Annotated in this window: 70 protein-coding genes, 7 tRNA genes, 1 pseudogene and 1 riboswitch (1 of these 79 running past the window's edge); of the genes and pseudogenes, 33 read left to right on the top strand and 45 right to left on the bottom strand. The window is 72.4% G+C overall.

Features of this window, described 5'->3' with window-relative positions; all coding sequences use genetic code 11:
* Nucleotides 1–49 carry the 3' end of a hypothetical protein gene (locus AB852_RS13665; protein ID WP_073787433.1) on the top strand. Its footprint begins 245 nt before the window's first position, so the window shows 49 of its 294 coding nt (coding positions 246–294); the start codon falls outside the window, past its left edge; it ends in the stop codon at nt 47–49.
* Between the two features lie 57 nt (nt 50–106).
* On the opposite strand, the gene AB852_RS13670 is transcribed toward AB852_RS13665, so the two are convergent.
* From AB852_RS13670 to AB852_RS38570, 4 genes are all read right to left on the bottom strand, one after another.
* Nucleotides 107–1021, bottom strand: coding sequence for an RNA polymerase sigma factor SigF (locus AB852_RS13670; RefSeq protein ID WP_073787435.1), 915 nt, complete (start codon nt 1019–1021; stop codon nt 107–109).
* 244 nt (nt 1022–1265) lie between these two features.
* Entirely contained in the window at nt 1266–2183 is a 918-nt protein-coding gene (locus AB852_RS13675; protein WP_107499239.1) for an RNA polymerase sigma factor SigF, read from the bottom strand.
* Between the two features lie 526 nt (nt 2184–2709).
* The gene (locus AB852_RS13680; protein ID WP_073787437.1) at nt 2710–3003 is read right to left on the bottom strand and encodes a Dabb family protein; all 294 of its coding nucleotides are present in this window, start codon (nt 3001–3003) and stop codon (nt 2710–2712) included.
* Nucleotides 3004–3061: 58 nt separating this feature from the next.
* Nucleotides 3062–3238, bottom strand: coding sequence for a hypothetical protein (locus AB852_RS38570; RefSeq protein WP_099284417.1), 177 nt, complete (start codon nt 3236–3238; stop codon nt 3062–3064).
* 703 nt (nt 3239–3941) lie between these two features.
* Between AB852_RS38570 and AB852_RS13685 the strand changes: the two genes are divergently transcribed.
* Nucleotides 3942–5204, top strand: a complete 1263-nt coding sequence (locus tag AB852_RS13685; RefSeq protein WP_073787439.1) for a DUF6357 family protein — start codon at nt 3942–3944, stop codon at nt 5202–5204.
* A 47-nt stretch (nt 5205–5251) separates the two neighbouring features.
* Nucleotides 5252–5689 carry a DUF6892 domain-containing protein gene (locus AB852_RS13690; RefSeq protein WP_073787441.1) on the top strand — a complete coding sequence of 146 codons (438 nt, stop codon included), beginning with the start codon at nt 5252–5254 and terminating at the stop codon, nt 5687–5689.
* On the opposite strand, the gene AB852_RS13695 is transcribed toward AB852_RS13690, so the two are convergent.
* From AB852_RS13695 to AB852_RS13715, 5 genes are all read right to left on the bottom strand, one after another.
* Complete coding sequence (locus tag AB852_RS13695; protein WP_079184607.1) at nt 5676–5972, bottom strand: type II toxin-antitoxin system Phd/YefM family antitoxin; 297 nt, start codon at nt 5970–5972, stop codon at nt 5676–5678. The genes AB852_RS13690 and AB852_RS13695 overlap by 14 nt on opposite strands.
* Before the next feature lie 109 nt (nt 5973–6081).
* Nucleotides 6082–6166: transfer RNA gene (locus AB852_RS13700), tRNA-Ser, on the bottom strand.
* A 62-nt stretch (nt 6167–6228) separates the two neighbouring features.
* Complete coding sequence (tadA, locus tag AB852_RS13705) at nt 6229–6660, bottom strand: tRNA adenosine(34) deaminase TadA (protein ID WP_073787443.1); 432 nt, start codon at nt 6658–6660, stop codon at nt 6229–6231.
* A 165-nt stretch (nt 6661–6825) separates the two neighbouring features.
* Nucleotides 6826–7362 carry a tRNA adenosine deaminase-associated protein gene (locus tag AB852_RS13710; RefSeq protein ID WP_073787445.1) on the bottom strand — a complete coding sequence of 179 codons (537 nt, stop codon included), beginning with the start codon at nt 7360–7362 and terminating at the stop codon, nt 6826–6828.
* Between the two features lie 362 nt (nt 7363–7724).
* Entirely contained in the window at nt 7725–7922 is a 198-nt protein-coding gene (locus tag AB852_RS13715; RefSeq protein WP_073787447.1) for a hypothetical protein, read from the bottom strand.
* A 114-nt stretch (nt 7923–8036) separates the two neighbouring features.
* Between AB852_RS13715 and upp the strand changes: the two genes are divergently transcribed.
* The gene (upp, locus tag AB852_RS13720) at nt 8037–8672 is read left to right on the top strand and encodes a uracil phosphoribosyltransferase (protein ID WP_073787890.1); all 636 of its coding nucleotides are present in this window, start codon (nt 8037–8039) and stop codon (nt 8670–8672) included.
* Nucleotides 8673–8965: 293 nt separating this feature from the next.
* Here the strand turns inward: upp and AB852_RS13725 are convergent, their stop codons facing one another.
* Both AB852_RS13725 and AB852_RS13730 read right to left on the bottom strand, forming a co-directional pair.
* Entirely contained in the window at nt 8966–9616 is a 651-nt protein-coding gene (locus tag AB852_RS13725; RefSeq protein WP_073787449.1) for a LytR C-terminal domain-containing protein, read from the bottom strand.
* Between the two features lie 237 nt (nt 9617–9853).
* Entirely contained in the window at nt 9854–10150 is a 297-nt protein-coding gene (locus AB852_RS13730; RefSeq protein ID WP_009067182.1) for a type II toxin-antitoxin system VapB family antitoxin, read from the bottom strand.
* Nucleotides 10151–10272: 122 nt separating this feature from the next.
* Between AB852_RS13730 and AB852_RS13735 the strand changes: the two genes are divergently transcribed.
* Nucleotides 10273–11931: a helicase HerA-like domain-containing protein gene (locus AB852_RS13735; RefSeq protein WP_073787451.1), complete on the top strand. Its 1659-nt coding sequence runs from the start codon at nt 10273–10275 to the stop codon at nt 11929–11931.
* Between the two features lie 167 nt (nt 11932–12098).
* On the top strand, nt 12099–12686 hold the full coding sequence (locus AB852_RS13740; RefSeq protein ID WP_073787453.1) for an HhH-GPD-type base excision DNA repair protein: 588 nt from the start codon (nt 12099–12101) through the stop codon (nt 12684–12686).
* Nucleotides 12687–12815: 129 nt separating this feature from the next.
* Here AB852_RS13740 and AB852_RS13745 read toward each other — a convergent pair whose 3' ends face one another.
* Together AB852_RS13745 and AB852_RS13750 are read right to left on the bottom strand one after the other, a co-directional pair.
* The gene (locus tag AB852_RS13745; protein WP_073787455.1) at nt 12816–13544 is read right to left on the bottom strand and encodes a siderophore-interacting protein; all 729 of its coding nucleotides are present in this window, start codon (nt 13542–13544) and stop codon (nt 12816–12818) included.
* Nucleotides 13545–13663: 119 nt separating this feature from the next.
* Entirely contained in the window at nt 13664–16111 is a 2448-nt protein-coding gene (locus AB852_RS13750; RefSeq protein WP_245876742.1) for an ATP-binding cassette domain-containing protein, read from the bottom strand.
* A 105-nt stretch (nt 16112–16216) separates the two neighbouring features.
* Here AB852_RS13750 and AB852_RS13755 point away from each other — a divergent pair, with 105 nt between their 5' ends.
* Together AB852_RS13755 and AB852_RS13765 are read left to right on the top strand one after the other, a co-directional pair.
* Entirely contained in the window at nt 16217–17002 is a 786-nt protein-coding gene (locus tag AB852_RS13755) for a TetR/AcrR family transcriptional regulator (protein ID WP_245876743.1), read from the top strand.
* Between the two features lie 755 nt (nt 17003–17757).
* Nucleotides 17758–18372: a potassium channel family protein gene (locus AB852_RS13765; protein ID WP_079184574.1), complete on the top strand. Its 615-nt coding sequence runs from the start codon at nt 17758–17760 to the stop codon at nt 18370–18372.
* Here the strand turns inward: AB852_RS13765 and AB852_RS13770 are convergent.
* The gene (locus tag AB852_RS13770; protein ID WP_073787459.1) at nt 18326–18640 is read right to left on the bottom strand and encodes a 4a-hydroxytetrahydrobiopterin dehydratase; all 315 of its coding nucleotides are present in this window, start codon (nt 18638–18640) and stop codon (nt 18326–18328) included. The two genes, AB852_RS13765 and AB852_RS13770, sit on opposite strands and share 47 nt — an antisense overlap.
* A 292-nt stretch (nt 18641–18932) precedes the next feature.
* Here AB852_RS13770 and AB852_RS13775 point away from each other — a divergent pair, with 292 nt between their 5' ends.
* The 7 genes from AB852_RS13775 to AB852_RS13805 all read left to right on the top strand — a co-directional run bounded on the left by AB852_RS13775 (nt 18933) and on the right by AB852_RS13805 (nt 28324).
* Nucleotides 18933–19841, top strand: a complete 909-nt coding sequence (locus AB852_RS13775; RefSeq protein WP_073787461.1) for a hypothetical protein — start codon at nt 18933–18935, stop codon at nt 19839–19841.
* 254 nt (nt 19842–20095) lie between these two features.
* A complete protein-coding gene (locus AB852_RS13780) occupies nt 20096–20929 on the top strand; it encodes a DUF11 domain-containing protein (protein WP_073787463.1) in 834 nt (277 codons plus the stop codon).
* Nucleotides 20930–21208: 279 nt separating this feature from the next.
* Complete coding sequence (locus AB852_RS13785; RefSeq protein WP_073787465.1) at nt 21209–22531, top strand: wax ester/triacylglycerol synthase domain-containing protein; 1323 nt, start codon at nt 21209–21211, stop codon at nt 22529–22531.
* Nucleotides 22532–22977: 446 nt separating this feature from the next.
* Nucleotides 22978–24180 (top strand): hypothetical protein, encoded by a 1203-nt coding sequence (locus AB852_RS13790; protein ID WP_342748475.1) that lies wholly within the window; start codon nt 22978–22980, stop codon nt 24178–24180.
* A 407-nt stretch (nt 24181–24587) separates the two neighbouring features.
* Nucleotides 24588–25136, top strand: a complete 549-nt coding sequence (locus AB852_RS13795) for a DUF7144 family membrane protein (protein ID WP_073787913.1) — start codon at nt 24588–24590, stop codon at nt 25134–25136.
* A gap of 531 nt (nt 25137–25667) precedes the next feature.
* Nucleotides 25668–26876 carry a cation:proton antiporter gene (locus AB852_RS13800; protein ID WP_073787467.1) on the top strand — a complete coding sequence of 403 codons (1209 nt, stop codon included), beginning with the start codon at nt 25668–25670 and terminating at the stop codon, nt 26874–26876.
* A gap of 212 nt (nt 26877–27088) precedes the next feature.
* The gene (locus AB852_RS13805) at nt 27089–28324 is read left to right on the top strand and encodes a YncE family protein (RefSeq protein WP_079184575.1); all 1236 of its coding nucleotides are present in this window, start codon (nt 27089–27091) and stop codon (nt 28322–28324) included.
* A gap of 38 nt (nt 28325–28362) precedes the next feature.
* On the opposite strand, the gene AB852_RS13810 is transcribed toward AB852_RS13805, so the two are convergent.
* Together AB852_RS13810 and AB852_RS13815 are read right to left on the bottom strand one after the other, a co-directional pair.
* The gene (locus tag AB852_RS13810; RefSeq protein WP_073787469.1) at nt 28363–28746 is read right to left on the bottom strand and encodes a hypothetical protein; all 384 of its coding nucleotides are present in this window, start codon (nt 28744–28746) and stop codon (nt 28363–28365) included.
* Nucleotides 28747–28843: 97 nt separating this feature from the next.
* Nucleotides 28844–36796 carry a protein kinase family protein gene (locus tag AB852_RS13815; RefSeq protein ID WP_073787471.1) on the bottom strand — a complete coding sequence of 2651 codons (7953 nt, stop codon included), beginning with the start codon at nt 36794–36796 and terminating at the stop codon, nt 28844–28846.
* A gap of 278 nt (nt 36797–37074) precedes the next feature.
* Between AB852_RS13815 and AB852_RS41330 the strand changes: the two genes are divergently transcribed.
* The 3 genes from AB852_RS41330 (at nt 37075) to AB852_RS13830 (ending at nt 43191) form a co-directional block, all read left to right on the top strand.
* On the top strand, nt 37075–39798 hold the full coding sequence (locus AB852_RS41330; RefSeq protein ID WP_073787473.1) for a CHAT domain-containing protein: 2724 nt from the start codon (nt 37075–37077) through the stop codon (nt 39796–39798).
* An 810-nt stretch (nt 39799–40608) separates the two neighbouring features.
* A complete protein-coding gene (locus AB852_RS13825) occupies nt 40609–41301 on the top strand; it encodes a hypothetical protein (RefSeq protein WP_073787475.1) in 693 nt (230 codons plus the stop codon).
* 222 nt (nt 41302–41523) lie between these two features.
* Entirely contained in the window at nt 41524–43191 is a 1668-nt protein-coding gene (locus AB852_RS13830; protein ID WP_073787477.1) for a fibronectin type III domain-containing protein, read from the top strand.
* Between the two features lie 27 nt (nt 43192–43218).
* Here the strand turns inward: AB852_RS13830 and AB852_RS13835 are convergent, their stop codons facing one another.
* The 6 genes from AB852_RS13835 to AB852_RS13860 form a co-directional block, all read right to left on the bottom strand.
* Nucleotides 43219–43677 carry a type II toxin-antitoxin system VapC family toxin gene (locus tag AB852_RS13835; protein ID WP_073787479.1) on the bottom strand — a complete coding sequence of 153 codons (459 nt, stop codon included), beginning with the start codon at nt 43675–43677 and terminating at the stop codon, nt 43219–43221.
* Nucleotides 43667–43936, bottom strand: coding sequence for a type II toxin-antitoxin system Phd/YefM family antitoxin (locus tag AB852_RS13840; protein WP_073787481.1), 270 nt, complete (start codon nt 43934–43936; stop codon nt 43667–43669). The genes AB852_RS13835 and AB852_RS13840 overlap by 11 nt, the downstream gene beginning before the upstream one ends.
* Before the next feature lie 600 nt (nt 43937–44536).
* Entirely contained in the window at nt 44537–44938 is a 402-nt protein-coding gene (locus AB852_RS13845) for a PIN domain-containing protein (protein WP_073787483.1), read from the bottom strand.
* Nucleotides 44935–45183: a type II toxin-antitoxin system CcdA family antitoxin gene (locus AB852_RS13850; protein ID WP_073787485.1), complete on the bottom strand. Its 249-nt coding sequence runs from the start codon at nt 45181–45183 to the stop codon at nt 44935–44937. Before AB852_RS13850 ends, AB852_RS13845 begins: the two co-directional genes overlap by 4 nt.
* A 316-nt stretch (nt 45184–45499) precedes the next feature.
* Nucleotides 45500–47227: a hypothetical protein gene (locus AB852_RS13855; protein WP_143201226.1), complete on the bottom strand. Its 1728-nt coding sequence runs from the start codon at nt 47225–47227 to the stop codon at nt 45500–45502.
* A gap of 693 nt (nt 47228–47920) precedes the next feature.
* Nucleotides 47921–47994: transfer RNA gene (locus tag AB852_RS13860), tRNA-Gly, on the bottom strand.
* 568 nt (nt 47995–48562) lie between these two features.
* On the opposite strand from AB852_RS13860, the gene dcd reads away from it, so the two are divergent.
* The gene (dcd, locus tag AB852_RS13865) at nt 48563–49138 is read left to right on the top strand and encodes a dCTP deaminase (protein WP_073787489.1); all 576 of its coding nucleotides are present in this window, start codon (nt 48563–48565) and stop codon (nt 49136–49138) included.
* On the top strand, nt 49135–49644 hold the full coding sequence (locus AB852_RS13870) for a phosphoribosyltransferase (protein WP_073787491.1): 510 nt from the start codon (nt 49135–49137) through the stop codon (nt 49642–49644). The genes dcd and AB852_RS13870 overlap by 4 nt, the downstream gene beginning before the upstream one ends.
* Nucleotides 49645–49766: 122 nt before the next feature.
* Here AB852_RS13870 and AB852_RS13875 read toward each other — a convergent pair whose 3' ends face one another.
* The 9 genes from AB852_RS13875 to AB852_RS13915 all read right to left on the bottom strand — a co-directional run bounded on the left by AB852_RS13875 (nt 49767) and on the right by AB852_RS13915 (nt 59365).
* Nucleotides 49767–50843, bottom strand: coding sequence for a Yip1 family protein (locus AB852_RS13875; protein WP_079184576.1), 1077 nt, complete (start codon nt 50841–50843; stop codon nt 49767–49769).
* A gap of 616 nt (nt 50844–51459) precedes the next feature.
* Nucleotides 51460–53133: an FG-GAP and VCBS repeat-containing protein gene (locus tag AB852_RS13880; RefSeq protein WP_079184608.1), complete on the bottom strand. Its 1674-nt coding sequence runs from the start codon at nt 53131–53133 to the stop codon at nt 51460–51462.
* Between the two features lie 427 nt (nt 53134–53560).
* Nucleotides 53561–55870: a (Fe-S)-binding protein gene (locus AB852_RS13885; protein WP_073787497.1), complete on the bottom strand. Its 2310-nt coding sequence runs from the start codon at nt 55868–55870 to the stop codon at nt 53561–53563.
* A gap of 260 nt (nt 55871–56130) precedes the next feature.
* A tRNA-Phe gene (locus tag AB852_RS13890) sits at nt 56131–56204 on the bottom strand.
* A 23-nt stretch (nt 56205–56227) separates the two neighbouring features.
* Nucleotides 56228–56302 (bottom strand) — tRNA-Asp (locus AB852_RS13895).
* A gap of 32 nt (nt 56303–56334) precedes the next feature.
* A tRNA-Glu gene (locus tag AB852_RS13900) sits at nt 56335–56407 on the bottom strand.
* An 80-nt stretch (nt 56408–56487) separates the two neighbouring features.
* Complete coding sequence (locus tag AB852_RS13905) at nt 56488–58161, bottom strand: metallophosphoesterase family protein (RefSeq protein WP_425444162.1); 1674 nt, start codon at nt 58159–58161, stop codon at nt 56488–56490.
* 169 nt (nt 58162–58330) lie between these two features.
* Nucleotides 58331–58681 (bottom strand): metallopeptidase family protein, encoded by a 351-nt coding sequence (locus AB852_RS13910; protein WP_073787501.1) that lies wholly within the window; start codon nt 58679–58681, stop codon nt 58331–58333.
* A 93-nt stretch (nt 58682–58774) separates the two neighbouring features.
* The gene (locus AB852_RS13915; protein ID WP_107499216.1) at nt 58775–59365 is read right to left on the bottom strand and encodes a hypothetical protein; all 591 of its coding nucleotides are present in this window, start codon (nt 59363–59365) and stop codon (nt 58775–58777) included.
* Between the two features lie 639 nt (nt 59366–60004).
* Here AB852_RS13915 and AB852_RS13920 point away from each other — a divergent pair.
* Both AB852_RS13920 and AB852_RS13925 read left to right on the top strand, forming a co-directional pair.
* Entirely contained in the window at nt 60005–62500 is a 2496-nt protein-coding gene (locus tag AB852_RS13920) for a DEAD/DEAH box helicase (RefSeq protein WP_073787505.1), read from the top strand.
* 289 nt (nt 62501–62789) lie between these two features.
* Nucleotides 62790–62862: transfer RNA gene (locus AB852_RS13925), tRNA-Lys, on the top strand.
* A gap of 255 nt (nt 62863–63117) precedes the next feature.
* Here the strand turns inward: AB852_RS13925 and AB852_RS13930 are convergent.
* The 4 genes from AB852_RS13930 to AB852_RS13945 form a co-directional block, all read right to left on the bottom strand.
* Nucleotides 63118–63663: an HAD domain-containing protein gene (locus tag AB852_RS13930; RefSeq protein ID WP_073787507.1), complete on the bottom strand. Its 546-nt coding sequence runs from the start codon at nt 63661–63663 to the stop codon at nt 63118–63120.
* A 34-nt stretch (nt 63664–63697) separates the two neighbouring features.
* Nucleotides 63698–64303 carry a class I SAM-dependent methyltransferase gene (locus tag AB852_RS13935; protein ID WP_245876765.1) on the bottom strand — a complete coding sequence of 202 codons (606 nt, stop codon included), beginning with the start codon at nt 64301–64303 and terminating at the stop codon, nt 63698–63700.
* Between the two features lie 94 nt (nt 64304–64397).
* Entirely contained in the window at nt 64398–65309 is a 912-nt protein-coding gene (locus AB852_RS13940) for a phosphotransferase family protein (protein WP_073787511.1), read from the bottom strand.
* Nucleotides 65310–65385: 76 nt separating this feature from the next.
* A complete protein-coding gene (locus tag AB852_RS13945; protein WP_073787513.1) occupies nt 65386–66135 on the bottom strand; it encodes a hypothetical protein in 750 nt (249 codons plus the stop codon).
* Nucleotides 66136–66360: 225 nt separating this feature from the next.
* Here AB852_RS13945 and AB852_RS13950 point away from each other — a divergent pair, with 225 nt between their 5' ends.
* The gene (locus tag AB852_RS13950) at nt 66361–67716 is read left to right on the top strand and encodes an NsdA family TPR-like regulatory protein (RefSeq protein WP_073787917.1); all 1356 of its coding nucleotides are present in this window, start codon (nt 66361–66363) and stop codon (nt 67714–67716) included.
* Nucleotides 67717–67890: 174 nt separating this feature from the next.
* On the top strand, nt 67891–68235 hold the full coding sequence (locus AB852_RS13955) for an NUDIX domain-containing protein (RefSeq protein WP_079184577.1): 345 nt from the start codon (nt 67891–67893) through the stop codon (nt 68233–68235).
* Between the two features lie 160 nt (nt 68236–68395).
* Here the strand turns inward: AB852_RS13955 and AB852_RS13960 are convergent, their stop codons facing one another.
* Nucleotides 68396–68794, bottom strand: coding sequence for a hypothetical protein (locus tag AB852_RS13960; protein ID WP_143201227.1), 399 nt, complete (start codon nt 68792–68794; stop codon nt 68396–68398).
* A 61-nt stretch (nt 68795–68855) separates the two neighbouring features.
* Entirely contained in the window at nt 68856–69437 is a 582-nt protein-coding gene (locus AB852_RS13965; RefSeq protein WP_342748476.1) for a hypothetical protein, read from the bottom strand.
* Nucleotides 69438–69481: 44 nt separating this feature from the next.
* Here AB852_RS13965 and AB852_RS41495 point away from each other — a divergent pair.
* The 5 genes and pseudogenes from AB852_RS41495 to AB852_RS13990 form a co-directional block, all read left to right on the top strand.
* Nucleotides 69482–69712, top strand: a pseudogene (locus AB852_RS41495) (NUDIX hydrolase); the annotation flags it as partial.
* Between the two features lie 39 nt (nt 69713–69751).
* Nucleotides 69752–69825: transfer RNA gene (locus AB852_RS13975), tRNA-Met, on the top strand.
* 154 nt (nt 69826–69979) lie between these two features.
* Complete coding sequence (locus tag AB852_RS13980) at nt 69980–71116, top strand: PP2C family protein-serine/threonine phosphatase (protein ID WP_425444163.1); 1137 nt, start codon at nt 69980–69982, stop codon at nt 71114–71116.
* A gap of 499 nt (nt 71117–71615) precedes the next feature.
* Nucleotides 71616–71759: riboswitch (cyclic di-AMP (ydaO/yuaA leader) on the top strand.
* 11 nt (nt 71760–71770) lie between these two features.
* Entirely contained in the window at nt 71771–72883 is a 1113-nt protein-coding gene (locus AB852_RS13985; RefSeq protein WP_073787519.1) for a M23 family metallopeptidase, read from the top strand.
* Nucleotides 72884–73004: 121 nt separating this feature from the next.
* Complete coding sequence (locus tag AB852_RS13990; protein WP_073787521.1) at nt 73005–73949, top strand: aldo/keto reductase; 945 nt, start codon at nt 73005–73007, stop codon at nt 73947–73949.
* A gap of 46 nt (nt 73950–73995) precedes the next feature.
* Here AB852_RS13990 and AB852_RS13995 read toward each other — a convergent pair whose 3' ends face one another.
* From AB852_RS13995 to AB852_RS14015, 5 genes are all read right to left on the bottom strand, one after another.
* The gene (locus tag AB852_RS13995) at nt 73996–75669 is read right to left on the bottom strand and encodes a PrsW family intramembrane metalloprotease (RefSeq protein WP_079184578.1); all 1674 of its coding nucleotides are present in this window, start codon (nt 75667–75669) and stop codon (nt 73996–73998) included.
* 633 nt (nt 75670–76302) lie between these two features.
* Nucleotides 76303–77148: a tRNA (guanosine(46)-N7)-methyltransferase TrmB gene (gene trmB / locus AB852_RS14000; RefSeq protein WP_425444164.1), complete on the bottom strand. Its 846-nt coding sequence runs from the start codon at nt 77146–77148 to the stop codon at nt 76303–76305.
* Nucleotides 77149–77233: 85 nt separating this feature from the next.
* Nucleotides 77234–77923 carry a hypothetical protein gene (locus AB852_RS14005; RefSeq protein ID WP_073787525.1) on the bottom strand — a complete coding sequence of 230 codons (690 nt, stop codon included), beginning with the start codon at nt 77921–77923 and terminating at the stop codon, nt 77234–77236.
* A 94-nt stretch (nt 77924–78017) separates the two neighbouring features.
* The gene (lhgO, locus tag AB852_RS14010; protein WP_245876744.1) at nt 78018–79229 is read right to left on the bottom strand and encodes an L-2-hydroxyglutarate oxidase; all 1212 of its coding nucleotides are present in this window, start codon (nt 79227–79229) and stop codon (nt 78018–78020) included.
* 113 nt (nt 79230–79342) lie between these two features.
* The gene (locus AB852_RS14015; RefSeq protein WP_073787529.1) at nt 79343–80764 is read right to left on the bottom strand and encodes an NsdA family TPR-like regulatory protein; all 1422 of its coding nucleotides are present in this window, start codon (nt 80762–80764) and stop codon (nt 79343–79345) included.
* Between the two features lie 921 nt (nt 80765–81685).
* On the opposite strand from AB852_RS14015, the gene AB852_RS14020 reads away from it, so the two are divergent.
* A complete protein-coding gene (locus AB852_RS14020; RefSeq protein ID WP_073787531.1) occupies nt 81686–83785 on the top strand; it encodes an asparagine synthase-related protein in 2100 nt (699 codons plus the stop codon).
* 552 nt (nt 83786–84337) lie between these two features.
* Here the strand turns inward: AB852_RS14020 and AB852_RS14025 are convergent.
* Together AB852_RS14025 and AB852_RS14030 are read right to left on the bottom strand one after the other, a co-directional pair.
* Nucleotides 84338–86548: a sigma-70 family RNA polymerase sigma factor gene (locus tag AB852_RS14025; RefSeq protein WP_073787919.1), complete on the bottom strand. Its 2211-nt coding sequence runs from the start codon at nt 86546–86548 to the stop codon at nt 84338–84340.
* Nucleotides 86549–87344: 796 nt separating this feature from the next.
* Nucleotides 87345–88250 carry a TetR/AcrR family transcriptional regulator gene (locus tag AB852_RS14030; protein WP_073787533.1) on the bottom strand — a complete coding sequence of 302 codons (906 nt, stop codon included), beginning with the start codon at nt 88248–88250 and terminating at the stop codon, nt 87345–87347.
* A gap of 402 nt (nt 88251–88652) precedes the next feature.
* Between AB852_RS14030 and AB852_RS14035 the strand changes: the two genes are divergently transcribed.
* Complete coding sequence (locus tag AB852_RS14035; RefSeq protein WP_281257786.1) at nt 88653–90047, top strand: NAD(P)/FAD-dependent oxidoreductase; 1395 nt, start codon at nt 88653–88655, stop codon at nt 90045–90047.
* A gap of 122 nt (nt 90048–90169) precedes the next feature.
* Nucleotides 90170–91822: an ATP-binding SpoIIE family protein phosphatase gene (locus tag AB852_RS14040; protein WP_073787537.1), complete on the top strand. Its 1653-nt coding sequence runs from the start codon at nt 90170–90172 to the stop codon at nt 91820–91822.
* 162 nt (nt 91823–91984) lie between these two features.
* On the opposite strand, the gene AB852_RS14045 is transcribed toward AB852_RS14040, so the two are convergent.
* Nucleotides 91985–93274, bottom strand: a complete 1290-nt coding sequence (locus tag AB852_RS14045) for an MFS transporter (protein ID WP_073787539.1) — start codon at nt 93272–93274, stop codon at nt 91985–91987.
* A 102-nt stretch (nt 93275–93376) separates the two neighbouring features.
* Between AB852_RS14045 and AB852_RS14050 the strand changes: the two genes are divergently transcribed.
* Nucleotides 93377–93925: a MarR family winged helix-turn-helix transcriptional regulator gene (locus AB852_RS14050; RefSeq protein WP_073787541.1), complete on the top strand. Its 549-nt coding sequence runs from the start codon at nt 93377–93379 to the stop codon at nt 93923–93925.
* The last annotated feature ends 377 nt before the right edge of the window (nt 93926–94302 follow it).

Here is a 94302-nt window from a genome sequence, read left to right on the forward strand (position 1 = left end):
ACGGCGCCTGCGCGAGGAGTGGCGCACCGCCGAACGCGACGCGTCCTGAGGGCGTCGCCGTACCCACCGGGGCCGGGTCCCCGGGCCCGGTGGGGGCGTCGCGTCGTCAGTCGGAGATGAGGCCGTCGCGGAGCTGGGCCAGGGTGCGGGTCAGCAGGCGGGAGACGTGCATCTGGGAGATGCCGACCTCTTCGCCGATCTGCGACTGCGTCATGTTCGCGAAGAACCGGAGCATGATGATCCGGCGCTCACGCGCGGGCAGCTTGGCGAGCAGCGGCTTCAGCGACTCGCGGTACTCGACGCCCTCCAGCGCGGTGTCCTCGTAGCCGAGGCGGTCCGCGAGGGAACCCTCGCCGCCGTCGTCCTCGGGGGCCGGGGAGTCGAGGGACGAGGCGGTGTACGCGTTGCCCACGGCGAGGCCGTCGACCACGTCCTCCTCGGACACCCCGAGGACCACGGCCAGTTCGGGGACGGTGGGGGAGCGGTCGAGCTTCTGCGCCAGTTCGTCGCTCGCCTTGGTGAGGGCGAGCCGCAGCTCCTGGAGCCGCCGGGGCACCCGCACCGACCAGGACGTGTCCCGGAAGAAGCGCTTGATCTCGCCCACGACCGTCGGCATCGCGAAGGTCGGGAACTCCACCCCGCGTTCGCAGTCGAACCGGTCGATCGCCTTGATCAGCCCGATCGTGCCGACCTGGACGATGTCCTCCATGGGCTCGTTACGGCTGCGGAAGCGGGCCGCGGCGTAACGCACGAGCGGGAGGTTCAGCTCGATCAGGGTGTCGCGGACGTAGGGCCGTTCGGGGCTGTTCTCGTCCAGGGTCGCGAGCCGCAGGAACAGGGAACGGGACAGCGTCCGGGTGTCGATGGGCCCCGGGGTGACGAACACCTCGGGTGCCGGCGGGGTCGTGAGGGCCTCGGGAGCGACGAGGACCTCCGAGCGGTCGGAGCCGTGAAGCTCGGCGGGCGCTGATTCGCTCTTCGTGAGCGTGAGCACCTTCGAGCTGCCCTGTTCTGCGGACATGCCACCCCCTTGAGGTCGCTGACGGTCGCGGCCGTTCGTTCCGTCCGAGGAACCCGGCCTCCACCTGAATACCGGAGCCTGAGCCTCGGCAAACGCGCTTTCCGCAGAATGTCACATGTCGGCAACACGCTGTAGTGACTTGTCGACATCGTGTTGCTGGGTCCGTGCAGGAAAGAGGGGGTCTGGGTGCTTTGGGGGGCCGGGGTGTCGGTAACCGGCGCACGGAGGGGTCAACCCGATCCGGTTATGCCTCGATCCTGTTTGCGGATCGAAGACGCGCGAAACTTCGCGCCAGCAACCTTGACACATGCATCTGCGAGACCCCCAGTTCCGCGCTGATCTGCGACTGGGTCAGATTGCTGTAGTAGCGCAGCAGAAGGATGCGCTGCTCGCGCTCGGGGAGCTGGACGAGCAGATGCCGTACGAGGTCCCGGTGCTCGACTCCGTCGAGGGCGGGGTCCTCGTAACCGAGCCGGTCGAGCAGCCCCGGCAGACCGTCACCCTCCTGGGCGGCTTCGAGCGAGGTGGCGTGGTACGAGCGGCCGGCCTCGATGCAGGCGAGCACCTCGTCCTCGGTGATGCGCAGCCGTTCGGCGATCTCGGCGGTGGTGGGGGTGCGTCCGAAGCCGGTCGTCAGGTCCTCGGTGGCGCCGTTGACCTGCACCCACAGTTCATGGAGGCGGCGCGGGACGTGCACGGTGCGGACGTTGTCGCGGAAGTACCGCTTGATCTCGCCGACGACGGTCGGCATGGCGAACGTCGGGAACTGCACGCCCCGGTCCGGGTCGAACCGGTCGATGGCGTTGATCAGCCCGATCGTGCCGACCTGGACGACGTCCTCCATCGGCTCGTTGCGACTGCGGAACCGGGCCGCCGCGTACCGCACCAGCGGCAGGTTGGCCTCGATCAGCGCGCCCCTGACCCGGGTGTGCTCGGGCGAGCCGGGCTCCAGGTTCTTGAGCTGCCCGAACAGCACCTGGGTGAGGGCCCTGGTGTCGGCGCCGCGGCTGCGCGGAGGAGCGGGCGGGGCGGTGGAGGCGTCAGGCTCTTCGGTGGGCGGGTCGGCCGGGCCGCGGGGGGCTCCCGGTGCCGCGTCACGGGTGACCGTGTCATGGGGGGCGCGGCGGGGTTCAAGGGGAGCACCGGGGCGGTCGGACGGCACGGCCCGGTGCTCGGGGAGCGCGAGGGGGAGTTCATGGGGCGCGACGGGGGGATCGGGCAGGGGTGCCCCGCAGACCACGGGGGCGGCGGCATCGGGTGCCGCGGCTTCATGGGGCGGAGCCTGAGGCGCTGTACTGGCCGGCACGGTCAACGCCACCCCTTCGACACGTTTCGATCGCACGGTTCAACTCATCCGTCAAAAGCGGTCATAGCATCACAAGACATGTGCACTGTGTGCAAGCACCGCAAAAAGCCGTGTTGAGCTCGGAGGACGTACGGCGAAGCCCTCCACGGGGGCCGTGGAGGGCTCGGGAGAAGCGGTGGCGCCGAGAGCGGCGGTGTCCGGGCGTGACCGTCAGGGGGACGCCGATGGGGCCAGGTGCGCGGGGCGGGGCGCCGGAACGGGAGGGACCGAGGTGCCGGATCACACGGGGTACTGTGCCCGATCGCGCGAGGACGCGGCGCCGGACGGGGCGGTGGGCCGCCGGATCACACGGGGTACGGTGCCGGACCGGGCGGTGGCCGCCTCAGAACTCGTAGTCGGCGATGACCCAGGTGGCGAACTCCCGCCACAGGGTCACTCCCGCCTGATGCGCGGGGTGCTCCACGTACCGCTTCAGCGCCTCGGTGTCGGCGACCGCGGAGTTGATCGCGAAGTCGTACGCGATGGGCCGGTCCGAGATGTTCCACTCGCACTCCCAGAACTCCAGCTCCGGGATCTGCCCGCCGAGCGCGCGGAACGCCGCGACACCCTCGACCACCCGCGGATCGTCGCGCCGCACGCCGTCGTTGAGCTTGAACAGGACGAGGTGACGGATCACGGGGGAACTCCTCGGCGCTTACGGGGCCGCGCACGCCGTGGGGCGCGGGGCCGGAAGGTCAGCTCTTGCCGCCGTTGGCGACCCAGGTCATGAAGTCACCGACTGCCTGGGCGGCGCTGGAGACGCCTTCGAAGCCTATCTGGACATAATCGGCGGCGTTCTCCGGGTCGGTGATGATCACATAGAGCAAGAAGACGACCACGACGTACAGCGCGATCTTTTTCGTGTGCACCACGTGGTGCCCTCCCCTGTCGCCGTGCCCTTGTCCGTCCCCCGCTAACCGGCGGTGCAGTGTAACCCGGGACCAACGACCCACCCCTTCGGGCCCTTTGCCCGTCGCTCCGGCGCGGGGTCCGCAGCAGGATGAAGGGGAGCCCGGCGGGGCCTGGCAGGAGTCCCCGCGGGGCCCAGGGACGAACCCCCGTGCGGGGTCCGCGCCGCTCGCGTTCCCCCTGAGCGTGGCGCGGACCCGGGGGAACGTCCGCCCGGGGGAAGCGGCCACCCCCCCCGTCGCCGCTTCCCCCATCCGACCGGCGGTTCCCGGCCCGGCCACTGCGGAGGGCCGGCCGGGGCCGCGGTCCATGGTGAAGTCGCTCCCGGGCGGGGCCGCACGGTGAGTGCCATATCCGGCCTCTTGGCCGAGAACCGCTGTTCCCCGCTGGGCGTCCCCCTTGATGAAGGCCCGACGTCGAGTTCGGGTTCGATGTCTGACAATGTCTGACCCGGGCATGCGGTTTCCGGCCCGGGCTTGCGGTTTCCGGCCCGGGCATGCGGTGTCCGGCCGGGGCTTGCGGTGTCCGGCCCGGGCATGGGTTGTCCGACTCGGGCATGACGGGCCTGCTCGCTCCGGGCGTGCGGCGCGGGTGTACACGAAAGCAGCTGGTCGGATCGGTGCGGGCGGGACCCGCCGGTCTCGTCCGACGGGAGGGACCGGGTCCATGAGAGACATCGTCTTCACGCGTCAGAGCGGTTGGATACCGCAGGTGATCAGCGAGGACGGCGAGCTGAAGCTGATGCTCGGTGCCGGGGCCGACGCCAACCACGAGCCCCGCACGTTCACGTTCCCGATCGGGGAGGCCCATCTCGCGGTGATCCAGGAGGACCTGGCCAGACACCTGCTGCTGTGGAGTGCGGTCCTTCCGCTGTGCGACGCCGCCGGGACCCGGGGCCGGCTCGACGAGGACGCCGCCGTGGCGCTGCTGGACCCGATCCTCCTCTCCGCGCCCGCGGACGTCGACGCGTTCTTCCGGAGCATCCGGTGGGACAGGGGCAGGCTCGTCGCCCATGGCGCCGACCTCGGTCTCCTCAAGCGCGGTCAGGTCTGCGCGGCGATGCGCGCGGCGACGGAGACGCCCGACGGGAAGCGCGCTCAGGAGTACCACGCGGACCGCCGCCGGGCCGAGCGCGGAACGGTACTCGGCCCGCTCGACGCCGCGGTGCTGCGGTACACGGGCCAGTACCTGCACGGCTCGACCGTCCCGAAGCGGCTGCCCGACGCCGTGGACCCCGCGCTGCTGCCCCGGGTCATGGCTGTGATCGCCACGGCGGAGCAGGCATGCGCCGGGATGCGGATCAGCCGCGATCCGCGCCGGGGCAAGCGCGCCACGGACAAGCGCGACTGGGACCGGATGGCGGCGGTGGTCGACGCGGCGGTGCGCCGCGCACACCCCGCGCTCGCGGACGACGCGGTGCGCACCGTGAGCTTCCTGATGTGTTCGGAGGCCTCGGACCGCTCCAGGAACGCGCCCATGGAGGACGACGAGGAGACCTCCGCCGACCGCGCCGACCTCGGCGGGAGCACGAGGCGCAGGCCCCTGTCGTTCACCGACGACAAGGGCGTCGAGAAGAAGTGGCTCCCGGACGGCCCCCGCTCCGCCACCGCGGAGTTCTGGGAGTTCGTCGGCGAACGCTCCGCCGGGGACAACGAGGTGTTCACCATCGAGGACGAGGAGAAGGGCGAATGCGTCCAGCTCCACTTCTACGCGGACTCCCTCGCCCGGATCACGACGGTGCGCGAGGGCCGAGGCGGGGCGGACCCGGAGTACCGGGTCGAGTACACCCTGGTCGACGGGATCGGCGGGTACCGGAACCTGGTGAGCGTCTTCGTCCGCGGCGGCTGCGCCGCGCTCGAAGGGCACGGCTCGTGGATGTCGGACGTCGACGAGTTCGAGCGCGCGCGCAGGCGGCGCGACGCCCGGTAGGCCCGGTCGGGGGCCGGTGTGTCAGTGCCCTGTTCTAAATTGACCGCATGATCGCCTTCAAGGACTTCAACTTCAAGCTGCTCGTCATCGAGAAACTCATGTACTGGGACGAGACGCTGACGCCGCAGTTCAGCCTCGGGGAGCACCTGCGCGAACGGAGCGGGGTCACCGACCTCCACCGGTACGCGGTCGACAACGACCTGGACCACAAGGTCTTCCCCGAGGCGCGCGCCTACTTCGAGGGGCTGGACATACCGGATGAACTGCTTCTCACGGTCGACGAACTGACCATCGACGGCGGTCACCAGGTGTACCAGGAGTGCGCGCCGGTCTGGGACGGCGAGGACGAGCTCTTCGATGTCCGCTCACTCGCGGATCTCGCCCTCGTACCGAATCTCCGAAGCGTCGTCGGCGCGGACGAGGCCCTGCTCGCGGTCCCGGACAAGCTCGACATCCTCACGGCCCACGGCATCACCGCCGACTGATCGGAGTCGGAACGGGGGCCGAAGCCATGGTGTCGCCTCGTTCGGCGCGTACGTCTCCCTGAGGGGTCTCCTCGATGCCGTCGTCGGTCAGATCGGGGAGGCCGAGGTCGGGCAGATCGATTTCGCCCATGAGGTCCGTGGGGTACGGGGGAATGTCTTCGTCGACGGGTACCACGCGAGCGACGGCGACGCCGTTCTTGGTGACGGTGATGGTCTCGCCACGTGCGGCGGCGGCGAGGATCTGTGAAGACTGCTGACTGAACTCACGGGCTGTGACTTCCATGTAGTGCATGTTGCTACCGCTGGGTCGGGCTGCTGCCGAGATGGTCACGCCCCTCACACGCAAAACACCCCCCTGAACGCGTTTCCGCAGTTCAAGGGGGTGTTAAAAGCGGTAGCGGAGGGATTTGAACCCTCGGTGACTTGCGCCACACTCGCTTTCGAGGCGAGCTCCTTCGGCCGCTCGGACACGCTACCGGGAGAGACCTTACCCCAAGGTGGGGTGTGCGCCGAAATCGTTTGAGGGCCCGGGACCGGGGTCAGCGGTCGGAGCGGAAGAAGTCCGTGAGGAGGCGTCCGCACTCCTCCTCCAGGACGCCCGCGACGACCTCCGGGCGGTGGTTCAAGCGGCGGTCCCGTACGACGTCCCAGAGCGAACCCGCCGCGCCCGCCTTCTCGTCCCGGGCGCCGTAGACCACCCGGTCCAGCCGGGACTGCACGATCGCGCCCGCGCACATCGTGCACGGTTCGAGGGTGACGACCAGGGTGCAGTCGGTCAGCCGCCAGGCGCCCAGGGCCACGGCCGCGCGGCGGATGGCGACGATCTCCGCGTGGGCGGTGGGATCACCGGTGGCCTCCCGGAGGTTGTGCCCCGTTCCGAGCACCGTGCCCGCCGGGCTCAGCACGACCGCGCCCACCGGGACGTCTCCGCCCACGAGCGCGGCCCGTGCCTCGTCCAGCGCGGTCCGCATGACCCGCTCCCACAACCCGCCCGTACCGTCCACGACCCCAACCTACCGACCCGGGGTGACGGGATCAGTGGCCCCGGCGGGCCTGGTGGCGCGGAAGGAAGGTACGGGGTGCCGGGGTACGGGTGCCGCGTGGCCGCGGGTCGTACCCCGTACCGGGGCCGGCGGTCAGCGCACCGCTTCGAGTACCTCCGCCACCCCCAACGCGTCCGCGATCTCGCCGAGCGCGTCACCGGGTTCCAGCGCGCGCAGTTCCCTGGCGGAGACCCCGAAGTCGCCCAGCAGGTCCAGGTCCCCGAGCGGACCGGACGACACCGCGTCCCCGCCCTCCGGGGCTTCGTCGTCGGAGGACGAGGAGCTCTCCGGCTCCCCCTCCTCGGTACCGTCGAGGTCGAGCGCGTCGAGATCGACGTCGTCGTCCCCGGGCTCCCGTCCGATCAGCTCGTTCGTGAGGATCTCCCCGTACGAACTGCGCGCCGCGTTCGCGGCGTCCGACACGTAGATACGGGGGTCCTCCTCGCCGTCCACCCGGACGACCCCGAACCACGCGTCCTCCTGCTCGATGAAGACGAGAACGCTGTCGTCGTCGATCGAGGCGTCGCGGGCCAGATCGGCCAGGTCCGACAGGGACTCCACATCGTCGAGCTCCGTGTCGCTCGCTTCCCACCCGTCTTCGGTGCGCGCGAGCAGTGCGGCGAAGTACACCGTGACTCTCCCACTGGTCTGAGGCGTGCCGCTTGGGGTTCCCCCCGGCGGAGGTTGTGGGCGGGCCGTGCGGTGCGAGTGCCCCGCCCAATCGGAATCGTGGCAGAAACCACGGCCCGAGGAGAGGTGTTCCGGGGCCTGTGTGCGCGTCGCGTCCTCCGCGCGGGGGCTTCGCCACCCCGCGACCGTCCCGTACGACCGCCCCCACGCGCCCCCCGCACGCCTGCCCGGGGCCGTCGGTCCCAGGGCCCGGACGGCCCGGCGCCCCCTGCCGGGGCCCCGGGAAAGGCACCGGCGAGGCCGCCGGATCGATACCGGAACGTGTCCGGTGTCACTTCCTCACCATTCGCGCGCCGCGCGCGTCACTGCGTGCGGAATGTCCGGTTGCGCATCGCCTGGCGCATTCGCTGCGCCCGGGCGCGGCGCGGCTGCACCCGGCGTCTCAGCTCCCGCGCCTCGGTCAGTTCACGCAGGAACTGGGCGCGGCGCCTTCGGCGTTCGGCGTCCGTCCAGCGGTCGCTCCCGGCGTCTTCCCCGCCTCGCGGGGCCCGCTCAGGCATCGGTCACACCCCCAAGGGGCCCTGGTGGGCCCCGGTCGGTCCCTCCCACTTTCCCCCGGTCGGCGGTTTTGATGCCAGCACGGAGGGCACGGAGGCCCGGTTACTGTGGTGGACATGCGTCTCCACGTCGTCGACCACCCGCTGGTCGCCCACAAGCTCACCACCCTGCGCGACCGTCGTACGGACTCCGCCACCTTCCGGCGTCTCGCCGACGAGCTGGTCACCCTGCTCGCCTACGAGGCGACCCGCGATGTGCGGACCGAGCAGGTCGACATCGAGACGCCCGTCTGCGCGACCACCGGCGTCAAGCTCTCCCACCCCCGCCCCCTGGTCGTGCCGATCCTGCGGGCCGGTCTCGGCATGCTCGACGGGATGGTCCGGCTGCTGCCCACGGCCGAGGTCGGGTTCCTCGGCATGATCCGGGACGAGGAGACGCTCCAGGCGTCGACCTACGCCACCCGGATGCCCGACGACCTGTCCGGGCGCCAGGTGTACGTACTGGACCCGATGCTGGCGACCGGCGGCACGCTCGTCGCCGCGGTCCAGGAGCTGATGCGGCGCGGCGCCGACGATGTGACCGCCGTCGTGCTGCTCGCCGCGCCCGAGGGCGTGGAGATCATGGAGCGGGATCTCGCGGGCGTCCCGGTCACCGTCGTGACGGCGTCCGTGGACGAGCGGCTCAACGAGAACGGGTACATCGTCCCGGGTCTCGGTGACGCGGGCGACCGGATGTACGGCGCGGCTGAATAGCCGTCGCATGGCCCCCCGCGTAGCCCCCCTGCGCGTTGGACCGGGTTCCAGGGTGTTGCCCGGGGTGCCCGGGGTGCGGTGGGTTCACGAGGTGCGTGCGTTGCCCGGGGTGCGTGCGTGGGTGCGCGGGGTTCAGGGCCTGGCTGTCCTGAACCCGTTCCCGGGCGGCCCGGTCTTCCGCGCGGGCGTGATCCCGGGCTCCTCGGCCCCGGTCCCCTCCGCGTGCGTGACCCCGGCGGGACGGTTCCCGCACGGGGTCGGAACGGGACGACGGGGACGGTTCCCGGGCCGGGTCAGCAGGACGACGGGGTGGGTGCCGGGCTCGGGGACGCGAGGGCGGACAGGGCCTGGGTCGCGGCGGCCTGCGGGGTCAGCTTGGTGAACGCCGTGCCGAGGATGAGGTCGACATCGCCCGCGCCCCGCGCGTCCGTCCGCTGCTGCGCGCCCGCGAGCTGCGTCGCGAGGACCGGCAGCGCGCCCCGCTCGGAGGTCTTCGCCCCGACCACCAGCCCGGGTCCCGGCACCTTCTTGTCGAACTCCTTCGGGGCGTTCCCGACCTGACCGATGGCAAAGCCGCGTTTGCGCAGTTCGTCGGCGGTCTTCTTGGCCAGCCCGCTGCGCGGGGTCGCGTTGAGGACGTTGACCTTTATCCCGGCGGGCCGCGGCAGGGCCTTGCCCGTCCGGCTCGCGACGTCCGCGGACCGGCCGGGGGACGGCTTCGCCGAGGGCGCGCATCCGGCGCCGGCCGCCGACGCCTTGCCGCCGTCGCCCGTGAAGACGCCGACGAGCTGGAGGGTGCCCCAGCCGATCACGCCCAGGGCCACGACGGACGCGACGCACACGGAGACGATCCAGCCGCGTCGGCGTCCCCGGCGCATACGGGGATATCTTTCCCCGGTGATGCGGTACTGACCGCCCATGCCGGGGGGTGTGAGCATGCTCATGTGCGCAGCGTAGTGCTGCGCGGCGATGATGCCTACTAAATGATCATTTGCTGAGGGCCGGTCCAACCCGAAAGGGCCAACGGCCTTGGGCGGACCGGCTCAGTCCACCACGGGCGACCGGCTCGTCCACGAGGGGCGGGACGCGATCGTGCACCGGGTGCGGACCGGATCGTCCGCCATGAGGGGGCCCGGTCGTCGCCGTGAGCGGTTCCGATCGGCCACTGTGAGCGGACCGGCTCAGTCCATTTCCAGCACGCGGGCGTGCAGCACCTGCCGCTGCTGGAGTGCGGCCCGGACCGCCCGGTGCAGCCCGTCCTCCAGGTACAGATCGCCCCGCCACTTCACGACATGCGCGAAGAGGTCGCCGTAGAAGGTCGAGTCCTCGGCGAGGAGCGTCTCCAGATCGAGCTGGCCCTTGGTGGTCACGAGCTGATCGAGGCGGACCGGACGCGGTGCGACGTCCGCCCACTGCCGGGTGCTTTCCCGGCCGTGGTCGGGGTATGGCCGGCCGTTTCCGATGCGCTTGAAGATCACACGGAAAGCCTACCGGCCAAGCCTCTCCGGGCGCAGCCTCGGCGGGGCAGTGCGAGTGTGGTGCATAACGCCCTTAACGGTACGGACCGGTACCACTGGGGCCGGGGACAGGGGCCTGAACCATGAGTGACAGCGTGCCGGAGCCCGCCGGGACCGCCGGGTCGGCCGTCAAGGACATCGTTGCCGGGTACTCCTTCACCGGCCCCGCGCTCGACCTCGGGGCGCTGCTGTGGGACGGCCGCGCGGTCCCGGAGGCGCAGATCCGGGTGCCGCTCGGCATGCTCAACCGGCACGGGCTGGTCGCGGGCGCCACCGGTACGGGCAAGACGAAGACCCTCCAGCTCATCGCCGAACAGCTGTCCGCGCAGGGCGTCCCCGTGTTCCTGGCGGATGTGAAGGGCGATGTCTCCGGGATCTCCGAGCCGGGTGAGGCGGGGGAGCGGGTCACCGCGCGGGCCGGGGAGGTGGGGCAGCGGTGGGAGGCGGGCGGCTGTCCGGCCGAGTTCTACGCGCTGGGCGGGATCGGGCACGGCGTCCCGGTCCGCGCCACGGTCACCAGCTTCGGTCCTGTGCTGCTGTCGAAGGTGCTCCAGCTGAACCGGACCCAGGAGCAGTCCCTCGGGCTGGTCTTCCACTACGCCGACGGCAAGGGCCTCGAACTCGTCGACCTGAAGGATCTGCGGGCGGTCGTCGCCTTCCTGGTCTCGGACGAGGGCAGGGCCGAACTGAAGGGGATCGGCGGGCTGTCGGCCGCGACCGCCGGGGTGATCCTGCGTTCGCTGACCGCCTTCGAACAGCAGGGCGCCTCGGCGTTCTTCGGGGAGCCGGAGTTCGACACGGGTGAGCTGCTGCGGACCGCGGACGGGCTCGGGGTGGTGTCCCTGCTCGAACTGTCCGCCGTCCAGGACCGGCCGCAGCTCTTCTCCACGTTCCTGATGTGGCTCCTCGCGGACCTCTACCACGACCTTCCCGAGGTCGGGGACCTCGACCGGCCGAAGCTGGTGTTCTTCTTCGACGAGGCGCATCTGCTGTTCAGCGACGCGTCCAAGGCGTTCCTGGAGGCGATCACGCAGACCGTGCGGCTGATTCGCTCGAAAGGGGTGGGGGTGTTCTTCGTGACCCAGACGCCGAAGGACGTACCGGCCGAGGTGCTGGGGCAGCTCGGCAACCGGGTGCAGCACGCGCTGCGGGCGTTCACCCCCGACGACCAGAAGGCGCTGCGCGCCACGGTGCGGACGTTCCCCGACTCCCCGTACGACCTGGAGGAGGTGCTGACCGCGCTCGGCACGGGCGAGGCGGTGGTCACCGTCCTCAGCGAGAACGGCGCGCCGACCCCGGTCGCCGCGACCCGGCTGCGGGCCCCGGAGTCCCTGATGGGACCGCTGGACCCGGCGGCGCTGGACGCGGCGGTGACGGGGTCCGCGCTGTACGGGCGTTACGCGGAGGCGGTGGACCGGGAGTCGGCGTTCGAGCGGCTGGCCGCACGGGGAGCCGAGGGCTCGGGGCGGGAGCCGGGGCCTGGTCCGGGGCCTGGTCCTGGGCCTGAGTCGGGCTCGGGCTCGGGTCCGGGTCCGGGTGGGGAGTCGTCGGGGTCCGGGTCCGGGTCGGCGTCGGACCGGGAGTCGGCTCGGGGGAAGGGGGCGGCGGCCGGGCGGGCGGACCCGTCGCTGGTGGAGCAGGTGGTGGGGAGCGGGGTGTTCAAGTCCCTGGCGCGGTCCGTCGGCACCCAGCTGGGGCGGGAGATCAGCCGCTCGCTGTTCGGCACGGCCCGCAGACGGTGATCCGGGGGCGGTGACCTCCGGGTGGTGAGCTCCGGTGGGCGAGGCGTGCACGGTGGACGGCGACCTGTGGACCGTGGGCATGCCGGGTGGGGTGACGCCGGGTGGGCGTGCCGGGCCGGGTGAGGTGCCGGGGTGCCGGGGCCGGTGGGGGGCGGCATCATCGTCGTATGGATGCGAATCTTCGTCTCGCGCAGCAGCCCGACGCCGACGCGCTGCTGGGGCGCAGCCCGCTGGCCGCGCTGGTGGGCATGCTGCTGGATCAGCAGGTGCCCATGGAATGGGCCTTCGCGGGGCCGTACACGATCGCGGAACGGCTGGGCGGGGACGATCTCGACGCACGGGAGATCGCCGCGTACGAGCCGGAGGCGTTCGCCGCGCTGCTGTCCGCGAAGCCCGCGGTGCACCGGTATCCCGGGTCGATGGCCAAGCGGGTGCAGCAGCTCTGCCAGTACCTCGTGGAGCACTACGACGGTGATGCCGCGGCGGTGTGGGAGGGCGTCGGCGGCGGGAAGGAGCTGCTGAAGCGGCTCCAGGACCTGCCGGGGTTCGGCAAGCAGAAGGCCCAGATCTTCCTCGCGCTGCTCGGCAAGCAGCTCGGGGTGCGCCCCACGGGCTGGCGCGAGGCCGCCGGGGCGTACGGGGAGCAGGGGGCGTACCGGTCGGCGGCGGACATCACCGGGCCGGAGTCGCTGGCGAAGGTCCGCGCGCACAAGCAGGAGCTCAAGGCGGCGAAGAAAGCCCGGAAGCCCCTGTGACACGGCGGCCGTGGCCGGGTGTCGCAAGGGCTTCCGGGAAGAGTCGGCGGAACCGGGCTGAGAGCCGCCACAGTCCGGGTCCGCCATCTGGCGCATGTCCCACTGGGAAGGGACATGCGTCCACCCCCGTCAGTCCGGACGCCAGTACCCGAGGGCCTTGACGCGCGGTCTGGGTACCGACAGCTCCTTGCGCAGGTACGCCGTGAGGGACCGTGTGGTGACGGTGTCGCAGGCGACCCAGACGAAGTAGTCGTCGGTGTCCCGGTGTTTCCCGAGGAGGTCCGGGAGGGTGGACCGGACCTCCTCCATGAGCCCGCCGCCGCCGCGCGCGACCGTACGCAGGTCGTGCCGCGCCGGATCGAGCCGCATCGGCAGCCGGGCGTCGAGCGGATGCGAGGTCTCGTACCAGACGGTCGCGGGAACCTCGCCCAGCTCGTCGAGCAGGGAGTTGATCGCGGGCAGCGACGCGGCGTCGCCGACCACGTAGAGATGGGAGGGCGGTGGATCGGGCGTGGTGAAGTCCGAGCCGTGCACGGTCGCCTCGATGGTGTCGCCCTCGCGGGCGGCGCGGGCCCAGTCGCTCGCGGGACCTTCGTGGAGCACGAACTCCAGGCTGAAGGTGCCCTTGTCCGGGTCCGGGTCCACGAGGGTGTAGCCGCGCTGGTGCGGCTTGCCCGCCTTGCTGAACCAGAGCCGTACCCACATGGTGGGGTGGACCCCGGTGACCGCGAGCATGCCGCCGTCCGTGACGTGGATCCTGCGGAAGCGGTCGTTGACCACCTCGGTGCCGGTCACGGTGAGGACGAAGTCCTTGCTCCGGAGCAGCTTGAGAACGGCACCTTCCCAGCCCCGCTCCATCACCACTCCCCTCGCCGGTCGCCCCCGGTGGCACTTCTGCCCCCGGCGTCTGTTGGTTAGGTTAGCCTAACCTAAAGCGATTTGGCGAGGGGTTCGCCGCGTGTCGTTCAGGAAGTCGTTCAGGAACCGGCCACGTACTCCCGCAGATGCCGGGCCGTCAGCGTCCGTCCACCGGACACCAACTCCTCGGGTGTCCCCGTGAAGACGACCTCCCCACCGGCCTGGCCGCCGCCGGGACCGACGTCGATGATCCAGTCCGCGTGCGCCATCACCGCGAGATGGTGCTCGATGACGATGACCGAGTTCCCGTCCTCCACCAGCCGGTCCAGCAGCGCCAGCAGCTTGTCCACGTCCGCCAGATGCAGACCCGTGGTGGGCTCGTCCAGGATGTACGTCGAGGACTTCTCCGCCATGTGGATGGCCAGCTTCAGACGCTGGCGCTCGCCACCGGAGAGGGTGTTGAGGGGCTGGCCCAGCCGGAGGTACCCGAGGCCGACGTCATGGAGCCGGTTCAGCACCTTGCGGGCCTGACCGGTCGGGAAGAAGGACCGGGCCTCGGCGATCGACATCCCGAGCACCTCGCTGATGTTCCGCCCGTCGAGCCGGTACTCCAGCACCTCCGGGGTGTACCGCTTGCCCTCGCACTCCTCGCAGACCGAGACCACCCCGGCCATCATCGCGAGATCGGTGTAGACATGGCCCAGCCCGTTGCACCGCGGGCAGGCGCCCTCCGAGTTCGCGCTGAACAGGGCCGCCTTGACGCCGTTGGCCTTGGCGAACGCGGTCCGGATCGGGTTCAGCAGCCCCGTGTACGTCGCCGGGTTGGAACGCCGGGAGCCCCGGATGGGGGACTGGTCCGCGACCACCACTCCCTCCCGGTCGGCCAGATGACCGTGGATCAGGGAACTCTTGCCGGAACCCGCGACACCGGTCACCACCGTCAGCACCCCGAGCGGCACGTCCACCGAGACGTCCTTGAGGTTGTGCAGGTCCGCGTGCTCGATGCCCAGCTGGCCGGTGGGCTTGCGGACCGTCTCCCGCAGCCGCGCCCGGTGCCCGATATGGCGGCCGGTGAGGGTGTCCGAGGCGCGCAGCCCCGCCAGGTCCCCGGTGTACTGGATCGTCCCGCCGTCCGCCCCGGCGCCCGGCCCGAGATCCACCACATGGTCGGCTATCGCGATGACCTCGGGCTTGTGCTCCACCACCAGCACGGTGTTGCCCTTGTCGCGCAGCCGCAGCAGCAGGCTGTTCATCCGCTGGATGTCGTGCGGGTGCAGCCCGATGGTGGGCTCGTCGAAGATGTACGTGACATCGGTGAGCGGTGAGCCGAGATGGCGCACCATCTTCACCCGCTGCGCCTCGCCGCCGGAGAGTGTGGACGAGGTGCGGTCCAGGCTCAGATAGCCGAGACCGATCTCGACCAGGCCGTCGAGGAGATCGCCCAGGGCGCCCAGCACCGGGGCCACCTCGGGGGCGTCGAGACCGCGGACGAAGGCGGCGAGATCGCTGATCTGCATCGCCGAGCACTCGGCGATGTTCACCCCGCCGATCCGCGCCGCCAGCGCGGCGGCGCTCAGCCGCGCGCCCCCGCAGTCCGGGCAGACGGCGAAGACGACCGCCCGGTCCACGAAGGTCCGGATGTGCGACTGCATCGCCTCGCGGTCCTTGGACAGGAACGACCGCTGGATACGCGGGACGAGCCCCTCGTAGGTGAGGTTGCTGGTGCCGACCTTCACCTTGGTGACCGGCTTGTGCAGCAGGTCGTGGAGCTCGGTCTCCGTGAAGTCCCCGACCTTGGTGTCCGGGTCGTAGAAGCCCGAGCCCGCCATCACGCCCCACTGCCAGGAGTCGACGGCGAACCCGGGGACCAGGATCGCGCCCTCCTTCAGGGACAGCGAACGGTCGACGACCCGGTCGACGTCGATCTCGGAGGTCTGCCCGATCCCCTCGCAGCGCGCGCACATGCCCTCGCCGCTGTTGAAGCTGAAGAAGTTCGAGGTGCCCGCGTACGGCTCGCCGAGCCGGCTGAAGATGAGCCGCAGCATCGTGTACGCGTCGGTGGCGGTGCCCACGGTGGAGCGGGAGTTGGCGCCCATCCGCTCCTGGTCCACCACGATCGCCGCGCTGAGGTTGCGCAGCCCGTCCACGTCCGGGCGGCTGGGCGCGGGCATGAACGACTGGATGAAGCTCGGGTACGTCTCGTTGATGAGCCGCTGGGACTCGGCCGCGATCGTGCCGAAGACCAGCGAGGACTTCCCCGAGCCGGACACCCCGGTGAAGACGGTGAGCCGCCGCTTGGGGATGTCGACCGAGACATCACGGAGGTTGTTCGCGCGCGCACCACGCACCTCGATGACGTGATGCCCGTCCGCCTCGGTGAGGACGAGGGCGGGGAGGGTGCCGATACCCGGGGCGGGTGCGGGTGCGGGTGCCGGTGTGGCGGGGGCCGGGGCAGCGGTAGCGGTGGCGGTGGGTGCGGTGCCCGGGGCGGGGTCCGGGTGGGCGCTCGGCGTGGTGGGGGGCGTGCTGTTGCTCGGTGCGGACGTGCGGTCGGCGTCGGCCGGCATGACTCTCCTCGGGCGCCCAGGGGCTGTCGTCGACATGGTTCAGAAATCTCCGTGGATACTCTGTACGTCGTACAGGATACACAGTACTGCATACGATGTACGCAGATGGAGTTGGTGGACATGGTGACCGGTCGGAGCGGGGCACAGACAGGCGATCCCGCGCGAACGCTGGAGCTGCTGTGGCGGGAGCCCGGCGACGAGCACTCGGGGCGTGGGCCCCGGCCGGGACTGAGCGTCGACACCGTCGTCCGCACGGCGATCGCGCTCGCCGACGCGGAAGGGCTCGACGCCGTCACCATGCGGCGGGTCGCCGAGCGGCTGGACTTCACCCCCATGTCCCTCTACACCTATGTCCCGGGCAAGGCGGAGCTGCTCGCGCTGATGCTGGACCGGGTGTACCTGTGGATGCCGCGCACGGTCCCCGCCCCGGGCGGCGGCTGGCGGGAGCGGGTCACCGCCGTCGCCGACGAGAACCACGCGCTGTACGAGGCACATCTGTGGGTCGCGGGGCTGCCCACGGTCCGTCCGCCCCTCGGGCCCGGCGTGATGACCAAGTACGAGCACGAACTGCGGGCCTTCGACGGGCTCGGGCTCACCGATGTGCAGATGGACTCGGCGCTGGCCCACGTCCTCGGGTTCGTGCAGTCCGTGGCACGCGGGCGGCTGGATGTGCGGACGGTGGAACGCGAGAGTGCGCAGAGCGATGCGGAGTGGTGGGAGCAGCATGGGCCGCTGCTCGCGCGGGTGCTGGACGCGGAGCGGTTCCCGCTGGCCCATCGGGTGGGGGGTGCGGCGGCTGTGGAGTACGGGGGGCCGTACAGCGCGGAGTACGCGTACGCGTTCGGGTTGCGGTGCGTGCTTGATGGCCTTTCGGCCCTGATCGACGTGTGAAGGGCGCCTTCGCTTGCGCTTCTGAGGTCCCCCCTGTGCTGGGCGTACTTCGTTCCTGTGCGGTCGTTCGTGGGTGCGCAGTTCCCCGCGCCCCTGGATGGTGCCTCTGTTCGTCGCTCTTCGGGTGCGGGCCGGTTCTCGTCTTTGCGCAGTTCCCCGCGCCCCTGAGGTCGCGCCTCTTGCGGTTTCCGTTCGGGTGCGGGTGGCGCTTGGTTGCTCGCGCAGTTCCCCGCGCCCCTGGGTGGTGCCCCCTTGCGGTCGCTTTTCGGGTGCGGGGCCGTCCTCGTGTTTGCGCGGTTCCTCGCGCCCCTGAGGTCGCGCCTCTTGCGGTTTCCGTTCGGGTGCGGGTGGCGCTTGGTTGCTCGCGCGGTTCCCCGCGCCCCTGGGTGGTGCCTCTGTTCGTCGCTCTTCGGGTGCGGGGCGGTTCTCGTCTTTGCGCAGTTCCCCGCGCCCCTTTGGGGCGCGTCCGGTCTGTTCTTCGGGTCGGTGCCGGTCGGGATTCTCCGTCCTCGCTCCGACGCGCTCGGTCGGACGTCCCTCTTGTCCTGCTGAAGAGCATCGGAGTCTGCGGGCAGAGATTCCCGCCCACCCCCTCCCGTAGCGGGGCGCGTGCACGAGGAGGGGGGTGCAGGACAGGAGCAAGGTCGCTCAGCCGGGGGGACCGGTCACCCGGATGGGTGTTGTGGGCTGCGGGGTGGGGTGGGGCGGCGGATCATGGGGGGTGATCGTCCCCCCACCGGTGCGAGGTGTACGTGATGGACGTACCGGACGCCGCGGACGACCCGGGTTCCGGAACGGCGGAGCCGGACGGCGGTTCCGGCCGTGGTCCGCGGCACCGGCGGTTCCGCGATCCGCTTCAGCGGTGGGGTGCGATCGCCGGGACGGTCACGATTCTCGTCTCTCTGTACTTCCTCCTCCCCAACACGGCCTTCGGGCCCGACCACCCCGCCGTGAGCTGGCTGGCGTTCATCGCCGCGCTCGTGCTGATCGCCACGCTGCTGCTCCGACATATCCGGGACGTCCTGATGGAGCGCGAGGGCACCCATCCGGCGTTCGCGATCGTCGTGCTGATGTGTATGACCGTGCTGGTCTTCGCCACGGCGTACCTCGCGCTGGCGCGCAGCCCGGGGGAGTTCGAAGGGGGGCTGTACACCCGGGTGGACTCGCTGTACTTCACGGTGGTGACCCTGGCGACCGTCGGCTTCGGGGACATCACCGCGCACGGGCAGGCGTCACGGGTGGTAGTGATCGTCCAGATCCTCTACACGTTCGTGTTCCTGACGGCCTCGGCCACCGCCGTGTCGACCAGGCTCCGCTCCCAGCTCAGGAACCGCTCGGGCGCGAACCGTGCTGGGCGGCAAGAGCGCTGAGTCTGGCCGCGAGCGCGGTGTCCAGCGCGGTGATGGCGCCGCCCGCGTCATGGGTGTCCAGGGCGAAGGTGATCGTGTTGTACAGGATGTGGACGGACGCGTGGTGGTTCGCCTGGTCCTCCACGGCGGCCACCGCGGCGTAGAGCGCGGGGAGGGTGGCGCGGTCCAGGGTGAAGGAGGCGTACAGCTGGCCTTCCTGCACGGACCAGTCGGACAGCTCGCCGAGGGCCTGGTCGAGCTCGGCCGGGGTCAGGGGGGTGGCGGACATGACGTGGGATCACTCCTCGGGTACGGGGCGGGGATGGGTACGCGTCGGTTTCGGGGTGCCTGTGTGTCGGTCTGTGTGCCGGTCTGTCTGCGGGTGCGGGTGCGGGGGTGGATTTGGCTGGTGCGGGTGTCGGGTGGCGCTGTTTTTAGTACACCGCTCGACCCGCTGAGGTTCCCATTCGCGTTACCTCGGAGGTAATCGCCACGCCTGGGGCTCCCGGGACAGACTTGCGGCACCGCGGGCCCCCGCCCCGTACCGCAGGACCACCCCGCCCCCGTACAAGGAGCACCTGATGCAGCGCCCGCGCCGGACAGCAGCTGTCGTCACCACCGTCCTGACCACCGTCCTGACCGGTGCGCTCGTGGCCGGTCCGGCCGTCGCCGGACCCGCCCTCGCCACCGGCGGGACCGGGAAGGCCGCGGGGGGCGGGAAGGCAGCCGAGGTCGACATCCCCTTCGCGGATCTCAAGGTCGAGGCGACCGGTCCGGCGAAGGTCGTCGCCGGGGATCTGGTCGAGTACGTCGTCCGGGTCACCAATCTGGAGGGGGAGGAGGTGTCCACCGAGCTGGAGTTCGAGCTGCCGAAGGGTTCGACCGGTATCACCGTCGGCTCACGTCCTGTGACGGAGCATCTGATACCCGTCGAGTCCTTCCTCCCGGGCAGTACGCGGGTGCTCAGGATCGGGGCCAGGATCGGCGCCGGTGACGGCGGGATCAAGCTCCCCGCGAGCTTCAGGATTCCTGACCAGCCGCTCCTGAACACCTACAAGGACACCGACTGGCGGAACAACCACGCGTACGTCGACACGGTGAACGAGAAGGGCGATCCCTTCATCGGCCCGAACGCCGTACTCGGCGTCAAGGGGCAGATCCTCGCGACCTCTCCGCAGTCCAAGGTGCTCAAGCAGGTGATCACCATCAAGAACACGGGTGAGCACCGGGCCACAGAGATCGAGCTCGAAGGACGGGTGCACCGTCTCTCCGGGAAGATCCTCAAGATCGACGGCGTCGACCCCGCCCGCGGCCACCACACCGACATCGGCTTCCGCTACCGGCTCTCCCCGCTGAATCCGGGCAGGTCCCGCACGGTGATCGTCAAGACGCGGCTCACCTCGGAGACCGGCCCCGGGCCCGCGTACGGCGGCTTCTACGTGCTCGGCTCCGCGAACGGCGGGGAGCACACGCTCGACCTGCGCAAGTAGGGCGCCCGCGAGCAGGGCGACCTTGAGCAGAGCGGCCGCGAGCAGGCGGCCCCATGACAGGGGGTGCGGGGAGGTGACCTCCCCAGGTGCTGCCCCGCACCCCCGCTCGACCCCCGCTCGTGCCCACCGTGCCACCCCGGCCGGTACGAGCGGGGCCCACCTTTCCCGGACCCGTCACCCCGGTCGTCGCGTCCCGCGCGTGAGCCCGGCCCCGTCCGGTCCGCGACCCATATCGATCGGGGAGGAACCCGGATATGAAACGTCCTGCCGCCATCACCGCCATCACCGCGCTCACCGCCGCGGCCCTCGTGCTTCCCGCCACCGCCGTCCAGGGGGACGGCACACCGGACACGGACATGAGCCTGCGCGTCACCGGCCCGGCCGGGGCCGACCCGGGGGCCATGGTCGAGTACGTGGTGACCGTCGCCAACGAGGGTCGTGAGGCGGCCCCGCTGATCGTCGGGACCACGATGCCGAAGGGCACCACCAAGATCTCCTACGACTCCCGGCCCGTGGTGAACGGCAGGATCCTGCTGAACACCCTCGACCCGGGCGAGACCCGTACGCTGCGGATCGCCGCGCGGATCGGCAACCACAAGAACGCTCCGGTGCTGCCCGCGGTCTTCCGGGCCGGTGGAGGCGGTCCGGACCTGGTCCTCTTCAACGACAGCAACATGAGCAACAACACGGGCGAGGTCCGCACCAGGAACCTGAAGCAGGACTCGCTGAACGGTCCCGACGCCCGGCTCGGCATCACCGGCGGGATCACCGGCGACGGCACGCCGGGCAGTGAGCTCACCCAGACGGTCACCATCGGCAACACCGGTGTGCACCGGGCCACCGGCGTATGGCTCAGGGCGGTCATGAACCCCGCGTCGGGGCCGATCACGAAGGTCACCACGGTCGAGGGCGCCACGGGATCGCACGGCACGACGGGGCTGAACTACCGGCTGCCGAACCTCGACCCCGGCAAGACCCATGTGATCACCGTGACCACGAAGGCGGCGGGCACCCACCTCGGCCCCCTGGGCGGTGACTACTACCTCGGTGGGGTCAACGGCGGGGACCACGAGCTCGTTCTCCGCTGACAGGCCACCCGTGAACAGCTGACGGGCCACCCGTGAACAGGGGGCGCGGGCCCATGTCCTTCCCCCGGACATGGCCCCGCGCCCCCGCCGTCCGCCACGCGGCGGAACGGGAAGTCGCGGGTGGCCGACAGTCGCTTCCGGTGTCAGAGGGGGTACGTACTGTGGTGAGGGGTGGAGCTGTCGGCCGGTGCCGGGGCGGAGGCGGACCGGGGGAGGCGGCCGCCGGGGGTGCGCGGGGCCGGGTGCGCGGTGCCGCGTTGTCGAGGAAGGCGGGGGACGATGACGGATGCACGGGGACCGCTGCTCAACGGAGCGGACCGCTTCATGCTCAACCGGGCCCGGACACAGCGTCAGGCGACCGGCCTCGTGCTCGACTTCAGCGGACCGGCGCCGCCGACGGAGGCGCTGCGGGAGCGGCTCGCGGAGCGCGCGCCGCTGATCGGACCGCTGCGGTACGTCACCCCCGCCGGGGGCGGCCCGTCCTGGCGGCGCCCGCGCTGGCGGCCGGCCGAGGGGGGGTTCGTCCCCGCACACCATCTGCGGGTGCGGGAGCACGCCGACCCGGTCGCCGCGCTGGACGAGGTCATGCGCGTGCCGCTGCCGGGCGGTGAGGTGCCCCCGTGGGATCTGTGGCTGCTGCGGTCCAGTACGGCGGCCGACCGGTTCCGGCTCTGTTTCCGGGTGCACCACGCCCTCCAGGACGGGGTGGGCGCCGCGCACAGCACGCTGGATCTGCTGGACGACCAGGGGCCGGGCGGTTCGCCCGGCCCCTGGTCGTATCCGCCGGGGCGGCCCACCGCGCGCGGGGCGCTGCGGGTGCTGGGGGACCTGGGCCGCTCGTACCGCCCGGCGGGCGGCTGGGAGGCGCTGCGGCCCCCGGTGCCGGGGCCGACCCGGATCGTCCACGCGGACGTGCCCGAGGCGCTGTTACAGGAGGCCGCGCGCGGGTGGGGCGTCAGTGTGAACGATCTGTGCCTGGCCGGGCTCGCGCGTGCCCTGCGCGGCGGATGGCCGCGTCCGGGTGCCGGTGACGGGCCGCCCGCCACCTTGCCGGTGCAGGTGCCGATGTCCCTGCGCGGGGCGGACGAGCGGTCCGCGCCCGGCAATCTGACGGCGCTGTTCCGGCTCGAACTGCCCGTCGGCGCGGACGATCTGGCGCAGGCCGTGCGGCGGGTCGGCGCGGCGACCGGCGCGTTCCGTGACACCCGGCTGCGGGATGTGGCACGGGTCGCCGCGGCGGTGTCCCCGTACGCCGTCACCGAGTGGACCGGGCACCGGCTCGCGGACCCCCGCGCACTGCCGCTCATCGCCAGTTCGCTGACCCTGCCGGGGGTGGTGGCGGCGTTCGGGGCGCGGCTCGTGGGGGGCGCCATGTTCTACGACCCGTGGTTCCCGCTGGGCGCGTACGTCTCGTTCACCCGTGCGGGTGGTGTGGTGCGGTGCGCGGTGGTGCACGCGCGTTCCGCGTCGGCGGTGCGGACGCTGCCGGAGCGGTGGGCGCGGGAGCTGTGCGAATCCCTCGCGGGTGTGCCGCGTCCGCCCTGGCCGTCGCGGCCCCGGCGGGTGGTCACGCCCCGGTGGTACGAACGGCCGTCGTCCTGACCGTCGCCGGGCGGTGCCGTCCACCCGGGGACGGTCACCTGTTCGGGGGTTCCGCGGTCGCCGGTTGACGGGGGATGAGGTCTGCTGTCGGGCAGGAGCGGGGCCCGTACGGCGAGGAGATCGGTATGCCCGGGGACGGCGAGGAGGACCCCGGGGCGCGACGGGCCCACGGTGCGGAGGGGGCATCCGGTGCGGAGAGGGCACCCGGTGCGGAGGGCTCGGCTGGGGCGGAGGGTTCAGCTGGGGCGGGTGGGTCACCGGTTGGGGCGGCGGGATCGGATGGGTCCCTGGCTGGGGCTGGGGCTGGGGCTGGGGCCGGGACCGGGACCGGGGCTGGGGCCGGAGGCGGGGCCGGGGGCCTGGCCGGTGGCGGGTCCGGGGTCGGGGGCGGTGGGCCTGGGGAGCGGTCGGGGGACGAGTTCGCGCTGTTGCGGGAGCGGGTCGCCGTGCTGGAGGCCGACCGGGGCGCCGGGGCGTCCCGGCACCGGGTGCGGGCGTTCTTCGCGGCGCTGCTGATCGTCGTCGGTTGCGTACTGGCGCCGCTCGCAGTCCTGGCGTCCTGGACCTCCTCCGAGGTCGGCGACACCGATCGGTACGTGGCCACCGTCGCGCCCCTCGCCTCCGACGCCGATGTCCAGGACGCGGTGGCGGACCGGGTCACCGACGCGGTGATGTCGCATCTCGACCTGAACGCGCTGCTGTCCGGGGTGGCCCTCGACCAGCGGCCCGCCCTGGAGAAGGCGCTCGGCAAGCTCGGGGACGCGCTCCAGAACGCGGTACGCGGCTTCGTGCACGACAAGGCGCGGGCCGTCGCCGCGTCCGACGCGTTCGCAACGGTGTGGACGCGGGCGAACCGGCGGGCGCACAGCGCGGTCGACAAGGCGCTGACCGGGAGCGGCGGCGGGGCTGTCCAGCTCACCGACGACGCCGTCACCATCGACCTCGGGCCCGTGGTGGACCAGGTGAAGCAGCGGCTCGTCGCCGACGGGCTGACCGTCGCCGGACGGATTCCGGAGGTCCATACGGAGCTGGTGGTCGCCCGCTCCGAGGACATCGGGAAGATCCGCCCCGCGTTCCGGGTGCTCCAGGTCCTCGGCAACTGGCTGCCGGTCGTCGCCGTGCTGTTCCTCGCCGTGGGCGTGCTGCTCGCCCGCGGGCGGCGCCGGGCCACGGTCGCCGCCGCCCTCGGCGCCGCCTTCGCGACGCTGCTCCTCGGTGCGGGGCTCGTCGTGTTCCGCGCGCTCTACCTCGACGCGCTGCCCCCGGGGGTGTCGCGGGGCGCCGCCGGTTCGGTGTACGACGCGCTGACCCGGTTCCTGCGGGTCGCCGTACGGACCGTGGTGGCGGTCGGCGTCGTCGTCGCGCTCGCCGCGTGGGTGACCGGGGGCGGCCGGTGGGCCCGGCGGGTGCGGGGCGCTTGGGGCGACGGGATCGGAGCGGTACGGGGGGCCGCGGACCGCTTCGGGTTCCGCACCGGTCCGGTGGGTCCGTGGCTCGGACGGTACGGGGTGTGGGTGGGGTGGGCGCTGGTCGCGGCGGCGGTGCTCACGCTGGTGCTGTGGTCGTACCCGACGGGGTGGGTGGTGTTCGGGCTGGCGCTGGCGCTGGTCTTCGCGCTGGCGTTGGTCACGTTTCTGGCGGGGGTCTGAGGGGGCTCTGGGGGGCTCTGAGGGGGCTGACGGGTGGGCTGGCGGGTGGCCCGGGTGGGGTGGCTGGGTTCGGCTGGGGTGGCTGGTCTGGCTGAGGTGGCTGGGTCCGGCTGAGGTGGCTGGGTCCGGCTGGGTTCGGGGTGGCCGGGGTGTTCGGTGGGGTGGGTGCGGGCCGTGTTGGCGGGCGGTCGCGGTGGTGTGCGGCGTTCACCCGGGCGGGGGTGTCCCTGTGGCGGGGGGTGGTGGTCCGGGTGACGTTGGGACGGCGGGGCCGGAGTGGCCCGGTGCGGTGCGCGCGGTTGCGCGGGCCGGTGAGAAAGGTGGTCCCCATGAGCGACGAGACACCGCGTCCGGGCGACGGGACATCCCGTCCGGGCGGTGCGGGTCCGCGTCCGGGCGGCGAAGGCCTGCGCCCGGGTGGCGAGGGTCCGCGTCCCGGTGGTGAGGGTCCGCGTCCGGGTGGTGCGGGTCCGAACCCTCCGCCGACGGGAGGTGCGGGGGCGCCGCAGGGTGCCGGGGGCACACCGTGGGATCACGGGCGGGCCCCGGCGCCCGACGACTCGCGCAGGGAGTGGGTGCTGGGCGGGGTGCTGTTCGCGGGGGTGCTGCTGCTGTGCAACGGGGTGCTGGCGATCCTTCAGGGGATCTCCGCGATCGCCCAGGACGACGTGTACGAGTCGGTGGGCTCGTATGTGTACGACATCAATCTGACGGGGTGGGGGTGGCTGCTGCTGGGGCTCGGGGTGCTCGCGGCGGTGACCGGGTGGGGGCTGCTGAGCAACGCGGACTGGGCGCGGATCGCCGGGATCGTGCTGGCCTCGCTGAGTCTTGTGGCGCAGTTCCTGTTCCTGCCGTACCAGCCGGTGTGGGCGGTGATCATGATCGCGATCGATGTCTTCGTGATCTGGGCGCTGGTGGCCTACCGGCCTGTCCGTGGTGGGGGGTCCCACGTGTGACGGTTCCTTCCCCTGTTCCGGGTGGGGGCGTCCCCCGTTCGGCGTGACGCCCCTTCCCGGGTCCGGGGGGCGGGGTCCCCCTCGGTTCCGTGGGCCCCCGGGTCTCGTGTGCCCGTTCCTCGCTTCGTTCGTGCGGGACGCTTCGCTTGCGGTTCCGGGGGCTGTCCGGCTGGACGCGTTTGTTCCTGTGCGGGTCGTTCGGTGGGTGCGCAGTTCCTCGCGCCCCTGGATGCTGCCCCCGGTCCGTTGTTCTTCGGGTGCGGGTCTGCCCTCGTTTTTGCGCAGTTCCCCGCGCCCCTGGGTTGTGCCTCTTGCGGTTCCCGTTCGGGTCCGGGTGGTGCTTGGTTCCTCGCGCCCCTGGATGCTGCCCCGGTCGGTTGTTCTTCGGGTGCGGGTTTGCCCTCGTTTTTGCGCAGTTCCTCGCGCCCCTGGGGCTCCACACCTGGGCGTGCTTGTTCCTGTGCGGGGGCGTGACCGTCGTGGCCGGGCCTGTTCCGGGGGGCTGGGGCGGAAGGGAGTTGGGTAGGGCGTATGGGGTATTCGGGCACCCTTCTTCTGATTCTTGCCGTCGCTGTGGTCGCGCCTCTGCTCGCGTACGGGCTGGGGCGGTGGGTACGGGTGCCGTTGGTCATCTTCGAGATCGGGCTCGGGATCGTCGTCGGGCCCGACCTGCTGGGGCTGGCGCACGACGATCCGGCGATCGACACCCTGTCCGACCTGGGACTGACGATGCTGATCTTCCTCGCGGGCTACGAGATCGAGTTCGCCGCCGTACGCGGGGACACCCTGCGCCGCGCGGTGTGGGCCTGGCTGCTGGCGCTGGCGGCGGGGCTCGGGGTCGCGTTCGCGGTGAACGGCGGTGACACCGCCAAGAGTTTTGTGATCGGCACGGCCCTCACCAGTACCGCGCTCGGCACGATCCTGCCCATCCTGCGCGACACCGGAGAACTCAAGGGCCGTTTCGGCACCGTGGTGCTGGCCTTCGGGGCGGTGGGTGAGTTCGGGCCGATCATCGCGATGGCCCTGCTGCTCGGCGGACGTTCGCCCGGGGTGTCCACCGCGCTGCTCGCGGCCTTCGCCGCCGTCACGGCGTGCGCCGTGTACTGGGCGATGCGGCCCCGTCCCCCGTGGTTCGCGCGGATCGTCGCGCGGACCCTGCACACCAGCGGACAGTTCGCCGTCCGGTTCGTGATGCTGCTGCTCGGCGCGATGCTGGCGCTCTCCGCGGTGTTCGGGCTCGACACACTGCTCGGCGCGTTCGCCGCGGGGCTGCTGACCCGGCTGGTGCTGACCGGCGCGGTACCGGAGAGCAGCGCGGAGATCCTGGGCAAGGTCGAGGCGATGGGGTTCGGGTTCCTCGTGCCGGTCTTCTTCGTCGTCACGGGTATCGGGTTCGATCTGCGGTCGCTGCTGGACGGTGGGCGTGAACTGATCCTGCTCGCCCTGTTCCTGCTGCTGTTCCTCCTGGTGAGAGGCGTCCCGGTGTATCTGCTCGCACCGCGCGACCTGCCCCGCCGCGACCGCACCGCCCTCACCCTGTACTCGTCGACCGCGCTGCCCCTGGTCGTGGCCATCACCACGATCGGGCTGGACGACGGCACGGTCACCGCGGGCGAGGCGGCGGCCCTCGTGGGCGCCGCGATGGTCTCGGTGCTGGTGTTCCCGCTGCTCGCGTCCCGGCACCGCAGGGTGTCCGGCGCCCCGGCCGAGGGGACGGCCACCGCGACGGAGGCGTGGTGAACGGCCACCGCGACTGAAACGTGGTGAGGGGTCCCGTACCCGGGTGGGCGCGGGTGGGCATCAGCCGTTCGGACGACCCGGGGGACCGCCACCCGGGTGCCGGTGCGGCACGGTCCACGGGGGAGGGTGGTGGGGGGTGGGACGGGCTGCCTGGCCCCTCGTCCTTGTCCCCGCGCTCCGCGCGCCCGCTCCCCGACCGACAGGAGGCCGCTGTGCCGCGTACCCGTCCGTCCCCCGCCGTACGGAAACCGGCCCGCCGCACGTCGTCGCATGTCGCGGTGACCCTCCTCGCCGCCGCGCTCCTGGGCGCCTGCGCCACCGGCCCCGAGGCCCCCGGCGACAGCACCCGTACGACGGGCGCCGCCCGGGACCGGCCCACCGCGACGCCCGACCCGCGCCTCCCGCACCCCGCGCCGTCCGGCACCGGGACGGACGCCGTCACCCCCGAGCCGTCCGGCACCGGCAAGGAACCCGTCACCTCCGCCGGGGATCTGCTGGTGGCCGACTTCGGCGGGGACACCGTCACGTTCCTCGACCCGGTGGACGGACCGACCGGCTCCGTACGGGTGGGCACCGCCCCGTACGGCATCGCGCTCGGGGACGACGGCCGGGCGTGGGTGGCCACCGCGGAGGGGGTCGCCGTCGTGGACACCCGTACCCGCCGCTCCCTCGGACGCGTCCCGTACCGGACCGGGACCGGGCCCGTCACCGGGGGCGAGTACCGCGGCGGCGGCATGGGCATCGCCCTCGCGCCGGACGGCGAACGGCTCTACGTCGGGGTGAACGTGCCGGACGGGCCGGGGGTGCTGGAGGTCGTCGACACCGCGAAACGCGAGGTCACCGCCACGGTCCCGGTCGGGCGCCGGCCCTTCGACGTGGACGTGGCCCGGGACGGCGCCGAGGTGTACGTGACGAACCACGACTCGTTCGACGTCACCGCCGTCCGCGCGGACACCCTCGCGCCCCGCCGGTTCGAGGTCGCCCCGTACGGCACCGAGGGCGGCCTCGGGTCCTGGCTGAAGCCGCACTACGCGGTGGTCCGTGCCGACGGACGGCTGCTGCTGCCGTTCGAGGGCGAGCGGCTGGCGGTGCTGGACCCCCGGACGGGACGGGTCACCGTCGAGCCGATGACCGCGGACACCCATCAGCACGGTGCCGCGCTCACCCCCGACGGCACCCTGCTGGTCGTGGGCACCGGACCGGTCGGCGACGCCACCGGACCGCCCTCGCTGACGGTCCGGGCCCCGGACGGTACGGAGCGGACCGTCCCGCTCCAGGGCCCGCACGAGGACGTGGCCGTCTCCCGCGACGGCCGTACCGCGTACGTCACCGGCGGGTTCACCCGCGCCGGGTCCTGGGACGGGATCACCGTCGTGGACCTGGACCGGGGGACGACCCGCCGCCTGCCCGGTGGTGACCGCCCGCTGGGCGCGGTGGTCCTCCCGTGACCGGGAACGGGTGCGCCCACCGGTGAACGCCCGGGGGGTCAGCCTCCCGCCACCGCCGAGTAGATCCCCACCGCCGTGCCGAACGGGGCCAGCGTCTCGCCCGCGTCCGCGAGGATGTCGCGGACGGTCCGGGCGAACCGCCGCAGACGGCTCGGCTGGGGCTCCGGCAGCCGGGCCTCCTCCTCCAGCTGGGCCACGGCCGTGTCGAGTTCGGCGGCGTCCCGCTCCGGGAGCTCCGCCCGGACCTGGGCGATCTCCGTGCGGAGCTGCTCGATCAGCTCCAGCAGCGCGGGCGCCTCGGGGGCGGCCACGCCGTCGTTCACCGTGCCCGTGCCGTCACCGACATTGCCGATGTTCACCTTCGCGTGGTCGCCGGACACGCTGCCGACGGGGCCCTTGAAGGTGTTGCGTACCTCTGCCATGGAGATCAGGTCCTTCTGTCGTGGTTCCCCCGGGACGGCTCGGTGCCGTTCCGGGCTGGTACGGACGCCCGCCCGCGGGACGCGGGGCGGCGCGCGGTCAGGGGGGCGTCTCCTCCCCCGGCCCGGGGGAGGACACCTCGTCGACACGGACATCGGTGTGGTCGCCGGTCACCGCGCCCACCGGGCCCCGGAAGTCGTTCGTGCGCCGTTCCACCCGTGTGTCGGCCCGCGCGTTGGTGATGACGGTGATGCCGGACGGGGGCGCGGGGAGCGGGACGGGGTCGGCCGGGAGGGTGCGGCGGAGCTCGTCCGCGAGTTCGCCGGGGGTGGTGGTCCGGGGTGCGCGGGGCTCCTTGAGGATCGTGTAGAGGATCTTGCCGACCGGTCCGGCCACCAGCACATTGGTCTCCGCGACCGCCGTACCGGGCTCGTCGGGCCACGGCAGCCGCCGCTCCGGGTCGAGGAGCTGGTGCAGCAGGGCCGCGAGGGCCACCGTGTCGTGCTGCGGGGTGCGCGGCACACCCGCGTCGCACGCCGGGCGGTAGTAGACGGAGTCCCACGGCGGGGGGACGACCTCCCCGGGCCGCGCCGGATCGGGCGTACCGCTGTGGCCCCAGCCGCTGAGCCGTACCTCGCCGTCGACCAGCGCCAGATTGTCCGGGTGGATGTCGCCGTGGGTCACCGCGTGCCGCCGGTACACCTCGTCCAGTACCTGGGCCGCGTCCACGATCCAGCGCACCGCCCGCTCCGGGGGCACGTCCTCGTTCTCCAGGCAGCGGGTGAACGACCGGCCGCCCACGTCCTCCTGGAGGAACCAGCGCCCGCAGTGCCGCCAGGCGCCCGGCAGCGCCAGACCCACCTCCCGGGCGACCCGGTCGTACCGCGCGACGGCCGCCGCCGCGTCGCCCTCCTGGAGCCAGGTCGCCCGGTACTTCAGCCCGCGCGCGTCCCGGACCCGGGCGACGAGGACCCCGTCGCGTTCGTCCCGGCTCACGACCTGGAGGCCCTCGCGCAGCAACTGCACGGTCTCCGGGGTCTGTTCCTCGGCCGCCCGGTGCCGCCCGCTGTCGAACCAGCGTTCCACGATCGGGTTCACCCAGGCCAGGCTCGCCGGATCGCGGCCCTCCCGGCGCAGCAGCCCCAGATCGATGTAGTCGGCCAGCTCACCCGACTTCGTGTCGCTCCAGCCCGCCTTGACGTCGCTCTCCCAGCGGCTGTCCTTGAGCCGGTCCGCGACCTCGAACAGCAGCGGCGGGATCTTCTCCGGCGCGTCGTACTGGTCGAGCAGCCCGGTGACCGCGCCCTCGCTGGTGGCGATGGAGTGCACCGCCTCCCGTACGAGCCGCGGATCGATCACCCGGCGGTCCCGGTCCTTCAGCAGCTTCGCCAGCGCCTCACCGAGCAGATGCAGATGGTACGGATGCCCCAGGGTCGCCTCGTACGCGGCGATCGCCGAACGGTTCAGGACCTCCACCCGGGTCCCGCCGCCGTCGTCGGGGAAACCCTGGTGGATGACCTCCAGCGCCGGGTCGGAGTCCAGCAGCCCGATCGGCAGCGGCTGCGCGATGTCGGTGTCCAGCTTGGTGCCCCCGAGCAGGGTCTCCAGCTGGGCGTGCGTGCACGAGCCGCTGAACAGCAGCGCGATCTCCCCGCGCTGGGTGAGGTCCCGCAGCATCCCGAACGCCCGGCGCTTCGCCTCGACGTCCGACTTGTAGCCGCGCAGCAGGTCCTGGCACTCGTCGATGATCACCAGCGGCTTGACGACGTCCCCGGGCCACATCGTCCGGCGCACCCCGTCCCACCACGCGGCGAACGACGCCACCTCCACCGGCTCGCTGCGCCGCCGCAGCTCCGCCAGCGCCGCCGACGGGTCCGCGTCCGGGTGGACCCGGCTGAGCAGACCCTCGATGTCCGCGGCGACCAGCGGCAGCAGATTGCGCACCGGATGCTCCTGCGACTGCCCGCTGACCAGCGCCGGGAACAGATGCGGCACCGGCCAGCCGGACGGCGGCGGCAGCTCGTCCCCGGGGGAGTTGCGCAGCCGCCGCAGATGCTCGATCAGCGAGGTCTTGCCCGCGCGCCGCGCTCCGGTGATGAACTGCGGGCTGACCGGGGCGTGCGGCGCGTCCTCGAACGCCCGCCGGATCTCCGCCTTCTCCAGCCGGCGGCCCACGAACATGTCCTTGCCGGTGGTGATCCGCGGGGTGAACCGCTGGCGCACCGACCCCCGCCGCTCCAGCGGCTCCACCGGCACCGGATGCCCGACGGGCTCCGACCAGCCCTCGCCGGGGAACCGCCAGCGCAGCGTCAGGGTCACCTCCCGCGCGCGGGAGTCGATGACGAGGGACCCCTTGCGGGACTCCTCCGGCGTCAGCTCCCCGCTCTCCCACTCGTACGCGGCGCCCTCGCAGCCCACCCGCACGACCTCCGGCGGCTGCTGTCCGGCCCGCAGCTCGAACACCGCCTCCACCGGGCCGCTCCCGATCCGGGTCGCCCGCGGCTCCGCCAGCACCGGCTCGCCCTGCTGCAACCGCCGCTGCGCGGTGTGCTGCCAGTGGACGCGCAGTGCTCGCTGCACGGTCAGGACGGGCGGGCCGAACGCGCTCTCCCGCAGCAGGGTGTCCTCGGCGAGCGGGTCGCTCTCGGCGAGCGCGGCGGCGGTCCGCGCGGTCAGCTCGGCCACGGAGTCCGTGCCGGGTCCGCGGGGCGCCAGCCGGGCCGTCGCGAGGATCAGCCGCGCCTGCCGGTCCCAGCATCCCGCGAGCCGTTCGGCCACGGCCCCGGTCAGCGGGTCCACCCCGGCCGCGAGGAACGCCATGAACCGGGCCACCCGCTCGGGCAGTTCCGTGTCCGGCGGCAGCTCCGCGATCTCGGCGGCCAGCCGTACGGCCTCCCCGGGCGGCGGCCCGACGGACGGCGCGGCGGGACGTTCCAGCAGCTCACGGGCGGCCGTCACCGGGTCCGGATGGCCGTGCCGGGCGCACAGCTCCTCCAGCGGGGCCCGCACCTCGGCGGGGCTCGCGCCGCTGTCCCCGGCCTCCCGCAGCCGGGCCAGCGCCGCGCCGACCCGGCCCATCCCGGCGTACGCGCGGAACTGGTGCAGCTTGCGCGCGGCCACCTCGCGGCGCTGGTCGGGACCCTTGCGGTTGCCGTGCTGACGGGTGCGGCGCAGGAACGACAGCAGCCGCGGCGGGTCGTCCGCCAGATGCCGCGCCACCCGGTCGATCTGCTCGGGCGGCAGGACCGGTACGCCCTTGGAGTTGAGGATCTCCGGCAGATCGGCGGCCAGCGCGTCCGTGACGAGACGGGCCGCCGGCCGGTCGCGCTCCCCGGCCAGCCGGTAGTGCGCGATGGCCTCGTCGGTGAGCCGGCCGTCCCCGCCGCGGTGCGCGAGGAGCGCCGCGACCGCGGCGGCCCGCATCCCCGGCTGCCCCGGCCGCAGCTTGCCGTACTCCAGCAGCAGCGCCGCCGCCGCCGCGGGCCGCCCGCACATGCCCTGCCCGGCCCGCAGCCCGACCTGCGCCCACACATCGCGTTCGGTGCGCCACCAGTGCGGCGCCGCCGTGAGCAGGGCGTCCGCCCGCTCGTAGCGGGCGCGGGCGTAGTCGAGCTGGACGAGGATCTCCTGGCGGATCTGCGGGGTGCCCGCCAGATCGGACAGCCCGCGGATCTCGTCGTCCGTCTCCTCCTTCTCGGTGGCGCTCAGCTCGGGCAGGTCGTGCAGCCGGATCAGGCACATCGCGGCGGCGTTGGCGATGCCCGCGTGCCAGGGCCGCTCCTTCACCAGCTCCCGCGCGTACGCGGCGGCGGCCTCCCAGTCCTCCCGCTCGGCCGCCACGATCATGTCGGTGGCGTCGGCGAGCAGTTCGGGCGGCGCGTCCCGCTCCGCGAGCCGCGCCTTCTTGTGCGCCTTGAGCGCCGTGGTCAGCGAACCCCGGTTCGGGGTCGGCCGGTAGCGGATCAGCGCGTGCTGGTCGAGGAAGTCGACGGCGGTCCCGTACGACTCCTCCAGCAGCGCCACCGCCCGCTCCCGCGGGGTACCGGCGTCCAGCCGCACCCGGGGCCGGACGACCTGCACCGCCTTCTCGGCGCGCTGCCCCTCCGGGTCGAGGAGGTACGCCGCCTCCGCGCAGCTCTGGTTGCGGGTCAGCGCCTGCTGCGCGTAGGTGACCCGGCCGTCGCCGTCCCCGAGTTCGTCACTGGCCTTCGCGAGGGTCAGATAGTGCTCGAAGCCCGCGTCCGGCCGCAGATGCGCGAGCAGCGCGTCCCGCAGCTCCGGGAGCCGGCCCGCCTCCCGGGCGATCCGGACCGCCGGACCCAGCAGCTCCGGGTGGGCCCCGGTGTCGTCGATCCACCGGGCGAGCAGCTCCCACGCCTCGGCCGTCATCCGCGCCGTCTCCAGCACCATCACCAGGGCGGCGGCGGTCGCCGGTTCCGGCGGCTGGAGCGGGAACAGCTCCCGGACGGTGGCGACATGGCGTTCCTGGCCGCCCCGGTCGAGCCGGATCGCCTTGCGGACGGCGTCGGCGGCGAGCCGGAAGTGATGGGTGCTCGGGGCGTTGCGGCACTGGGCGACCAGCCGGGCGGCGGTGGACTCCGCCTCGGTGACGTACAGCGCGGCGCGCGGCGGCCGGTGCGCCGGGGTCCGCGCGGCCTGCCCGCGCACCACCGGGGCGGGCCGGTGCGCGGGCTGCGGCACGGCCCGGCCGGCCGCCCCGAACAGCTCCGCCAGCTCCCGGTTCTGCTGCGCGGTGAACCACCGGGTGGTGACCCGCGCGTGGTACACGAACGTGTCGGCGGCGGCCGTCAGCCGCCCCGTCGCCGCGTACGCGCAGCCCAGGTTCCAGGCGGCGCCCGCGGTCAGCCACATCTCGTCCGCGTAGGCGCTGTGCAGCCGCAGCGCGTCCTCGGGGCGGCCGGAGATGATGAGCTGGCCCAGCGCGTTGCCGAGGGCGACGGGATGGGCGCGGACCGCGTCGGTCCACAGATCGACCAGATCGTTCTGCGTTGCCAGGGCCGGGGGGTTCTGCGCCCGCCAGATCGCGACCAGGGACGCCTCCGGCTCCACGATCCGCACCAGATGCGGCTGGATCTCCTGGCGGTCCCCGCGCACCGGAGAGCCCACGTCCTCCCGGACCGGCGGGCACGCCGGGTTCAGCTCCTCCAGGATGCTGCCCGCCCGCGCGGCCTGGTCCCGCAGATGCAGGATGCGCGGCAGCCGCTCGGGGGAGATCCACTGCACACAGCTCTGGAGCACCTCCACGGCCTCGTCCCAGTACCGGTGGTCCATCAGCCAGGCCGCGAGGTCCCGCACCGCGAAGTCGTCCCGGATCTCCAGGACGGCCTTGATGACCAGGTTCAGGGTGCCCGGCGGCGGCAGGCTCATCCGGGTGGACCGCAGATGCGCGAGGACGGTCGCGAGATCGCGGCCGGGGCGGGGCCGCCCCGAGCGCGCCTCCGCGAGCAGTTCGGGCAGCTGCCCCTCGAACAGGGCCTGCGCGTCGTCGGGTTCGCGGTCACCGGTCCGGAAGGAACCCGACCCGTACGCGGGGGTCCGCTGCGGTGCGGAGGCCCGCTCCAGGCGTTCCTCCAGCGGCTGTGTCCAGTGCGGTCCGGCGCCCTTGGCGCGCGCCTGGCCCAGCTGTTCGCGGGCGAGCCCCAGATCGGTGCAGCGGCGGTCGAGGGCGACCCGCGCCAGCTCCACATGGTGCCGCCAGCTCAGCTCGCCCCGGGCCGCCTCGATCCGGCCGGTCGCCGCGCGGGCCGCCGCCAGATCGCCGCGTTCGCGGTGGATACGCATCAGCAGATACGCGGCGGGCGCCGACGGGTTGGCGCGCAGCAGTTCGTCGAGGAGCCGGACGGCGTCGTCGGTCCGGCCCCCGTCGTGGAGCTCCTTGGCCCGCGCGGCGAGCGCCGGTTCGTCCACCGGCGCGGCGGCCGGGCCGGGCGCGGCGGCCGTGGCACCCGGGGAGGCCGTGGCACCCGGCGCGGGCGCCGGGGCCGGGGCCGGTACGCGCGGCAGCGGCGAGGGCGTCCCGAGCCGCCCGCAGTACGCGTCGACGGCCGCCCGCTGGTCGGGCGCCACGACCCCGGGCAGGACCCGTGCGAACACCCGCAGCGACTCCAGCGCGGCCCCGTCCCGCCCGGCGGCGGCGTACGCGCACGCGATGTTCCACACGGCGGCGGCCCCGAAGTACTGCGTGTGCGCGTACCGCGCGTACAGCGCGAGCCCGGAGTCCGGGTCCCCGCTCCGCACGTACCAGCCGACGGCCCGCCCCAGCGCGACCGGCGACCCCTCCGCCACGGCCCGCGCGAAGTACGCCGCGGCCCCGAGGGGTTCCACCTCACCGGTCCCGCCCTCCGGCACGCTGCCGGGCCCGGTCGCGGTCCCAGTCGCGGTCCCGGATCCGGTCCCCGGTGGGTCCTCCAGCAGGGGGACGAGGGTGAGCGCGTCGTGGGGGAGGGGGGTGCTGTCGGAGGGCGTGGTGGGGTACGGGGTGCTGTCGGCGGGCGTGGTGGGGTGCGGGGTGCTGTCGGCGGGCAGCGGACCGTGCGGGTCGGTGCGGGTCGGCAGCGGGGGGAGCGGGTCGGTACCGGTCGGAAGCGGGGGGTGCCCGAGGGCGAACACCGCGTCGGCGCCCGCCTGGTCGCCCTCCTCGCGCAGTTCCTCGGCCAGCGCCTGCCAGTGCCGCCCGCGATGCGGTTCCGTGAGCGTGGCCCGAAGGGCCGCCCCGCGCTCCGGCGAACCACGGTCCAGCAGCCGCGCCGCGACCTCCACGGGGTCCTCGGGCGGTGGGCCGGGGGTGGGGCGGGGGACGGAGTCGGGTACGGGTGCGGGGTCCTGCGCAGGGTCCGGTGCGGAGGGGGCGGGTACGGGTGCCGCTTCGGGTACGGGTACGGGTGCGGGGTCCTGCGCCGGGTCCGGTGCGGAGGGGGCGGGTACGGGTGCCGCTTCGGTTACGGGTACGGGTTCGGGGTCCGGCGCGGAGGGGGCGGGCGCGGGGTCGGGTACGGGTACGGGGTCCTGTGCCGGGCCGGACCGGGCGGACGCGGACTCCTGCTCCACGGCGGAGGCGGACTCCTGCTCCACGACCTCCAGATAGCGGACCGCGGTGTCGAGGTCGCCCGCCGCCAGATACATCTCGGCGGTCCGCAGATGGAGCCGCAGCAACCCGGCGTGCTCGTCCGCGTCCCCGTCGGCCCCCGGCCTCGGCCCACCGCCAGACCGGTGCGGGGACGGGGTCTCGGACGAGGACGGGGACGGGGACGAGGGCGGGGCCACGGCCGGGACCAGGGACCGGTCGGCGGTGTGGAGCCGACGGGTCACCTCCAGCCGCCGGTGTTCCGCGCCGAGGAGTTCGGCGCCGTCCTCCGCGCGGTCGATGTCCCCGCGCTCCAGCGCGGCGTCGACCGCGTCCCGCAGCGGACCGAGCACCACCGCGTCCTCCGGTCCCGCACCGGCCACCAGCCCGTCCGCCCAGTCCCGCAGTTCGTCCAACGGCGCCAGATGGGCGCGCAGTTCGTCGTCCGGCAGCCCCCAGGTGCTCACGGCGACGGCGATCCGGTGCCGGAAGCGGGGACCCGCCGCGGTGAGCGCGTGGCGGGCGACCGCCACGAGGACCGGTGTCCCGCCGGGCGTGCGCGGCGCGTCCGGGTCCGGCCCCGGGTGCAGAGCCGCGGCGGCGACGGGCGCGAGCGGGCCCGTGAAGCCCTCCGCGCCGGTGAGCGCGCCGTCGCCGCCGGTCCACAACCGCTGCGCGCCGAGCAGGAGTTGGGCCAGCGCGGCGGCCTCGGGTCCGCCGTCCGCGCGGGCGGTCCGGACCATACGGGTGAGCAGATCGCCGTCCCCGCGCGGGCCGCCGGGGTCCGGGGCGGCCGGGAGCGTACCGCCGCGCAGCAGGGCGCGGCGGCGGAGGGCCAGCAGGGCGGGTACGGCGATCCGGCACAGCTCGTCCGGTGTGAAGGCGGCGTCCTCCGTACCGTCGTCGAGGAGGAACGCGGACACGACGCGGCCCGTCTCCTGGATGTCGTCCTCGGACCAGGTGAGCACCCCAACCCCCGCGCTCCGCTTGCCGTACGGGTACCGATGGTATCCAGCGTGGCCGGAATCCGACGCGGTGTCACCAGGGTCCCGTCATCACGCGGTCGCCCGCCCGTCGCGCACAGAGACGCCGCCGGGGCCCGCGCGGTTCGCGCGGGGGCGTACCGGATACGGCCGTGCGCCGGTACGGGGCCGGGACTACGCTCGGTGCGGGTTCCGTACCGGGGCGTGTGCCACGGGGTGCGTGTCTCCGGGCCCGCCGTCCACGCCCGACCGGGGGAACGCGTGTGAACGACCATCCGAATCTGCTGCCGGAGGACCGTCCGGCGTACGAGAGGTGCGTCGACCAGGGCATCCGGACGCTGCGCGCCAGCCCGTCGCCGCCCGACCCGCGGCTGTCCGAGGTCCTGCGCACGATGGCCCTCAACGCGACGTTCCAGGTCAACGAGTCGGCCGCGCCGGAGTACGAGGAGTACGTCCGGCGGCGGGCGGCGGCGCGGGCCTCGCCGGGGAGGGCGTCCGGCACCGGTGACGCGTTCGCCGGGGCCGCGCCGACGACAGCGCCCGCACGGAAGCCGTTCCCCCGTGGGCGGGTGGCGCTCGTCGTGCTGGGTTTGCTGCTCGGCGGGTCGGCCCTGGCCGTACTGCTGCTCGGGGAACCGGGCACGGCCGCGGTCGTGCTCGGTGCGGTGGCCGCTCTCACGGTCCTCGGCGCGGGGCCTCTCCGGGGTCTGGGGGCCGCCCGGCTCCCGAAGCCCGTGCGACGGCGGCGCCCGGCCCCCGAGCCCGTCGCCCAGGCCGGGCGGGTGGACGGGCCCACGAGGGGCCACGACCTCCGGACGGCCAGGCGGGAGTGGGAGGCGGCGCTTCTGTACCGGGGCGTGCTGCCGTTCCTGCGGACCGCGCTGGAGTCCTCCGCCGAGGTGCGCCTGGACGCGCGGCTGGCGGATGTGCGGAGCACGAGGACCATCCGGCTGAGGCCCACCGCCCGGCGGCGCGTCTCGGAGCGTGGTCCGGGGTACGGACCACCGCCCGCCGCCGACTCCGGGACCACGACGGACACCCTGGACCGCCCCTGGCCGGGAGGCAGCGAAGGCAGCGAAGGCAGCGAACCGGACCGCCCTTGGCCGGGAGGCAGCGAACCGGACTTCTCCAGCCCCGACTACGGCGCCTGGGACGCTGCCGATGAACCGGACGAGGACGAGCCGCCGTACGACGACCCGGAGCGCGAGCACGGGAGCACCGAGCCGGGCGCCGGATGGGGCCCGTCGAAGACACCCGGCAGGGACCCCGGCGAGGACTCAGGTCCGCCGGACCCCGAGCCACCCGTACGCGCCGACCCGCCCCACCCGCACGGAGGCTACGGCCAGGCACAGCCCCCCGCGCACGCGTACCCGCAACCGCAGTACCCGTATCCCGGCGGGCGTCCGCACCCGGGTACGGGCGGCCGCCCGCACCCTGGCCTGCCGTCGCGGAGAGTCCGCCCGCACCCGGAGTACCAGAGCGCCCGCCCGCACCCGGACACCACCGGGCGGCCCGACCGGGACACCCCGCCGCCCCCCGACCCCCGCCGTATGGTCGTGGAACTGGTCGAGCAGGCACCGCCCGGCACGGAAGTGCCCCTCCAGGTGCAGATCGTGCAGGACCGGTCGGCGGACGACCGCGCGGAACCGGGCATCGCGTTGCGCGCGTTCGCGGTCCCGGCGGACGGGGCGCGGCTGCTGATCACCGTGCACGCGCCGGGGCTGATCGCGCTGGGCGACCTCCAGCAGGAGGTGACGGTCCGGCCCGGCACCGACTCCGATGTGCTGACGTTCGGGCTGCGCACGGCGGCGGAAGGGCTGCGCGCGGTCACCGTACGGGCGTTCCACGCGGGGACGTTCCTGGGCGAACTGCGGGTCCAGCTGTCGGTACGGCACGGCACCCCGGCCCGTTCCGGCCCGCCGCGTGTGGCCCCGCTCGCGTCGGTCGCCTTCGACCCGGGCGAGGTGACCCTCCAGGTGCTCAGGGGTGAGGACGGCTCGTACAGCTTCCAGCTGATCAGCGAGACCTGCTACGCCCCGGAGTCGTTCCGGCTGCTCGGCGGCGACCCCCGGTGGATCGCGGACCGGGTGTACCGGGAGCTGCGCCAGGCGGCGGCCGAGTCGGGACCGGGCTCGGACGGGGTGGCGGGGGCCCGGCGGCTGCGGAACCTGGGCGTCGAGATGTGGGCGTCGGCGGTACCCGAACCCGTACGGCGGCAGTTCTGGGCCGAGGCGGACCGCATCTCGTCGGTGACGGTGCTCGGCGCGCACGACCTGGTGCCGTGGGAGCTGCTGTACCCGCTGGACGGCGACTGCGAGGGCGAGGGGTTCCTGTCGGAGTGGCTGCCGGTGATCCGCCGGACGTTCGGCCAGCAGCGGGTCCGGGAGCTGGATCTGTCCCGGGCCGCGTTCGTCGTGCCGCCGGACTCCCCGGAGGGCGCGGCGGAGGAGATCGCGTCGCTGCGCCGGCTGTTCGGCGCGGGGGTCACCGACCTCGGGGTGTTCACGGAACGTTCGGCGGTCAGCGGTCTGGTCGAGAGCGGGTTCGGGGGGCTGCTGCACTTCGCGTGCCACAACACGTTCAGCGACGAGGGCTCGCAAGTGGCGATGGCGGACGGCCCGTTCGACCCGATCGACCTGGCGTACGCGACGCACTCCCGCTCGCTGCGGGACTCGCGCCCCCTGGTGTTCTTCAACGCGTGCCGCAGCGCCGGCGAGATCGGCTGGTACGCGGCGAGCCTCGGCTGGGGCACGCAGTTCCTGCGCTCGGGCGCGGGAGCGTTCGTCGGCACCCTCTGGCCGGTCCGCTCCGACGCGGCCCACGACTTCGCCCGCGCCTTCTACACCGAACTCCTCACCCGCGACCGCACCCTGGGCCAGGCGTCCCTCCACGCCCGCAGAGCGGTACGCCGCGGCGACGGCGACCCGACGGGCCTGGCATACGCGGTGTACGGCAGCCCGGCGGCCCGTGCGGGTCGCCTTCGCTAGCGCTTCCGAGGTCCGTCCGGCTGGACCTACTTGTCCCTGTGCCGTCGCTCGTGGGGTGCGCAGTTCCCCGCGCCCCTTTGGGGCGCACCCTGTGGGTCCTTCGGGTCGGTGCCGGTCGGGATTCTCCGTCCTCGCTCCAACGCGCTCGGTACACCGTCCAGTGACCCGACTGAAGAGCATCGGAGTCTGCGGGCAGAGATTCCCGCCCACCCCCTCCCGCAGCCGAGCGCCCGCACGAGGAGGGTGATTCAACCCCGCCCGGCCCGGAGCCTGACCACACCCGCAGGCCGAGAACAGCCAGGCAGCGCCTCGACAGGGGCGCGGGGAACTGCGCACCCACGTGAGTACCCGCACGGAATGAGGTACGCCCAGGAATGGAACCCCAGGGGCGCGGGGAACTGCGCACCCCACGAGCGACGGCACAGGAACGAAGTGCGTCCCGCCGGACAGCCCTGGGAAGCGCAAGCGAAGGCGGCCCGCGGGGAACTGCGCGAGACCACCGAGCGACGGCACCGGAAACAAGTACGCCCAGCACAAGAATCCCAGGGGCGCGGGGAACTGCGCACCCCACGAGCGACGGCACAGGAACGAAGTGCGTCCCGCCGGACAGCCCTGGGAAGCGCAAGCGAAGGCGACCCGCGGGGAACTGCGCACCCACGAACGACCTGTGCGGGAACAAGTACGTCCCGCCGGACAAACCTCACAAGCGCAAGCGAAGGCGACCCGCAACCAACTCACCTCCCCCACAGGTCTTGGGTCCGACGCCCGCTCGCACGGCGGGCGTCGGACGACCGGTACCGAGGGGACCCCATGAGATCTGTAGACAGGCGAGAAGGACGTTTCGCGGACCGCCTCACGACCCGCTCCGCCGCCGCGTGCCTGGCGGTCGCGGGAATACTCGCGGGCGTGCTGGTCGGCAACTCCGCGCTGGGAACCGTGCCCGGCTGCGGATTCGGCAGTGACGCCTACCCGTCCCAGACCGCCAGGGACTGGACCGCCCACGCGGATCACGTGGTCGTGGCCACCCCGGTGAAGGAGCGGAGCATCAACAGGCGGGACTACGAGGAAGGCCGGACCTTATACGACGTGGAACGCGAGGTGACCTTCCGCGCCGATGACGTCCTTTGGGGTGCGGAGCGCCCCGGACGTCCGGTAGGCGCCGAGTTCGAACTGGTCGCTCCCGGCTGGAGGGTGATCAGGGCGTCGGGCGACCGCTTCGACCATACGAACGCGAACGCGCCCCGCTTCGAAACCGGCCACACCTACCTCCTCGCCCTGCGATGGGATGCCGGCCGGTGGGCCGTGCTCGGGGAGGGCGCCGCCGTCCCCTTCGACGACCGCACGGTGGGCCAGGGCGAATGGTGCGGGCGCGACCTCAGCAAGGAGGACGTCGCCCGAGGCGAGCGCTTCTCCCGCCCGGACGACACCAGCCTTGAGGAATCCCTGCTGGGCCGGAACGCGCAAGCGGTCACCCGTGAACTCGACAAGGCGAGCAGGAAGTGACCACCGAAGCCGTGCGGCCGCCGGGCGGGCGGGAAGCGGACCGCCTGTCGCCGCCCAGTCCGCCCGCGTGCCCCGCCAGCCGGTCACACCTGCGGTGACCTGCTGAGACCCGTACAACCAATCGCCGCCTCCGACGGTCCTGCTCGACAACCTCTGATCAACGGATCACGGATCACGGCCCGACGGGCCGCTGTCCGTGGCCGACCAGGACTGAAGGACTCGATGAACCCAGCCAGACGCACCACCGCCACCGCCTTGGTCCTGGCCACGGCGGGCGGGGTGCTCCACGCCACTGCCGCGCCCGCCTCCGCGGCGGTGAGCTGTACCTCCCCTGTCTTCAAGCGGCAGGTCTTCGCGAACACCACGTTCGCCGGTACGCCGAAGAAGACGGACTGCGACTCCGCGATCGACCAGAACTGGGGTACGGGCGCACCCGCGTCCCGCGTGCCGAAGGACAACTTCGGTGTTCGCTGGACCGTGACCCGCGACTTCGGCTCCGGTGGCCCGTTCACGCTGAACGTGGCCGCTCAGGACGGCATCCGGGTGTACCTCGACAACAGCCGCAAGGTCGATCTCTGGAGGAACGTCTCCGCGACACAGAAGAAGACCGTCAACATCAACGTCCCCTCCGGCAAGCACACCCTCCGGGTCGACTTCGTCAACTGGAGCGGAAAGGCGAACGTCAAGTTCGGCTACCAGCCGCGGACCGCGGCGTCGGTCGACAGGGTCAAGCCCCTTGCTCCGACGGCTCCGGCCGTGTCGTACAGCGCCTCGACCGGCAAGGCCGAGCTGACCTGGGCGAAGAACAAGGAGATGGACCTCGCGGACTACCGTGTGTTCCGCCGCGCCAAGGGAGCCGCCTTCAGCACCAGGCCGCTCGCGACGACGATCTCCACGACGTACACGGACACCACCCTGCCCAAGAACGGGGACGTGTACTACTACGAGGTACGGGCCCGCGACAAGGCAGGCAACCAGTCGGCGGGTACGGCCGACAAGGGCGTCACGACCGCCGACCGTACGGCGCCGGACCGGGTCAGGGGGATCTCGGCGGAGGGCACGACCGCGGGCAACACCGTCCACTGGCTGGCGTCCTCGAAGGACGTCCGCCACTACGAGGTGTCGGGCGCACCGGTGGGACAGCAGGACGCGGACGGCCCCGTCGTCGTCCCCGGCACCTCCTACACGGACCCGGCGGCGGTCGCCGGTACGCCCGTCACGTACACCGTGCGCGCGGTCGACGCGGCCGGGAACAAGTCCGCGGTGTCCCAGCCCGTCTCGGTCACCCGGCCCGCGGCTTCCGCCGTGCCCGCCCCGTCCGCGCTCCGGGCCGAACCCCTGGACGCCTTCACCGACGTCACCTGGTCCGGCGCCGACGGTTCCGACGCCGCGGTCACCGGTTTCCACGTCTATCGCCGCACAGCGTCGACCGGTGCCTGGGCCCTGGGGGGCAAGGCCGCCGCGTCCGCCACCTCGTACCAGGACACGTCGGCTCCGAAGGGCCGCGCGTACTACTACGTCGTGGCCGTGGACGACGGTGACGCCGAGTCGGCCCCGTCCGGCCCGACCACCCTCGACCGCCGCACCCCGGCCACCAGCGACGGGCCGCGCGCACCGCGACTCGACCTGATCTCGTCGGGTTCCACCCGGTCACCCATCATGGTCGGCATCAAGCCCGGCGCGGGCGACGAGAAGAGGCTGCTGAGCGGCTACTCCTGGAACATCTCCGGCGCGTGCGGTGACAGCGGCCTGGGCGGCATGACGACGAGCACCACGATCTCGTGGACACCCCCGTACAACGGCCCCTGCGCGGTGACCGTGTTCGCCGTGGACACGTACGGAAGGCAGGGCGAAACGGCCGGCCAACTGGAGTTCATGGTCAACCGCTGACCCCGACCCCTGCCGCTGCGAGGCCGGTCATCGGTCGTGGAGCACGGCCGGCCGGTTGACGGGGACGACGGTGAGGAGTTCTTCGAGCCCTACGAAGTCGTCCGGGTTCGTGGTGAAAAGAGGCAGACCTTCGGCGATCGCGATCGCCGCGATCATCAAGTCGGCCACCCGGCGTCGGGGCTTGCGGCCCGCCCCGATGACGGCCGCGCACACCCTGCCGTAGATACGGGCCGCCTCGGCGTCGAACGGGATCGGGTCGAACTCGTTCTCGGCACGTTGCAGGACGTCCATGCGGCGTGCCCGTTCGGCGTACTCGTCGTAGTCGTCCTGCTCATCGTTCCGGCGCACCTCGTGGGGTCCCGCGGAGAGCTCTGCCAAGGTGATGGCGCTGATCGCCACCTCCGCGGGCAGTTCTTCGGGGTTCACCCACCTGCGCAGGATCATGATGTTGGTGTCGAGCAGTCCCTGCTGGTGTTCAGCGGGCATAGGGGTCGTCCGCCTCCTGCTCGGCGGTGGCGCTCTGATCGGCCCGGAAGGCGTCGAGGGAGATGTCTGGTGCCGCTCGGGACATCGCCACGAACTCACCACGGGGAACGAAGCGCCGTCGTCCCCGGAGAGGGATCAGCTCACCGATCTGATGGCCGTCCCGGGTGACGGTGAAGGACTGTCCACCCTGAACGGCATCCATGATCTCTTTGGACCGACTGCGCAGATCGCGTTGAGTGATCTCGTGCTGGGCTGCCATGACACCACCGTACCCCTGGGTGCTACCAGGTGCCACACCGTGGCGCGATACGGCTGGTGGCGCACAGGCCCGCGGCGGAGCTGTTCGAGGCAACACCAAACCGTGGGTCGTTGACCTGGTGTCTTCTGGTGGGATGAGCCTCGAACTCGCGCTCCGACCTTGGGAGTCACTGCGACTCCTAGCCGTCGGGAGGGGAACAGCACCGCGCGGCACCACCCTCGGCCGCGAGCGGCGCAGTGCTGGTGAAGGCGAGGCCTCTGACCTTCAAGTGGCCTTGTGCGCGCCATCGATGCAGGTCGGAAGGATGGCTATGGCGTGCGAACGCCATGCCCTGGAATTGGTCTAGACAACAACAAAGCCCCGGGCCGCTGGCCTGGGGCTTCTGTGTGGAGCGGGTGACGAGAATCGAACTCGCGCTCTGAGCTTGGGAATCAATGGTTCTTAGGTTGTTGCAGGGGCTCTGAACTGCGATTTCGGAATGGGTAGGTGGATGGCTCCCGGTCTCTGGGAGCCGTATCTGACTGCTGTTGTCCGCTCTGCTGGGCACGGATGGGGCACGAGAGCTGGCAGTGCGACGCGTGCTCCGGGCGGGTCGGCTGGTCAGAGGGGGATGATGCGGACTTGGTTGCCGCAGAGCTTGTTCATGTCATCGCTGTCGGACGTCAGGAGGGCGACGGGTTTCGGCTGCCGGAGCGCGACCTCGGCGACCGTCGCGTCGATGGCGTACTTGTGCCCGTGCAGCCCGGCGCCTTTGAGTAGCTCCGCTGCCGCCTTGGCCGCCTGTTCGGTTACCGGTTCCACCTTGATGCGGGACAGCGTCCAGTTCAGGCGAGGCATATTGGTGCGGGAGTGGGTTACTTCCACGATGGTGTTCGCCCCGATCACCAGGTCGGCCCCCATGTCGTGGAAGACCTGCAGCATCGCGAGGACCTTGCGGTCCTGCGCGATCCAGGCGGAGAGTCCTTCCGAGTCCAGGACGACGGTTTCGATGCGCTCGCTCACGCGGCGTCCGCATCCTTGGAAGAGCCGGCGGAGCCGAAGATCCTCGCGCGGGCCTCGGCGAGCTCCTCGTCGCTGAAGCCTCCATGCTCTTCCTCGTGGCGGCGGAGGTCGTCGCCCAGAAGCTGGTGCCGGATCTGGCGGGCCACGGCTTCCGCTACATAGCCGGAGACGTTGTCCGTGAGCTTGCGGAGCTCCGCCACCTGGTCGCTGGGGAGCGTGACGGTGATGCGAGTCGTTGAGGACATACGCCAAGCATACTGGAGTATGCACAGGAGGGCTTGTGGCTTCCCCGGACGCTCCACAGTCGAGGTCGCATGATGAAATCGGTGCGGCTTTTGTCGCTCCCAGCTATTCGCAGCGGAATGAGAGCCCGCAGCGATGCCCGTGGTACCGGCGGCCCGGTACTCGACCGGGCATGGGCGTTTTGGGGTCTGGCAGGGCGCCGGACCCGCCCTGCCAGGTGTGTACTGCGGTTCGTGCGCATGGTGATTTGGTAACTAGGACTCTTCGAGGGACCCAGGCTCTCGGGGCAGTGCTCCGCGACCCAATTTGCTCGAGAGGTCAGCTATGCACGGGTACCTCGTCTCCTGAGCGCGCTTGCCGATGGAGTTCTGTCGCTGCTACCCACTGGGATCCGAGGGCCCTGATGCGCTGTCCTGCTGTGTGGACGCTGGCCGTGCAGCGGTAACGCTGCTCAAGGCGTTGAAGTACGCCGATTCGGGAAGAAGCCAGGAAGTCGAGGGCTTCCACGACCGTACCCTCGTCGACACGGTACTCACGAGTCCGAAGCTCGCGTCGAATCGACGTGAGATCGAGCCAACCACCCTCTTCCAGTGGGTCCTGTGCTTCCGCATTCAAGATGTCGACCAGCGCGTACTCGAGTCGGCTGCGCATGTCCTGGGCCTCCCAGTACCTGCGCAAGGCGTCGCCGCGCTGAGCTGCCTTCAGGGCTGGGTCAACGAGGGGCGCCAGTTGGATCAGGGTGAGCGGCGTCTGCTCCTGATGACGGACGACTTCGGCCAGCAGCCCGGTGTCGATCACGGCGATGGCGGGATCGTCGTCGGCTTCCTTGAGCATGCGACGTTCAAAGCCTGGCCCGATGAGAAGGTGAACATGAGCCCCGACCCTCGCTCGGTGTTCCGACAACCCGAACAACGGCTGGCCCCTGACCGGACCAGTGGCCGAAGTCTTCGCTTCGATAGCCAGGATCCGCGAGTCCGTACCGACACCGAATCGCACATGGCCGTCCACCGCTCCAGGGCCGCCCACGTGCTGGCCCGGCATGCCCAGGTAGCCCAGCGCGACGACGGCGGCCTTCTCCAAGCGCTTGGGGTTAGCGCTGTCCCGTGCAGCATCCTCCAGCTCCGCTGCGATGTGCGAGCCCAGGAAACTGGTTTGGTGATTGATGCCGGTAGGGCTGTCGCGGTGGTGGTTTTCGGTGGCTCCGTCGGACAGTGCGTAACCCACAGAGTTGTCCGGCTGGAAGCCGGGCAGCGACTCCTTGAACGCTCGCCCGAGAGCCGTCGTACGGTAAGTGGTCTGCGAGAGCCGGGTGACGAGCCCACAGGCATCCAGCAGGTTCAGACGGGTATTGACCGCGCTGCGGGACAGAGGCTTCCCGCGGTTGGGGAGGTAAAGCGAACTGCGTTCCGTAATCGTGCCGGTCGTGGGTCGAAGCGTCTGGTCAAGCTCGCCCAGCACCTCGCCGAAGAATGCGATCGAGGCGTGAACAATGCGTGCGAGGTCCAGCGGTTCACCAGACTCGACCCAAGCAAGGGCAGCGGGCGTGGCGGTCCAGCTCTCGGATGACGTCCGCTGAATCAGTCCGAGTGCCTTCAGAGTGTCCTTGGCCGTTCGTGCCGTGGCCACAGTTTGGGCCTTGGGGAACGTGCTCTGCACGGATCGCACGAAGTCCGCGTCACTGATCGAGGGAATGGCCGCCTCGGTGAGCACCTGCAGTGCATCCAGGACCCCGCCGTTAGCGGCGACTCCCGGAATATAGAGATTCGCGCCGTCCGCCCTCTCCTTGAGGCCGGTTTGGTCGAGCTGTTCGACAAGCCTGGCGATGGCTTTGGGGGTGGGGCCGAACTGCACGACGGTGTCGGTCTCGTCGGGATCGGGCTTGCCCAGCTCCATGGCCGCAAGGACGCGTCGGCCTGTCTCCGTCAGGTGAACCTGACGGTCGAAGAGGTCAACCATTCCTGTGACAGCGAGCCAACCTGTGCGGTCGCGCACAGGGGCCGCGGTGTCCCACTGCAGGTCGAAGTCGTCGCGGGCCAGCTCCAGCAACTGATCATGTGTACGAGGCCCGGAGGACAAGGCGCCCATAGCTTCGCCCACGAACCTGACGTTGCAGTGGAGCGCTTCCACGAGCACGGCTGGGTCGCCACTTTGGTGCCAGGCGGCAGCAGCGGCACTGGGCATAACCGTCGACCCGTCGCGAGAGAGCAGTCCGGCGCGGACGAGCCGCTGAAGCTGATACCCGTTCAGTCCACCGGCCCGAGGCAGTGACGCGTGATCGCTTGAGGCCGGCTCTCTGTTGGCAGACAGCTCCTCGATCAGCGTGTGAAGAGTGACGAGCCAGGTCGACCTTGCGCCTGGCAGCACTGGCATACCTGTTGATCGTTCCGCCCATGCCCGGGGGCGTATGAGGTCTTCCATGGTCGTGCACGTTACGTTCATCGTGGCGGCTATGGAGCAATCTCTGGAGAAAATGCTGACGGGAATCACAGGGGTCATAGCGTGCGTCGAGCCGACCTTCGCGTCCCCGGACTGAATACTGCTCATCAGGTGATCGGCGATCGCACGGCCTGTGCGGGTGAACAGGATTCCCGGCTCACTCCTCGGTCGGCTCCCCATGGGTCGCCTGGCATCCAGCCTGACGTGTCCGAGGGAAGTTATGGGGAGCACGCGAGTGGCACCATGACCCAGAACGGTCCAGACAACAAAGAAGCCCCCGGCCGCTGGCCTGGGGCTTTTCTTTGGAGCGGGTGACGAGAATCGAACTCGCGCTCTGAGCTTGGGAAGCTCATGTTCTACCATTAAACTACACCCGCGTGTGCACCGGTCGGGACCGGTTGTGCATCGGCGCTCACTCTACCCCATGCCAGGCCCCCGGCGTCCGAGCCGTGGGGCCTGTCGGCTCGGGTGGGGGTGACGGGTGTGTGGGGCGGGGGAGTTGGGGCGTACCTTGGGGTGCGGGGCGGGTGTCGGCGGGGTATCGGAGTGCCGCCTGGATGGCCGTCCCTTTCCTCCCGTAATGTTGCGGTTCTCGTCGGTCCGTCGGATGCCCGCGCGGCTGTCCCCGGTCCGGCGCCGTTCCAGGATCGTGGGGAAGGGACTCAAAGGACTTGATGCAGCTCACTGTCGTCCGGTGTGCCGAGGGGCACGTGTTCAGCACCGCTTCGTTCCCGATGCAGCAGGCCGAGCGGCTCGGCCCCGGGCGGCTCCTGCGCTGCCCCCGCTGCGCTCGGCTCCGCAGCGCCGTGCCCGTCGTACCCGCCAAGCGTTAGCGCCCGGCAGCGGCGGCCGCGCTCCGTGCGCGGTCGCCGCCGTACCGTCCCCGTAGGGCCGTCGGCGCGCCCGCATGCGAGCGGGGCCGTCCGACTTGCGTATCCTCGGGACGTGCTTCTCTCTGACAAGGACATCCGGGCCGAGATCGACGCAGGCCGGGTGCGTATCGACCCGTACGACGAATCGATGGTGCAGCCGTCGAGCATCGACGTGCGGCTGGACCGCTACTTCCGGGTGTTCGAGAACCACCGGTACCCGCATATCGACCCCTCGGTCGAGCAGGCGGACCTGACCAGACTCGTGGAGCCCGAGGGCGACGAGCCGTTCATCCTGCACCCGGGTGAGTTCGTGCTGGCCTCGACGTACGAGGTCATCGCGCTGCCCGACGACCTGGCGAGCCGGCTGGAGGGGAAGTCCAGCCTCGGACGCCTCGGGCTCGTGACGCATTCGACCGCCGGGTTCATCGACCCCGGGTTCTCCGGGCACGTCACCCTCGAACTGTCGAACCTCGCGACGCTGCCGATCAAGCTGTGGCCCGGGATGAAGATCGGCCAGCTCTGTCTGTTCCGGCTGACCTCGCCCGCCGAGTTCGCCTACGGCTCCGAGCGCTACGGCTCCCGCTACCAGGGCCAGCGCGGTCCCACCGCCTCGCGTTCCTTCCTGAACTTCCACCGGACCCAGGTATGAGCGCCTCCGGGACCGGCGTACGGGAGAACCTGACGTACGAGCGGTTCGGCACCGCCGTCCGGGAGCTGGCGCAGACGATCGCGGACGACGGGTACCGGCCGGACGTCATCATCTCCATCGCGCGCGGCGGCGTCTTCGTCGCCGGCGGTCTCGCGTACGCCCTCGACTGCAAGAACATCCACCTGGTCAACGTGGAGTTCTACACCGGGGTGGGGACGACCCTGGAGATGCCGGTGATGCTGGCGCCCGTCCCCAACGCGATCGACTTCACCGACAAGAAGGTCCTCATCGCGGACGATGTCGCGGACACAGGGAAGACCCTGAAGCTCGTCCACGACTTCTGCCTCGACCATGTCGCGGAGGTCCGCTCCGCCGTCGTGTACGAGAAGTCCCACTCCCTCGTGAAGTGCGAGTACGTGTGGAAGCGCACCGACGAGTGGATCAACTTCCCCTGGAGCGTCGAGCCGCCCGTCGTACGCCGCTCCGGACAGGTCCTCGACGCCTGACCTACGCCTGATCCACTCCTGACCTGGTCCTTCCGCATCCGGTACGACGAACGGGGCGCGGGGGCGGATCCTTCTCCGCCCCCGCGCCCCGTTCGTCGTCGTACACCGGCCCCCGGGGGCGGTCAGAACGTCCCGAGCTTGATGATCGACAGCAGCGCCGCCAGCTGGATCGCCGACGCGCCCAGTGCCTTCGGCCACGGCAGGTCGTGCGACTTGTTCACCATCACCGTGAACAGGGCGCCCGCCGCGATCCAGGTGATCCAGCCGAGGATCTGCACGAACGGCTTGTCGCCGCCGGCGAACATGGCCACGATCAGCCGGGGTGTGTCAGTGAGGGCCATGATCAGCATGGACAGGCCGACCGTCGGCTGCCAGGCCCCGTCCCCGCCGAGCTGACGCGCCAGCGTGTGGGTGACCACACCGAGCACGAACGCGCCGAACACCATCACGACACCGGTCAGCAGGACGTACGGCACGGCCGACGACAGCGTCGAGCTGATCGCGTCCTCACGCGCCCCGTCGAAGCCGAAGATCGCCAGCAGGCCGTAGAGGAACGTCACGACCAGCGCCGTGCCCCAGACCGAGTAGTCCCGCATCCGCAGGAAGGTCGCTCCGGGGCGGACGACGATGCCCTTGAGGAGTTCCTTCCAGTGCAGCGGAGGGCCGGCGGGCGGCGCGGCGGGCTGGCCCGCGTGGTACGTCCCGCCCTGGTTGTAGGGGTCCTCGCCGACGGTGAACGCCTGCGTGTGGCCGGGGTTGTTGGCCGCGTAGGGGTCGTGGGCGCCCTGCTGGGGGTGGTGCTGCCCGTCGCCGAAGTACTCCGGCTCCCCGTGCCGACCCGGCCCCTGCCCCTGGCCGGGTCCCTGGCCCTGTCTCTGTCCGGGTCCCCTGCCCTGTCCCGGGGCGGGTCCCTGCGGCCAGCCGCCGCTCTGGCCGTAGCCACCGCCCTGGCCGCCGTACTGCTGCGGCTGCCCGTACGGCGGTCGGCCTTGGGCAGGGGAGGGTGGCGGCCCGCCGTACGGGGCCTGCTGACCGTACGGCTGCTGCTGCGGGGGTTGTTGGGGTCGCGCCTGCGGTGTGCGGTTGTCCCGGCCGCGTCCGATCCTGAATCCAGCCACGTCATCGAACGTACCTGGTCCGGCGGAGCGGTGGGCTGGGGGCGGGGGTGGGGGACGGGGTTTGCGGCCGAGCTGTGACATCCCCTAGGGGACCCCCGACGGGTCGCCTTCGCTCGCGCTTCCGAGGTCCCCTGTGCTGGGCGTACTTCGTTCCTGTGCCGTCGCTCGTTGGGTGCGCAGTTCCCCGCAGGTCGCCTTCGCTTGCGCTTCCGAGGTCTGTCCGGCTGGGCGCGCTTGTTCCTGTGCAGGTCGCTCGTGGGTTTCGCGCAGTTCCCCGCGCCCCTGGATGCTGCCCCCTTGCGGTCGTTCGCTGGGTGCGGGTCCGCCCTCGTCTTTTGCGCAGTTCCCCGCGCCCCTGAAGGGGCACTCCTCTCCTCGCGCAGTCGCGCTGCTGCGGGAGGGGGTGGGCGGGACTCTCTGCCCGCAGACTCCGACGCCACCAGTGCGGCCACTGGACGTCTTCCCGAGCGCGTTGGAGCGAGGACGGAGAATCCCGACCGGCACCGACCCGAAGAACCGGCCGGGTGCGCCCCAAAGGGGCGCGGGGAACTGCGCACCCACCGAGCGACGGCACAGCAACGGAGTACGCCCACCCGGACAGACCTCAAAAGCGCAAGCGAAGGCGAAAAGCAGGCCGGCTCCGCCGGAGGGGGTGCGGGGCCGGCCTGCGTACCGGGGTGGGGGACCGTGGCGGGACCTACTCGTCGATGACCGAACCGAACCGGGCCGCGTCGAACTTCCCGGCGGCACCACCACCGTCAGCGTCGAGCCCGAACGTCCAGGCCCCCGCCCCGCTCACCCCGCCGGGCCCCGCGGGCAGCGCCCACACCACGCCCCGGCGCCCGTCCTCCCCGGGTGCCGAGACCAGCAACGCGTACCGGCCCATCGGGTCGGGCCCCGTGAACCGGACCTGTGCCCCCCACGCGTCCCCCGGCTCCGCCTTGCCGGGAATCCACCGGGAGTCCTGGTTCCAGTGCGCGACCCCGCGCGCGGAGAGCCCGGACGCCGTACCCCTGAGCACCCACACCGCCCCCGCGTCGGCGGCGCGGCCCACGTCCTCGCCGGGTGCGCCGATCACGACATCGGCGTACCCGTCGCCGTCCGCGTCCGCGACGGAGAGGTCGCCGCCGAAGGCGTCACCGCGTTCGGCGGTGCCCGGGAGCCCGGGGGAGTCCTGGGTCCACCACTGAGGTGTGGCCGCGGGCCCGTCGGGACCGCCGTAGCGGACGCCGACCAGCCCCCCGGTCAGGGTCTCGCCGCCGTCGTCGGGGGACGCGGGCTCACCGGTGACGAGGTCGTCGTACCCGTCGCCGTCGATGTCCCCGGACGCGGCGACGGGTCCGCCCCGCGACTCCCGCGCGTACCCCGGGCCCCGGTCGCCGCCGGGGAAGTACGCGGACCAGCCGTGACCGGGTTCGGCGCCGGTGGTGACCCCGGAGACGACGAGGTCCGCGAGCCCGTCGCGGTTGTGGTCGCCGGTCGTGAGGGTCCGCGGCAGCACGGCACGCGCGCCGGCGGGCCGGGACAGCGGCTGCCGGGTGAGGGTCCGGGGCGTGACGGTCCGGGGCGTGACGGTGGACCCGGCACCCGCCGCCTGACCGGCAGCCGCCGCCTGACCGGCAGCCGCCGCCTGACCGGCACCCGCCGCCTGACCGGCACCCGCGGTCTGACCGGCACCCGCCTCGGCCGCGCGCGGGACGATACCGCCCGGCTGGTCGCCACCGGGCTGTCCCGGGCCGGGTCCGGGACCGGGGAGCTCCCCCGGCGCGAATTCGAGGAGCTCCAGGCCGTCGCGGTCGGCCACGACGAGCAGATCACCGGGGTTCGCCGCGCTGAAACGGGCGGCGGCGAGCACCGCGCCGAAGCGGTCCCCACCGGTGGGACGCGGTGCCTGGAGCCAGCCGACGGACCCCGCGAGACCCGTCGGGGTGCCCCACAGCACGGTCGCCCCGCCCGCGTCGCGCGCGTCGCCCAGATCCTCGCCGGGGACGCCGACGATCAGGTCGTCGTACCCGTCGCTGTCGAGGTCACCGGTGGCGAGGGCCGCGCCGAACCGGTCGCCCGCCTCGGGTGCCCCGGGAACGCGGGGGGTGGCCTGGCTGAGCCGGCTGACGCGCTGGACGCCGACCCCGTCGGCGGTGCCGTACCGCACGCTCACCCGGCCCGCGCCGCTCGCCCCGGCCACGGTCGCGTCGGGCGCGGCGATCACGACGTCCTCGAACCCGTCGCCGTCGAAGTCGCTGTTGCGGTCGTTCGCGTATGTACCGCCGGGGGTCCCGGCGAGCGCGGGGTGCGCGGTGGCGAGGGTGACGGCCGCCCCGGACGCGAGGAGGAACGCGGCCAGGGCGGCGGCCGATCGGTTGTTGCGCACGTACGGCTCCTGGGTGGGGAAGGGGGTGGCCGGGCAGGCGCGGGGGCCGCCGGAGAGGGCCCGTACCTGTCCGGCGCATATTCCGACGCCGACCGCCGGGGAACGGTTGCAGCGGATTCGCACGCGCGTACGGTTCGTGGCGTACGGACGGTACGTCTCCCGGCAGGGCCCGTCCCGGTGGGTCCGCCTCCGCGTCGTAGGCCGGGTACGTACGTCCATCAGTACGCCTCCCGCGCCGCCCCCGGGTACGCACGAGGCCCGGGTCACCTCAAAGGGGTGACCCGGGCCTGATCCCGTCTCCGGGGACGTGCGACGAACCGGCGCGAACCGCGAACCGCGACCGCGAACCGCAGTCAGGTCGCCGGACCGCGGACCGCGAACCGCGAACCGCGAACCGCGAACGCGGCCCAGGGTCGCCGGACCGCGGTCAGGTGACCGGCTGCGGCTCCGGCTCGTTCTCCGCGGGGGCCGTCCCGGCCGGAGGCTCGTCGCCGGGGGTGCGCACCGACTCCAGCAGCAGCTGGGCGACGTCCACCACCTGGAGGGACTCCTTCACCTGGGCCCCGCCGGTACCGCCCTCGCCCGTACCGCTCTCGGCCGCCGCCTTCTTGGCGTTGACGGAGTCGGTGAGCATCACCAGGCAGAACGGGCACGCGGTCGAGACGATGTCGGGGTTGAGGGACAGCGCCTCGTCCACCCGCTCGTTGTTGATGCGCTTGCCGATCCGCTCCTCCATCCACATCCGCGCGCCGCCCGCGCCGCAGCAGAAGCCGCGTTCCTTGTGGCGGTGCATCTCCTCGTTCCGCAGGCCCGGCACCTTGGCGATGATCTCGCGCGGCGGTGTGTAGACCTTGTTGTGGCGGCCCAGGTAGCACGGGTCGTGGTAGGTGATCAGCCCCTCGACGGGGGTGACCGGGATCAGCCGGCCCTCGTCGATGAGGTGCTGGAGCAGCTGGGTGTGGTGGATGACCTCGTAGTCGCCGCCGAGCTGCGGGTACTCGTTGGCGATGGTGTTGAAGCAGTGCGGGCAGGTCGAGACGATCTTCTTCGCGGACTTCGGCTTGCGGGTCGTCGCGTCCTCGTCGTCCTCGCCGAACGCCATGTTCAGCATGGCCACGTTCTCCTGGCCGAGCTGCTGGAACAGCGGCTCGTTGCCGAGGCGGCGGGCGGAGTCACCGGTGCACTTCTCGTCGCCGCCCATGATCGCGAACTTCACGCCCGCGATGTGCAGCAGTTCGGCGAACGCCCTGGTGGTCTTCTTCGCCCGGTCCTCCAGGGCGCCGGCGCAGCCCACCCAGTACAGATAGTCGACCTCGCCGAGGTCTTCGAGGTCCTGGCCGACGACCGGCACCTCGAAGTCGACCTCCTTGGTCCACTCCAGGCGCTGCTTCTTCGCCAGCCCCCAGGGGTTGCCCTTCTTCTCCAGGTTCTTGAGCATCGTCCCGGCCTCGGAGGGGAACGCGCTCTCGATCATCACCTGGTAGCGGCGCATGTCGACGATGTGGTCGATGTGCTCGATGTCGACCGGGCACTGCTCGACACAGGCGCCGCAGGTGGTGCAGGACCACAGCACGTCCGGGTCGATGACGCCGTTCTCCTCGGCGGTGCCGATGAGCGGGCGTTCGGCCTCGGCGAGGGCCGCGGCCGGTACGTCCTTCAGCGCCTCGGCGCTCGCCTTCTCCTCGCCCTCCATGGTCTTGCCGCCGCCCGCGAGCAGATACGGGGCCTTGGCGTGCGCGTGGTCGCGCAGCGACATGATCAGCAGCTTGGGGGAGAGCGGCTTGCCGGTGTTCCAGGCGGGGCACTGCGACTGGCAGCGGCCGCACTCGGTGCAGGTGGAGAAGTCGAGCAGGCCCTTCCAGGAGAAGTGCTCGACCTGGCTGACGCCGAACACGTCGTCGTCGCCCGGGTCCTCGAAGTCGATGACCTTGCCGCCGGAGGTCATCGGCAGCAGTTCACCGAGCGCGGTGCCGCCGTCGGCGCGCCGCTTGAACCAGATGTTCGGGAACGCGAGGAACCGGTGCCAGGCGACACCCATGTCGGTACGGAGCGAGACCGTGATCATCCAGATGAACGACGTGGAGATCTTGATCATCGCGAAGAGGTAGACGAGGTTCTGGAGCGTGCCGACGGAGAGCCCGTCGAAGAGCGCGACCAGCGGGTACGAGACCAGATAGGCGGGGGTGTACCCGTCCACGTGGTGCAGCGCGCCCTCCAGCCCGCGCAGCACCAGGATCGCGACACCGATGATCAGGATGACGGCTTCGACGAAGTACGCCTGACCCATGTTGGAGCCCGCGAAGCGGGACTTGCGTCCCGGGCGGTCCGGCAGCGAGAGCTGGCGGATCACGATGAGGGTGAGGATGCCGAGGACGGTGAGGACGCCGATCAGCTCGGTGAAGATCTCGTACGGCGCCCAGGTCCCGATGAGCGGGAGCGTCCAGTCCGCCTGGAAGAGCTGCCCGAGGGCGTGCACCAGGGTCAGGACCAGCGCGAAGAAGCCGACCGAGACGAACCAGTGCGCCACGCCGACGACGCCCCACTGGTTCATCCGCGTATGGCCGAGGAACTCCCGTGCGACCGTGACGGTACGCCCGGCCGGGTCGTCCGTTCGGGTGCCCGCCGGGACATCCTGCCCCAGGCGCACATAGCGGTAGATCTGTGCGATGGCCCGGACGAACAGGGCTGCGCCGACCGTGGCGAGCACCAACGACACAATGATCGCGGCGAGTTGCATGGAGGCTCCTCGGGCCTGCGAGAACTTGACTACTAAGCGGTAACTTATGGGGTTCGTTCGAGGGTACCCAGTTGTTTCGCCGCACTGTAGTCAGCCGGGCGGTGATCTGTGTCGCTGAGGTTGCCCTATCCCACGGCGGCTTGACGGGGCGTGGGGCGAGGGAGGGAACCGAGAGGGGAAGGGGCGGGGAGGGTGGCCCGGGAACGAGAACAGCCCCGCCGGAGAGATCCGGTGGGGCTGTGTGCCCTTGCGGGCGGAGGTGGCTGGGGCCGGGATCGAACCGGCGACCTATCGCTTTTCAGGCGATCGCTCGTACCAACTGAGCTACCCAGCCACGAAGTTCACGAAGAACTTCAGCGGTCCTGACGGGATTTGAACCCGCGGCCTCCACCTTGACAGGGTGGCGAGCACTCCAAGCTGCTCCACAGGACCCGGTACGTGTGCCGAAACAGTCTTGCACACTGTGCCCCCAACGGGATTCGAACCCGTGCTACCGCCTTGAAAGGGCGGCGTCCTAGGCCGCTAGACGATGAGGGCTATCGGCCCGCCTGGGCGCTTCTCAGCGCGTCGGGGACGTGAGAAGCATATGGGATGCCGGGAGGTATCGCCAAAACGGTTTACGGGACCCGCTCCGGAGGGGTCGCGCCGGGCCGGTTCTCCTCCGCCAGATGGCGGCTCACCTCGGCCGTGCTGAGGCCCAGACCACCCAGTTCGATCTCGTCCCACGCCTGGAGCCGGCGGGTGTCCCGGTCCAGGTAGAGGACCGACGCCTCCACCGGGTCCGGCTTCTTCCCCTCGACCGCGCGCAGCCCGCCGCCGCCCGTGGAACCCTCCAGCCGCATCCGGGTCCCCAGCGGCAGGGTCCGCGTCTCCTGCCGGTGGTAGTGCCCGGCCAGGACCATCGGGACCGTCCCGTCGGTCTCCCGTGCCGTCGCCGGCTGATGGACCACCGCGATGTCGACCGGGGTACCCGCCGACCGCTGGTCCCGCAGTGTGGACGCGAGGCGGATGCCCGCCATCCGGTTCGCCGCGTCACCGCCCGCCGGGGTCGACCGGTCGGGCGTGAACGTCGGGTCACCCGTACCGGCGAACCTCACTCCCGCCACGGTGACCGCGCGTCCCTCGTCCAGGACATGGACATCGCGCATCCGCTCCAGATAGCGCTGGGTCGTCCGCGAGTCGTGATTTCCCCGCACCCACACATACGGGGCGCCCAGATCCTCGATCGGGTCCAGGAAGCCGTTCTCGGCCGCGCTGCCGTGGTCCATCGTGTCGCCCGTGTCCACGATCACGTCGATGGCGTACTGCTCCACCAGCGAGGCGACGATCTTCCAGCTCGCCGGGTTCAGATGGATGTCCGACACATGCAGCACCCGCAGGGTGGACGCGTCCGGGCGGTACGCGGGGAGCGTGGACGTCGCGTCGTACAGCTTGGTCACATTGGTCACCAGCCGCGCCAACTCCTGCTGGTACACATCGAACTCGCTGACGATGCTGCGCGCGTCCCCGACCACCGAGGGCGCGCTGGTGAGCAGCCCGGAGAAGCGCGGTTCCAGCACCGCGCCGGGCCGCCAGGTGGCCAGCGCGGTCGCCCCCGAGGTGACCAGCAGCGCCAGCGCGAGCCCGCCCGCCGCCACCGCGCGGCGCGGCCGCCGGTACACCACGAGCCCCAGCGTGCCCGCCCCCACCACGACCGCCGCACAGGACCGCACCGCCAGGTCGAGCGTGCCGCGCCCGACGTCCTGGGCCACCTCGTCCTGGAGCCCGGATATCCGCTCCGGGTGCTTGACCAGCGCCTGTGAACGCACCGGGTCGAGCTGTTCCACGTCCACGTCCAGCCGGATCGGCGCGGTATGGGTGTCCAGCTCCAGCGCGCCCAGCGGGGACACATTGATCTTCGTACCGCCGGACAGCGAGGCCCGCAGGGTCATGCTCGTGTCCATCGGACCCACCGGCACCCGCACACTCCCCACCACCAGCAGCCCCAGCCACGCCCCCGCCAGCACGACCCCCGCCATCCCCAGCGCCCTGCGGTACGGGTGCCCCGGGCGCGCCGGCAGCTCCACCGGCCGTACGGGACGGGACCGCCGCGCCCGCGGCCGGAACGCCGTACGGAACGCCTTGCCGAGCCCCGTACCGAACCTCGCGCGGAACGCCCTACGGGATGCCGCGGACGACTTCTTCGTACGGGAAGTCGTGCGGGAGGCCGTGCGGGACGTCGTACGGGGCGAAGTGCGGGCAGGCGTACGGGAGGTGCCGCGGTCCGGGCCGCGGGGCGTGTCGCGGGGCATTGGTCCCGTATGCCCCGGCGGCCGGGCGGCCATGCGGGGGAGCGTCATGGGGGGCGGTCATGGGACCGGCAGGCAAGGACCGGTCGTGCGGGGGCCGGTGGCGTGGGGGCCGGTGGTGCGGGGAGTGAGCGGGGGCCGGTCCCGCGGGGGACCGGTCGTGCGGGGGCGGTCAGCCCCAGCCGAGTTCGTGGAGCCGGTCGTCGTCGATGCCGAAGTGGTGGGCGATCTCGTGGACCACCGTCACGGCGACCTCGTGGACCACGTCCTCCGTGGTCGCGCAGTACCGCAGGGTCGGCCCCATGTAGATCGAGATCCGGTCCGGCAGCACCCCCGCGTACCACTCGCCGCGCTCGGTCAGCGGTGTCCCCTCGTAGAGCCCCAGCAGTTCGGGGTCATGGGCGGGTGGCTCGTCCTCCACGAACACGGCCACGTTGTCCATGACCCGCGTCAGCTCCGGCGGGATCGTGTCCAGGGCCTCGGCCACCAGCTCTTCGAACGCGTCTCGTGTCATTTCCAGCACAGCCCCATTGTCCGGGACGCGGCGCCGAACCGGCCTGGGCGCGTCCCCGACGATCCCGGCACCCGTACCCGGCACGTCGGGCACCCGTGGCCGTCACACCGGGCTGCCCGCCTCCGGCGACGGTTCGTGGCGGAACATCCGGGCCGCCTGGCCCTGCGCCGGCGGGTCCTCGTGGGCCGACGAGGACGGCTCCGCCGGGGTGGGCTCCGGGGCCGGGGGCTCGGGTGTCGGTTTCGGGGGTTCGGGGGCCTGGGTGGCGCGGGTCGGGGTGGGCTCCGGCGGGGCCACCGGGGTAGGCGCGCCCGGGGCGGTCGGGCGGGGCGCCCGGGTGGGCCGGGCGGGCCGCGGGGCGTCGGGTTCCGGGGCGGGCGCTCCGGCGGGGTCGGGGCCGGGGTCCGGGTTCGGGCCGGGCTCCGGGGCGGTGCCGGGGGCCGGGGCGGAGGGGGAGGCGCCCTTCTTGCGGGGGCTGCCGTCGAGGTGGGCCTTGGCGTCCCGGCCGCCCTGGTAGCGGCCGTAGCCGCCGTCGACCGTCGTGGCGGCGCCGCCGGGTTGCGCCCCCTCGCCGTCCCGGGGGCCCGAGGAGTGGGAGGGGCCCGGGCGGGCGGCCTCTTCGCCCACGCTGACGCAGCCCGCGGTGGCCGCGAGGGCCGCCGCCAGGGTGGCCAGGCGGACGGGGACGGACATTGGGCGCACGGGCCACCTCCGGGGCGCGGGATCCAGGGTTCGGCTGTCCAACTCCCTCCCCCCGCAAGAAGACACGCCGCCGCACCCCGTACCCCCGGGCCGTCCGCCGCGCGCCGGGCGCGTCCGCCGCCGACGGGACCGGCCGCGGGGGCCTGCGGCGGCCGTACGCGCCCCCGCCTCCGGAGGACCGGATGCCCGCACCGCACCGGTCCCCGTCCCGGTCCCACCCCCTGTCCCCGTCCCGGTCCCACCCCCTGTCCCCGTCCCGGTCCCACCCCCGTTCCCGGGCCCGCGCCACCCCGGTCCCCGGCCGTGCACCACCCCCGCACCACCCCTGTCCCGCCCGCGTCCCCGGACCCGTACCATCGGTCCCAGGAGCCCCGTACCGACCACCTCCGGGGCCCTGCTGGGGCGTGACCGGGGTCACCCGGTACGGCATTTGCCTTGCGGCCCCAGAGGTGCGTATGGTGGTAGATCGTTTGATCCCATTTGCCCGGCGCACTCCTCACAGAGCGAGGAAAGCAGCGCGCCGCGTGTGGCGCGTACTCCCTGCCGTGGCCGGACCGCATAGAGGCGGTCGATTTGTAGCTTCACGGAGTTTGGGCGCGTGCCGTGAACTCCGGAAGGTTCGCATTTCGCATGTCCGTTTCCCCTGCTGACCGCGCTGTTCTCACCGAGAACGCCGAAGCCCCCACCAGCACCCCCGAGGCCGTCGACGCCGTCGTGACCGAGGTCACCGAGCCCGTCGCCGCCGAGGTCACCGAGACCGTCGAGACCGCCGGCACCGTCACGCAGGCCGTGACCGAGACCGCCGACGAGACGTCCGCCGCGACGGCCCCCGAGGCCGGGTCCGCCACCGAGGAGGACACCGCCGAGGCCGAGGCCGACGCGGAGCCCACCGTCACGTTCGGTGACCTGGGTCTGCCCGAAGGTGTCGTCCGCAAGCTCGCGCAGAACGGCGTCACCAGCCCGTTCCCGATCCAGGCCGCGACCATCCCGGACGCCCTGGCCGGCAAGGACATCCTGGGCCGTGGCCGTACCGGCTCCGGCAAGACCCTCTCCTTCGGTCTCCCGCTGCTGACGACCCTCTCCGAGGGCCACACCCAGAAGAAGCACCCGCGGGGCATCATCCTCACCCCCACCCGTGAGCTCGCGATGCAGGTCGCGGACGCCCTCCAGCCGTACGGTGACGTGCTCGGCCTGAAGATGAAGGTCGTCTGCGGCGGTACGTCGATGAGCAACCAGATCTACGCGCTGGAGCGCGGCGTCGACATCCTCGTCGCCACCCCCGGCCGGCTGCGGGACATCATCAACCGCGGCGCCTGCTCGCTGGACAGCGTGCAGATCGCCGTCCTCGACGAGGCCGACCAGATGGCCGACCTGGGCTTCCTGCCCGAGGTCACCGAGCTGCTCGACCAGGTGCCGAGCGGCGGCCAGCGGATGCTGTTCTCCGCCACCCTGGAGAACGAGATCGACAGTCTCGTCAAGCGCTACCTGAACGCCCCGGTCATCCACGAGGTCGACCCGTCGGCCGGTGCGGTCACCACCATGACCCACCACATCCTGATCGTGAAGCCGCGCGACAAGGCCCCGGTCACCGCCGCGATCGCCGCCCGCAAGGGCCGCACGATCGTCTTCGTCCGCACCCAGCTCGGTGCCGACCGCGTCGCCGAGCAGCTGCGTGACGCGGGTGTCCGCGCCGACGCGCTGCACGGCGGAATGACGCAGGGCGCCCGTACGCGCACCCTCGCGGACTTCAAGGAGGGCTACGTCAACGTCCTCGTCGCCACCGACGTCGCCGCGCGCGGCATCCACGTCGACGGCATCGACCTGGTGCTGAACGTCGACCCGGCGGGCGACCACAAGGACTACCTGCACCGTTCGGGCCGTACCGCCCGCGCGGGCCGCTCCGGCACGGTCGTGTCGCTGGCCCTGCCGCACCAGCGGCGCCAGATCTTCCGGCTGATGGAGGACGCGGGCGTCGACGCCGGGCGTCACATCGTCGGCGGTGGCGGGGTGTTCGAGCCCGAGGTCGCCGAGATCACCGGTGCCCGGTCCATGACCGAGGTGCAGGCCGAGTCGGTGGCGGGTGCCGCCAAGCAGGCCGAGCGCGAGGTCCAGGACCTGGCGAAGCAGCTGGAGCGGGCCGAGCGCCGCGCCTCCGAGCTGCGCGAGGAGGCCGACCGGCTCAGCGCGCGTGCCGCGCGTGAGCGGGGCGAGGACCCGTCGGCCGTCGCCCCCGTGGCCGACGCCACCGCCGAGGCCCCCGTCGCCGGCGCCGTGAGCGCCACCGCCGAGGCCGGCCCCCAGGCCGCCGCCGAGGCCCCGGCCACCGCCCCCGTGGCGGAGACCGCGACCGAGCGTCCGGCCCGCGAGGACCGCGCCGCGTCGTACGAGCGCCGTGACAACGAGCGCGGCGGGTTCAACCGTGACCGCCGTGAGGACCGCCGTGAGGACCGTGGCGGCTTCCGCCGCGACGACCGCGGTGACCGTGGCGGTGACCGTGGTGGTTTCAACCGTGACCGTGGTGGCGAGCGTGGTGGCGGTTTCAACCGCGACCGTGGCGGCGACCGTCCGGGCTTCCGTCGTGACGACCGTCGTGACGGTGAGCGCGGTGGCGAGCGTGGTGGTTTCAACCGTGACCGTGACGACCGTGGCGGTTTCAACCGCGACCGCGGTGGCGACCGTCCCGGCTTCCGTCGTGACGACCGTCGTGACGGTGAGCGCGGCGGTGACCGTGGTGGTTTCAACCGTGACCGTGGTGGCGAGCGTGGTGGCGGTTTCAACCGCGACCGTGGCGGCGACCGTCCGGGCTTCCGTCGTGACGACCGTCGTGACGGTGAGCGCGGTGGCGAGCGTGGCGGGTTCAACCGTGACCGTGACGACCGTGGCGGTTTCAACCGTGACCGCGGTGGCGACCGTCCCGGCTTCCGCCGCGACGACCGTCCGTCCACCGGCCACCGGGGCAGCGACCGCCCGGTCAACCGTGACCGCCGCGACGACCGCCCCGCGGGCGGCCACCGCACCGGCGGCAGCGACCGCCCGTACGGCCACCGCGGCAGCACCGGCACCGGCACCGGCACGGGCGGCTTCAACCGCCGTGACGACAAGCCGCGCTGGAAGCGCAACGACTGACAGCCGGGTCCTGGTCGCCCACGGGTGACCGGAACCCGCTGACCGGCACGCAGCCGGTCGGCACACCGACGGACGCCAGGCCCCGCCCCCACCGGGCGGGGCCTGGCCCGTTCACGCCGCACGACCGGACCGCACCGGCAAAACCGGACGCGCACCGCCCCGGAAGATGTCAGGATGTCCAGGCACCACCGGACCCCGCCCCGGCGGACCACCCCCAGGGCGCTCGCCCTGTTCCCCCACAGGGACAGGTCCACGCCCGCGACCGACACCCCGCTATGCTGCGGGGTGCGGGCCGTTAGCTCAATTGGCAGAGCAGTGGACTTTTAATCCATTGGTTGTGGGTTCGAGTCCCACACGGCCTACAAGCCGCAGGGCCGGGCGCAAGCCCGCGACCTGCGAGGAAGCGCCCCACCTGGTTCCGACCGGGTGGGGCGCTTCGGCGTTGCGGGGTTCGTACGTGAGCGGGGATGCCGTACGACCCTCCGACCACCCGATTCACGCGCCGGTGGTCACACCAGGCCGTTGTGCAGCGATAGCCATACGTGCCGTGGTGCTGAGTACCTTCGGTCAGCAAGCGCCGATGCTCTCACTGCTCATGGCAGCGACGGCATCGGTCGTCACCCCGCTCGGACGGCGGGTATCCGGGCGGCCCACGTCGTGGCCTGGGTCAGGTGTTCGGCCTGGAGTCCGGCACGGGGGTCGGTCTGGATCAGGTGCGTCGCCGTGCCTCGGGCGGTACGGGCCGTGGCCCAGTCGTGGTCGAGGGCGGTGAAGTCGTCGTCGATCCAGACGGCGGGTGCGTCGCCCAGCCAGGTGTCGACGTGGTCGCGCTTCCACAGGTATCCGTCGGGGTGACTGGTGGTGATCCGGGGACGCGGCAGGTCGATGTGCGGGAGGGGCGGGAGGCCGAGGAGGGGCCCGATCAGCGTGGTGGCGTCCTGCCGCCAACTGGTGCACCAGACAGGGGTGACCAGGCCGGTCCGGATCACGTCCATGAGCAGGCGGCCGTGGGCAGGGTCGAGCCAGACGGTGACCGGGTTGTCGGCGCTCCGTCCGGTGGGGACGACATCGTGACGTGTGTGAGTGGCGGGGGTGGTCCCGTCGGCAGTGGGGAACGGTATGAGGACACCGTCGATGTCGAGGAGCAGGTAGGGCGGGCGCATCCGTTCCTCCAGGGGGAGCCGGGACGAGTGGCTGTCAGAGCTTGCGGGCGCGGATCAGCAGGGTGGTGGGCCATCGGCCCGTGCGGGGGTCGTGGAACTCCTGGGCCGAGGTGAGCCGGAAGCCCGCTCGGCTGAGCTGTTTCTCCCAGCGGCCGGTGTCGAACTCCCAGCGGGCGACGGGGAGCCGGGTGCGGTCGGGAAGGGTGACGTGGTCGCGGCGGGGCCGGTCGTCGCCGGAGGGGCTTCGGCCGCCGCGCTGCGGGTGGGGGACGGAAAAGGCGAGCACCCGGCCGGGCGGGAGCCGCTGTGCGACGGCGGGGAGCAGGAGTTCGGGGGCGATGAGACCGACCGCGCCGAAGACGGAGCAGACCGCGTCGAACCGTTCGTCGGAGGCATGCAGGTAGTGCAGGGCGTGGCCGGCGACGAAGGTGAGGTTGTTCAGCCGTCCGTAGTGGGAGCGGGCTCGTCGGATCTGAAGGCCGACCAGGTCGACCGCGGTGACGTGGGCGCCGTGGCAGGTGGCGAGGTGGGCGGCGTTGTGGCCGGGGCCGCCGCCGAGTTCCAGGACCCTTTTGCCGCGCAGGTCGGGGCCGAGGACCTCGGCGCCGGGCCGCTGTCCGGGGCGCGTGGTCCACTCCATGCGGGTGGGCACGGAGAGGGGGCCGGCGGGTTCGGCGGTGCGCTGGAGGGCGTGGGCGTGCCACGGGGACGCCCGGGAAGCAGGGGCGGGCACGTCAGACCTCCAGGAGGTGGAGTACGTCGTCGAGATGGCGGCGGACGACCTTCAGGTAGGTGGGGTCGGTGGCCGGCTCGTCGACCCAGCGGACGGCCTGCTCCATGAACCATTCGACGGCCCACACGCGGTGCCAGCCCAGGGCCCAGCTCTCCGCGGCGAGCCCACCGCGCGAGGCGAGGGCGTCGGGGGTGCCGCCGGCGGTGACGTACCGCTCCAGGAGGGTGCGTAGACGCACGGGCTGCGGGGCTTCGACGGTGCCGTGCCAGCTGGCGAGGTCGAGCAGGCCGGGGCCGGTGAAGGCGCGGGCGAAGTCGAGCATCCGCCAGCCCCGTCGGCCGATGTGGAGGCTGGTGGGGTGGAACTCGGAGTGCACCCAGCCGAAGGGCGCCAGTGTCGCCCCGGCCGAGCGGGCCTCGGCGGCCCGGGAGATCCGGTCGAGTGCGTTCTCGACGTCGTCGGTCTCCTGCCACCGGTCGGCCTTGCGCAGCCGTTCGAGGTGCTCCAGCGCCCGGCCCGGCAGTGCGCGCAGTCGCTCCTGGTCGAGGACGGGCAGGGGCGGAGCCGTGCGGGCTCCGTGCAGCACCACGGCCGCGGCGACGCAGTCCAGTTCGTCGGCCTCACGGACGGAGGGCCCGAGGTCCTCGATGAACATGCCGAGCCAACCGTCCAGGACGGCGGAGGCGTGGACCTGGGGGACGGGGAGGCCGAGGGTGCGGGCCAGCCGGAGGGCTTGGTCCTCGCTGTCGAAGGGCTTCCTGGCGTACTTGAAGATGGCTGTGGAGCAGTCGGAAAAGGTCACACGCTCGACGCCGGACATCGACCACACACGTACCTCCTCCCGTACGGCGGTGGTCCGACCGGTCAGGGTGAGCAGGTTGTCGAGGAGTTCGGCGCTGGGATTCGTGGTCACGTGAGGCTCCGGGGAGTGGTGGCGTCCGGGGCGGGCGGGGGATGCCGACCCGCCCCGGAGCCTGATCGGGTGGTGGTTACGCGGCGGGGTCCACGCGGTGGGCGTGGACCTGCTCGATCCAGCCCGCCTTGAACGCGGCGAGGTCGCCGCGGAAGGCGGCCATCGAGGCGCCGTAGGGTGCGACGACGCCACCGGACTGGTCCGGCACGGACTGGCAGCCGTGCACGAGCCGACCGCCGAGCGCGGCGTGGGCCTTGATGGACTCGATCCGGCGGTGCTCGTTGAACCAGCCGCCGTGGTAGACCTCGTCGAGCGTTCCGCCCATCTCGTCGTCCAGTTCGAAGACGACGGAGGTGGCGGCGGGGAAGAACCAGCACGGGCCGACGTTGGAGATGTGCCCGTCCAGCTCGACCTTGTTGAGCGCCATGAGCGTGGCGGCCTCGCGCAGCATCCGCAGGTGGTCGGTGGTGATCTGCGGCAGGCCGAGACCGGCCAGGTGCTCCTCCCGGAAGAGGTACGAGTACACCTCGTACGCGGTGGTCAGGACGCGTGCGATGTCGGAGGTGGACTCGCCGTGGTCCTTGATGAAGTCGAGCGCGAGCTGCTCGACCGTGCTCTCGGTCGTCTCGTCCAGGCCCAGGAGCCGGGACTCGACCAGCTCCCAGTCGGCGACGAGCCAGGTGTTCGACTCGAAGCGGAAGAAGTACGCGGCCGGGTCGACGGTCAGGCGTCGGCCCTCGACCTGGAGGCCGGGCAGGCGGCTCCAGCGCGGGTCGAACGCCTCGGGCAGCTCGACCGTGATGGCCGTGGTGTCGATGGTGGTCACCGTGTCTCCGTCTCTGATCGTCCGGGTCCGGGCACAGAAGTGCCCGAACCCGACTTGGGCGTAAGGAACTTCGGGGAGCCGTCCGGGTCGACGGGGGAGCCGCGGATCACGGCCGCACCGTTCCCGGCTGCTGCTGATAAGTGAACAGGCGGTCACGCTCAGTGGGTACGGTGGAGGGCGGTTGAAGCGGTATACGCGGTTTACAGCTCCTAGACGGAGGTGATCGTGGCGGCGCCAAGGAGCCCCAACTCCCTTTTGCGTGACGTCATCGAAGAGGTCGGCTGCACTTATGACGCCCTCGCCAGAGACGTGCGGCGCGTCGCCGCCGAGAACGGGGAGATCCTCCAGACCAACAAGTCGGCCATCTCGCACTGGGTGAACGGCACTCGCACCCCGTCGGGGCGGATGGGCCAGTACCTGGCCGAAGCGCTGTCCCGCCGTGCGGGGCGTGTGATCACCCGTACCGAGATCGGGCTCCAGGTCGGCGATGTCGAAGCGCCGACGGAATCCGACCCCGTCCTCGCTGTCATCGACCTGGGCCGCGCCGACGTCGAGCGCCGCCGCTTCCTCACCATCGCGGCCTTCACCACCGCCGGTGTCGCCATGCCGCTCGGCTACGGCCACGAGGCGTCCGCCCGCATGCTCCGTGCCCGCACGGGCACGTCCCTGGTCGGTGCGGAAGACGTGGATGTCGTACGCCAGATCACCGCGGCCTTCAGCGCGGCTGACGAGCGTCTCGGCGGTGGGCACGGTCTGACCACGGTCACCGCCTACCTCGCCGACACCGCAGCCCCCATGTTGCGTGGACGCTTCCCCAATGAAGCCCTACGCAGGGCAGCCTTCGGCGCGGTCGCCGAACTCGCCTACCTCGCGGGGTGGAAGCACCACGACCTCGGACAGGAAGGAGCCGCCCAGCGTTACTACCAGGTCGGCTACCAACTCGCCTACGAAGCCGACCCTCACGGTCACGCCGCCTGGATGATGCGCTCGTTGGCCCATCAGGCTCTGAAGCTCAGGCAGCCGTACCACTGCGTTGATCTTGTCGAGGCCGCCCTGAGACGTGGCCTCGGCCATGTCGACGGCCAGACCGAAGCTCTCCTCCACATCACCCACGCGCGCGCTTGCGCGGCCGTCGGTGAAAACGCCTCGGCCAGCCGTGCCCTGCTAGCCGCTGAGGACGCGCTTCTCCGTGAGGGCAGCCCTCAGCCCAGCTATTCCCTCTTGAGCGGACCAGCCGCAGGCACCGTCGCCAGCCATACGGCCAAGGCGCTGACCGAGATGAAGGACTTTGTCGGAACGGAGCAACAGCACCGCGATGCTCTCGCCCGTTGGGACCCGGTCAAGTTCAAGCGCGTGCACGTTCTCACGTACGCCGATCTGGGGGACAGCCTTGCCGCCCAGGCCCGCGCAGACGAGGCCGTCGCCGCATGGACGCAGGCTCTTGTCCTCATGGAGGGCATGGCCTCGGACCGCACCCACAAGGCGATCACCTCAATCCGCTCCACGCTCGCGCTCTACCGGCGTCGCCGTGTCCCCGGTGCCGCCGACCTCGCCCGCCGCGCACGCGAAGTCCTCGCCTGACTTGGCCCGACAGGTCGCCTGGGGATGGTCTGCGTTGGTTCGGCTGAGGACCGCCGAACCAACGCCGGGAGCTACCGGCCACCTGTCGGCCGTCGCCGCCATCGTCCTCGGCAAGCCGCCAACCACGTCGTCTTCTTCCAGCGAGGCGGGGACACCAAGTTTGCCCCGGAGTAAATGTGGCCCGCCTATGGGAGGGAGCAACCCCGGGGAAGCCTCACCGACACTGCGGTCCGCGAGCTTTACGAGGAGACCGGCCTGGCAGTGAAGCCCGAGTCCCTCAAGGTCGCCCACATCATCCACGGCGCCTGGGGCGTCGAGGCTCCCAACGGCTTCCTCACCGTTGTCTTCGCCACCCACGAGTGGACCGGCGAACCCGAGAACCGAGAGCCGCGCAAGCACGCCCAGGTCCGCTGGATCGACGCCGACACCCTGCCGGAGCAGTTCGTGGACACCACGGCCAGTGCTCTCCACCGCTACCTCGCCGATGGCCCACAGGTGTCACTCGACGGTTGGGGGTAGCGGATCAGTCGCTCCACGCCGTCCGCCTCGTCGGGACACCGCATGTGCCGGTGCATCCGGGTCCCCGGCCCCGACATCGAGTGCCGCAGCAGCGTCTCGTACGGCTCCCCGGACCCGATATCCCCGTCGCACCGGCAGCAGACCACCCCCGCCGCCGCGCTCACGACCGCACCCCCACCGCGAGAGTCGCGCACCCCGCGAGCCGCGCCAGCGCCCGCAGCACGATCCCCAACCGCCGCTCCCCCAGCACCTCCACCTTCCACAACGGCACCAACCGCGGAAACGCCGTCGCCAGCACCAGCGTCAGGAACGCGTCCTCCCCCTCGTCCAGCACCAGCACACACCGGTACCGCGCCTCGAACCTCGGCCAGTCACAGAACACGAACGCGTCGTTCTCCACGACCAGCAGATCCCGCACATCCCCCCGCGCCAGAATGTCCCCCTCCTCGATCAACGCCGCCACAGCCGCCCGCTCACCGATGTCACGGTCATGGGCCCACGCGATGAGGCGATCGCTGAGGAGTTGAGGGTCAGGTACGTGTGTTGTCTGTCCGCACATGCACCGCAGAATGGCGGCGTCGCGCTCGGGCGGGAGTAGCCGATCTGTCGGCCAATCACCGCTACCCGGCCGGTACCGACTCGATCTCCGCCTGGAGCATACGGAGCGTCAACGAATGCTTCTCCGGCGGAAGCTGCTCCAGGGCGGCCCTCGCGTATCCGGCACCGCCGGCCCTGTCGCCGGACCGGGCCATCATCAGGCCCCGGTGCAGTTCCAGGTGTGTGGTGAACCGGGGCAGGGTGGGCGGCAGCTCACGTGCCGCCGCCTCCTGCGCCTCGGCGGCACCATGTTCCTCGCCCAGCCGGGCCAGCAGGAGTGAGAGGAAGACGTTCTGCCGCCACCACGGCACGGCGTAGTCGGAGTCCTGCTCGTGCGACCCGACCCGGTCGTGGATACGGCGTCCCTCGTCCGCGAGCGTGAGCGCCGTGCTCCGGTCGCCCCGGAGGGCGGCGACGTGAGCCCGGCCCATCACCGCGTTCAGCCGCCCGAGGGACGGGCGGTCGTCGAGGCGCAACGCCTCGGCGGCGAGCCGGTCCGCGACGGGGAACGCGGCCCCCTCGTAGCCCAGGGCGATGGCGGCACGTCCCCGGACCCAGACCCGGGTGTCCGGGTCGCCGGACCGGTCGGCGGCTTCCGCGGCCATGCCGTACCAGTTGACGGCCTTCACCCCGTCGCTGCCCGGGAACGTACACCGACGGTGAGATCCGTCAGCAGTACGAGAACACCTGCATCGGACGCCCCGTCGGTGGTGAACCCATCGTCAACGACGAGGCCGACGGTGTGCGGTTCGTGCGGCCCGACGAGCTCGATCGGTACGACATCCACCCCAGCGTGCGCCGGCAAAGCGGCCACTACCCCGCCGACACCTACCCCCTTCTCGGCTGGGACGACGCTCCCACGCGCCCCGGCGAACGGTGAATCGCCATCACCCGGATGGTGTAGAGTCAGGTTTACCGACGCGGGGTGGAGCAGCTCGGTAGCTCGCTGGGCTCATAACCCAGAGGTCGCAGGTTCAAATCCTGTCCCCGCTACTCAGGCCGAAGGCCCGGAAGCCGAAAAGCTTCCGGGCCTTCGGCGTGTTCGGGGGTCTCACCCGGTCGGCCCGTCCCGTTCGCCCGCCGACCCCTCCGGGGCAAGCCTGGGGGGACGGTGGTGGACGGGCACGGAAGCGGCGGGAGACGGCGCGTGGGGCACGGAGGCGGGCCGACCGGTGACGGGCGTCCGGAACCGGGCGGCCCGCTGTCCGGCCGTCATCGCCGTACCCGCCGCGCCCGGAGTTTCAGCAGGGTGCTGCCCTGGCTGCTGATCGTGGCGGGCGTGGTCTACGACGAGCTGACCCCCGTCCGCTACACCGCCGCCCCGCTCTTCGCCGCCGCCCCGCTCGCCGCCGCGCCCTTCTACGGCCGCCGCGGCACCCTGCTGACCGGGGCCGCGGCCTGTCTCGCCGCGTTCGGGATGCGCGCGGAGGACGGGGTCGCCCGGAGCGAGTCGCTCACCGACATCGCGACGATCGTCACCGTCTCCGCGCTCGCCCTCGCCATCAACCGGCTCTCCCGCCGCAGCGACGCCAAGCTCGCGACCGCCCGGGAGATCGCCGAGGCCGCCCAGCGCGCCGTCCTCCCGGAGCCCGCCGACCGGATCGGCGGGCTCGACATCGCCGCCCACTACGAGGCCGCGCAGGCCGGCGCGGCGATCGGGGGAGACCTGTACGCCGTCCAGGACACGCCGTACGGAGTGCGGCTGGTGCTCGGTGACGTACGGGGCAAGGGGATGGGCGCGGTCGCCGCGGTCGCCGTCCTCATCGGGGCCTTCCGTGAGGCGGCCGAGCAGGAGAGCACCCTGGAGGCGGTCGCCCAGCGGCTGGAGCGGGCGCTCGCCAGAGAGGGGCTGCGGCGCCGGGGCGTGGACGACGAGGAGGGGTTCACCACCGCCGTCCTCGCCGAACTCCCGCACGGCGAGGAGCTGCTGCGGACCCTCAACCGCGGCCATCCGCCGCCCCTGCTGCTCGCCCCGGACGGGGGACTCACCGTCCTCGAACCGGGCCGCTTCGCCCTTCCGCTCGGGATGGCCGACCTCGGGAGCTGGCCCGACGAGACCGACGAGACGGGCTTCCCGGCGGGCTCGACCCTGTTCGTCCACAGCGACGGACTGTCCGAGGCCCGCGACCGGCACGGCGTGTTCTTCGACCCGGCGGCATGGCTGCGCGGTCGGACCTTCGGCGGACCCGACGCCCTGCTCACCGCCGTCACCGCCGAGGTCGTCACCCACACGGGCGATGGCACCAGCGACGACATGGCCTTGCTGGCCGTCCGCAGGCCCTGACGGACCCTCCAGGGGACTTCAAAGGCCCCCGGAACTCTCCAGGGGACTCCAAAGCCCCCCGGAACTCTCCAGGACGCGGGATCGCGTACGGGAACGTGCGGAGCGGTCGGATCGGGTGCGGTCGCGCGGGGGTGCGTGGTGCGGGGTGCGCGGCCGGCCGGGCGGGGGGCGGAGGGGCCGGGCGCGGGCCCGTCCATCGGCGGGGGCGGCCTCGCGCGCCGTCCCGCCCCCGCCCCTGCGTCACCCCGCCCGCGCGCCCCCTCACACGCCGTAGCCGCCCCCTCCCGTTCGTATAACAACTGAGCAACCATCAATGTGACGTCGGCATGAAAGGGAATACCGACATGCCGTCAACTCGCCCCGTTCCGCCCGCCCGTGTCCCGATAAGTCCTGGCCAACGGCGTTAACGATCAGTCGGAAGCGCTTGGAATCCGGCCCCCAGGTCTATTAACGTTCGATAACGCAGCGCGGTCGTCCCAGCCGTCACAAGAGACGGCTCCGCGCGCACGCGCCGAATTCCGCAAGGGAACCGGGGAACCATTCCTTGGGGTGAATCGGACATCCTTCATGTGAAGGACGTCCGTAGGAGACCTTCCTGCTCCGAACCCGTCAGCTAACCCGGTAGGCGAGAAGGAAGGAAAGGAGTACGCCTCAGTGGCGTCAAACCGGCCTGCCCCCGAACCTCTCTACGCGCCTAAACCGACGGTGGACGGGCCTCACGCTTCCTCCCACGGGCAGGTGTTCGGCCCCGCGGTCACCGACGACGAGGTCCGGGAGGTCTGGAACCCGACCGCCGAGACCGTCCGGCCGGTCCGCGGCAGGCACCGCGTGGCCAAGCAGCGCGGCGGACTCGCCCGCAGCTCCACGGTCCTCGGTGTCGGCGTCATCGCCGCCGTCGGCGCGGGCGGCATCGCCACCGCGCAGGGCGGCAAGCCCCCGATCAAGATATCGATGCCGGACCTCGGCTCGATGATGTCCGGCGACGAGAAGCCCGAGGAGCCCGGCACCGGCCCCGCGCAGCAGGCCGCCGCCCCCCTCACCAGCGCGGGCGTCACCGGCGCCGACGCCGCCGAGGGCACCACCGACGCGGGCGAGGTACTGCGCGCCCGCATCCTCCAGCAGGCCGAGCAGCAGCAGGACCAGGCCGACACCGCCGCCCGCGCCGCCGCCGAGAAGAAGGCCGCCGACCAGGCGGCCCAGGACGCGGCCGCCGCCGAGGCGGAGCTGAAGGCCAAGGCCAAGGCGGAAGCCGAGGCCAAGGCCAAGAAGGCCGAGGAGAAGGCGAAGGCCGAGGCGGAGGCCAAGCGGCTGAAGGAGGAGGCCGAGGCCAGGGCCAAGGCCGAGAAGGAGCGCCTCGAACAGCTCGCGCGCAGCTTCTCCCTCCCCCTCGCCTCGTTCACGCTGACGTCGACGTACGGCCAGTCCGGCGCCATGTGGTCGTCCGGCTCGCACACCGGCCTCGACTTCGCCGCCCCGACCGGCACCCCGCTCAAGGCCATCCACAGCGGCACCATCACCGAGGCCGGCTGGTCCGGCTCGTACGGCTACCTCACCGTGCTGACCCTCGACGACGGCACCGAGCTCCGGTACGCCCACCAGTCGTCGATCGGTGTGAGCGTCGGTCAGAAGGTCTCCACCGGCGAGATCATCGGCCGCGTCGGCGCCACCGGCAACGTCACCGGCGCCCACCTCCACCTTGAGGTCAAGCTGGGCAGCCGCAGCGTCGACCCCGCCGCGTACCTCCGCGGCAAGGGCCTGTCGATCTAGGCGTCCACCCGCCCCCCACCCGCTGGAACGCCGGCGGTCCTGACGATCACCCCCCGACGTCAGGGCCGCCGGTTCCCGTTCGCGGACGGATTCCGGCCCCTCGACGGTGTTGAGTAGGACCATGACTTCCTTGCGCCCTCTCGGCTCCTCCGGGCTCGACGTGTTCCCGCTCGGACTCGGCGGCAACGTCTTCGGCTGGACGGCGGACCGGTCCGACACCTTCGCCGTCCTCGACGCCTACGCCGCCGCAGGCGGCAACTTCCTCGACACCGCCGATGTCTACTCCGCCTGGGTGGACGGTCATCAGGGCGGTGAGTCCGAGACGCTGATCGGCCAGTGGCTCGCCGCGCGCGGCAACCGCTCCGACATCGTCGTCGCCACGAAGGCCGGCTCGCACCCCGACTTCAAGGGGCTGTCCGCCGCCACCGTCAAACGCGCCGCCGACGCGTCGCTGAAGCGGCTGGACACCGACCACATCGACCTCTACTACACGCACTTCGACGATCCGACCGTCCCCGTGGAGGAGATCGTCACCGCGCTCGACGAACTGGTGCGCGCGGGCAAGGTCCGGGCCGTCGGCGCGTCCAACCTGACCGCCGAACGGCTCCAGGAGTCACTCGACTTCGCCGACCGCGAGGGCCTGACCCGGTACTCCGTGCTGCAACCGGAGTACAACCTGGTCTCCCGTGACACCTACGAGGGCCGCCTCCAGGCGGTCGCCTCCCGCTCCGGTATCGCGGCCGTCCCGTACTTCGCGCTCGCCTCGGGGTTCCTCACCGGCAAGTACCGGCCCGGTGCCACCGTGGGCAGCGCCCGTTCGGGTTCGGCCGCAGCCCATCTGGGGACCGAACGCGGTCAGCGCGTCCTCGCCGCCCTCGACACGGTCGCGGCGGACCGGGGCGCCGAGGTCGCCACGGTCGCCCTCGCCTGGCTGGCCGCCCGCCCGACGGTCGCCGCCCCGCTCGCCAGCGCCCGCAACCCGGAACAGCTCCCCGCGCTGCTCGCCATGGCCGACCTGGAGCTCACCCCCGAGGACCTCACCCTCCTGACGGAGGCTTCCGCCTGACGGCGCGTACACCGATCCGGCTGTCGTCGGTCGTCGTGAGCCGTCCTCAGCCGTCGTTCCGGCCCGGGGCCGCGTACGGGTTGTACGGGGCCGGGGTGCCGGAGCCGTACGGGCCGCCCTGGCCGGGCACGGGACCGGTGCCCGGCTGGACCGGCGGGTAGCCGTACCCGGGACCCGGCTGTCCGTGGCCCGGACCCGGTTGGCCGTGACCGGGCACCGGCTGTCCGTGGCCCGGGTAGCCGTACCCCTGTCCGTACGGGGGCACCTGTCCGTACGCGGGTACCTGCCCGTAGCCGGGTGTCTGTCCGTACGCGGGCGGGTGGCCGTACGCCGCGGGGTGCGGGCCCGGGTACGGGGGCGCGTACGGGTGGGGGACGGCGGGGCGGGGTGCCGTCATCAGCGCGGCGTGCGTCAGCGCGGGGCGGGCCGCCGCCCTGCGGGCCCACATCGCGTCCAGCGACTCCTGCTCACGGATGCCGAAGTCGGCGCCCGCCCGGCCCTGTGCGCCCCGGTGACGCAGGAACGCGAGCGCGGTGGCGTGCCGCTCGTACTCGCGGACGGCGCGGGCGGCCGGCTTGCCCCCGTGGTGGAGGGCGAAGTCCCGGGCCAGCCGCCGGGCGCGCAGCGAGCCGAGGGCGTACGGTTCCGGCGCGGTAAGCCAGCCGGCCGCCACATACGCGGGCAGTTCGTCCCGGACGGTCCGCAGCTCGCGTTGGCGGGCCCAGACGGCCAGCCAGATCAGCAGCCCGAACACGGGCACCATGAACGCGCCGTACACGACGAGGAAGCCGAGCCCGCCGAACACCGTCGAACCGTTCCACAGGGCGTGCAGCCCCATCGCGAGCAGCAGTCCGCCGAGCGGTGCGAGGGCCCGCCACACCCGTCGCCGGGGGGCCGCCTGCGCGGCGAGGCCGAAGCCGATGCCGGTGAGCACCGTGAAGAGGGGGTGCGCGAACGGTGACATCACCACGCGGGCGAAGAAGGTCGCGACGGTGACCGAGCCGATGCCCTGGTCCCCGTACGTCTGGTCGTCGCCGAAGGCCCTGCCGAGGTAGAGGATGTTCTCGGTGAACGCGAAGCCGGTGGCCGTGACCCCGGCGATGACCACCCCGTCGACGAGCCGGGTGAACTCCCGGCGGCGGAAGAGGAAGATCAGCAGGATCGCCGCGCCCTTCGCGGTCTCCTCGACCACCGGGGCTATCACCGTCGAGCCGATGGTGTCCGCGCCGCCCGGGTCGGCGGTCGTCTCCGCGATCCACTCGGTCGCGAAGCTGTTCGCCACGATCGACATGAGGGCGGCGGCGCAGGCGCCCCAGGCGAAGCAGAAGACGACGTTCCGCCAGGGGCCGGGGGCGACCCGGTGCAGCCACCGGAACGCGGCGATCAGCAGCGGTACGGGCAGTACGGCGAGCCCCAGGCCGACGAGGAACCCCTGGGTCCCGGTCTCCTCCCGCACCAGCGCGAGGAGGACCGCGCCGCACAGGGCCAGTACGACGCCGAGTCCGGCGATCCGTACGGCGGGGCGCCGCCACCACGCGATACGCGGCGGGACGCCCAGCAGGCCGGGGGCCTGGTGGGGGATGTCCGGCGGGGCGGGGGCGGGGGCCGGGGGCGGCGCGGTGGGGTGGGTGCGGTCAGCGGGTCCGTCCGCGGGGTCCTCGACGGGGCCCTCGGTGGGGCCTGCGGCGGGGGCCGGGCGGGGCTCAGGGGTGGTGGCCATCGACTCGACCTTAATCGGCGGGTCGCCTTCGCTCGCGCCCCCGAGCTCCGTCCGGCTGGACGAACTTGTCCCCGCGGGTCGCCTTCGCTTGCGCTTCTTAGGTCTGTCCGGCGCGGCGTACTTCGTTCCTGTGCTGTCGCTCGGTGGGTTTGCGCAGTTCCCCGCGCCCCTTTGGGGCGCGTTCTGCTTGTTCTTCGGGTCGGTGCCGGTCGGGATTCTCCGTCCTCGATCCGACACGCTCGGTACGACGTGTCCTTGCCGGACTGAAGAGCATCGGAGTCTGCGAGCAGAGATTCCCGCCCACCCCCTCCGGTGAGTCCTGCGACTGCGCGAGGAGGGGTCTGCACCCAAAGGACAACCTCAGGGGGCGCCCCCAAAGGGGCGCGGGGAACTGCGCGAAAACGAGGGCGGCCCCGCACCCGACGAACAACCGCAAGGGGGCAGCGCCTCAGGGGCGCGGGGAACTGCGCAAGAACGAGGGCGGACCCGCACCCGAAGGGCGACCGCAATGGGGCAGCATCCAGGGGCGCGAGGAACTGCGCACCCACGAACGCCCCGTACAGGGACAAGTGCGCCCAGCCGGACGGACCTGAGAAGCGCGAGCGAAGGCGTCCCGCACAGGGACAAGTGGGCTCAGGCGGGACTCGGGGGCGCGAGCGAAGGCGACCTGCGGAAGAGGACGTCGTGGACGGGGTGGCCCTTGTCCAGGCCCTGCCCCTCGAACCGCGTCCGTGGACGAAACGCGGGCCGGGGCGCGTAACCCCCGTCGACCTGCGTGTTCTCGAACGCGGGATGCGCGGTGAGCACATCGAGCATCTGCTCGGCGTACGGCTCCCAGTCGGTCGCGCAGTGCAGCAGGGCGCCCGGCTTGAGACGGCCCGCCGCGAGGTCCAGGAACTCCGGCTGGACGATCCGCCGCTTGTGGTGCCGCTTCTTGGGCCAGGGGTCCGGGAAGTAGATCCGCAGCCCGTCGAGGCTGTCGGGGCCGAGCATGCTGGTCAGCAGGATGATCGCGTCACCGTTGGCCACGCGGACGTTGGTGAGTTCCCCGCGGTCGGCGAGGCTCAGCAGATTCCCCTGGCCGGGGGTGTGGACGTCGACCGCGAGGATTCCGGTGCCCGGGTCGTCGGCGGCCATCCGCGCGGTCGCCTCGCCCATGCCGAACCCGATCTCCAGGACGACGGGCAGCCCGTCGAAGAGTTCCCCGAGGTCGAGGACCCGGCTGCCGTCGACATCGAGTCCCCAGCGCGGCCACAGCCGCCGGATCGCGTCGGCCTGGCCCCGGGTGACCCGGCTGCGGCGCGGCTGGAAGCTGCGGATGCGCCGGTCGAAGTGCGCCCCCGCGGGGTCGGGGGCGGGTCCCTCACCGGGCGGGAACATCGGGGTACGCGGCGGCCGGCCCACGGCTCCGTCGGACGCCTCGTACGTTCCGGCTGCCTCGGGGGCCGCTGTCTGGGGTGTTTCGTCATGCTCGGACACAGTGGGACCGATTCTACGGAGGTCCCGGGGTGCCCGTCCGCCGCCGAGGGCCGGGTGCGGGTCCGGCACCGGCGGGGTACGGGCGCTACGCCTTCTCGCGGGGCTCCCCGGTCGCGGCCGAACCCTTGGGGCACACCCGGACGGCGGCCTGGTGGGCGATCCGCGCCTCCGCCTCCGTCAGATTCGTGAGCTTGTCGTTCCAGACGATCCGGTCCTCGCAGCGCAGCACGAATTGGGTGATCTGCGGCCAGGACTTCACGAAGCCCTTCCCGTCGGCGCACGGATGGGTGAACGTGGCGGTGATCAGCTCGATGTCGTGCCAGCCGAAGTACCGGCCCGCTTCTGTCTCGCCGGCCTCGTACTGCACGGACTCCGTGCCCGTCCTCTCGCCCGGCTGCCCGAGCGGGGTCTCCTCGCTGATCCCGAGGTGCTTGCCGAGGGCGTTGATCGCCTGTTCGGCCTTGAGCCCCTTGAAGACCCCGGTCGCACCAGCGGGGTACTGCTGGGTGAAGCCCTCGACCAGGACGGAGAGCTCGCCCTTGCCGTCGTGCTCGACCAGCTCACTCACCCCGGTCAGCTTCCGCTCCCGCTTGACGTCGCTCCAGACGAACGCCGCCTTCGCGCACTCGGCGGCGGGCCGCGCGCTGCTCGTGGCGGTGCCGTCGCCGCCCTTGGCGCGGTCCGGGCCCTCGTCGGTGCTGGTACCGGAGCAGCCGACCGCGCCGAGGAGTATCCCGGCGGTGGTCACGGCCAGCGCGAGACGACGTACAGGCATGTGCATCCTTATGTCCGGGCGGCGCTCGGTGCCGCACTGCAACCGGGGACGAGTGATCACCCCGGTCCGGTTGCCCGGCAGGGCGATGACCTGCTCAGTTCGGCGAGGTCAGGGAGCGCAGGGCGCGCCGGGCGACCTCCCGGCCGATCGGCAGCGAGGCGGTGGCCGCGGGGGAGGGGGCGTTCAGCACATGGACCGTACGGGGGCCCTCGCGCAGCAGGAAGTCGTCCACGAGGGTGCCGTCCCGCAGGACGGCCTGGGCGCGGACCCCGGCGGCGGTCGGTATCAGGTCGTCGGCGGTGACGGCCGGCAGCAGCCGGCGGACCGCGCGGGTGAACGCCCGCTTCGACAGGGAGCGGCGCAGCTCGCCGCCGCCGTAGCGCCAGTGGCGGCCCGCTATCCGCCAGGAGCCGGGCCAGGCCAGGGTCCCGGCGAGCTCGGCGGGGTTCAGGGTGCCCCAGTCGTAGCCCTCGCGGGCGAGCGCGGGGACGGCGTTGGGCCCGACGTGGACGCCGCCGTCGATCCCACGGGTGAGGTGCACCCCGAGGAACGGGAACGCCGGGTCGGGCACCGGATAGACCAGGCCCCGCACCAGCTCGGGACGCGCCAGCTCGTAGTACTCCCCCCGGAACGGGACGATCCGCATGCCCGGGTCGTCGCCGGTGAGCAGCGCGATCCGGTCGCAGTGCAGCCCCGCGCAGTTCACCAGGACCCTGCCGCGCAGCACCTCGCCGCGCGCGGTGCGGACGGCGACCCCGCGGTCGGGACGGCGGTCGATCGCGACGACCTCGGTGCCGTAGCGGATCTCGGCGCCGGACACCTCGGCCAGCCGGCGGGCGACCGCCGGGTAGTCGCAGATCCCGGTGGTGCCGACCTGGATGGCGGCGAGGCCCCGTACCCCGGGCTCGTACTCCACGATCTGGGCGGGGCCCAGCTCACGGACGGGGATGCCGTTCTCCCGGCCGCGCTGGACGAGGCCGTGCAGCCGGGGCAGCTCGTCCCGGCGGGTGGCCACGATGAGCTTGCCGGTGACCTCGTGGGGGATGTCGTACTCGGCGCAGAACTTGACCATCTCGGCGGCGCCGCGGACGGCGTACCGCGCCTTGAGGGAGCCGGGGCGGTAGTAGATCCCGCTGTGGATGACGCCGCTGTTGCGGCCGGTCTGGTGCCGGGCCGGGCCGTCCTCCTTCTCCAGGACGGTGACCCGGGTGCCGGGCGCGGCCCGCGTCAGGGCGTACGCCGTCGACAGACCGACGATCCCGCCGCCGATCACGAGCACATCGCAGTCGTACGCCACGCGTGTCACCTCCCGCTCCCGATAATGCACTGCGCCACTGACAGCGCCGTCAAACCCGGGAGACCGAGGACATCGCGCGACTCACCCCGGCCGAGGGCGGCGCCGGGCTCCGCGGGAGCCGGTCAGGCGGGTGCCATCAGCAGGGGCCGGGCGCGTTCGCGCAGCTCCATGACGCGGGGCTCGTCGCCGTACGGTTCCAGCCGGTGCAGCAGGTCGCGGACGTACTCGGTGGTGCGCGCGGAGGAGATCCGCCCGGCGACCTCGACGGCGCGCACACCCTGGGCGCAGGCCGCGTCGAGGTTGCCCGACTCCAGTTCGGCGACCGCCGACACGACGAGCCGCAGCCCGTGGGAGCGCACGAACTCCTCGGTGGGTTTCGACAGGGCCTGTTCGGTGAAGCGGCGCACCTGGCGGGGCGCCTTCAGATCGCGGTAGCACTCGGCGGCGTCGGCGGCGAACCGGTCGTACGAGTAGAAGCCGAGCCAGGACGGGTCGTGGTCGCCGTCCCGGGAGCGTTCCAGCCAGCCTTCGGCGGCCTTCAGGGCCGCTCCGGCGGCGTGCGCGTCCCCGGCGCGCGCGTGCGCGCGTGCCTCGACGAGCCGGAAGAAGCTCATGGTGCGGGCGGTGGCGAGCCCGCGGTTGCGTTCGAGGGCGGCCTGCGCGAGGTCGACGCCCTCGTCGCCGAAGCCCCGGTAGGTCGCCTGGAGGGACATCGACGCCAGGACGTAGCCGCCGAGCGGGACGTCGGCCGCCGCGCGGGCGAGGCGCAGCGCCTGGATGTAGTAGCGCTGGGCGGCCTCCTGCTGGCCGGTGTCGAAGGCCATCCAGCCCGCGAGCCGGGTCAGCTCGGCGGAGGCGCCGAACAGGGCGCGTCCGACCTCGTCGGAGTAGGAGCCGAGCAGCAGGGGCGCCGCCTCGACGCGTAAGCACTCGGGGACCATGGAGGAGCGCCAGTCGCCGCCGCCGTACTTGGAGTCCCAGCGGCGGGCGTCCTCGGCGGCCTCGCGGAGCTTGCTGACATCGCTGTGGCCGACCTTCAGGGCCGACACGCTGTCCTCGGCCGGGCTCGCGTCGCGGGCGACGGAGCTGTCGGCCGGGGTTATGAGCCAGCGGGACGCGGGGGTGGCGTAGGCGCTGACGGCGAAGGAACCGGCGAGCGACTGCCAGATGCCGCCGCCGGTCCGGCGGCCGGCGAGATCGAGCCGGTACAGCTCGGTCGCCGACTTCACGGCCGCGGCCACGTCCCGGGGGAACGCGAGGCCCACCTCGGGCGCGGGGTCGGCGTCCGCCAGCCCGATCTCGTGCAGGGGGACCGGGCGGCCCAGCTTCTGTCCGATGGCCGCCGCGATGAGGTGCGGGGCGGCGCCCTGCGGCACCATGCCCTTGGACACCCAGCGGGCCACGGAGGTCTTGTCGTACCGGAGTGTCAGGCCGCGCTGCGCGCCCAGGTCGTTGACCCGGCGCGCGAGGCCGGCGTTGCTGATTCCCGCGAGGGCGAGAACGGCGCCGAGCTTTTCGTTCGGCCCGCGTTGCTCCCTGGACATTGCGCCACCCCTCGACACAGACGGCTGCCGCGACGGTGGTGACCGCGCGGCATTCGCGCCATGCGCTCCCGGTGGCCTTCTGCCCGGGGCGGCAACCGAATGAGCGGGTGGCCGACCCCGGAGGTATATGCCTCCGTGAAACACAGACACACACAGCGTAGTTCGACGCATCCCATGCGTTAAGAGGCATAGTTCCGGATGGCGGGATTGTTGCCCGTGGCCTGTCCGCCCCCCGGGCGCCATGTGCTCCGCCTGTGTGGCAGTGCGCCCGTGCGTGCGCTCTTCACCGGTTCCGGGGTGGCCGCTTCCATGGATCGTGCGTGGGTCGGCCCGCTGAACTGGTTCCAGTGGGCTGGGGGACACCGCCGCCTTCATCCCCGCGGGCGGCGGACCGGTCCGGGAGGTGAACACCACCTCCCGGACCGTGCGTTGTGCCCTCAAGGTCCGCAATGATGTCGTTCATGGGTCCGGCGCGGCCAAGTTGGCCGAATATCGACCCTGCTGGTCACGCCCTTGAGCGTCCCCCCGCACGCGTGAGCGCGCTTTCCCTCCGCGTACCGGTCGCCCCGCGCGCCCGTGGGACACCCGTTCCCCCGGTCGTCCCACGCATCCTCCCAGCCCCTCCCGTGCGCCCATGAGGGGCCGCCCAGGAGTGCGCCCGTACGGCTCACCCGCCGCACCCGGCACACCAGTTGGGGAAGCGGGCCGCCGCGCACCGGAGCTCCGCGCGGACGGCGCCCGCAGGGCCGCGGCGGGAGCGCGAGGGGAGCGCGAAGGGTTCGAAGGGGGTTCGAGGGGGGCTTGTCAGGGGCGCGTACGGGTGGGCACGAAGCGGCCGGGGCCCGCTCCCGCACGCCTCCTTCGTGGCAGCATGGTCCCGAGTTCGTACGGTGCACGGTTGTCCAGCCCGTGGAGGCGACGATGCGGTGGTTGGTGGGGTGGAGCATTGCCACCGCGGGAACGAGCGGCCCGGTGACCGCCGGTGCCACCGGACCCGACGGCGAGGCACTCCAGCCCGTCGGCTCCCAACTCCTGTGGAGTGACCCCGATCCCCTATGGGCCGTCGGCGACTGGCGCCCCGACGAGGTGCGTGTCGTCACCGTCGACCCCCACACCCGTATCGCCGTCCTCGGCACCTGCGGCGCCAGCGACGAGGACCTGCGGCTGGGGCTGCTCGCCGCGCGCGGCGGCGCCCTGCGCCATCTCACCGCCTGGTCCGGCAGCTACACCGCCGTCGCCCGGATCGGCCGCCGCGTCACCGTCGCCGGTGACCTCGCGGGCGCCCGCCCCGTCTTCCACACCCCCTGGTCCGGCGGCACCGCCTACGCCACCGCGGCCCTCCCGCTCGCCGACCTGGTCGAGGCCCACCTCGACATCGGCCATCTCGCCGCCCTCCTCGCCGCCCCCGACGTCCCCGAGGCCCTGCACGACTCCACGCCCTACCTCGGCGTCCACCGGGTGCCGCCCGGTCACGCCCTGATCCTGCGCCAGGGCGCCCGTGAGATCGCCGGGTACGACCCGGTGACCTCCCTCGCCGTCGCCGCGCCGCCCAGCGACGCCGCCGGCGCCGTCGACGGCGTCCGTGACGCCCTCGTGGAAGCCGTACGCGCGCGGCTGACGGCCCCCCGGCACGTCCCCGGCGGCGGGATCGACCCCGGGCCCGTACCGGGTATGGGGCCCGCCGAACGGCGCGCCGCCCGCGGCACCCCCGTCCCCGGCATCGGCGCCGACCTCTCCGGCGGACCCGCCTCCGCGACCCTCGCCCTGCTCGCCGCGGGACTGCCCGGCGTGCCCGGTACCGTCCTCGGGCACGGCAGCGGCGCGGGTGAACGCCTCCTCGCCGTCACCTTCAACGACCTCGCCGTGCCCGGCCGCGAGGCCGAGGTGGAACGCGCGGGCGCCATCGCCGCGGACCCGCGACTGCACCATGTCGTCGTCGCGGGCGGCGAGGAGACCCTTCCGTACACCGACCTCGACGGCCCCCTCACCGACGAACCCGGCCCCTCCCTCGTCACCGCCGCCCGCCACCGCGCGCGGCTCGCCGCCGGGAGCGCCGACCACTTCACCGGGTACGGCGCCCGCCAGGTCCTCGACGCCCACCCCGCGCGCCTCGCCGACCTCCTCATGGACCGCAAGAGACGCCACCTGGTCCGCCCCGTGGCCGCCCTCACCACCGCCGAGGGCTCCGTGTCGATGATGGTCCCCGCGCGCGTGTACGTCGCCGCCCGCCGCCTCGCCCGCACCCCCTACCGCAGCGGCGTCGACCGGCTCGCCGACCAGTTGCTGCGCCGCCGCCTCGACGAACCCGGCGGTACCGTCGGCGCCTCCCTCGCCGCCCTCACCTGGGCGCGGCCCGGGCCCGCCGCGCGGTGGCTCACCGGTGAGGCACTGGCGGAGGTGTCCGGCCGGCTCCAGAACGCGGTCGGCCGTCCCGGACCCGGGCCCGGCCAGCGGCCCGGTGACTTTCGCGCGCGGGCGGCCCTCGCCCGGCACGCCGCGGACCTCCGGGTCCTCGAACAGGCCGCCGAGGTCCGCTTCCAGCGGCTGCACGCGCCCTTCCTCGACAACCAGGTCGTCCGCGCGTGCCGTGCCCTTCCCGAGGCGCTCCGGGTGCGGCCCGGGGCCCGGGCGGAGATCCTGCGGACCGTCCTGGAGGGCGCGGGGATCTCCGAGCTGCCGTCCGGCTGGGGCACCCCCTCGCACGCGCCGTCCGCGACCGCGGCCCGTGCGGGGTTGCGGATCGCGATGCCCGACCTCCTGAGGCTCTTCGACACGCCTCTGCTGGCCGACGCGGGGCTCGTCGAGGCGCGGGTCGTCCGCAAGGCCCTGCGGGGTGCGGCCGAGGGGGAGCCGCTGCCGCTGGACGGGCTCGCCGACCTGGTGGCCGTGGAGCTGTGGCTGCGCAGGCTGCTCGCCCGGCGCGGCACCTGCTGGACGGGGACGCCCGCCCGGCAACGCGCGGTGCCCACGGGGTCGGTGGCCCCGGCCCGCGGAGCCCTCGGCACGGGTGCGCGGCCCTGAGCGGGGCTCTGGGTTTCCTGTGCGGGGCGTACTTCGTCCCTGTGCCGTCGCTCGTCGGGTGCGCAGTTCCCCGCGCCCCTTTGGGGCGCACCCTGCCGGTCCTTCGGGTCGGTGCCGGTCGGGATTCTCCGTCCTCGATCCGACACGCTCGGTAGGTCGTTTCGTTGCCCGACTGAAGAGCATCGGAGTCTGCGAGCAGAGATTCCCGCCCACCCCCTCCCGCAGCCGAGCGCCTGCGCGAGGAGGGTGGTTCAACCCCCGCAGACTGAGGACAGCCATAAGAGGCGCCCCCAAAGGGGCGCGGGGAACTGCGCGAGCAACCAAGGACCATCCGCACCCGAACGGGAACCGCAAGGGCCGCGACCGAAGGGGCGCGAGGAACTGCGCACCCCCGTCCGACCCGCACGGGGACAGGTACGTCCAGGTGTGGAACCCCGGAAGCGCGAGCGAAGGCGACCCGCGGGGAACCGCGCACCCACGGAGTACCCGCACGGGGACAAGTACGCCCAGCACAGGAACTCGGAAGCGCGAGCGAAGGCGACCCGCTGAACGTCAACAGGTGAAGCGGGACTCCGCCCAGTCGGACAGCGTCACCGTGTCGAACGAACTGTGCGGCTCCACCACCAACCGAATGGCACTCCGCCCCGACAGCCCCACCCGCACCGGCACCCCCGGCTCCCCGCCCCGCACCAGCGGCGACTGCCACAACGGCACCCCGTCCGCGTACACGGAGAACCGCACGACCCCGTTGCCCATCGCGAGATCGTCGATGCCGACCACCGCCTCGTAGGCACTGCACTCACGGTTCAGGTCGATGGTCACGGACGACGTGCCGTGCACGGTGACCCCGCGCCCGTACGCCTGCCCACCCATCCGCAGCCCCTGCCGCTGCCACACCCAGGAGCTCTCCCCGTACCGCATCTCGGGCGCGGTCCCGTCCCCCAGGTCGCCGTACGCCAGCTCGCTCCACTGGTAGACGACGGGTGCGGGCGGTGTCGGCTCCGGCGGGGGCGGTGAGCTGGGAGGGGAAGGAGTGGGACGCGGGGCGGCCGGCGGACTCGGCGTGGGTGAGGGCGACGGCGAGGCGGACGGCGAGGGCGTCGGCTCAGGCGACGGCGTGGGCTCGGCCTCGGGGGAGGGCGAGGGCTTCGGCGGTGTCGGCCGCGGCGAAGGCTCGGCCTCCGACGGCGCGGGCTCCGGCGCGGGCTCGGCCGCACGCGCCACCGGGGGCGCGGGGCGCACCGGCGCGGGCTCCGGCGCCTCCTCCGGCGCGGCCACGGGCGGCGGCGCCTCGGGATGCGAGACGGGAGGCTGCGCCCGGGGCCGGTCCGGCTCGGGCTTCTCCCCGCCGACGAGCGCGAACGCGACCGCCACGGCCACCGCGATCGCGACGGCCGCCCCGATCCCGGCCTTGACGGGCCCTCCGACGGCCTCGGAGAGCGCACCCCCGCCCCCGGAACCGGAAGCACCCGCACCGGAAGCACCCGCACCCGAAGCACCCGCACCGGAGGCACCGGCACCGGAAGCACCCGCACCGGAGGCACCGGCACCCGAGGCACCGGCACCGGCGGCACCCGCACCCCCCGAGGCACCGGCGGCACCGGCGGCACCGCCCTGCGCGGCGGCCGCGGCACCGGCCGCACCCGCGCTCGCGGTACCGCCCCCGACGAGGGCGGCCACCTTCGCGTACCCGGCGGCACCGAACCAGCCGATGACGGCGACCGGTACGACCGCGGGGATGCCACCCGCGACCTCCTTGATCTGGCCCGCCGCCAGCCGGCACTTGGCGCACTCCTCCAGATGCTTGCGCAGCCCCCGCTCGGCCCGGCTGCGCAGCCCGCCCCGGGCGTACGCGCCGAGCCGGTCCGCGTAACTGGCGCACTGCTCGCTCGCGGTGAGCGCGGCACTGACATGTGCCTGGAGGTACGCCTGCTTGAGGCCCTCGCGGGCGCGGCTGGCCAGGACCCGGGTGCCGTTGGCGTCCAGTCCGAAGAGGGTGGCGACATCGCTCGGGGACTCGTCCTCGACCTCCGTGTGCCACAGCACGGCCTGCCAGCGCTCGGGAAGGCTGCGGAAGGCGCGCATCGCCATCGACCGCTCGGCCTCCTGCATGGCGCGGACGTCCGCCCCCAGGTCGACGGACCCGTCACCGGGCACCTCCGACCCCCGGTCCGCCTGCGCGGCGAACACGGCGAAGTCGTCGACCAGTTGTTCCCGTTTCGCGGACTTCGTCCAGTTCGCGGCGACACGGCGGACCGTCGTCAGCAGATACGCCCGCACCGCGTGCTGCGGCCCCGAACCCCCGCGCACGGCCTGGAGCATCCGTGCGAAGACCTCCGCCGTGAGGTCCTCGGCGGTGTGCCCGTCACGGCAGCAGGTCCGCGCGTAGCGGCGCACGGCGCCCGCGTGGCGCCGGTACAGCTCCCCGTACGCCGTGTCGTCACCCGCGCGCATGCGCCCGATCAGCTCGGCGTCGGACGGCGGTGTGTCGGCGCCGGACGGGGCACCGGGATCGTCCGCCGGGTGCTCCTCGCGCCGGGGTTCCTCGTGCTCCCGCTGCTGCGGTACGCCTGTGTCCGGTGGGGTGGACGGGGCCGCGGTGGTGGCCGGGTCGGCTGCGTCGGACGTGCCGCCGGATGCCGGTCCGGACCCGGCGTCGCCCGGTCCCTCCGGGCCTGCCTGGCGGGGTACTTGGGGCGGCGAGGGGTCGTCGGCTCCCCCTGTCGTGCCGCCCTTCGACTCCTCCGGCCCGTCAACGCCCATCACGGAAAGCACCCGTCCGTACACTCAAAGACCACCGGGCAAGAGTGCCACACGGCTGTCATCTACTCAGCTGGTACCACCATCAACCACTCATCCGGGGCGTCTTACCGGAACTCCGCACCTTTCCCCCCAGGAACCCAGTGCGGATTCCGGTCACCGATATCCAGCCAACTCGGCCCATCGGGTGGGTGATTTAAGGCTGTTCAGGTGAATTGCTCACAGGGTCGAACCCCGTACGGCCTCCCCATCGGAGGCGTGAGCCGATTTCGTCACGTTGCCACCCACCCCGCCCCCGGCACCCCCAGGATTTTGGCGAGTTCCCGCCCTACCGCCAGGCCCCCACCTCCGTACCCACCCCACGGAGAACCCGCACAGGGACAGGGGCGCCCCAAAGGGGCGCGGGGAACTGCGCAAGGACGAGGGCCGACCCGCACCCGGAGAACAAGCCCCAAGGGGCAGCACCCAGGGGCGTGAGGAACCGCGCACCCACGGGGAACCGGCACGGAAACAAGTACGCCCACCCGTGGAACCCCAGGGGCGCGAGGAACCGCGCACCCCACGAGCGCCCCGCACAGCGACAAGTACGCCCAGCACCACGAACCCCGCCGCCCCGGCCAAAGACGACCGGACCCCACCCGGAAAGCCCCGCAAGGGACGGGGCCAACCAGGGGCCGGGCCCCACAGGTACGGGCCCCGACAGGCACAGGGCCGACCCGCCAAGGGACCACAGGGCCGGCCCACCAAGGGACCACAGGGCCGGCCCACCAAGGGACCACGGGGCCGGCCCACCAAGGGACTACGGACGCGACCGCAACCCGTCCAGCAGAATGTCCAGCAACCGCGCCGACGCCGCTGCCTGTTGCACCGCGTCCGGCAACGAAGGCGCCGCCGTCGCGATCACGAGCAGCACGTCGGACACGGTCACATCCGCCCGCAGCTCACCGGCCCCCCGCGCCCGGTCGACCAGCCGCCCCACCACCTCCAGCAACGCGTCGGCCCCGGCGTCCGCGGCCATCGCCGCCTCCGAGGCGGCCGAACCGGCGGCCGTACCGACCGCGCCACCGATGGTGGGACCGACGGCGGCACCGGCGACGACCACCCCGGCCCCCCGCTGCTCCACGACCCGGCTCTCGCCCACCCCACCAGGGGCGACGTACGGGGAACCCGCCCCGGACAGCGAGGACATCGCCGGGGCGGGCGCGCCCTCACCGGCCGGCGGCACCGCCCCCCGCTGCTGCGGCACCCGGGTCTCCTCGTGCGCGTCGTCGACCCCGACGCGCAGCACATGCGGCGGCAGCAGCCGCCCCGCGCCCGACGCCACCGAGGTCCGCAGGAACCGCGACAGGGCCGACCAGGGCTCGTCCTCCTGCCCCAGCGCGGCCCGTGCCTGCTCGGTCAGCCGGGAGGTCTCCTCCTCGGCGATCCGCCGCACCAGTACGTCCTTGCTCGGGAACCGCCGGTACACCGTGCCGACGCCGACCCGCGCACGGCGGGCCACGTCCTCCATCGGCGCCCCGTACCCCAGCTCACCGAAGACCTCACGTGCCGCGCGCAGCACATGCTCCAGATTCCGCTGGGCGTCCACCCGCAACGGCGCGGTCCGCCCGGGATCGGGCAGACCCCGGCCCCCGCCCCCCGTGGCGACGCCCGACGAGATGGCGGTCGCGGTCGCCGTCGCCCACTGCTGATCCTGCGTATGCATATGTGTTCCCCCGGTTTCAGACGTCTCCCCCCGGAGACTCTCCCCGCCGTCGGCAGCCGGAGCACGGGGAACGGAAGCGCGTGGGACGGGCCCCCGTGGGTGGGCCCGCCGAGTGTGTCCCCCGACACCCCGACGTCCCACGAACATAGTTGAGCCGGGGGAGATTGCGAAGGGCCACGTTCCGCCACACCGGCCACCCGATCGGGGTACGCACCGGTTACACCCTGAATGCACCACTTCCCATGGTCCCGCTCCCACCCTCTGACCTGCACATCCTCAGGATGAGCGGGAACACGCCGCGTGCCGCGGCCCCTCCCCTCCCGCACCCCCCGCGCGCCACTTCCGGTCACACAAATTGCTCAGGCTGTGGACAAACTCCCGAGCCCGTTGCGTCATGGGTGGGTGAAGGCTGCCAACCCCCCGGGCACACCCCCCGGACCGACGCCCGCCACCCGCGTCCTCGTGATCGGTGGTGGCTACGTCGGGATGTACACGGCCCTGCGGCTCCAGCGGACGCTCGCACCGGAGATCAAGCGGGGCACCGCCGAGGTCGTGGTGGTCACCCCCGACCCGTACATGACCTACAAGCCGTTCCTCCCGGAGGCCGCCGCCGGATCGATCTCCCCCCGCCATGTCGTCGTCCCCCTGCGCCGTGTCCTCGACCGCTGCCGTGTCGTCGTCGGCGAGGCGCACTCCGTCGACCACACCAAACGCACCGCCACCATCAGCACCCTCGCCACCGCCGAGGAGGGCGCCGGCACGACCGCCCTGACCTACGACGAACTGGTCCTCGCCCCCGGCTCCGTCTCCCGCACCCTCCCGGTCCCCGGCCTCGCCGAACACGGCATCGGCTTCCGCACCGTCGAGGAGGCCATCGGGCTGCGCAACCACGTCATCGAGCAGATGGACATCGCCTCCTCCACCCGCGACCCCGCCATCCGTGACGCCGCCCTCACCTTCGTCTTCGTCGGCGGCGGCTACGCGGGCGTCGAAGCGCTCGGCGAGCTGGAGGACATGGCCCGCTACACCGCGCGGTACTACCGCAACATCACCCCCGACGACATGAAGTGGGTCCTCGTCGAGGCGTCGGACCGCATCCTCCCCGAGGTCGACGCCGCCATGGGCGCCTACACCCTCAGCGCCCTGCGCCGCCGGGGCGTCGACGTACGGCTGCGCACCCGGCTCGACAGCTGCGCGGACCGCGTCGCCACCCTCAGCGACGGCACCCGCTTCCCCACCCGCACCCTCGTCTGGACCGCGGGCGTCAAACCCCACCCGCTGCTCACCGCCACCGACCTCCCCCTCACCGACAACGGGCGCCTCAGGTGCACCGCCCACCTCACCGTCGAAGGCGCCCCCCACGCCTGGGGCGCCGGTGACGCCGCCGCCGTCCCCGACCTCACCGCCCCCGGCACCGACACCGCGCCCAACGCGCAGCACGCCCTGCGCCAGGCCCGCGTCCTCGGCGACAACATCGCCGCCACCCTCCACCAGCGCCCGCTCACCCCGTACGAGTACCGCTGTACGAGCTCCGTCGCCTCACTCGGCCTCCACAAAGGCGTCGCCCAGGTCCGCGGACGCGAGTTCAAGGGCTACCCTGCCTGGTTGATGCACCGCCTCTACCACCTCAGCCGTGTGCCGACCGCCAACCGCAAGGCACGCGTACTCGCCGAATGGACCCTCGCCGGTCTCTTCAAACGCGAGATCGTCTCCCTGGGTTCACTCGAACACCCCAGGGCGGAATTCGAACTCGCGGCCGGTAAGGACCACCCCGACGACCCGAAGGGGTCGACCTGACCGGAGCCAGGAACTCCCCCCGACCGTCCGGCGTCTGACGAATGTCGGTCCCGTCGGCCAGACTGGCTCCCGCGACCTGTGGGCGGCCCGCCCGCCCCTCGACCCCACGAGGCTTCTACCCAGTGAACTTCACGCGCTGGAGCGCCCGGCTCCCCGGAACGCAGCGCCGCGCCGCCGCCAGGACCGAACACAGCGCCTCCCCCGCGCCACGGGGCGACAGCTCCGTGCCCGCGGCCCGCGCCGAGCACCCCACCGGCCCCGCCGCGCCCACCGCCGCCGTCGCCGGCCTCGCGGCCCACGAGGTCCTCGACCGCATCCCGGCCCTCGTCGCCCTGGTCCAGGGCCCCGACCACCACCTCGCGTACGTCAACGGCGCCTGGACCGCCGCGTTCGGCGAACGCCCCACCGGCGGACCCGCGCGCGAGATCATGCCCGAGCTCGAATCCCTCAGCCTGCTGCCGCTCCTCGACCAGGTGCTGAGCAGCGCCCGGCCCCGCACGGTCAAGTCCCGCAAGGCCCCCGGCGGCCGCTCGTACACCTTCACCTGCACCCCGGTCGACGGACTCGGCGGCCCCGGCACCTCCGGCGGCGTCCTCATCTTCGCCGCCGACGTCACCGACCACGCCGAGGCCGCCGAACGCCTGCGCGCCAGCGAACGCAGCCAGCGCGAGACCGCCGTCACCCTCCAGCGCTCCCTGCTCCCGCAGGAACTGGAGGAGCCGGACGATCTGCGTGTCGCCGCCACCTACCACCCCGGCGGCACCGAGGCCGCGGTCGGCGGCGACTGGTACGACGTCATCACCCTCGGCGGCGGCCGCACCGCCCTGGTCATCGGCGACGTCATGGGCCGCGGGGTACGCGCGGCGGCTGTCATGGGCCAGCTGCGCACCGCGGTCCGCGCCTACGCCCGTCTGGACCTCCCGCCGCACGAGGTCCTGCAACTGCTCGACGGCCTCGCCACCGAGATCGACGCCAACCAGATCGCCACCTGCGCCTACGCCGTCCACGACCCGAACGAGGGCCGTCTCGTCTACGCGTCCGCCGGGCATCTGCCGATCCTCGTCCGCGACGAGAACGGCACCGTCCACCGCGCCGCCGAACCGACCGGACCCCCGCTCGGCACCGGCGGCTGGCTCCACGCCTCCGGCTCCGTCCCCCTCGGCCCCGGCTCCACCGCTGTCCTCTACACCGACGGCCTGGTGGAACGCCGGGGCGAGGACATCGACCACGGTGTCACCGCGCTGGAGGTCGCCCTCGCCGGCGCCACCGGCTCACCCCAGGTCGTCTGCGACCGGCTGGTGCGCAGCGCGGGCGTCACCGCCGACCATGACGACGATGTCGCCGTCCTCGTCCTCCAGCACCCCGCCCGCACCGGCCCGGACAGCGAGCTGTTCCGCAACGCCGCCCTGGAACTGCTCGGCGGAGTCGAGGCCGCGCCCCGCGCGCGTGCCTTCGCCTCCGGGGTCCTCGCCAGCTGGCGCTTCCCGCCCGATCTGCACGACCTGGGTGTCCTCGCCGCCAGCGAGCTCGTCGCGAACTCCCTCCAGCACGGCACCCCGCCGATGCGGCTGCGGCTGCGCCGCACGGACCGCCGTCTGATCATCGAGGTCACCGACGGCGACGACCATCTGCCGCGCCGCCGCCGCGCCGAACCGGCCGACGAGGCCGGCCGAGGCATCGCGATCGTCGCCACCATCGCCACGAACTGGGGCTCGCGCCGCACCCCCGGCGGTGGCAAGGCCGTCTGGTGCGAATTCACCCTCCCCCAGCTGTGACGCCCCAGGGGTGACACCGCAGACAGGTGACGGCCTGGACATGAGCGCCCGGATGTGACGCCGCCCTCCCCCGGGGACGGATAGGGGGAGGGCGGGTACGGACGGGAGCGTCCGGATCGCGGCCGAGGCCAGGACCCGGACGGCACGGCCCGGGGGCCACGGCTACACCGCCGCGTGCTCCTGCTCCGGCTTGCTCAGCGCCACGACCCGCGGCGCCGCGAGCGACGGCTGGTTCTGCACCGGGGTCAGCTCCCTGCCCAGGCGTATCGCCAGATAGGTGATACCGAGCGAGAACAAGAAGAACGTCACCACGTACGGGCCGTGCAGCGAGGCACCCATCGGGCCGCCCACCGCCGGACCCACCGCGAGCGCCAGCTGCTTCACCAGGGCGAACGCCGAGTTGTACTGGCCCACCATCCCGCCGGGCGCGAGATCCGCGACCAGCGGCGCGACCGTCGGCGACAGCAGCGACTCACCCAGCCCGAACAGCGCGTACGTCGAGATGAACGCCGCCGTGGCCATGGCCTGGCTGCCGTTGCCCAGCCCGGCGTACGCCGCGGCGGCCCAGGCGACGGCCCAGATCAGCCCGACGGACGCGATCACCCGGGACCGCTTGCGGTACTCGACGAAACGGAGCACCGCGAACTGCGCGATCACGATCACCGCGGTGTTGGCCGCGAGCGCGATACCGAGCGTGGACGGGGAGATCCCGGCCGCCTCGACGCCGTACGCCGACAGCCCCGACTCGAACTGTCCATAGCAGGCGAAGAACAGCACGAAGCCCAGCACCATGAGCTGCACCATCGCGCGGTGCTGGAGCAGCGCGCGCAGACCGCCGCCCGCCGGCCGCTCACCGCGCCCCGGAGCACCCGCGACGCCCGCGGCCTTGGGTATCCGTACCCCGGCCGCTATCGCCCCGAGCACCAGGAACATCACGGCCTCGATCAGGAACAGCGTGGTGAACGAGCCCGGCCGGTGCTCGTCGACGATCTGGCCGCCGATGAGGCCGCCGAGGCCGAGCCCCAGGTTCTGGAGGAAGAACTGGGTGGCGAACGCGCGGGTGCGCGACGCGGGAGGGGAGCACCACACGATCATCGTGGCGAGCGCGGGCTGCATCACGGCCGTACCCGCGCCGAGGACCGCGGCCGACAGGACCGCCGTCGTCGCCGTACCGGACATACCGAGCGCCAGCGCGCCCACCGACGCGGTGACGGACGCGGCCACCACCACGGGAAGCGGTCCGCGGCGGTCGATCACCCGGCCGACGAAGGGCAGGGCGATCAGCGCCGCCACGGCGAACGCGGCGAGCACGAGGCCCGCCGTGGTCGAGCCCAGATCCCGCACCTTCGCCACATAGACATAGAGGAACGGAACCGTGAACCCGATGCCGAACGCACTCAGTGCGCTGCCCATCTGGATCCGGCGCATCGCCGCGCCCATCGCCCTGGTCATTTCACCTGCCTTAGACATGAAGACTTCGAAGCTAAAGTTAGAGCGTTAACAATACACACAGAAGGACTTCGATGCCAACCGGGTCCGTGCCATACTGCGGCCATGCCTCACACCCCGTCCGCGGACGAGCCGAGCCTCGACGAACAGATCGCCGCCTACCAGCGCGAGTACCAGGACCTCGACCCCCAGGTCGAGAAGATCGTCTCGGCCCTCGGCCGGCTGAACCGCCGCATGAACGTCGCGTACGGGCGCCAGACCTCGACCCTCGGCATCAGCAACGCCGAGTGGGAGGTCCTCAAGGCACTCGTCCTCTCCGGCGCCCCCTACCAACTGGGACCCGGCGACCTCGCCAAGCGGCTCGGACTCACCCCCGCCGCCATGACCCACCGCATCGACCGCATGGTCGGCGAAGGTCTCGTCACCCGCGAACGCGACGAGAACAACCGGGTACGCGTGATCATCGAGCTCACCGACGACGGCCGGCAGAAGTGGCTGGAGGCCATGCAGCTCGCGGCCGTCTTCGAGGAGGACCTCCTCCAGGACCTCTCCACCGGGGAGCGCTCGGTGCTCGGCGAGGTCCTCACCCGCCTGCTGCGCCGCGTGGAGCACGCCCAGCCGGACGCCGGCGGACGCCTCACCGACCTCGACTGAAAATATGTTGACCTGCGGCGGTTGACAGGCATCGGGCCGATCCGTAAGGTTCTCCGAGTTGCCGCCGAGCCGTAACGGTTCTGCGTCAGCATCTCCCGCCGCTACTGCGGCAACAAACTCTCCAGTCAGGCCCCTTCCACGGGATTGATTTCGGCATGTCCGAATTCAATTTCGAAGAACAGAATGGGCACGGCGAGCAGGGGGAACCCGGGCAAGGAACTCGATTATGAGTCCCCGGACGAACCCGCTAGAGTCTGGGACGTCGGAACGGCCCAACAGCCGGAAAGACAAACCCCGCTGACCGGGGATCAGGCCCGAAAGGATCTGATAGAGTCGGAACCGCCGGAAAGGAAAAGCGCGGAAGCGGTTTTCCCGGA

The sequence above is a fragment of the Streptomyces uncialis genome (assembly GCF_001905345.1).
Lineage (GTDB): Bacteria > Actinomycetota > Actinomycetes > Streptomycetales > Streptomycetaceae > Streptomyces > Streptomyces uncialis.

What these genes read in the sequence shown, in the direction of transcription:
- AB852_RS13915 (WP_107499216.1), bottom strand. Translation starts at nt 59,365, where the DNA reads ATGTCCGTCCCCGTCCGCCTGGCCACCCTGGCGGCGGCCCTCGCGGCC.
- AB852_RS13930 (WP_073787507.1), bottom strand. Translation starts at nt 63,663, where the DNA reads ATGCGCCCGCCCTACCTGCTCCTCGACATCGACGGTGTCCTCATACCG.
- AB852_RS13935 (WP_245876765.1), bottom strand. Translation starts at nt 64,303, where the DNA reads ATGGAGTGGACCACGCGCCCCGGACAGCGGCCCGGCGCCGAGGTCCTC.
- AB852_RS13755 (WP_245876743.1), top strand. Translation starts at nt 16,217, where the DNA reads ATGGAGTTGGTGGACATGGTGACCGGTCGGAGCGGGGCACAGACAGGC.
- AB852_RS13955 (WP_079184577.1), top strand. Translation starts at nt 67,891, where the DNA reads ATGTGGCCCGCCTATGGGAGGGAGCAACCCCGGGGAAGCCTCACCGAC.
- AB852_RS14030 (WP_073787533.1), bottom strand. Translation starts at nt 88,250, where the DNA reads ATGCATACGCAGGATCAGCAGTGGGCGACGGCGACCGCGACCGCCATC.
- AB852_RS14005 (WP_073787525.1), bottom strand. Translation starts at nt 77,923, where the DNA reads ATGCCTGTACGTCGTCTCGCGCTGGCCGTGACCACCGCCGGGATACTC.
- AB852_RS13750 (WP_245876742.1), bottom strand. Translation starts at nt 16,111, where the DNA reads ATGCCGGCCGACGCCGACCGCACGTCCGCACCGAGCAACAGCACGCCC.
- AB852_RS13770 (WP_073787459.1), bottom strand. Translation starts at nt 18,640, where the DNA reads ATGTCCGCCACCCCCCTGACCCCGGCCGAGCTCGACCAGGCCCTCGGC.
- AB852_RS13715 (WP_073787447.1), bottom strand. Translation starts at nt 7,922, where the DNA reads ATGCCTGAGCGGGCCCCGCGAGGCGGGGAAGACGCCGGGAGCGACCGC.
- AB852_RS13825 (WP_073787475.1), top strand. Translation starts at nt 40,609, where the DNA reads ATGAGATCTGTAGACAGGCGAGAAGGACGTTTCGCGGACCGCCTCACG.
- AB852_RS13775 (WP_073787461.1), top strand. Translation starts at nt 18,933, where the DNA reads ATGCAGCGCCCGCGCCGGACAGCAGCTGTCGTCACCACCGTCCTGACC.
- AB852_RS13765 (WP_079184574.1), top strand. Translation starts at nt 17,758, where the DNA reads ATGGACGTACCGGACGCCGCGGACGACCCGGGTTCCGGAACGGCGGAG.
- AB852_RS13690 (WP_073787441.1), top strand. Translation starts at nt 5,252, where the DNA reads ATGATCGCCTTCAAGGACTTCAACTTCAAGCTGCTCGTCATCGAGAAA.
- AB852_RS13840 (WP_073787481.1), bottom strand. Translation starts at nt 43,936, where the DNA reads ATGGCAGCCCAGCACGAGATCACTCAACGCGATCTGCGCAGTCGGTCC.
- AB852_RS13905 (WP_425444162.1), bottom strand. Translation starts at nt 58,161, where the DNA reads ATGCCCCGCGACACGCCCCGCGGCCCGGACCGCGGCACCTCCCGTACG.
- AB852_RS13870 (WP_073787491.1), top strand. Translation starts at nt 49,135, where the DNA reads ATGAGCGCCTCCGGGACCGGCGTACGGGAGAACCTGACGTACGAGCGG.
- AB852_RS13780 (WP_073787463.1), top strand. Translation starts at nt 20,096, where the DNA reads ATGAAACGTCCTGCCGCCATCACCGCCATCACCGCGCTCACCGCCGCG.
- AB852_RS14045 (WP_073787539.1), bottom strand. Translation starts at nt 93,274, where the DNA reads ATGACCAGGGCGATGGGCGCGGCGATGCGCCGGATCCAGATGGGCAGC.
- AB852_RS13885 (WP_073787497.1), bottom strand. Translation starts at nt 55,870, where the DNA reads ATGCAACTCGCCGCGATCATTGTGTCGTTGGTGCTCGCCACGGTCGGC.
- AB852_RS14050 (WP_073787541.1), top strand. Translation starts at nt 93,377, where the DNA reads ATGCCTCACACCCCGTCCGCGGACGAGCCGAGCCTCGACGAACAGATC.
- AB852_RS13875 (WP_079184576.1), bottom strand. Translation starts at nt 50,843, where the DNA reads ATGTCACAGCTCGGCCGCAAACCCCGTCCCCCACCCCCGCCCCCAGCC.
- AB852_RS13785 (WP_073787465.1), top strand. Translation starts at nt 21,209, where the DNA reads ATGACGGATGCACGGGGACCGCTGCTCAACGGAGCGGACCGCTTCATG.
- AB852_RS13685 (WP_073787439.1), top strand. Translation starts at nt 3,942, where the DNA reads ATGAGAGACATCGTCTTCACGCGTCAGAGCGGTTGGATACCGCAGGTG.
- AB852_RS13800 (WP_073787467.1), top strand. Translation starts at nt 25,668, where the DNA reads ATGGGGTATTCGGGCACCCTTCTTCTGATTCTTGCCGTCGCTGTGGTC.
- AB852_RS13835 (WP_073787479.1), bottom strand. Translation starts at nt 43,677, where the DNA reads ATGCCCGCTGAACACCAGCAGGGACTGCTCGACACCAACATCATGATC.
- AB852_RS13830 (WP_073787477.1), top strand. Translation starts at nt 41,524, where the DNA reads ATGAACCCAGCCAGACGCACCACCGCCACCGCCTTGGTCCTGGCCACG.
- AB852_RS13995 (WP_079184578.1), bottom strand. Translation starts at nt 75,669, where the DNA reads ATGGCCACCACCCCTGAGCCCCGCCCGGCCCCCGCCGCAGGCCCCACC.
- AB852_RS13740 (WP_073787453.1), top strand. Translation starts at nt 12,099, where the DNA reads ATGGATGCGAATCTTCGTCTCGCGCAGCAGCCCGACGCCGACGCGCTG.
- AB852_RS14015 (WP_073787529.1), bottom strand. Translation starts at nt 80,764, where the DNA reads ATGTCCAGGGAGCAACGCGGGCCGAACGAAAAGCTCGGCGCCGTTCTC.
- AB852_RS13920 (WP_073787505.1), top strand. Translation starts at nt 60,005, where the DNA reads ATGTCCGTTTCCCCTGCTGACCGCGCTGTTCTCACCGAGAACGCCGAA.
- AB852_RS13990 (WP_073787521.1), top strand. Translation starts at nt 73,005, where the DNA reads ATGACTTCCTTGCGCCCTCTCGGCTCCTCCGGGCTCGACGTGTTCCCG.
- AB852_RS14020 (WP_073787531.1), top strand. Translation starts at nt 81,686, where the DNA reads ATGCGGTGGTTGGTGGGGTGGAGCATTGCCACCGCGGGAACGAGCGGC.
- AB852_RS13670 (WP_073787435.1), bottom strand. Translation starts at nt 1,021, where the DNA reads ATGTCCGCAGAACAGGGCAGCTCGAAGGTGCTCACGCTCACGAAGAGC.
- AB852_RS13810 (WP_073787469.1), bottom strand. Translation starts at nt 28,746, where the DNA reads ATGGCAGAGGTACGCAACACCTTCAAGGGCCCCGTCGGCAGCGTGTCC.
- AB852_RS13725 (WP_073787449.1), bottom strand. Translation starts at nt 9,616, where the DNA reads ATGAGCATGCTCACACCCCCCGGCATGGGCGGTCAGTACCGCATCACC.
- upp (WP_073787890.1), top strand. Translation starts at nt 8,037, where the DNA reads ATGCGTCTCCACGTCGTCGACCACCCGCTGGTCGCCCACAAGCTCACC.
- AB852_RS14025 (WP_073787919.1), bottom strand. Translation starts at nt 86,548, where the DNA reads ATGGGCGTTGACGGGCCGGAGGAGTCGAAGGGCGGCACGACAGGGGGA.
- AB852_RS13695 (WP_079184607.1), bottom strand. Translation starts at nt 5,972, where the DNA reads ATGGAAGTCACAGCCCGTGAGTTCAGTCAGCAGTCTTCACAGATCCTC.
- AB852_RS13745 (WP_073787455.1), bottom strand. Translation starts at nt 13,544, where the DNA reads ATGGAGCGGGGCTGGGAAGGTGCCGTTCTCAAGCTGCTCCGGAGCAAG.
- AB852_RS13735 (WP_073787451.1), top strand. Translation starts at nt 10,273, where the DNA reads ATGAGTGACAGCGTGCCGGAGCCCGCCGGGACCGCCGGGTCGGCCGTC.
- AB852_RS13960 (WP_143201227.1), bottom strand. Translation starts at nt 68,794, where the DNA reads ATGTGCGGACAGACAACACACGTACCTGACCCTCAACTCCTCAGCGAT.
- tadA (WP_073787443.1), bottom strand. Translation starts at nt 6,660, where the DNA reads ATGCGGACCGCGCTGGACGAGGCACGGGCCGCGCTCGTGGGCGGAGAC.
- AB852_RS13965 (WP_342748476.1), bottom strand. Translation starts at nt 69,437, where the DNA reads ATGGCCGCGGAAGCCGCCGACCGGTCCGGCGACCCGGACACCCGGGTC.
- AB852_RS13850 (WP_073787485.1), bottom strand. Translation starts at nt 45,183, where the DNA reads ATGTCCTCAACGACTCGCATCACCGTCACGCTCCCCAGCGACCAGGTG.